Consider the following 115,343-nt stretch of genomic DNA (forward strand, 5'->3'; position numbering starts at 1 on the left):
TATACAACACGCAAGTACCTAACCGAGTGGTTCTAAATGAAGCCATCGAGTTAGCCAAAACTTTCAGCGATGATCAATCAAGAAAGTTCGTTAATGGAATCTTATCTAATGTAATGAAAGAGATCGATGAAGCTGGGGCAAATAGCTAATAGAGCTATTTTTCCCAGCTTCATTTAAACTATAGAAAAGAAAGAAGCGGGGAATGAACGTGGCACAACTTATTAATGGTAAAGAATTGGCAGAAAAGCTTCAACAGGAGACAGCACAGCAAGTTGAGACATTAGCAGCAAAGGGTATCCATCCAGGGTTAGTCGTGTTATTAGTCGGAGAAAACCCCGCTAGTCAAATCTATGTTAGAAACAAAGAACGTGCAGCAAAGAAAATCGGTATACACTCTGAAGTCAAAAGATATCCAGAAACCATCACCGAAGCAGAGCTGATCAAAGAAATCAACTACTTTAACCAATCAACTGAATTCCATGGCATTTTGGTTCAATTGCCCTTACCAGAACACATTGATGAAGAGAAAGTTTTACTGGCAATCAATCCGTTAAAGGACGTCGATGGTTTCCATCCAATGAACATGGGACGTCTATTTGCTGGAATGCCTCACACAATTCCTTGCACCCCGTATGGCATCATGAAAATGTTTGAGGAATACAATATCCCATTAGCGGGTAAACAAGCAGTGGTGATCGGTCGCAGCAACATCGTGGGCAAACCAATGGCAATCTTACTTTTAGGTGCAGATGCAACAGTGACTCTGACACATTCTAAAACAGAAGACTTAGCCAAAGTTGCTAGCAAAGCAGATATTCTGGTTGTAGCAATCGGCAGAGGCCACTTTGTAACGAAAGAATTCATCAAACCAGGAGCTGTCGTTATCGATGTCGGTATGAATCGAAATGAGGATGGGAAACTGATCGGTGATGTGAAATTTGATGAGGTTGAACCGATCGCCAGCTACATTACACCTGTCCCTGGCGGTGTCGGTCCTATGACCATTACGATGCTGATGCAGCAAACCGTGGAATGCTGCGAACGCCAAGTATTAGATCACGAATAGCAAAGAGGTGTTCAAATGGCACAAGAGTATTTAACTGTCAGTGCATTAAACAAATACATCAAACGAAAATTCGACGTAGACCCCTATTTAGAGCGGGTCTATTTGACCGGAGAAATTTCCAACTTTCGCATGCGGGCAAATAGTCATCAATATTTCAGTTTAAAAGATGAGCGTTCCAAAATCAGTGCAATCATGTTCAAAGGAGCTTTTCAAAAACTGAAATTCACACCAAAGGAAGGCATGAAAGTGCTGGTAGTCGGTCGTGTGGCATTGTATGAAGCCAGCGGTAATTATCAAATATATATTGACCACATGGAGCCTGATGGTGTTGGCGCACTATACCAAGCTTTAGCAGAACTACGAGAAAAATTAAACAAAGAAGGATTGTTCTCACAGCCAAAGAAAACTTTGCCGCGTTATCCGAAACGAATTGCGGTGATCACTAGTCCAAGTGGTGCAGTCATTCGCGATATCATCACGACTGTCAAACGCCGATACCCAATTACTCAGTTGGTTCTTTTCCCAACTCTAGTACAGGGGGACAAAGCGGCGGTTGATATTGTTAAAAATATCAAAAAAGCCGAAGCAATGGATTTTGATACGATGATCATCGGTCGTGGCGGTGGTTCTATTGAAGATTTGTGGCCTTTCAATGAAGAAAGTGTGGCGCGGGCGATTGCAGCTTCGCCAATACCAATTATTTCCTCTGTAGGGCATGAGACGGACACAACGATTGCGGATTTAGTTGCTGATGTGCGTGCAGCAACGCCAACGGCAGCTGCGGAATTAGCAGTTCCTGTCTTATCAGAGGAAATTCTGCGAATTAAAGAAAAGCAGGCACGTTTAGAACAGGCCTTCTTGCATCAATTGCAACGAAAAAAAGAACGGTTTGAACGTTTGCAGCAATCATATATTTTTAGACAGCCTAACCGTTTATATGAAGCGCAAAGTATACAATTGGATCGCTTAACGCAACAATTACACCAAAACATGACTGTTTTGGTGAATCAGCGAGAACGAGAACTAATGCAATATAGTAATCGTTTGGCCCAAGCTAATCCCATCAATCGTGTCAGACAGGCTCAACAGCAAATGACCTACCTGCAAGAACGTTTACAGCAGCAAATGCAAGGCTATTTGGAAAAACAACAACGGCGAGTGCAGCAGGCTATCACTTCATTGGATTTACTAAGTCCATTGAAAACAATGGGTCGGGGATTCACCTATACGACCCAAGATGAGCAAGTCGTTCGTTCAGTAAATGATTTGCAGGAAAAAGAGATGACCGTTCATTTTGTTGATGGTACGGTTAAAGCCGCGATTTTAAAAATTGAAAAAGGAGAAGAGTAATGGAAAATACAACCTTTGAAGAATCAATTACGCAATTAGAAACCATTGTTACGCAGTTAGAGCGTGGCGATGTACCTTTAGAAGAAGCACTAGAAGCGTTTCAAAAAGGAATGGTTTTGAGTAAGCAATGTCAAGATACGTTAACAAAAGCAGAAAAAACACTGACTAAAATGATGAGTGAAGATGAAGAAGTGCCTTTTACAGGTGAGGAGGAAGCCTAATGTTGCAGCAGCTTTCTGCTGAAGAGCTACCAAAGGTTGAAAAAGAGATCGTTGACTTCATTACTACTAGCACTGTACATGAAGAGTTGAAAAAGAGCATGCTTTATTCCATCGAAGCAGGCGGAAAAAGGATTCGGCCGCTCATTGTATTAGCGACTGTTCAGGCATTTCAGAAAGAGTTAACAGCCCCTGTTTATCAAACCGCCGGAGCATTAGAGATGATTCATACCTATTCACTGATTCATGATGATTTGCCAGCGATGGATAATGATGATTTGAGACGTGGAAAACCCACCAATCATAAAGTCTTTGGTGAAGCCTTAGCGATTTTGGCTGGTGATGGACTTTTGACTGGTGCCTTTCAACTGGTTAGTGAAACTATCTTGAGTCCAACAGAGAATGTTCTGTTGATCCAGCTTTTGGCAAAAGCAGCAGGAAGCGGCGGGATGGTAGCTGGTCAAGCAGGCGACATGGCAGCCGAGAAACAACACGTAGCGCTAAATGAGTTAAAGGCGATCCATCGCGGAAAGACTGGAGCACTTTTAACTTATGCTTTCGTTGCGGGTGGCATTTTAGCCAATCAAACCGAATATGTGATTGAACTGCTTGAAAAGCTTGGGAATCACATCGGTTTGGCCTTCCAAATTCGCGATGATTTGTTAGATGTTGTCGGAACTACCAAGGAGCTAGGAAAAAAAGTAGGTCAAGATGAGAAATTAGATAAAAGTACTTATCCGGCTTTACTTGGATTGGAAGGTGCAAAAAAGGCACTGACAGATGAATTGAAGCAAGCAGAAATAGTTGTACAGCAACTAGCAAAGGCCACTGATTTTCAACCACGAATTTTCCAAGAGTTACTTGGGCTATTTGCACTTACAAAATAAAACTATAATGAAGTAGGAAATAACTATGAAAAAAGAACGTGTCGATGTGTTGGCTTTTAATCAAGGTCTTTTTGAAACTAGAGAAAAGGCCAAACGTGGCGTTATGGCTGGGTTAGTTTATGACCAGAAAAATGAACGTTTGGACAAACCAGGCGAAAAAATTTCAATTGAAACCATTCTACAAATAAAAGGTCAAAGTTTAGCGTATGTTTCTCGTGGCGGACTAAAATTAGAAAAAGCACTAAAGACTTTTGACGTTGATATGAATCAGAAAATTCTGCTGGACATTGGTTCCTCAACGGGCGGCTTCACCGATGTAGCATTACAAAATGGTGCCGCATTGAGTTATGCACTAGATGTCGGCTACAATCAGTTGGCTTGGAAATTGCGACAAGATGAACGCGTAGTGGTGATGGAACGGACAAACTTCCGTTATTCAAAATTAGCAGACTTTGAAGAAGGACAGCCCAATTTTGCGACAATTGATGTTTCCTTTATCTCCTTAAAATTAATTTTACCTCCGCTTCATGACATTTTGACTGATGATGGCGATGTCGTGGCGCTAATTAAACCTCAATTTGAGGCGGGAAAAGAATATGTCGGAAAAAAAGGGATCATTAAAGATCCAAAAACACATTTGATGGTATTAGAAGATATTACCGATTTCGCAATGACTCACGGCTTTAATGTGCAAGAATTAACGTTCTCTCCAATTACTGGAGGTGAGGGCAATATCGAATTCCTTGCCCATTTGAAAAAAGTGCCCGAAAGAGGTAGCTTAAATCCAAAAATTGATCTAACAAATATTGTCTCAGAGGCCCATCAGCAATTAGATAAGTAGTCTGGAGGAGAGGGAATGCGAAAACAAGAACGGCATCGTATCATCACACAGTTACTAAGTGAATATGATGTAAAGAAACAAGAAGATTTTGTGGCGATCCTTGCACAACAAGGAGTGACGGTAACACAGGCCACAATCTCACGTGATATTAAGGAAATGAAACTGATCAAAGTACCAGCACAAAATGGTGGTTATCGCTACAGCATGCCGCGTAAAGAACAAGAAGATGTGAACGAAAAACTTGCTGATTTATTAAAAGAAGCGGTGATATCCGTCGATCAAATGGAGAAATTTGTTAATGTGAAAACATTACCTGGAAATGCTTCGGCGTGTGCAAATTTATTAGAAAAACAATTCACAAAAGTTTTATTTACGACTTTGAATGATGATGACGGCGTTTTGATGATTGCACGGACAGAAGAGGACGCTAGACGTATTAAGCAAGACATCGCTGAAAAAAGTCAAAATAATTAGTATGACTCATTAAAAGGGGAATAGGCAGAATGTTACAGGAATTGACAATTAAAAATTTTGCGATCATTTCTTCGTTACATTTGAGCTTCACTGATGGAATGACTGCGTTAACAGGTGAAACTGGAGCCGGAAAATCGATCATAATTGATGCAGTGAGCTTACTGGCAGGAGCTCGCTCGTCGATTGAATATATTCGCCAAGGCAGTGATAAATGTCTAGTCGAAGGACTTTTTGATTTGCCAAAACAATCGGACTTTCAAGAATTGATGGAAGAGCTTGGAATTGAGGTTGATGAGGCTGGATTGATTGTTCAGCGAGATTTGAATAGTTCAGGAAAAAGTGTGTCACGTGTCAATGGCAGAATCGTAACTCTCGCAAATCTACGTAGAATCGGACAATTTCTAGTAGATATTCAAGGACAAAATGACCATCAAGAACTGATGCATCCAGAATCCCATTTACGTCTTTTAGATAGTTTTGGTGATTCAGCATTTCAAGAAATTAAAACGACCTACCAAATCGCTTACCGAGAGTATGTTACCTTAGCCAAACAGGTTAAGAAATTTAAGCAAAACGAGCAGTCCTTTGTTCAACGGATCGATATGTTGACCTTCCAGCAAGAAGAAATCGGTAACGCTGAACTAACTCTGGGCGAGGAAGAAAAGCTAATGGAAGAACGTGACAAACTCACCAATTATCAAAAAATCGTTGACAGTCTTTCCTATAGCTATCAAGCAATGACGAATGAGGAGACAAGTTCCCTTGACGCTATTGGGTCAGCTAGTCAAGAATTGCAAACAATTGCCTCTCTAGATAAAGATTATGAAAACATTTCTGATAATGTGCATAGCGCATACTATCTTTTGCAAGATGCTGTTAGCGAAATTGGTCGCCAGCTGGATCTGTTAGAGCTTGATGAAGAACGTTTAGATTTGGTTAATGAGCGACTGGAATTGATTCATCAATTGAAACGCAAATATGGTGATTCGATAGAAAGCATTTTGAGCTATTACGAGCGAATAAGCCAAGAGCTTCTAGATTCAGATTTTTCTGGAGATAAATTGGAAAAACTAGAAAAGGAATTAGCAGTTAAAGAAAGTAAATTGCTAAAATTAGCGGAAAAGCTGCGAACAGCTCGACAGGAAATGGCGAAGAAACTGGAAGCGGCTATTCAAACTGAGTTGAAGGATCTTTATATGGAGAATGCCCGTTTTGAAGTACGTTTTAAAGAAGCAGGATTTAGTCCTGAAGGCATTGATGAAGTAGAATTCTTTATTACGACGAATCCTGGTGAACCATTGAAGCCGTTAGTTAAAGTGGCATCAGGTGGAGAAATCTCACGAGTCATGTTGGCGTTGAAGACGATTTTCTCAAAAACACAAGGGTTGACCAGTATTGTGTTTGATGAAGTAGACACGGGGGTCAGTGGTAGAGTGGCTCAGGCGATCGCAGACAAGATTTATCAAATCGGACAAAATTCTCAAGCGCTTTGTATCACCCATTTGCCTCAAGTAGCTGCTAAAGCTGATCATCAGCTGTTTATTCGCAAAGAAGTAGTAGATGGACGAACATTGACTAAAGTGGAGGAGCTAACTGAGCAAGACCGTACAGAAGAAATCGCCCGTATGTTAGCAGGAACTGAAATTACGGATTTAACTGTTAAACATGCAAAGGAATTATTACAGTTAGCAAAAAAATAGCCGGAGCAAATGCTCCGGCTATTTGCTTACATAATACTTAACAGACTACTCAAAACTAATGATCCAATTGTTAAAATTAACATAGTCCAAATAACAACTTTAGTAACTTTAGAAAATGTGCTCGTGGATTTTTTGTTATTCATGATGTCACCATCCCTCAAAAAAACTTCAAAATCATCATACTTCATTTTTCAAAACTCCGCAATCAACCAAAAAAACTTTTAAAAAATACTAAGAAATCTTTTCGCGTCGATATTGCGAATTCAATTGTTAAAACTTGCTAAATCCTTTATATTTTAAATGAATTGAAACACGAATGTAACGATAATGCAGTATAGTGAGGGTAGTAGTTTGAAGAGGAAGGACTGTATTTGTTGGCATCATTTTCACCAATTTTATTGTTATGGTACATTTTCCCGATAATCGTCTTTTTAGCGTCTGATTATATCGTGACAACTTTCAAATTAAAACAACGCTTCAATTTAAAAACACCAGACATTACGATACCATTTTTGATTGTCGGAATGCACGAAATATCAAAAAGTATTAGCACGTTTTCGATTTTACCATATTTTTTATTAACTATTCTATTATTGGGTATTAGCGTAGTCGTCTTCCAAGCCTATCGCTATCGTGAAATCATGTATGGTCGCTTCTTTAAAATGTTTTGGCGCTTAACCTTTTTATTATCATTTTTAGTCTATTTTATTTTGATTATTGTCAGTGTTATTAATGCATTATAAACTAAAAAAACTTTTAAAAAACTCCTGATTATCCGTAAAACCCTTGAAAAAACACAATGGTTAGTAAAGGTCAAAAAAGTGTTATTTTTGTTTTTTACAAAGTGTGGTAGATTGTGGGGGATTGTGGTAGACTAATCTCATGCGGTGGTAAAAAGGGGTGGAGTCTAGATGTTCATGGGCGAATTTCAACATAATATTGATGCGAAAGGTCGTTTGATCGTGCCATCAAAATTACGTGAACAATTAGGCGAGAAATTTGTAGTCACCCGTGGTATGGATGGCTGCTTGTTTGGATACACATTACCCGAATGGAACCAATTAGAGACTAAATTGAATGAGATGCCACTTTCTAAGAAAGATGCGCGTGCATTTGTACGTTTCTTTTACTCCGCAGCAACTGAGTGTGAGATTGATAAGCAAGGACGGATTAATATCCCCGTGTCTTTACGTAATCATGCCTCACTTGAGAAAGAATGCGTGATTATTGGCGTTGCCAATCGGATCGAAATATGGGATCAAGCACGCTGGAATGAATTTACAAAAGAAACTGAAGATAGTTTTGATGACATTGCAGAAACAATGGTCGATTTTGGATTTTAGAGAAGAGGATTATCAATGACAGACTTTCAACATACAACCGTTTTACTTCATGAGACAGTTGATGGTTTAGCAATCAAACCAGACGGTGTTTATGTTGATTGTACATTAGGTGGGGCTGGGCACAGTGAGTATTTACTGAGGCAGTTAAACAATGATGGACATCTTTATGCTTTTGATCAAGATCAAAAGGCAATTGAAAACGCGAAAATTCGTCTAGCTGAATATGTCGCAAAAAAACAAGTGACCTTTGTTAAAGCTAACTTTAGAGAACTTACAGCTGAACTGCAGCGCTTTGGTGTGACAGAAGTTGATGGGATTTTATACGATCTAGGAGTTTCTTCACCTCAATTGGATGAGGCGGAACGTGGATTTAGTTACCACCAAGATGCACCATTAGATATGCGAATGGATCAAGATGCATCATTAAGTGCTTATCAAGTTGTAAATGAATATTCTTACCATGAATTAGTAAAAATTTTCTTCCGCTATGGCGAGGAGAAATTCTCCAAACAGATCGCTCGTTTGATTGAGCGCAGGCGCGAAGTTAAGCCAATTGAAACTACTGGTGAATTAGTAGATTTGATTAAGGAGGCTATTCCAGCTCCAGCACGTCGAAAGGGCGGGCATCCTGCTAAGCGTGTCTTCCAAGCCATTCGCATTGCTGTGAATGATGAATTAGGAGCGATTGAAAGTTCCTTAGAGCAGGCGATCGACATGCTAGCAATTGGTGGAAGAGTGAGTGTCATCACATTTCACTCGTTAGAAGATCGGATCGTAAAAACAATATTTAAAGAATTCAGTGCACCAAAGGATATGCCTCCTGGTTTACCTATGGTACCAGAGGATTTTCAACCGATTTTGAAATTAGTAAATCGAAAACCCATTATTCCTTCTGAAGAGGAATTGCAGGATAATAATCGCGCGAGAAGTGCAAAATTGCGAATCGCTGAGAAAATGAAGAAAGGATAGGAATTATGGCAGAATTAAAAAATAACCAACCGTTTCAATTTGATTCTCAGCAAGAAGAAATTCATCAAACGCCAGATTCTTTTAAAGTCTTCGTTTCTCCTGGTGATCGTTTAAAAAAAATCACGTGGGTAGAAAAATTCGCCGTGTTAGCCTTCTTAGTGATGTTGATTGGCTTATCGGTTGTGATGGTCAATTATCGTAATGAAATCAGCAAAACACAAAATGAAATTACAAGTATTCAAACTGACATTGATGCAAAAGAAAAAACAGCGACACAATTGCAGCAAGAAAAGAGCGAATTGTCTCGTTCTGATCGTCTAAAAGAAATTGCTGAAAAAGCTGGACTTTCAATCAATGACGACAATTTAAGGAAAGTGAAGTAAATGAGCTTTAAAAGGCTAAAAAGAAAAATCCGAAAAAAGAATTTGACTCCGATGAACAATCGCAAAAAAGTAGGCGTTATTTTGTTTGCTACGAGTATTGGATTGTTCTTTTTATTTGCCGTTCGCATGATCTATGTAGTAGCAGGTGGTCACGTAGCTGGAACCTCTTTAAAGGTTAAAACTGAAGAATTATATCATGGTGGTGAGGTAGTAAAAGCCAAACGTGGCACAATCTTTGATCGAAATGGTGAGGTAATTGCCGAAGATGCGACATCTTACTCGATTTACGCGATTCTTTCAGAGAGCTATGTAAATGGAAATGAGAAACTTTATGCTCAAGAAAAGAACTTCGATGATTTAGCTTCTATATTAAACAAGTATTTAGGAATCAAGGAAAAATCAGCCTTAAAGACGCTGAAAAGCGGACTTAACAGTGATGGCACTAGTAAGTATTACCAAGTCGAATTTGGTAATAAAGGTAAAAATATTTCCGAAGAAACGAAACAAAACATCGAGGATGCGATGAAAAAGGATAAGGTTAAAGGACTTTACTTTACAGAGCATACTGATCGGATGTATCCAAACGGAAATTTTGCTTCTCATTTTATTGGATATGCGCAACCTGATAAAAAAGAATCACTAGTTGGCATGATGGGTGTTGAAGCGGCTTATGATGATGTCTTAAAAGGAAAAGATGGAAAAGTAGTTTATCAAAAAGATGAAAATCAACGACCAATTCCAGGAAGTATTGCGGAAGAAAAAAAGGCAGTCAATGGAGAAGACATTTATACTACATTAGATGCGGGGTTGCAAAGTTATTTAGAGACATTAATGGATAAGGTAAGCTCAGAAGCGAAACCTACTGAGATGACTGCCATGTTGATGCAGGCAAAAACAGGAGATATCCTAGCGATGTCTCAGCGTCCAACCTTTAATCCTGAGACCAAAGAAGGTTTGGGAGAAGAAGATGCATGGCGAAATTTCCTAGTGGAAGATAGCTATGAACCAGGGTCAACTATGAAGGTTTTCACTACTTCAGCTGCAGTCAATGAAGGTATCTTTAATGAAAATGAAAGTTACGTTTCAGGAAAGATCCAAGTGGCTGACGCAACTATTAATGACTGGGACTTAGGTAAAAAAGGAATATTAACGATGCGTCAGGCACTTTCTTGGTCAAGTAATGTCGGAATGGTCAAATTGGAAGAGCGGCTAGGAGACCGTTGGCCTGAATATGTGAAACGCTTTGGTTTTGGTCAAAGTACTTATTCTGGGTTGCCAGGCGAAACTAAAGGAACATTGCCAACGAGCAATATCGTTGACCAAGCAATGAGTTCATACGGACAAGCCATTGGCGTAACCAATTTCCAAATGATGCGCGGCTTTACTGCTGTAGCAAATGATGGAAAAATGCTGCAACCTCACTATATTGAAAAAGTCTCCAATCCTGATACAGGGAAAGAGATTATTACGAAACCTGAAGTTGTAGGAGAGCCAATCACAGCAGAAACTGCTCAAAAGGTTCGTGAATATATGCGTGATACTGTTGAAAGTGAAAACTACGGTTCGGCATACGATCAATATAAAGTGCCTGGATACCATATTTCTGCTAAAACAGGTACAGCTCAAATTGCAGAGAATGGAAGATACTTAACGGGAGATACAAATTATATCTATTCGATTGCGTTGATGATTCCTTCAGAAGATCCTGAATATATTTTGTATTTAACCATGAAACAACCACAAGAAAAACAAGAAGGCATTTTGGGTGAAATTGCGAATCCACTATTAAGTCGTGTAATGGAATTTCAAAATACCGAAACAGATTCTTCTGAGGAAGAAAGCAATACGAAGGTTACGGTAGAAGATTACCGAAATCTTTCAACATCCAAAGCAGCAGCAGATGCAAATAAACGTGGATTAACAGCTGTTGTGATTGGTGATGGAGATAAAGTCATCGAACAGTCTGCGAAGCCAGGAGAGAAAGTTATGGCGAACGAGCATCTTATTTTACTAACTAATGGTAAAAAAGAGATGCCGGATGTCCGTGGATGGTCCAAAGCAGATATCTTAAAACTAACAAATCTGTTAGATATTGATGTCAGCTTCAAAGGAGATGGGTACTGTACGAAGCAAAGTATTGCTCCTTATGCAGAGGTCTCGAAAAAGAAATTGAAAATTACGTTAGGTTAGGACTGGAGAGAATAACATGCAACCGGCACAACTATTTATTGCTTTTGCCAGTAGTTTTGCGATTACTGTGGCAGGCATGCCTTTTATAATTGGCTACTTTAGAATGAAAAAACAAGGACAGGAAATTCGTGATGAAGGCCCGAAGTGGCATAATTCAAAAGCCGGTACCCCAACGATGGGTGGTCTTGGCTTTTTAGCTGCTGCTGTAATCACATCAATTTGGTATAGTCTATGGACAGATAAAATGACGACTTCGCTATTAATTTTAGTATTTGTTTTATTACTATATGGAATTATCGGATTTTTAGATGATTTCATTAAGCTGGCGAAAAAGCAAAATGAAGGGTTGACATCAAGGCAAAAATTCATTGCTCAAGTGGTTGTCGCGATTGTTTTTTATGTAATCTATCGAATGGAAGGCTATCCCAATACTTTGAATTTATTCGGCATTGAGTTGCCGCTAAATATTATTTATGGCTTGTTTGTGATTTTTTGGTTGGTAGGTTTTTCAAATGCGGTAAATCTAACAGATGGAATCGATGGGTTGGTATCTGGTTTAGGAACAATTTCATTTGCTACATATGGGATTATTGCTTGGAAACAACAACAGTATGAGGTTTTAATTGTTTGCCTTGCTGTGACGGGCGGACTTGTAGGCTTCTTTCCTTACAATAAAAAACCAGCAAAAATTTTCATGGGTGATGTTGGATCGCTAGCTTTAGGTGGGCTGTTGGCGGCCGTGTCGATTATCTTACATCAAGAGTGGACATTGTTACTAATTGGTTTGGTATATATATTTGAAACAGCAAGCGTGATTATTCAGGTTACTTCCTTTAAAATGACAGGTAAGCGTGTTTTTAAAATGTCGCCATTACATCACCATTTTGAGATGTCTGGCTGGTCAGAGTGGAAAGTAGACACGGTGTTCTGGGCTATCGGGCTCATTGCATCTATCATTGTGTTATTGATCGTACTGTAGGAGATGACTAGAAATGAAACAAATCAAACAATATCAAAACGAAAAAGTATTAGTCTTAGGATTAGCGAAGAGTGGATTTAGTGCGGCCAAGTTGTTGAATGACTTGGGCGCACTTGTTACGGTCAACGACGGAAAACCCTTTGAAGAAAATCCAGAGGCTCAGGGCTTACTGGAACAAGGTGTACGGGTGATTACTGGGCATCATCCGATAGAATTGCTAGATGAAGATTTTTCTTTAATGGTGAAAAATCCTGGTATCCCATATGATAATCCGTTAGTGGCCAAAGCGGAGAAACTGCATATTCCAATCTTGACCGAAGTGGAGTTGGCTTATCAAGTCGCTGAATGTCCAATCGTTGGTATCACTGGTACGAATGGCAAGACGACGACCACCACCATGATCGGTCTATTGTTGAATCAAGAACGTACTGCTGGAAAGGCCCATCTTGCTGGTAATATTGGTTTTCCCGGCAGTGAAGTGGCTGCTAAAGCAACAGCTGAAGATGATATAGTTATGGAATTGTCTAGTTTTCAATTGATGGGAATTGAAACATTTAAGCCACAGATTGCGGTCATTACCAATATTTATGAAGCACATCTAGATTATCACAAAACACGTGAAAATTATGTAGCCGCGAAGTGGTCAATTCAAGAAAACATGACAGCAGATGATTATTTAGTTTTAAACTGGAATTCAGAAGAGTTACAAAAAATGAGCAAGCAAACGAAGGCTCAAGTTGTTCCTTTTTCAACGAAAGAAAAAATTGAAAATGGTGCTTATTTTCTTCATGGCGGTCTATATTACAAGGAAGAGAAAATCATGGATGCTTCTGAACTAGGAGTACCTGGTGCGCATAATATTGAGAATGCCTTGGCGGCGATTGCGGTGGCGAAGTTAAAAGGAGTCTCCAATAATGGGATTCGTACTGCATTGAGTAATTTCCATGGAGTACCTCATCGTACACAATACGTTGCCACAATCAATGGTCGTAAATTTTACAATGACTCTAAAGCGACTAACAGCTTAGCGACAGAAATGGCGCTAAGCGGATTTAATAATGAACAGTTGATTCTGCTGGCTGGTGGATTAGATCGTGGAAATGGATTTGATGAACTGATTCCATCTCTGGAGGGAGTCAAAGCGATTATTCTATTTGGTGAAACGAAAGATAAATTGGCTGAGACGGCTGAACGAGCAGGAATTAGGACGATTATTATGACTTCAAATGTTGAAACGGCTGTTCCTTTAGCCTATGAACAAAGTGAAGTTGGAGATAGTATCTTGTTATCTCCTGCAAATGCAAGCTGGGATCAATATCCTAGTTTTGAAATTCGCGGAGACAAATTTATGCAAGCTGTTAAGCAATTAGAAAAGTAGGGAAATGAAATGAGAATACTTGTTACAGGCGGCGGCACGGGCGGACATATCTATCCAGCCTTAGCATTTATCCGTTACGTACAAAAAATTCAACCTGATTCAGAATTTCTATATGTAGGAACGCATCGAGGGTTGGAAAATAAGATCGTGCCTGAGACAGGCATTTCTTTTAAAACAATCAAAATTCAAGGCTTTAAGCGGAAACTTTCGCTTGATAATATCAAAACAGTCCAATTATTTGTTGAAAGTATCAAACGCTCGAAGGAGATCTTACGAGAGTTTAAACCAGATGTAGTGATTGGTACAGGTGGCTATGTTTCTGGTTCAGTCGTTTATGCAGCAGCACGTATGAAAATTCCTACAATCGTTCACGAACAAAATAGCGTTCCAGGGATTACAAATAAATTTCTTAGCCGCTTCGCTAATCGAGTTGGGATTAGTTTTCCAGATGCTGCACAATATTTTCCAGAGAATAAAACTGTCTTAGTTGGAAATCCGCGAGCCCAAGAAGTGGTGACCAGTGGAAAGTCAGAAGTATTAGAACAATATGGTCTGTTGCCAGACATTCCAACTGTCCTAATTTTTGGCGGAAGCCAAGGGGCACTCAAAATAAATCAGGCGGTCATTCAAGCACTACCTAAATTTTCACAGAAAGAATATCAAGTGCTGTACGCTTCTGGTGATCGTTATTATAATGAGATAGCAGAAAAATTTGATATCGAAAAAATCAATCATAACCTATCGCTTCAGCCGTACATCAAAAATATGACAGACGTTATGGCAAATGTTGATTTATTAATTGGACGTGCAGGCGCAACTTCAATCGCAGAGCTTACAGCTTTAGGTTTGCCAGCTATTCTCATTCCAAGCCCATACGTCACAAATGACCATCAAACGAAAAATGCACAGAGTTTGGTCAATGCTGGGGCTGTCAAAATGATTACGGATGCTGATTTAACTGGGGAAAAATTAGTAGAAGCAGTGGATGAAATCATGGGTGATCCAGAAAAAAAGGCAATGATGGCGAAAGCTTCACGTCAAGAAGGTATCCCAGATGCAGCAGAGCGATTGTGGTCATTAGTTAACGAGATTGTAAAATAGTTTTTTGGAGGTGAGGACCATTAGTCGTGAAGAGTTTCCGGAGGAAAGCAAAGAAAATCAGCAAGTAGAAAAAACAAAGCAAGAGAATTTGACCCCATGGCAGTTAGCGAATATGGAATATTTGAAACAAAAAGCGCTGGAAAAGGGTGAAACTGTTGATCAGGCAGCAACTGCTGAAGAGACAAACGAACTTTCTAACACTGATGGACTTGCCGAAGAAAAATTAGAAGAGCCTGAACAAAAAGATACAATACCTTTAGAATCTGAAATTGAAGAGCCTGAGATGGAGGATGCACCAAGCGGGCCTAAAAATGGATCATTTTTAGAACGATTACCTAATATCAAACATGAGCGCAATCGACGGCTCGTAAAGAGATCCTTGATTTTAATCGGGTTATTTTCAATTCCAGCCTTATTATTATTGTATTACATATCACCACTAGCTAAGTTAGGCGGTGTAAGTATAAAAGGTAATGAGAAGATTTCAACAGAGATAATCGAAAAAGAACTGAATTTTAGCGTGGGTGACAATCTTTGGAGTCAATATTTTGATCGTAAAGATAACGTGAAAAATCTGAAAAAGCAAGAATTGCAAATTGAAAATGCAGAAGTTCACCTAGATGGGATCAATCATTTTGTGGTAGATGTGAAAGAATATCCTGAAGTCGCATACTTAGAAAATGATGGAAAGTATTCTCCTGTCATTTCAAATGGTAAAATTATTCCGATTGAAGTAGAAAAAAGCGATGGTGACCTGCCAATTCTAGAAAGCTTCACCGGATCAAAAAGAATTCTAAAAGTACTTGAAGGCTATAAAAAATTATCTGAAGAGGTTAAACAAGGCATATCCCAGATTAAATATTCCCCAACAAATGAAAACAAGGAATTATTGGAAATTTTCATGAATGATGGGAACAAGGTCTTAGTCAGCATTAACGATTTAGGCAGTAAAATGAAGTATTATCCTCAAATTGCGAAAGAAATGAGTGACAAAGGAATTAAGGGGATCGTAGATATGGAAGCAGGAATTTACAGCTATCCGTATACTGAAAATTCAACTACTGAGGATGCAACACAAAACTCAACAGATCAATCTGGAACCGCTGTTGTAAATGATTAAATTTATTACAAGAAAATGTTGAATCTTCTTTTTCATTCTAGGCAAAATGTGTTAAAATTGAAGGCAGTGAATTACTTGCGAAAAATTATATTTCATGCTTAACAGTAAGTTAAAATATTACATCTGAATAAAGCATTTATTTGAAAATAGGAGGGAATCCCATTCATGGCAAAAGCAGGAATGTATGTAGGCCTTGATATCGGGACAACATCGATCAAAGTTGTTGTTGCCGAGTACATCGATAGCCAAATGAATATCATTGGTGTTGGAAACGCAAAATCAGAAGGAATCAACCGTGGGATTATCGTAGATATCGATAAGACAGTACAGGCGATTCAGCGAGCAGTAAAACAGGCCGAGGAAAAAGCTGGGATTCAGATTAAAAGTGTCAGCGTTGGACTACCTGCTAACTTGTTAGAAGTCGAACCTTGTCAAGGTATGATTGCTGTTAATAATGAGTCAAAAGAGATTATGGATGAAGATGTTCGTAATGTCGCTTCAGCAGCAATGGTTCGTTCAGTTCCTCCTGAAAGACAAATCGTTGCGCTGCTGCCTCAAGAATTTACCGTCGACGGATTTGAAGGCATCAAAGATCCGCGAGGCATGATCGGTGTTCGTCTTGAAATGTTTGGATTAGTATTTACTGGTCCAAAAACGATCATCCATAATATTACAAAATGTGTTGAAAAAGCAGGATTATCGGTTGCTGAAACAGTAATTACATCCTTAGCTTTAACAGAATCTATTTTATCTGATGGTGAAAAGGATTTTGGCACGATTGTGATTGATATGGGTGGTGGACAAACCACGACGGCAGTTATGCATGATAAACAGTTGAAATTCACACATGTGGATCAAGAAGGTGGGGAATTTGTTACAAAGGATATCTCCATCGTTTTAAATACTTCTTTTAATAATGCTGAGGCATTGAAAATCAATTATGGAGACGCTTATCCAAGCCGGACATCTGCTGACGAAGATTTTCCAGTTGATGTCATTGGAAAAACAGATCCAGTTAAAGTTGATGAACGATATCTGGCTGAAATTATCGAAGCACGGTTGGAACAAATATTCCGTAAAGCCAAAGATGCTTTAGATGAAATCGAAGCACTTGATTTACCAGGTGGTGTTGTCCTGACCGGTGGCGCAGCAAGTTTACCAGGTGTGGTTGATTTAGCGGAAGACATTTTTGGAACCACAGTTAAATTGCATGTACCGAATCAAATGGGCTTGAGAAATCCAGTCTTTACAAATGTCATCAGTATCGTCAATTATTCAGCTGAATTGAGTGATGTCTATCATTTGGCAAAATCAGCGGTTACAGGTGAAAAAGTTTCACTATCTGCTTCACCACAAACCAACGCTGTTTCAACAGCACCTGTGTATGACGATTACGAAGCATCAAATGATTATGAAGAAGAAACAAAGCCAAAAAATGAAGAAAAAGTAACCGGGAAGATTAAAGACTTCTTCTCTAATATTTTTGATTAATTTGTAGGAGGAATAGAAAACATGGAATTCTCAATAGATAACAATATTAACGAAGGTGCTGTTATTAAAGTTATCGGTGTTGGCGGTGGCGGTGGCAATGCTATCAACCGTATGATCGAGGAAAACGTTAAAGGCGTTGAATTCATCGCATCAAACACTGATGTTCAAGCACTCAAAAACTCAAAAGCAGAAACAGTTATTCAATTAGGCCCTAAATATACTCGTGGTTTGGGTGCAGGTTCGCAACCAGAAGTTGGTCAAAAATCAGCTGAAGAAAGCGAACAAGCTATTCGTGACGCATTAGAAGGTGCAGATATGGTCTTCATCACAGCTGGAATGGGCGGAGGTACTGGTACTGGGGCTGCTCCGATTGTGGCGAAGATTGCAAAAGATCTCGGTGCTTTAACTGTCGGCGTCGTTACACGTCCATTCAGCTTTGAAGGACCAAAACGCGGACGTTTCGCAGCAGAAGGGATTTCAGCGTTAAAGGAAAATGTTGATACTTTATTGATCATCTCAAACAATCGCCTGCTAGAAGTAGTTGACAAGAAAACGCCAATGCTTGAAGCATTCCGTGAAGCAGATAACGTTTTGCGTCAAGGTGTTCAAGGTATCTCAGATTTAATCACAGCACCTGGTTACGTGAACTTGGACTTTGCTGATGTGAAAACTGTAATGGCAAATCAAGGGACTGCTTTAATGGGGATCGGCGTTGCAAGTGGCGAAGATCGTGTCGTTGAAGCAACGAAAAAAGCGATTTCCTCTCCATTGCTAGAAACATCTATTGATGGTGCAGAACAAGTTCTATTAAATATCACTGGTGGATTAGATATGACTTTATTTGAAGCACAAGATGCTTCTGACATTGTTGCAAGCGCAGCAACAGGGGATGTTAATATTATCTTAGGTACATCAATTAGCGAAGAATTAGGCGATGAAATCCGCGTTACAGTAATTGCGACAGGAATCGATCCAACAAAAAAGGAGCGTAAGGCTACACGTAATACACAACGTGCTAGTCAAATCCAATCAGTTCCACAAAAACAAAATTTAGATATTGAACCTGCAAGAAGCAACGATGGTCAGTCTGCTTTTGGTGAATGGGATATCCGCAAGGAAGAAAATATCCGTCCTAAAGTTGAAGATACACAATTTGATAACATCGAAAAGAAAGAATTCGAAACATTCAATCGTGAAGAAGTAAAACCTGAAAAAGACGAAGAACTAGATACACCACCATTCTTTCGCCGTAGAAAATAAAAGGGGGAGAGCACATGATCGCTGAAAACTTGCATAGAATTGAGCAAGAGATTCAGGAGTCGTGTGCTCTTGCTTCACGTAACCCAGAGGAAATTACTATGGTTGCGGTGACAAAGAGTGTCGACTCCATGACCGCAAACGAACTCGTTGAACTAGGTGTGACGGATTTAGCAGAAAATCGAGTAGATAAATTGCTGGATAAAAAGCGAAGTCTTTCAAACTATCAGCAGATCAAATGGCATCTCATTGGTAATTTACAGCGTCGCAAGGTAAAATTGATTATAAATGAAATTGATTACTTTCATGCGTTAGACAGTTTACGGTTGGCACAAGAAATACAAAAGCGTGCTGAACATCAAATAAAATGTTTTATTGAAGTAAATGTTTCCGGAGAAGAATCAAAGCATGGTATTAGGCCGAGTGACCTTCAATCCTTTATTAAAGAATTAGAGGGATTAGAGAAAATTCAGGTGATCGGATTAATGACTATGGCGCCATATGAGGCAACTGAGTTAGAGATTCGGAATGTTTTTTCTACTTTGAAACAGCTTCAAGAAAGTGTGAAGGAACAAGACTTGCAATATGCGCCATGCACAGAATTGAGCATGGGAATGAGCCAAGACTTCAAAACGGCAATTGAAGAAGGTGCTACTTTTGTTCGAATCGGAACGGCACTATTTAAGAAAGGTTAGGTAAAGTTAATGGGAATTAGTCTAGCAAAGATCACTGATTTTTTTGGTTTAGCAGATGACGATATGTATGAAGAAGCAGCGACACCTGCTCCAAAGAAGCAGGTTAGCCGCCCAGTAAGCGCACCTTTGAAGAAAGAACGCGTGGCAACACGTCCTACGTATCAAAAGCAGGAACGTTCTCCGGAACGTCAAAAAGAAAGAATACAGCAGGAACGGGTCAGCCAACCAGTCGCAGAACCTCAGACAAATCGCAGAGCTGAAACTGTGGCAAAAAGGGCAGAAAGCATGGCGAAGAAAAGCGAAAAAGTCGTGTCAATGCCTAACAATAATAATCGAGCGCAACGACTTACACCAAGAACAGAAGAAAAAAGAAAAGACCGTATTTCAGTAGTAGAACCAAGGGCCTATAATGAAGCAATGACAATAGCTAAACGAGTAGGTCAAGGTGAGGTAGTCTTAATTAATTTTCAATCTTTGGATGAAATGAGAGCGCGTCGTGTGGTCGATTTTCTAACTGGTGCAGTCTTTATGATTGATGGTGATATTAAACGCGTTGGAAATGAAATGTTTTTATGTACGCCAACAAATGTTGAAATTACCAACTCTACGTTGAGCTCCATGGTTGATGAAGATATTTACGGATTAGAAATGTAAAGGAGCCGCATAGTTGAATCTACTTATTACACTTTTTTATTATTTAAATCGACTAGTTTATCTTTATACGATTCTTTTAGTCGTTTATGCATTAATGTCATGGTTTCCTGGTGCTTACCAGTCTAAATTTGGTCAACTATTAGGTCGAATTTGTGAACCGTTTCTTGATTTATTTCGACGTTTGCCTTTGCAATTTGGCGGAATCGATTTTTCTGTAATGGCAGCGATTTTAGCATTAAATATTGCGATGGAGGTTCTACAAAGAATTTTGTATAGTATTATCTACTAAGGAGGTGGCAATATGAATGCAAATGTCTATCAACATTTTAGACCTGAAGAGCATCCATTTGTTGACAGTGTTGGCGATTGGCTAGAACAAGTTGAAAGCCAATACGCTCCTTATCTGACGAATTTTTTAGATCCTCGGCAAGCCTATATCTTGGAGACGTTAATTCGCGAAAATAGTGAATTGAAATTTTCATTTTATGGCGGCTATGAGCATGCTGAACGGTGTCGTTGCATGATTTATCCCGAGTATTATGAACCGCAAACCGACGACTTTGAGCTTGTGATGATTGAAATTAATTATCCGAAAAAATTTACTGAACTTTCACATGGGAAAATATTAGGAACATTAATGAATGCTGGAATTAAGCGTGATTATTTTGGGGATATTATTTCTGATGGTGATCGCTGGCAAATTTTTTTAGCGAAAGAATCGGCTAATTATATCGTAGGTCAGGTAACTAAAATTGGTCGTGTAACCGTCCATCTAGAGGAACGTCCGTATACGGATATCATTATTCCAAAAGATAGTTGGGTTGAGGAAACAACGACCGCCACATCCATGCGATTAGATGCGATTATTTCAACTGTTTATAATATTTCACGACAGCGTTCAAAGCAATTAGTTGAAGCCAGTAAAGTAAAAGTGAACTGGTCGGTCAATGAGCGTCCAGATTATTTACTTGATTTATTAGATGTCGTTTCAGTTCGTGGGTTTGGGCGAATTCAGATCCAAGGTTTAGAAGGAAAAACAAAGAAAGAAAAATTCCGTTTGCGCTTAGGCGTTTTACGAAAATAAATTTTATGAGGTGAGCAAAAAAATGGCATTAACTCCATTAGATATTCAAAACAAAAATTTCTCCACTAAGATGCGTGGATATAACCAAGACGAAGTCGATGATTTTTTAGATATGATTGTTCGCGACTATGAGGACAGCATCGCTAAGAATCGTGAATTAGAAAAAGCATTGAAACATTCAGAAGAAAAACTAGAGTATTTCAATGAATTGAAAGAAGCGTTGAACCAATCAATCGTCGTGGCACAAGATACTGCCGATAAAGTGAAATCTTCAGCAAGTAAAGAATCTGAAGTTATTGTGACTTCTGCGCAAAATCGTGCGGATGAATTAATTTCTAATGCGATGCAAAAGGCAAACTTATTAACAACGACTGCAGAAGATAAGGCTAAAGAAATTTTAACAGATGCTACTTCCAAAGCTCGTCAATTGGCTGCTGAAACAAATGATTTAAAGAAGAAGACACGTGTCTTCCATCAACAATTACTATTATTGTTAGAAACTCAAATCGATCAAGCACGCAGCGGCGACTGGGAAGAAGTTTTGAAACCAATGTCTTCATATGTTGGTGATGGTCATGAGGTATTGAAGGAAGTTTTAGCAAATGAACTTGACAATGATACTGAGAATGCAGTAGACTCAGGTGAATCCATTGTTCTTGAGGAGCCTCAAGAAGATATGGGCTTGACAATTGATATTCCTGAATTGATTAAATCAGACGAAGAATAGAAATCTAGAACAGAAAAGCTAGTTAGATTCTTATTAGCGAGCCGATGATAGTGGAAGATCGGCAGACCCTCTAATTAGAAAGATCCTCTGGATTATTCGGTTATGAATTAAAAGTAATAATCGACGTGTCATTGCGTTAACGATGATTAGAGGAAACTTTAGGTTTCAAATTTGGGTGGTACCACGACAAGCTCGTCCCTTTGCGGATAAGCTTGTTTTTTTGTTGATTTATCCATTAAGAGAATTTCAACAAAGGTTACCAGTTTTTTTGGTACGTGTGTGAAAAAAAGCGACGAACTAAGTTACTGTATCGCTAATGTTCAATTTTATAATTTAAAGGAGACGATCAATAGTGAAGACAAAAGAAACTCTTCAACTAGGAAAAACCGGATTCCCAATGCGCGGCAATTTACCTAACCGTGAAGGACAGTGGGAAAAAGAATGGGAAGAAAACAACATTTATGAAAAGCGTCAAAAACTAAATGAAGGCAAACCAACCTTCGTTTTACATGATGGACCCCCATATGCAAATGGGAACATTCATATTGGACATGCGTTAAATAAAATTAGTAAAGATATCATTGTACGTTCCAAATCAATGTCAGGTTTTCGTGCGCCTTATGTACCTGGCTGGGATACGCATGGTTTGCCAATTGAACAGGTTTTAACAAACAAAGGGATTAAGCGTAAAGAAATGTCGATGGCCGAATACCGCAAAAAATGTGAAGAATACGCTTTGTCACAGGTGGATAAGCAGCGCGAAGATTTCAAACGTCTAGGAATTGCTGGCGATTGGGAACATCCATATATTACATTGACACCTGATTATGAAGCAGCTGAAATTCGTGTATTTGGTAAAATGGCTGAAAAAGGGTATATCTATAAAGGGTTGAAACCAATTTATTGGTCACCTTCAAGTGAATCTTCATTAGCTGAAGCGGAAATTGAATATAAAGATGTCAAATCTCCTTCAATCTTTGTTGCTTTTAAAGTAAAGGATGGAAAAGGGATATTAGATACGGATACCTCATTCATTATTTGGACAACAACACCGTGGACTTTGCCAGCAAACCAAGGAATCTCGGTTAACCCTGCTTACACTTACGCTGTGGTAGAAGCGGCAGGAGGTAAATATGTTGTTGCGAAAGATTTGTTAGAGAAAGTTGCAGAGGAATTAGAGTGGGAAAATCATAAAGTTCTCAAAGAGGTTTCTGGAAAAGATCTTGAATACATGACAGCACAGCATCCATTTTATGATCGCGAATCCTTAGTTATTCTAGGAGATCATGTAACATTAGACGCGGGTACTGGACTGGTTCATACCTCTCCGGGTCACGGGGAAGATGACTACTTTGCATGGAAAAACTACCGAAATGACATTATTTCTCCAGTTGATGATCGTGGAGTAATGACAGCTGAAGCGCCAGGTTTTGAAGGTGTTTATTATGACAAGGTTAATCCAATGGTTACTGAATTGTTAGAAAAAAATGGAGCACTATTGAAGTTAGAATTCTTCACTCATAGCTATCCGCATGATTGGCGTACGAAAAAACCAATCATTTATCGCGCAACACCACAATGGTTTGCCTCAATTGATAAGTTCCGTCAAGATATCTTAGACGAAATCGAAAAAGTTGATTGGATCATTCCATGGGGGAAAACTCGTCTGTATAATATGATTCGTGATCGCGGTGATTGGGTGATCTCTCGTCAGCGCGCATGGGGTGTTCCGCTACCGATTTTCTATGGTGAAGATGGAGAACCAATTATCACACCGGAAACTACAGAGCATGTGGCGCAATTATTCGCTGAACATGGTTCTAATATTTGGTTTGAACGTGAAGCAAAAGATTTATTACCTGAAGGATTTACGCATCCAAGCTCACCGAATGGTAAATTTACTAAAGAGACAGATATCATGGATGTTTGGTTTGACTCAGGGTCTTCTCACGAAGCAGTGTTACGTCAACGTGAGGATTTGACCTTCCCGGCTGACATGTATTTGGAAGGTTCTGACCAATATCGCGGTTGGTTCAATTCAAGTATTACAACAAGTGTGGCGATTAATGGCGTTGCGCCATACAAATCAGTCCTTTCTCAAGGCTTCACTCTAGATGGCGAAGGCCGTAAGATGAGTAAATCATTAGGTAACACAATTGTTCCTGGAAAAGTGATTAACCAAATGGGCGCCGATATCTTACGTCTATGGGTTAGCAGTGTAGACTATGAAGCAGACGTTCGTGTATCGATGGATATTTTGAATCAAGTTTCAGAAGTTTATCGGAAAATTCGTAATACCATGCGTTTCTTATTAGCGAATACCAGTGATTTTGAACCTTCGACACACACGGTTGCTTATGATGAATTACGTTCGGTTGATAAATATATGTTAGTTCGTTTGAATGAAGTAATCAAAACGATTCGTGAAGAGGGTTATGAGAAATATGATTTCACACAAATCTACAAGACAGTCGTGAACTTCTTGACAGTTGATCTATCATCATTCTATTTAGATTTTGCAAAAGATGTTGTATATATTCAAGCAGAAGACAGCTATGAACGTCGCTGCATGCAAACGGTCTTCTATCAAGCAGCGGTAGCATTGACGAAGTTATTGACGCCAATTATTCCTCATACCACCGAAGAAATCTGGACGTACTTGAAGGAAGAAGAAGAATACGTACAGTTAGCGGAATTGCCAAGCTATGAAACGTTCCCTAACCAAGAGGAATTGCTAGATACATGGAAAGCCTTTATGGATTTCCGTGATAAGGTCTTGAAAGCTTTAGAAGAAGCTCGTAATGAAAAAGTGATTGGCAAATCACTAGAAGCAAAAGTAACCATTTATCCAAATGAACAAGTGGCTACGATGTTGACAGCTTTAGATGCTGATCTAGCACAATTGTTGATCGTATCACCCGACTCATTCAGTATTGCGATGAATACTGCACCAGAAAATGCTATGGTGTTCGATGATGTAGCGATTTTAGTTGAAAAAGCAGATGGCGAAGTTTGTGATCGTTGCCGTCAAGTTCGCACGACAGTTGGAGAAGATGAAAAGCTTCCGCATTTATGTGCCTCATGTGCCCAAATTGTAGAAGAAAACTATCCAGAAGCAGTAGCAGAAGGATTAGAATAAAAGACTATAATAGAAGGAACCCGCATCGGAGTAGTTCGATGCGGGTTTTTTAGCTTTTCTCAAAATGTTTTGATTATTAAATGTTGCGATGATTATTCGAGTCAGGTCAAATCTTTATGATTTTTTATTCATATGTCTTTGAGGTAGCTACACAAAAAAAGCTGAGAAAAATTTCCCAGCTTTAATTATTTATTCTAATTGTCCGCGTTCACGGTACCATTGATCGGGTTGCCAAGCCCATTCATGTCCGTTCTTCGCTAAAAGATCGAAGGCACACTGTGGCCCCATTGTACCGGCTGCATAGTTAGGAAAGCCTGGTGTAGTTTGATCCCAAGTATTACGTATGCGATCAACAATCTCCCATGAGTTTGCAACTTCATCCCAATGAGAGAAATTAGTGCTGTCACCATTTAAGGCATCTAACAATAATTTTTCGTAAGCTTCAGGACTATTTTCTGTGACTTCAGCACTTTGACGGAAATCTAATTTTACTGGTTCAGTATTGAAGCCTTGACCAATTTTCTTTCCATTAAGGGTTAACGAGAAGCCCTCTGTTGGTTGGATGTAAATGGTTAAAATATTTTGTGGTAATTCTCCACCACCGGCTTCTTCTTGCTCGAAATTAAAGACGTTGACGGGGACTTGTTTAAAGACGATATTTATTCTTGTGCCTTTTTCAGTCATGCGTTTTCCGGTTCGAACATAGAAAGGAACGCCTGACCAGCGGAAATTATCAATTAAAAATTTTCCGGCTACAAAGGTTTCCATCAAAGAATCTTCAGAAACATTTGGTTCATCGTGGTAAGCAATAAATTTTTTGTCATCTAACATTCCTGCGTCATATTGTCCGCGAACAAAATTTTGTAACACTTCTTCTGAATCATAGCGACGAATTGCTTGTAAAACTTTTACTTTTTCCTCACGAATGGATTTATTGGAGAAAGAAGTTGGAACTTCCATTGCTAGTAAAGCTACGACTTGCAGGATATGGTTTTGAACCATATCTTTTAGCGCACCGCTGTGTTCATAGTAACCGCCACGATCTTCCACTCCAAGCGCTTCGGAAAATGTAATCTGAACGTTTTCAATATAGCGATTATTCCAAAGGGATTCAAAGATATTATTGGCAAAGCGGATCACCGAAATATTTTGGATCATTTCTTTTCCTAGGTAGTGGTCAATTCGGAAAATATCTTGTTCAGGGAAAACTTTTCGGATTTGGTTGTTCAGCTCATTGGCAGAATCATAATCAAAGCCAAACGGTTTTTCGATTACTAAACGATTGTAACCGGTGGACGTCAAAATTTCTTGTGATTTTAAATGATTGACGATTGTTCCAAAAAACTGAGGTGCCATGGCTAAGTAATATATGCGATTTCCTTGTAAACCATATTTTTCATCTAATTGATCAGATAAACCCTTCAATTGATCGTAATGTTCAGTATCATTGACGTTGTGAGACAAATAATAAAAATGGTTTGAAAACGCCTCTGCTTCTTCCTGAGTTGGAGCGATATCTTTGATCGTCTCGCGAATGATCTCACGATAATGATCATCACTCCATGGTCGTCTCGCTGTACCGATTACAGCAAAATGCTCTGCTAAGTTGCCTTTTCTATATAGGCGAAATAGCGAAGGATATAGTTTTCTTTTCGCTAAATCGCCAGTTCCACCAAATATGGTAAATAATGCTGCCTGTTCCATATATTCCACTCCTAGTTTCTTTTAATGAATTTATTTTTCTCTCCACGAATACCATCCAACTAAGCAATGTATCTCATGTGAGAAGTAAAATCGAAATCCTCACTTGATTGATGTGTGCTGTAAAAAGTTGGATTGGCATCCTAGTTCGTTTTAATAATAACAAGTTAATGACCAGCTACAGCGAATCAACAAAAATTGTTGACGCTGCTTTGTAACTAATTGAAACCTCTTTTTGTTCATTTTGTAAAGTAATTGGTCCTTCATAAGCAGCAATATTTGTGATCCTGTATTCTTCATGGATTTTGACGCCCAGATCCATCAAATAATCGAGCAGATCCTTTTCATCCAAAACACGGGCTATTCGAACATTGGTGCCTTCAGGATAACTTGCTAAGGTTTGACGATCTTTTTCGTGAACTGTTTGATCCTGCTGTGGAATCATTCCCCCATGAGGACAAAATGTTGGATGATTTAAATAATGATCCAATTTTTGTTCTAGTTGTGAAGAGGTCACGTGCTCTAATACTTCTGCTTCATCATGGACTTCATTCCATGAGTAACCAAGATGATCAACTAAAAAGACCTCCCATAAGCGATGCTTACGGACTAGTGTACTTGCTTTTTCTAAACCGATCGGGGTTAATTGAACACCTTGGTAAGGAGAGTGTTCAACCAAGCCTTCTTTTACTAGCTTATTGATCATCTCACTAACAGAAGCGCCAGAAATGGACAAACCAGCAACAATTTTTTTATTACTAACTTTTTCTTTGTCGCCACCTAATTCCAATATTAATTTTAAGTAGTCTTCGCGATTCGGTGTCATTGATGTTCATCCTTTCGTAACGAGGCATATCAGATTAAGTTTACCAAACATATCACATTTTTTCCATTTGATTGGACCGGTGTTTTGAAGAATTGCTACACAAATAACATGAGTAATAAAAAAAATATTCTAAGAATCCTTGCCTATCTTAAAAAAAAAAGGTAGTATATTAAAAATAAATGAGAATTGTCAAACTATTTAAAGGATTGATGTCAATGACAAAGCAACAAGTAACAGAGGCCCCGACCATGTATGATCCCTCATTCGAGAAGGATGCATGTGGTATGGGCTTTATTGCTCAGATGGAAGGGAAGGCTTCACATCAACTAGTGAAGCATGCGTTAACGATGTTAGAACGTATGAATCATCGTGGAGGAACGGGAGCGGAACCTGAAACAGGGGATGGAGCCGGGATTTTAGCGACGATTCCAGATAAATTCTTTCAACGTGAAGCGAAAACTGCCGGGGTAAATTTACCTGATCGTGGTCAATATGCTGTGGGGATGTTCTTTTTACCAGCGGAAGAAAAACACAAGAACGGTTTACAGCAAGCTCTTGTAAAAGAAATTGAAGCAGCCGGGTACTTGGTCCTTTGGCAACGTGATGTTCCGTTCCAATATGAGAATTGTGGTCCAGGAGCACAAAAAGTGATGCCTAGCTTTGTGCAATTATTCATAAAGCGTCCATTAGAAGTTCAGACTGATCGCGATTTTGAAGATCGACTGTATCGATTGCGCCGCAAATTAGAGAAAACGTACCATGCAGGCGAAATGGCTATCTGTAGCTTATCTAGCAAAACAATCGTTTATAAGGGCATGCTGCATGCTTATCAAGTCGGGATTTTTTATGATGATCTGCAGGATGAAGAATTTGCAGCTAGTATTGCAGTTGTTCATTCCCGTTTTTCTACCAATACTTTTCCTAGCTGGGATCGCGCTCAGCCGTTCCGATTTCTTGCTCATAATGGCGAGATCAACACGTTACGTGGTTCAGAAAATTGGATGAAGAGTCATGGCATTGAAGTGTATAACGAAGAAGATTCTGACTCAGCGAAGTTAGAAAATTGTATGGAATATTTATATCGTAACGGTCGTGATATTCCTCACGCATTGATGATGATGGTACCAGAAGCCTGGTCGGAAAAGGCCAACCTAGGGGAAGAAATGACAGCATTTCAGGAGTATAATGCGAGTTTTATGGCCCCTTGGGATGGACCGGCGGCATTATGCTTTACAGATGGTGAAATGGTGGGCGCAACGCTGGATCGAAATGGCTTGCGACCTTCGCGTTATTCGATTACAAAGGATGGTTTTGTTCAAGTGGCATCTGAATCAGGTGTGGTCGACTTTGAACCATCAAATGTGATTGAAAAAGGTGTTCTAGGACCAGCTAATATGATTTTAGTTGATACTATCAACGGAAGATTTTACCGTAATCAAGAAATTAAGGAAAAGTATGCCAAAGCCCATACCTATAAAGATTGGCTGGCCGAGAATCGAATTGAACTGTCACAACTTGCGGAAGCGGAAGAAGACGCAGCAATGTTGACCGAACAAGAACTGCAAAAGATGTGGAAGTTGAATGGCTACACGGATGAAATTATCCGTGATGAATTATTACCTATGGCGGAAAAAGGTGAGGAACCAGTTCTTTCAATGGGATATGATTCACCATTGGCAGTTTTGAGTGACAAGCCACAATCTTTGTTCACGTATTTTAAACAGCAATTTGCTCAAGTCACCAATCCGCCGATTGATGCGATTCGCGAGCAGTTAGTGATTGGAACAGAAATGTTTTTAGGCCGTGATGGAGATATCCGAATTGATGATGCGCATAATTGTCAGAAATTAAAAATTAAAAGTCCTGTACTCAGCAGTGCTGATTTTGGCAAAATCGTTCAATTGAACACAAAAGAACAAAAAGCAGTGACTATCTCAACCTTATATTCAGTTGGTGGACAGAATGCTTTAGAAGATGGCTTGGAACAAATGTTTAAAGAAGCTGAGTCCGCTATTGATAATGGTGGGACAATCTTGATTCTAAGTGATCGTGGCGCAGAAAAAACCAAAATGGCAATGCCGATTTTACTGGCTGTCTCAGGTGTGCATAATTATTTGGTGAGAAAAGGAAAAGCTTCGTTAGCGAGCCTAGTCGTTGATTCAGCAGAAGTTTGCGAAGTACATCATTTTGCCACCCTTATTGGTTATGGTGCTAGTGGCATTCATCCTTATGGCGCATATGCAACTTTGAATGACTTTGACATTGAAAATGGTCTGGAAAATTATCGGAAAGCAGCTGAAAAGGGAATTGTAAAAGTAATGTCACGGATGGGTATTTCGACGATTGCGGGATATCACGGCGCTCAATTATTCGAAGTCGTAGGTATCAGTCAACCAGTGACAGAAAAATACTTCACTGGAACGGCGAGCCGCATTGGCGGGTTATCGTTAAACCAAATTGAAGAAGAATACTTACAACGTCATCAATTAGCTTATGGGCCACAGCAAAATGATTTACTAGCATCTGGCGGTAGTTTCCAATACAAAGCGGATGGTGAACATCATTTGTTCAATCCTAAGACAATCTACAATTTCCAACAGGCGGTTCGTGCAGGCGATTATCAATTATTTAAGCATTATGTTGATCAAATGAATCAGGAAGCGTTAGAAGAGCCTACCAATTTACGGGCGCTGTGGGAATTTAAAAAAGAGCGTCCGGCAGTGAAGCTTTCTGAAGTCGAGCCCGCAAGTAAAATCGTGAAACGGTTCAAAGTTGGTGCGATGTCCTATGGTTCATTGAGTGAAGAAGCCCATCAATGTATTGCTGAAGCAATGAACAGCATTGGAGCGAAGTCTAATAGTGGTGAAGGTGGCGAGAACCGCAATCGATTCAAACCACAAGTAGACGGCAAGAATTTCAACAGTAAAATCAAACAGGTCGCTTCAGGTCGTTTTGGTGTAAACGCCGAATACTTGATGAGTGCCGAAGAGTTACAAATCAAAATGGCACAAGGGGCAAAACCAGGTGAAGGCGGACAGCTTCCGGGAAATAAAGTCTTCCCGTGGGTAGCAGAAATTCGTGGTTCAACACCAGGTGTACGTTTAATTTCACCACCGCCGCATCATGATATTTATTCGATCGAAGATTTAGCTCAATTGATTTATGATTTAAAAGCTATTAATCCGTATGCGAAGATCAATGTCAAATTGGTTTCAAGTACCGGTGTAGGAACGATCGCAACAGGTGTTGTTAAAGCTGGTGCGGACGTTGTCGTGATTTCTGGTTACGACGGCGGTACCGGAGCATCACCGCGAAACTCGATTCGCGATGCAGGTTTGCCGTGGGAAATGGGTGTTGCTGAAGCGCATCAAACCCTAGCAATGAATAATCTTCGCCAACGAATGACCTTGGAAACTGACGGGAAACTGATGACTGGTCGTGACGTTGCGATGGCGATTTTACTTGGTGCCGAAGAATATAGTTTTGCATCACTTGCTTTGGTAGCGATTGGATGCGTGATGATGCGAGTATGTAGTTTAAATACTTGTCCTGTAGGTGTAGCAACGCAAAATCCAGCATTACGGAAATTTTTTGTTGGAAAGCCTGAACACCTGATCAATATGATGTATTTTATCGCGGAAGATTTGCGAGAAATTATGGCTGAACTAGGTTTTAGAAGTATTGATGAAATGATTGGTCATACGGAAGTATTAGAGCCGCGCTTTATTGCAAAAGGCAAGGCAAAATCATTAGATTTTTCTCGAATGTTATCTACAAGTATTGGCATTGAACGTAAAACAGAAGATCCGTTTAAAGAAAAACGTGAATGGCCTGAGTTGGATCAATTTGCAGAAGGTGCGATTAAAAACGGGGAGCAAGTAAAAATGAGCGCTCCAATCAATAATGTTAATCGGACAGTTGGTGCGCGTATGGGTGGCTGGATTGCGGAACGATTTGGTAATTATCAGCTGACTCCTGGTCAAATCCAATACACATATACCGGGATTGCTGGTCAAAGTTTTGGTTCATTTATCACACAAGGGATGGAGCTGAAACTAATTGGTGAAGGAAATGACTACGTGGCCAAAGGACTAAGTGGAGGGCGAGTGATTATTGTGCCGCCTAAAGAAGCAGCTTACGATATAGAAGATTCACCAATTGTCGGCAATGTTGTCTGTTTTGGTGCGAATCGCGGAGAAGGCTATTTCCGCGGCAAAGCCGGTGAGCGTTTCTGTGTGAGAAATAGCGGTGCTAACGTGGTGGTTGAAGGAGTCGGTGATCATGGCTGTGAATATATGACTGGCGGTGTTGCTGTCATTTTAGGCCCAACTGGTCGAAACTTCGCGGCTGGTATGTCTGGTGGAGTCGCCTATGTCTATGATCCGAGCGGAACGTTTGCTGACAAATGTAATTTAGAGATGGTGGATCTTTATAAACTCGGCGAAACCGGAGATGATGCTGTCTTGAAAGAAATGATCGAGAAGCATTTGACCTACACAGATTCATTAAAGGCCGCTGAGTTGTTGAATGATTGGGAAAATGCTCAAAAGCATTTTGTTAAAGTATATCCAAGAGAATATCACGAAATGGTTCGTGTGACTGAAGAATTAGCCAAAACCGGTTTAGCAGGTGATGAGCTGATCGAAAAAGCGTTTATAGAAGTGATCGGCGAACAAACCGTACCGGCTGGAAAGGAGCGTGGCTAGGATGGCAGATCCATTTGGCTTTTTAAAATATCCTCGGAAAGACAATCCTTATCGACCGGTTGAAGAACGAATTCAAGATTGGGAAGAATTACAAAACCCACTCGGTGTAGAGGAGCGAAAAGAACAAGCAGCGCGTTGTATGAACTGCGGAATTCCTTTTTGCCATACCGGAATTTTCTATGGCGGAAAAAGGGCTGTCTCAGGATGTCCAAATGATAATTTGATTCCGGAATGGAATGATTATGTCTACCGCGGTGATTTCAAAAATGCATTTGATCGTTTAGCTAAAACGAATCCTTTGCCTGAAATGACTGGTCGAGTATGTCCAGCGCCTTGTGAAAAATCTTGTACAGAAGGTTTGAATGGTTCAGGTGTAGCTATCCATGATAATGAGCGATTCATTATTGATAATGCCTTTGAACAAGATTGGGTCAGAGCCGATGGCATGCCGACTGAACGAACCGACTTCAAGGTTGCAATCATTGGTTCTGGTCCAGCAGGACTGTCGGCAGCTTGGCGGTTGAATCAGCTAGGTCATCAAGTAACGGTCTATGAACGCAGTGACCGTGCTGGTGGATTATTGATGTACGGTATTCCGAATATGAAATTGGATAAGGAAATTGTTCAACGACGGATCAATGTAATGGAGGAAGTTGGCATTACATTTGTATTGAGTACAGAAGTTGGCGTTGATGTTACGGCAGATGAGCTGCAAGCAAAATACGATCGCATTATTATTGCTAGTGGGGCTAGCGTTCCGCGGGATCTAAAAATCAAAGGACGTGAGCTTCATGGTATCCAGTTTGCAGTAGATTATTTGACTGAATGTACAAAAGATGTAATGAAGCACGGCAAAAAAGTCACTGATCGAAAGCTCGCTGGTAAGCACGTTGTTGTTATTGGCGGTGGAGATACAGGAAATGACTGTATTGGTTCAGCGATTCGTCAAGGAGCAACTTCTGTTAAACAGTTAGAAATCACTCCGCAATTACCTGCTCAGCGTACAGCAAATAATCCTTGGCCGGAGTATTCAATGATTAATCGCGTAGGGTATGGACAAGAAGAGGGCGCATTGAAGAACTCAGAGCTAACTTCTTATAATACCTCTACAACTGCTTTTATTGGTGCTGAACGAGGACAAGTAATTGCGATCGAGACAACCCAAGTCGATAGCCAGTTCCAACCGATTGTCGGAACAGAAAAAACTTTAAAAGCTGACCTTGTTTTGTTAGCGATGGGCTTTACAGGAGCCGAGAAGAATTTACTTGACACTTTTGGGGTTCAGGAAATCTATGAAGATTATACGACAAATAATGAAAAAGTTTATGTGGCAGGTGATGCTAGACGCGGTCCAAGTCTTGTCATTTGGGGAATTCGTGAAGGCCGTAAAGCCGCAGAAAACGTGGATCAGATTCTACGTTCGTTGATTCATCAATAAAATAAACGGATGCCAAATCGGCATCCGTTTTTGTCTAATTATTTACAGGGGTAATTGGAAAAGAAACATCATCTAATTCATCATAAAGGCTAACCGGAATACCATTCTTTGTTTTGATCAATAAATGATAGCCATATTGATCCTGAATTGCCAATTTTTGCTCACTCAATTCAATAAGCTGATAGATAATGGCGGTGCCATCTAAAACAATTGAAAGATCAGGATAGATTGTGATGGTGTGATGTTTGTGCTCTTTTGGATGAGTGAATTCCCAAGAACCAACATAAAGGCTATTTAAGTCCTTTGCGTCACGTTTACGAATAATTTTTGAACCTACTGCTGCCACACCAAGTGATGTCGCACTGAGGAACACGGGCCATTTGAATCTCATCCAAAAACTCCTTTCACAACTATATAGATAAAATTTAATAAATTTGATGGATTTCTTAGCCTATTTCATTGACTGAGAATGTAAGATATAAAATTTACGGCCATTCTCATAGGCTTTGTTATACTATATAATAAAGTCTGTCATCTTTCCATCCGACTTAAGGACTATTTAACTATTTTTAGAAGGATTTTGATAATTAATGAAGTATTCGGAGATTCACTTAGCAGCTTTTACTGAAAGAAGCAATCGATTTATTGCCCGTTGTCGGTTATTAGAATCTGGAGAAGAGATTATCACTCATGTAAAAAATACAGGGCGGTGCAAAGAATTATTACTTCCCAACGCAGTAGTAGCGGTAAATCATCAACCGTCTGACAAACGGAAAACAGCCTATGATCTTGTTGCAGTCAAAAAAGGAAATATGTGGATTAATATTGATTCACAGATTCCTAATGCTTTAGCAGCTGAAGGAATTTTGGCAGGGAAGATCTGTTTACCTGGATTAAAAGGTTCTATCATTTATTTAAAACGGGAATATGTCTTTGAACGCTCGAAGTTTGATATTTATTTTGAGACAGATCAACAAGAAAAGGGATTTGTTGAAGTAAAAGGGATGACATTAGAAAATCAAGGGATCGGCGCTTTTCCTGATGCACCGACAATCAGAGGGTTAAAGCATGTGCAGGAATTACGAGTCGCTCAAGCCTTGGATTATCATTGTTATGTTTTATTTATCGTACAATTTTCTGCAATCCAAGCGGCGACGCTTCACCGTCTGATGCAGCCGGCACTTTATCAAGCAGCAGAAATGGCTATGGCAGACGGTGTGCAAATTTTAGCGTATAATTGTGAAGTAGATCAGGAATCCATTTCGATTAAAGAGTCTGTCTCCTTTGATCTGAAACAAGAATTTATTGATCCAAATCAATGAGTGAAAGGTGGAGAAAATTATGATTAACTTAGGTATTATTGGAACAAATTGGATTACTGATCAATTTGTCCAAGCAGCTCATGAGACGGGGAAATATCGCCTGGCGGCAGTTTATTCTCGGCGATTAGATACGGCACAAAAATTTGGTGAAAAGTATGGCGATGTCGAGTATGCGACTGATCTTGATACGTTTTTCGGTCTTGAACATGTAAATACCGTTTATATCGCTTCACCAAACAGCCTTCATTTCGAGCAGGCAAAGCAAGGAATCTTAGCTGGCAAAAATGTGATTGTCGAAAAGCCCGCTTTTTCAACGCCGACAGAAATGGATGAAATTATTGAGTTGGCGAATCAGAAAAGAGTATTTTTCTTTGAAGCGGCTCGTAATATTCATGAGAAATCTTTCAAAACGATTGCTGATTTTTTACCATCGAAAGATCAAATCATCGGCGCGGATTTTAGCTTTATGAAGTACTCTTCGCGTTACGATCAAGTTTTGGATGGAGGAGAACCCAATATTTTTTCTCCGCATTTTTCAGGCGGCGCGTTGGTTGATCTGGGCGTATACCCGATTTATGCGGCGTTAGCTTGGTTTGGTATGCCAAAAGAAAGTGTCTATTTTGGTCAAAAAATCGCAACTGGTGTTGACGGCTTTGGAGTAGGTGTTTTACGATACGATAATTTTGACGTAACGATTCGGACAGGTAAAATCAATGATAGTTTTCAACAATCTGAGATTTATTTAGTGAACGGAACCTTAGTGATGGATGCTGTCAATTCTATTAGCGAAGCCATTTTTCATGATCGAAATCACCAATGTAGAGAAAAGCTGGCTGTGCATCAATTAGAGAATCCGATGGTTGAAGAGGCAGACGAGTTTGCCCGAGTGATTTTGAATCCAACAGATCGCAAGTTGGGCACGGACTATGAAGAATGGGTCGAATTATCCCGAAATGTGAATCAAGTAATGTATGATATGCGAAAAAGTGCGGGCATCATTTTTGATGCGGACGAGAAATAGAGGAATCCATGAATAATCAGAATTTTGTACCATTTTTACAAAAAAATTGGGAAGAAGCGGGGTTTCAAAAACCAGCATTGATCCAATCAAAAGTTTATGACTTAATTAGTGAAGGAAAAAATTTAGTGGGTATTGCTCCGACTGGCAGTGGGAAGACCTTAGCTTATTTGTTGCCATTAATTAATAGACTTGAAGCTGGCATTCCCAGTCAAGTGTTGGTCTTAACTTCTTCACAGGAGTTGGCGATGCAAGTTGTAGAAGTCGCTCGAAGCTGGATCAGCGGTTCAGGAATGAAAGTTCAACCTTTGATCGGCGGTGCCAATGTCAAACGTCAACAAGAAGCACTGAAGAAAAAACCAGAATTATTGGTCGGAACACCTGGCCGTGTGCTGGAATTGATTATGGCAAAAAAAATCAAAGCTCCCAATATCAAAACACTCGTATTTGATGAAGTAGACCAGCTGGTTCAAGGTCAAAGCTTGCAGTTGATTCGAAACATTCTAAAAGCTACGGATAACAATGCGCAACATCTGTATTTTTCCGCAACTGCTGATGTCGTATTAGATGAATTGAATAAGATTGAATCTGAGCTGATTGTGGTAGATGTAAGCGAAGAAGATGACAGTCAAGGTGAGGTACAACACTTTTATTTAGAGACGAGTGAGCGTAAAAAAGTTGATCAGTTGCGTCGTTTGTTAAATCTACCCGAATTTTTGGGGATGATTTTCTTTAATCAGTTAAGTGATATGGGCAGTGCTGAGGAGAAATTACTCTATCACCAATTGCCAGTTGCAAGTTTGGCTTCGGACCAATCGAAAATATCCCGTAAAGGGGCGATTGAGCAGTTCAAAAAGCATCAGATCCTAGGATTGCTCACAACTGATTTAGCTAGTCGAGGATTAGATATTGAGGCCCTGCCATTTGTGATCAATGTTGATGTCCCATTAAGCGAAGAAAGTTACTTACATCGTGCAGGAAGAGTCGGCCGAATGGGTAACGCTGGGGTTGTGATTTCCTTTGTTACGCCACAAGAAAAATCAGACTTAATCAAAATTGCTAAAAAACTGAACTTAGCAATTTCACCGATCTATTTATTTGGCGGAGAGCTTTTAACAGAAGAACCAATAAAACAAAGCGAACCAAAAAAGAAAAAAAGTAAAAAGAGCAAAGGGAAGAGACGGAAATAAGTCTCTTCCCTTTGTTCTTTTTAAAATAGCGAATGCAACAAAGTTCTTCGGATTCTTATTTGAGAAAAATTCATGAATTAGTAATAGATGACCATCGTAATTTTTCATTTTTTTAGAATGTCTTCATTAAATTTAAGTTAGTCATCTTGCTAAAATAAGTTAAAATCGCTACAATAATAGAGGCATGTTCTCGTAGCTCAGTAGGATAGAGCGATCGCCTCCTAAGCGATAGGTCGCTGGTTCGATTCCAGTCGAGAACGTAAAAACAGCAAGTAGAATTTTTTCATTCTACTTGCTGTTTTTGTTTTATTTAAGCCCAATCACCATTTCTAAAGATTGGAACTTTTGAACCATCTTTACGAATGCCATCAATATTCATTTGAGCAGAACCCACCATGAAGTCGACATGAGTCTGGCTGCTATTCAAACCAGCTTCAGCCAATTCGGACTTGGTCATTTCCGTTCCACCCTCCACACTGAAGGGATAAGCTGCGCCCAACGCTAAGTGATTTGATGCATTTTCATCAAATAAAGTATTGAAGAAAGTTATTCCAGATTGAGAAATTGGGGAAGGATCTGGAACTAAGGCAACCTCACCAAGGTGTTTCGCTCCTTCATCAATATCCAATAATGAGGCTAAGACATCAGCTCCCTCTTTAGCAGAAAACTCAACGACTTTTCCATCCTTGAAGGTGAATTTCATTTCATTTAAAGTTGTGCCAGCATAGCTTAATGGTTTTGTACTGGTGATATAGCCATCAACACGATTACGATCAGGTGCTGTAAATACCTCTTCCGTCGGCATATTAGCCATAAATTCATTACCATCTGCAGCAAAACTGCCAGCACCCTCCCAAACATGATTTTTCGGCAAACCAATCACAATATCTGTACCTGGAGCGGTATAGTGTAAAGCAGAAAATTGTTCCTTGTTTAAACGTTCTGCTTGTTCACGCATTGCTGCATCATGCTCTTCCCATGCTTTAACAGGATCATCTGAATAAATTCGAGTTGTTTTAAATATTTCATCCCAAAGTTTGTCAACTTGCTCTTCACTTGAAGCGAGCGTCGGGAAGACTTTTTTTGCCCATGCAGGACTAGATGCAGCTACTACTGTCCATCGTAATTTGTTTGATTGCGTGGCTTCCATCACAGCTTGTAATGCTTTGCCACGGGCTGCTTGATAGCTTGCTACACGATTTGTATCGACACCTAATAAAGCATCTGGATTTTGTGAAACAATACTGATTCGGGTGACCCGTTTTTCAGCAAATGTGTTTGCTTCATCTACTTTATAAGTGGGAACTTCATTGATTCGTTCCTCTGCTGCATGACTCAAAAACTCCCGTTGAATTTCATCATCATTCCATTGGACAATAACTTCTGCTGCGCCTAATTGATAAGCTTCTTTTGTAACAAGCCGAGCTAATACAGCTTGATCAACACTGGCGTATACGACAACAGTGTCATTTTTCTGTACATTTACACCAACCTTTGCAATCAAATGGGCATATTTTTTTAAGAGTGTGTCAAAATTAGGTAAAACCATTCTTATCCCTCCAATTCGATATTCTTATCTTAGCATTTCTAAGATTTTCTAAAAAGAAAATGAAATTAATTCTTTTACATAATAATTCTGAAAACTTTAATAAAATAAAAAGATGCACCAATTGTTTTGGTACATCTAGGTTTCACTTATGCTATAGCTGCAACAAGCTTTTTCGCGAAAGCTTCTAAGCTTTCAATATCTTCTTCTTCGGCAGCCATTTCCACTTTTACACTCTCTGCTCCTCGAGTGGCTCCAGTTTTTGCGAATGCTGCATCGAAATCATCAACAGACTTACAATATTGATCATAAAATGTATCGCCAGATCCGCAAACACCAAAAATTTTTCCGTTTAGATCTAATTCCTGTAGCTCTTCGTAAAAGTCTACGATTTCATCAGGAAGGTCGCCTTCGCCATAAGTATATGTCGCAACCACACAAATATCCGCATCTTCAAAATCTTCAGCGTCAACCTGTGTACATTCATCGATTTCTACATCTACATCTAAATTTTCGAAGGCTTCAGCCACAATATCTGCGATTTCTTCGGTGTTACCAGTCATACTGGCGTAAACAATTTTTGCTAATGTCAAAAGAATTCCTCCTTATTAATTTGAATGAATTAATTTTACAAGGAAAATTTCATTCAATTTCGAATGTCGAATCGGTCTTCTCATTAAAGCAAGAAGAACTAATTAAAGTTGAACGGACATCCGTAGCTTTAAGCTAAATTTATGGTCATTATATCAAAATAGAAATCAAAAGGAAATCACTGTTCTCTAACCATTTGTTCGCTTAATAGGGTTATGTTAAAATGGACAAGATGAAAAAGGATGTTCGTCCAGAGATTCACAGACTTTTAAAGCGGCATTAATTCCAATCAAGAGAATTTCGCTTAGCTGGATGACCGACAAAAATATTTTCACCAGAATATAATTAACAAAAATAAGGAGACGAGAAAATGATTACTTTGAAATCACCCCGAGAAATTGAAATGATGAATGAGTCAGGTGAATTACTGGCTGATGTGCATCGTCATTTACGGGATTTCATAAAGCCGGGAATTACCAGTATGGATATAGAGAACTTTGTTAGAAACTTTATTGAAAGTCATGGTGGTGTGGCTGCTCAAATCGGCTTTGAAGGATACGAATATGCAACCTGCTGCAGTATTAACGACGAGATTTGTCATGGTTTTCCAAGAAAAAAACCTTTAAAAAATGGAGATTTAATCAAGGTTGATATGTGTGTAGAGTATAAAGGTGCAATGTCTGATTCTTGCTGGTCTTATGCGGTAGGAGAAGTGACACCAGAAATTAAACGGTTAATGGAAGTAACAAAAAAAGCTATGTACTTAGGTATCGAACAAGCACAGGTGGGCAATCGTATTGGTGACATTGGTCATGCTATTCAAACCTATGCTGAGGGCGAGGGATTTTCAGTTGTACGTGATTTTGTTGGACATGGAATTGGACCAACAATCCATGAAGAACCTGCAATTCCACATTATGGTGTGGCTGGCAAGGGCTTACGATTAAAAGAAGGCATGGTTATTACTATTGAACCAATGATTAATACTGGTGTTTGGCAAATGAAGATGGATCCTAACGGCTGGACAGCTTATACTCAAGATGGTGGTTGGTGTGCGCAATATGAGCACACGCTAGCAATTACGAAAGAAGGACCAAAAATCTTGACTTCACAAGGTGAAGAAGGAACTTATTAGAACGACGAGGATGCTATGGGGCCAATAGATAAAATTAAAAATAACAAGAAATTAATGGATTTCATCCAATCAATCCAAAAACATTTAGCAGAGACAGAAATAGGCGACCGCTCAGTGGTAGTTGCCTATTATTTGTTGCTATCCTTTTTCCCTATCTTGATTATTGTTGGCAATTTGCTGCCGTACTTTAACATTACTCCTGAAACAGTTTTGCCTTATTTGAGCGAGGCCATTCCTCCAAATGTCTTCAGTTTTTTGAAGCCAGCCATTACAAGCTTGTTAGAAAGCAGTTCAGGTGGAATGCTTTCCATTTCCGTTTTAGCGGCATTATGGTCATCAAGCCGTGGGATTAATGCTTTGCAAACCGCACTTAATCGTGCGTACGGTGTTGAAGATCGTGGAAATTTCGTTATTAGCCGTATTGTGTCGGTTGGAATTGTTGGTGTACTAATGATGGCAATCATTGCTGTCGCACTTTTTTTCAGTGCAGGACAAGTGATCTTGGATGCTTTGCAGCAATTGTTGCGTTTCTCACCGGATATTATCAATACTTTCTTAGCGTTACGTTGGCCTGTAACATTGATTGGCTTATTGGTTATCCTTGGAGGTCTGTATATTGTCATTCCCAATGCACATGTACGGATAAAATATGCATTGCCAGGAACCGTTTTTGCTACGGTGGGCTGGATAGTTCTAGCTCAAGGCTTCAGTATTTACGCACGTACTTTCGCTCAACGTGTGTCAGGATATCAAATCATTGGAAGTTTTATTGTTTTAATGTTTTGGTTGAATTTTGCCGCTACCATTATTATTTTAGGCGGGGTATTAAATGTGACTATCGAGGAATATCGTACAGGACAAGAGGTTAAGGAAGGATCTAATCGTTTGAATAAATGGTTGAATAAATTGAAGGATCGCTTCATTAAAAAGAAAAAATAATTTCAAGATTTTTTGTAAGATTTCATGAGAACCTTGTAAAGGTGGTTGAATCCTTTATAATAATTTTTAGTAAAAAGGCAGGTGTCAACATGTTAGTATCATTCGGATTGATCATTAAGTACTTTTTAACATTTTTGATCGCATTAATTTTGACTCCGATTTTTAAAATAATTTCGGTACAAACTGGTTTGGTCGACAATCCTAATGCGCGCCGAATGAATCAAGTGCCAATGCCAAGTGCTGGTGGCTTGCCGATTTTTATTACTTTTGCTATTTCTTCACTATTTTTATTTCGTGATGCGATTCCTTTTGACTATATTAGTAAAATTTTGTTAGGTGCTTTAATTATCGTAATCACAGGCTTGCTAGATGATAAGTTCGAACTTTCTCCAAAACAAAAAAGTATAGGCATTTTACTGGCTGGTCTAGTGATCTATTATTACGCTGGTATTCGCTTTGACTTCTTTACCGCTCCATTATTCGGTCGAATTAACTTAGAGTGGCTTAGTTTGCCAGCTACATTGTTTTGGATTTTTGGTATTACGAATGCATTGAATTTGATCGATGGATTGGACGGACTTGCTTCAGGTGTATCAATCATTAGTTTGATGACAATCGGTATAATAGGGTATTTCTTTTTGCATTCATCACAGGTGTTTATATCTTTAGCTATTTTTTGTTTAGTTGCAAGTATATTAGGTTTTTTCCCATATAATTTTCATCCGGCCAAGATTTATCTAGGCGATACTGGAGCTCTGTTTTTAGGTTTTATGATTTCTGTATTAACTTTACAAGGCTTAAAAAATGTTACCTTTATCTCTTTGATTACTCCCTTAATTATTCTGGGTGTTCCAGTGACAGATACCTTTTTTGCCATGATACGTCGTAAAACAAGCAACATGCCGATCTCAATGGCCGACAAGCAGCATTTACATCATCGGCTGTTAAAATTAGGATTTACTCATCGTGGAGCTGTATTAACGATTTATGCCATTGCCGTATTATTTTCTTTTACTGCATTATTATTAAACTATACGAGCAGAGTGGGAACGATCGTTTTGATCATTGCGATGCTTTTTGCTTTGACTTTCCTGTTAGAGTTGATTGGGTTGATTCCGGAGAAATATGGAATTATTACAAAAAGTTTTCGTTTCTTTGGGAACAAAGAGTACCGTTCGCAGGTATTGCGCAAATATTTCAAGAAATGAGTGTTGACGTCCCTTATGAAAGTAAATGATATGAATGTGACTGTTAGCATTGTGACTCATAACAGCGACAAGATTTTTTTAAGTCTAGATTCATTAATCAGATCGCTAGGTAAAGATCAATCAATTCAAATTAAGATTTTTGATAATGCGTCTGAAGTGAAATACCAAGAACGTTTAGCAAAATACCTTGAGTATTCATTTGTATCGATTGAGTTCTTTGAAGAAAATAAAGGGTTTGGCTTCGGACATAACGCGAATCTCTTAGGTGTTTCTGGTTATGGAATTATTTTTAACCCCGATATTATATTGTCAGAAAATCATTTAAATGAAATGGTTAAGCATTTAGCTAATCATCCCAAATGTGGACTTTTGGCTCCCAAAATCTTGAATGAGGATGGAACAACACAATACCTAATACGTAATCATTTAGATGTCTTTGATTATATGCTTCGGTTTATTCCGTTTAAGTTTGTTAAAAGGCTGTTTGCAAAACGGTTAGCAAAATTTGAATGTCGTGATTTACCGGATGATCAAGATAGTTTTGTACGAATGATTTCTGGCAGCTTTATGGTGGTGGATCTAGTCAAGTTCAATGAAATCAATGGATTTGACGATCGCTACTTTATGTATTTTGAGGACAATGATCTTTGTCGTAAAATGGAGCAAGCTGGCTACAAGGCGTTATACAGTCCTCAATTTTCAGTTATTCATTTATATGAGCGTGGAGCAGTTAAAAATCAACACTTATTTTTCATTTTTTTACAGTCCATGAGAAAATACTTTCAAAAATGGGGCTGGCAATTCTTTTAAATTTGGAGGTAGGGGATGCTAAAGCAATCCGAGAAGCGGATATCTGTTTGTATGGCAACGTACAACGGCCGTCACTTTATTGAAGAACAATTGAATAGCATATTCCCACAGCTCTCGGAGCATGATGAGTTGATTATTTCCGACGACCATTCAACAGATGGAACGTGGGAATTTTTATTAGAGTTGGAAGCAAAAGATTCACGGATCAAGCTTTTTCGAAATAATGGACAAGGTTTGATTGCTAATTTTGCAAATGCAATTGAAAAAAGTGCGCATTCAATTATTTTTTTGAGTGATCAGGATGATGTTTGGCTTCCGGATAAGGTAAAAAAAACAATGCCTTATTTTGATAATCCTCAAACACAGGCTGTCATTTCTGATTTGGTTATTGTGGACAATAATTTTGAAGTTTTGGTTCCTTCTTATCAAGCGATGCGCCATACGCATTCTGGTTTTTGGCATAATCTCGTGAAAAGCAGTTATATTGGTGCCGGTATGGCATTTCGATCGGGATTAAAAGAGATTATCTTACCGATTCCGCAAGAAGTTCCGATGCACGATATGTGGATTGGCTTATTAGCTGATTATTATCGAGGAGTTGTCTTTATTCCTGATCAATTGGTCTATTATCGTCGTCATGGTTTGAACGCTTCGGAAATCAAGACCACTGCTTCGCGCATCCAACAATTTAAGTGGCGCTGGAATGCGTTGCAATTGGTAAGAAAAAGAATAAAAGAAATCAAAAAAAAATAGCAAAACGATTCTTCTAATAACTAACATCAGGTATAATATGTTCGTATGTATTAAAAAGGAGCGTAATTATGAAAGGAATTATCTTAGCAGGGGGTAGCGGAACTCGTTTATACCCTCTAACTAAAGCAACCTCGAAACAATTAATGCCGGTTTATGATAAACCAATGATTTACTACCCAATGTCAACATTGATGCTGGCTGGAATCAATGAGATTTTAATTATCTCAACACCACAAGATACACCAAGGTTTGAAAATCTTTTTGGAGATGGAAATGAATTAGGCATCCACATTGAGTACGCTGTTCAGGAAAGTCCGGATGGCTTGGCACAGGCTTTTATTATTGGTGAAGAATTTATTGGCGATGATAGTGTCTGTTTAGTTCTGGGAGACAATATTTATTATGGTGATGGATTGTCCCGCATGCTGCAACGAGCAGCTAAGAAAACTGAAGGTGCAACAGTTTTTGGTTATCATGTAAATGATCCGGAACGTTTTGGCGTGGTGGAGTTTGACAATGAGATGCAAGCCGTGTCAATCGAAGAAAAACCTGAAAAACCAAAATCTCACTATGCAGTAACTGGTTTGTATTTCTATGACAATGATGTAGTAGAAATTGCAAAGAACATCCAGCCTTCTGAGCGTGGAGAGTTAGAAATCACTGATGTAAACAAAGAATATTTAGTACGCAATAAATTATCTGTAGAAGTAATGAGTCGCGGATTTGCGTGGTTAGATACTGGTACTCACGAATCATTATTAGAAGCGTCAACATTTATTTCAACGATTGAGAAGCGTCAAAATTTGAAGGTGGCTTGTTTAGAGGAGATTTCCTATCGAATGGGCTATATCACAAAAGAGCAATTGATCGAACTTGCCCAACCATTAAAGAAAAATCAGTATGGACAATACCTATTACGTTTAGCAGAAGAGGAATAAGCATGGGGAAAATTAAGGTAACAGAAACAAATTTAACAGATGTAAAAATTATTGAACCAGCAGTTTTTGGCGATCACCGCGGCTTTTTCACTGAAAGTTTTTCAGTAGAAGACTTCAAAGCAGCTGGAATAGATTTTGATTTTATTCAAGACAATCATTCACTTTCAACACAACCAGGTGTGCTGCGAGGCTTACACTTTCAAAAGGGAAAATCAGCCCAAACGAAATTGATTCGCGTTGTGACGGGAGCAGTTCTCGATGTCATCGTGGATATCCGTAAAGGAAGTCCAACTTATGGGAAATGGGAAGGTTATATTCTTTCTGAGCATAATCATCGTCAATTGTTAGTTCCTCGAGGATATGCTCACGGATTTGTTACATTGACCCCAAATGTCAATTTCATGTACAAGTGTGATAATTATTACGATGCAGAGGCAGATGGTGGTATTTCATTTGCAGATCCAGATTTAGCGATTGATTGGCCGATTGATATCGAAAAAGCCATCACATCAGAAAAAGATGCAAAACAACCAACCTTGAAAGAATTTGAAGCTGAAAATCCTTTCGTTTATGGTGAAATTTAAGGGGTAGATAATTGATGAAAAATATTATCGTAACTGGTGGAGCAGGTTTCATCGGCTCTAACTTTGTTCATTATGTTGCAAATAATCATCCAGATGTCCACATTACTGTTTTAGATAAATTAACTTACGCAGGAAACAAGGAAAATTTAGCTGGATTACCTGAAGATCGAGTAGAATTAGTAGTTGGCGATATTGCTGATGCAGAGTTAGTTGATCGTTTAGTCAAAAAAACAGATGCGGTTGTTCATTATGCGGCCGAATCTCACAATGACAATTCTCTAAAAGATCCATTTCCTTTTGTTCAAACGAACATCATTGGAACCTATACATTGATTGAAGCATGTCGAAAAAATAATGTGCGGTATCATCATGTATCCACCGATGAAGTATATGGCGATCTTCCATTAAGAGAAGATTTGCCCGGCCATGGTGAAGGTGAAGGAGAAAAATTCACAGCAGAAACACCTTACAATCCTTCAAGTCCATATTCGTCAACCAAAGCAGGATCAGATTTATTAGTAAAAGCTTGGGTACGGTCGTTTGGATTACGGGCGACAATTTCAAATTGTTCAAATAACTATGGACCGTATCAACATATTGAAAAATTCATTCCCCGTCAAATTACAAACATTTTGAGCGGAATTCGTCCAAAATTGTACGGTGACGGTAAGAATGTGCGAGATTGGATACACACTAATGATCATTCTTCTGCTGTTTGGGCAATCTTAACCAAGGGTAAGATTGGTGAAACCTATCTGATTGGTGCGGATGGAGAAGAAGATAATAAAACCGTAATGGAGATCATCTTAGAAGAAATGGGTCAACCAAAAGACGCATACGATCATGTAAAGGATCGTGCTGGGCATGATTTACGTTATGCAATCGATTCAACGAAATTACGAGAAGAATTAGGGTGGACACCAGAATTTACGAACTTCCGTGCGGGTATGAAAGACACCATTAAATGGTATACTGAGCATGAAGAGTGGTGGCGTGCTGAAAAAGAAGCGGTCGAAAGTAATTACGCCAAAAACGGCCAATAATACTAATTGAATCTGGCAGGGGTAACCTGCCTTTTTTTGAGAAAAGGAGTCGATAGAAATGATCTTAATTACAGGTGGACACGGACAATTAGGAACAGAGTTACGTCATTTATTAGATGAAAAAAAGCTTGAGTATCTTTCAACGGATGCTGATCAGCTTGATATTACCGATAAAGAGGGGACGTACAAGTTCATTACAGATATGAAACCAGAAATTATCTATCATTGTGCTGCTTACACTGCTGTTGATAAGGCGGAGGACGAAGGAAAAGAGTTAGATGAAAAAATCAACGTGGAAGGCACACGTAACGTTGCTGAAGCAGCAAAAGCTGCCGGAGCAACATTAATTTATATTAGTACGGATTACGTCTTTGATGGTAAGAAAAAAGAAGGTATGTATCAAGTAGACGATACGACAAACCCATTAAGCGAATATGGCCGAACGAAACTATTGGGCGAAAAAGCTGTACAAGAAACGATGGATGACTATTATATCATCCGTACTTCATGGGTATTTGGCATCTATGGTCATAACTTTATTTATACCATGCAGAAATTAGCTAAAACGCATGATCGTTTGACGGTTGTAAATGATCAATTCGGCCGACCAACTTGGACACGGACATTAGCAGAATTTATGGTATTCGTCATTAAAAAGAAAGCACCATTCGGCATTTATCATTTATCGAATGAAAACAGCTGTTCATGGTATGAGTTCGCAAAAGAAATTTTGAAAGATACAGATGTAGAAGTAGCACCAGTGACTTCTGAGGAGTATCCGCAAAAAGCCACTCGTCCGCAATATTCAATCATGGACTTAAGTAAAGCCAAAGGATTAGGTTTTGAAATACCTACGTGGCAAGAAGCATTAGCCAGTTTTCTTGAATTAGAAGAAAAACAATAGGAAAAGATAGAGGTGAGAAGTTTGTTTGAAGTAGTGGTTGTTCTTTATAATATGACGTTTTCTGAGTCGCCGACGATCATGAGTCTAAACGAACTTCTTGCCTCAGGAACTTTTCCGGAAATTCAAAAAGTCTTGATTTTCGATAATAGTGAGCAGGGGACAGAACCAGTAGAATTAGAAGGGCGTTTCATTTATTATCACAGTAAAAAAAATGTTGGATTGGCTCAGGCTTATAATTACGCTTTGGACCAAAGCAATGATGACACAGAATGGCTGATGACCTTAGATCAAGATACAAAGCTAACGAAAGAATACTTAAGTGAACTAATTAGTACATCTTCAGAATTGTCAGAAACTGTCGCAGCCGTGGCTCCGATAGTAACAGACAATGAACGACAAATTTCTCCTGTACGTAGCGATACTTTGCGTCCATTACATACAGAATTACCTGAAAAAGATCGTGTATATTCTAAGGATATTATGGTGATTAATTCAGGAACGGCAATAAGAACGATTTTTTTACGAAAACTGGGCGGGTACAATATTCATTTTCCATTAGACTACTTGGATCATTGGCTTTGCTGGCGTATCTTTAACGAACATCAACAAATCTATATTCTTTCAAATGAACTAGAACATCAATTATCAGTGTTAGACTATAAAAATCATATGAATCTTTCTCGTTATCTAGCAATCATTCAAGCTGAAAAATGCTATTATTATTTATATAACAAACAATTGCTTCCTCAATATCGAAGGCAACTATTACTTCGTGGATGTAAACAGTTTTTAACTGGAAGATTTAACTATGGAAAATTGACATTCGAATTTTTAATTTCAGGAGGAAAAAATGGAAACACGGGCAGAAAAGCGGACTAGCATAGAGCAAAATAGTAAGAATTGGTTGTTCTATTTTTTTGATATCGTAATTAAATTAAGATTTGTTCTTGCCGTGATTGGATTATTTCTAATTATTTTTTTTCGATTAAATGGAAGCTCAATTAATATTTGGAATGGGCAGTTGCATGATCAAGATCATGGAAAGAAAAATACTGTAATATTGGGTAAAAATCGAATCGTTCGTAGTGATGAGTGGATGGTACAAACGCCTTTTTATGGATCACAGGTAGAAAAAGGTTTTCCCGTTCATAATGACTCTTTTTCTCCAAATGGACAAAATATGATTTTAGCTTATAATGCCCCAGTTAAGGATTTAACTATTATTGGAAAACCTTTTAATTGGGGCTTTCTTTTCTTGGACCGTGACCGAGGTTTCTCTTGGTATTGGGGAGTTAAACTTATTGGCATTATTCTATTGTCATTTGAGTTGATATTGATTATCACGAAACGAAATAAGTATTTAGCACTATTAGGCTCTATAATGATTCCTTTTTCACCTGGAGTTCAATGGTGGTTCATGCAACATTTAGGGGATCTTGTTTTTTACTCGTTGGGTTTGATGGTCTTTTTTTATTACTATTTTAAATACCATAAATCTACATTCCTTAGAATAACTAATGCATTTACTTGTGCCTTAATGGGAATAGGGTTTGTTTTGGTTTTGTATCCTGCCCATCAAGTAACATTTGGCTATTTATTACTATTCTTTTGGTTAGCCACAGTGATTCATTTTCAAGGAACTTACCAATTTAAATCTTCGGATCTGATTATAATCGGCAGTGCTATTGCATTGGTAGGTATTTGTCTGATCCACTTCTATTTGATCACTAAAGAGGATTTATCAACAACATTGGGAACCCTTTATCCTGGAAAGAGAGTAAGTACTGGTGGAAATCTGAAACTTGAAGAATTACTATACTATTTCACTAATTGGAAACTACCTTTTAAGGATAGTGGAATAGTTATTAACATGAGTGAAATGAGTTCTTTTTATAATATTTTTCCGCTTGCTGTAGTTGCTGCGCCATTTTTATTCAAAACAGCTTCTGATAAGGAGCGCTGGTTAAGAGAGAATTCTTTTGGAATAAGTTTACTCATGTTTTGTTTAGTAATCCTTGGTTGGTTGGTAATAGGATTGCCGATACCATTAGCTAAAATCACCTTATTATCTTACGTACCAAATTATCGGGCGGTTCAAATATTTAGCTATGGAGCAATGTTGCTATCATTTTGGCTAATCAATCTTCTGTGGGAAAAGAAGGAAACGAACTCACAAACTATTTTAATAGTGATGTCACTGGTTATTTCTCTAATTAATTATATTATCTTAACGAATAGTGTCCTAGTTAAATATCTAAATCATATTGAGATAATAGTATCTGTTGGAGTATCCTTACTATTTATGCTGTTAATCCTTGTGAAGAAGCGATTATTGTTTGGAGTCGGATTACTTATTTTAGTTGGTTATTCAGGTTTTACAGTAAATCCAATAAATCAAGGAACAAGTGCTTTGTATGGAAAGGCTTTGGCCACAGAAATTAAAGAAATTGAAAAAAAAGATCCAGGACAACTTTGGGTTTCGGAAGATAGTTTATATAATTTTACACCAGCATTGGGCGTAAAAAGCTTTAATACGGTTATGTTTACACCAGATATAAAAACATGGCAGGAAATTTTTCCTAATGAGAAATCTGAGGAAGAAATCTACAATAGATATGCACATGTTAAAGCAGCTATTACAGGAAAACCAACTTCCCTTAAACTATTAACGGCAGATAGTTTTATTGCTGAGTTAAACCCAAAAACTCTAGAACAACTTGGAGTTAAGTACGTGATTAGTCGTCGCGATTTATCTGTATATAATATTGATAACATTACTTTTACAATAGTTAGCGATCGATCTCCAGACAATTACAGCATTTTTCAAGTCCACTATGATTATTACATTGACCCAAAATCAATTGTTGATTTACCTGTACAGGACCCTAATACGATTCAAGGGATTGATCCACAATTAGATAGTGGTTTTGTATATGGACAACCCCATTAAGTTTAAAGATATTTGTAAGAAGCAAGGAGCCACGGAGAGTTTTTGTCGGTCCCTTGCTTTTTCATTTTAGTTTATGTAAAATTGGAATGTTGATTTGCATAATAATCGAGCAATATAAATATATTATAGAAGGGTTTTATTCTAATTATGAGAAGCTTATTATCTTTCACAAAAGAACTATTTCAAAATAAAAAACTAGTATTTCAATTTTCTATAAATGACTTTAAGGCGCGATATGCAGGATCTTTTTTTGGAGTTTTATGGGCATTTGTGAACCCGTTAGTGACTGTTCTAACCTATTGGTTTGTTTTTGGGTTCGGTTTGAAATCTGGTTTGACAGATGGAAAATATCCTTTCATTGTTTTTTTAATCACTGGTATGGTACCATGGTTCTTTTTCTCGGATTCGATCACAAGTTCAACCAATGTTTTCAGAGAATACTCATACTTAGTAAAAAAAGTAGTCTTCAATATTAGGATATTACCAACAACTAAAATTTTATCAAATCTATATACCCACTTATTTTTTATTCTAATAACATTAATTGTTTCAGCTGCGAATGGGTTTACACCAACAATTTACACCTTACAGATTTTTTATTATATATTTTGTCTGTTATTTTTTTTAACTGGACTGACCTGGATTACTTCTTCTATCCAACCTTTTTTCCCAGATGTAGCGCAAATAATCAATATTTTATTACAAACAGTTATGTGGACATTACCAATTTTATGGAGCCCTAGTGCATTTTCTCCAAGAATTGTTTCTTTTTTAAAATTAAACCCTTTGTTCTACGTTGTTCAAGGATACCGCGAATCTTTTTTGAGTGAAGGATGGTTTTTCGAGCATTGGAAAATGAGTTTATACTTTTGGTTATTTACATTAATCATGTTACTACTTGGTTCAATGATATTTAAACGTTTGAGACCACATTTCTCAGATGTATTATAAGGAGCAAATAATTATGTCAGATTATGCAATTCAAATGAGTCATATTACAAAGACTTATAATATGTATACAAAGTCTTCTGACCGATTTAAGGAAGCTATGAGTTTTAGAAAAAAAAGTTATCATGATGTTTTCTATGCTCTGGACGATGTTAATATAGATATAAAAAAAGGTGAGATGATTGGTTTTATCGGTGAAAATGGATCGGGTAAGTCAACCATGTTGAAAATAATTACTGGAGTATTGACACCGTCCAAGGGAAATATGAAGATTGAAGGAAAAATTTCTGCTTTATTGGAATTAGGATCTGGCTTCAATCCCGAATACTCTGGTTACGAGAATATTTTCTTGAATGGGATGGTTTTAGGGTTCTCTAGAGATGAAATTGAAGAAAAGGTAGATGACATCGTTCAATTTGCGGATATTGGTGATCATATACATCAACCGGTTAAGACATATTCTAGTGGGATGTTTGTCCGCTTAGCATTTGCCGTTGCCATTAATGTTGATCCTGATATTTTAATCGTTGATGAAGCGTTAGCTGTTGGAGACTTGGAATTTCAATTGAAATGTATGGAAAAATTTACTGAGATAAAAAATTCGGGTAAAACAATTCTTTTTGTATCTCATGATATTAATTCTGTCCGGCGTTTTTGCGATCGTGTCTATTGGCTAAAAAATGGCATTGTAGTAGAGGAAGGCGACACGATGGATGTTACGACGAATTACGAAAATTTTTTAAAGAAGAAGTCCATTAAAACTGTAGATCGAGAAAAATCACGTGAAAAAGAACAATCAATTCCTGATATTGTTGAAGTTAATTCAGCTGTTATACTGGATGAAAACTTAGAAAAAGTTGATATTGTGGAACAGGATCAAAAAGTTATTGTGAAAATTAATTACACTGTGATGGATGACTCAATTAGAAATCCTGTTTTAGGTGTTGCAATTCGAACAGTTGATAATCATTATGTTTGTGGATTGAATACTTTATTAGATAATATTAAGATACCATTTGAAAAAGGAGAAAATGTTTTTTATATCGAGTATGAAAAAATGTCCTTGTTAACAGGTGAATACTACTTTGATGTTGCCTTTTTTGAAGAACACGCTACGGTGCCTTTAGTTTACAAAACGAAATATATCAACATGTTTATCAGTGGGAAATATACTGGCGAAGGTATTGTAATCTTGGATCACGAATGGAAAGGAAAAATATGAAATACGATTTTGATATGGATATAGATGAATCAACCAGTGTTGGAAAAATTGCTGCTCATATTAAAGAAGGAGCGAGCATTTTAGAATTCGGTCCAGGTAATGGTCGAATGACAAAATATTTAATGGGAAAGAAAAAGTGTTCTGTTTCGATTGTTGAACTCGATAAAGAGCTCTATGATTATGTCATTAAGATAGCAAAAGACGGTTTTTATGGCAATATAGAGGATTATAAGTGGACCAAACATTTTGAAGGAAAAAAATTTGACTACATTCTATTTGCAGATGTTCTAGAGCATTTAATTGATCCTAAAAAGACTTTAGAAATTGTGAAAGATTTTCTAAAAGATGATGGTGAGATTTTGATTACTTTCCCAAACATTGCGCATAATTCTGTTCTAATCAATTTGTTCAATAATAAACTGGAGTGGACAAAGTATGGCTTGTTGGATGCGACGCATAAAACGTTTTATACTCAAGATGGATTTGAACAAATTTTCAATGAAGTAGGTCTATTTATCAGCCGTGAGGATTTCACATTTAATGAAGTTGGAAATAATGAAATTGATTCACACTATGAAGACTTACCGCTAGAATTACATTATGCTTTTCGAATGCGACCTTATGGGGAAGTATATCAGTATTTTTTTGCTTTGAAAAAACATTCTGTAGAAAATCCGGACATTGCAGTTTTAGAAAACCATAATTTCATTAAACAACTGAAAATTGTCTATAAATTTTCTGATCATATAGAAGAAAAAACACATGAAATAAATTCTTATACCAATGAGAACAGTGTTTTTTCATTTGTTGTTCCAGAAGGAGTTGATAGCATTCGATTCTACCCGTTTCCAGATAATTTGGGTGGGGTTATTTCTTTTTATGCTGAAGCGGATGATAAGGAAATATTGACTTTACAATCTAGTGCTATTTTTTCTTCCGAAAACAAGTATTTGTTTACCAATATGAAGCCCGCTTATTTAGCTATTAGCGGAAAAGAAGTAGCAGGAAAAGAGATTTCAGTGAATATTTCTTATGATTTTCAAGGACAATATTATTTAGAATTAAATAAATTGATGTTTGCTTATCAGGATTTTAAAACTGAAAGAGATAAAATAATTCAACGGTATAATCAAGTACTAGAGAAGCAAATTGCTTTTTCGAGAACACCTTTGAAAACGTTCATCCATGAAGTTTCTTTAAACATTGATGAGGTAAAATATAATCCACAAACACTCACTACTACGATCAAAGGGTGGGCATTTAGTAACAATGATCATAAATCTTTCAATTTTGATATAGCAGCTGACAACAGTCCGATAGTTACAGTGAAATCAGTTGAGAGACCAGATGTAGCTGAACAATTTGACTTAGAAAATGATCAGTTTGGATTTGAAATAGACATATACGATCCAAATCAGCGTTCAACGTTTGACTTGATTATGACAACTGAAGCAGAAAACACCTATGGGGTAGTGGTTAATGCGAAAGACGCTAACTATATGCCAATCAAACGACAAACGAAAATTCGTAAATTTGCTAGTTCAATCAAGCATCGCGGTATTGTTGGAACATTAAATCATCTTCTAAAACGCTCGCAACAACAAAATGCGTATGAACATTGGATTGCCAAAAATGAAGTTTTTGATCATGAAAAGATTGAAAATCAAATTATCAACTTTAAGTTCAAACCGAAAATTTCGATCGTAGTTCCTGTTTATAATGTAGAAGAAAAATGGTTGGACGCATGTATCTCGTCATTAAAAAAACAATTTTACTCAAATTGGGAATTATGTTTAGCAGATGATGCATCTCCTAAGGAACATATCAAACCATTGTTACAAAGGTATGCTGATGAAGACCAACGAATCAAGGTTGTCTATCGTAAAAAAAACGGACATATTTCAGAAGCAACTAATTCAGGTTTGGAAATCGCTACAGGCGATTATATTGGTTTTATGGATAATGATGATGAATTAGCTCCAAATGCATTATATGAGATTGTTAAAGCATTGAATGAAGATCCAACGATTGATTTCATTTACACAGATGAAGATAAAATGGATCAAGATGGCAAACGTTACGATGCGTTTTTTAAACCCGATTGGAATCCAATATTGATTATGCAGCATAACTACATTACGCATTTTGTGGTTGTGAAAAGAGGGCTACAGCAAGAAATTGGGGGACTCAAAACAGAGTTTAATGGTAGCCAAGATTATGATTTTGTGCTGCGAGCAACTGAAGTAGCACAGAATATTCATCATGTACGCAAAATTCTATATCATTGGCGAGCAATAGACTCTTCCACCGCACTAAATCCTGAAAGTAAAAATTATGCTTATGTAGCAGGGAAACGGACACTAGAGGCAGCAATCAAAAGGCGTAAACTAGAAGGTTCTGTTAAAATTGCTGATTTTTTCGGTTGTTACCAAATAAATTATGAATTTAGTAGTCAGCCTTTTGTTTCCGTAATTATTCCAGAAGAGTCAAAACATAGTCAGGAAAATATTGAAAAAATTTTAAACAAAACTCATTATCAAAATTACGAGATTGTTCATAATGAAAAACAATTGTCTATCAATAGCTCACGTTTACGGTATGTCGAGGGAGATTTAAACTTAATGATTTCCCAATCTGCAGGTGAGTATATCGTAGTTTTGGACAAGGAATTAGTTCCTCAAAACGCCAAATGGATTGAAGAATTATTAAATTATAGTCGATTACTTTCAGTTGGTTTGACTAGTGGAAAAATTATTGATGAAAGTAATAAAATCGAAAATATTGGTGTTTCACTTGATGTTTCTAAAAACAAAGTTGTTTATCCTGAGGTAGGATCACCAGCAACTAACCTGGGATATTATTACCGAATTGCCTTACCCAGAAACATCCAAGCAACCACTGGTGGCTGTGTTATGTTCAGCAAAATGGACTTTGACAAGATAGGCGGTCTTGATCTATCTTTACCAACTGAATTATTTTGGATAGATTTTTCACTAAAAATCGCTCAATTAAACAAAAGAATAGTATATACTTCTTATGCAAGATTTAAGCGGACTATGAAACAAAACCGTTCATTAGCTGAATTAGATATTACAAAGCTGGAAGAAAAATGGTCAATAGAACAATTGCTAGATCCTTATGGACAATCGAACAGCTTACTAGAAAACTAGCGGAGGAACTATAGATGAGTAGCGCTGAGATAAAAATCACAATTGACAGCATCATAAAAAATGGTGATACTGACACAATAATAATGACTGGCTGGACGTTGAATGAACAGAAGAAGCGATCACCTAAAATTACTGTCAGTGATGAATACCAAAATGAAGTAACAATCCAACGTATGTATCGCCTGGATGTTAATACGTTATTTGATATTCCAAATGAAGAAAATTGTGGTTTTGAAATCAAGGTAACAGGAAAGGTGAAGGGAACTTTGCCGATCAATTTTTCATTAGATCAGGATAAAAAAGTCTATTATTTGAAAACCAACAAAATGTATAGTTTGGAGCCAGGAACAGAAACTCCAACTCAACTAATAATAACTAAAGTAAAAAAAGGGTTGAAGTATTTACGTAAAAACGGAATTAAAAGTGCTTTTCAACGGTATCAACTTGAGAAAAAAATTGGTGGCGATGAGTATCGCGCATGGATTTTACAAAATGAAGACGAAGATATTTCTCAATTTGAATTTCAACTAGATGATTTGGCTGTAAGACCTTTAATTTCTGTAATTATGCCTGTCTATAATGTCAATGTTCGTTGGTTATCTGAAGCGATTGATTCACTGATAAAACAATTGTATCCTAATTGGGAACTATGTATTTGTGATGATGCTTCTACCTCTCTTGAAGTAACAGATTTCTTAAGGAAGATCAATGAAAAAGACGACCGGATAAAAGTTATTTATCGTGAGGAAAATGGTCACATTAGTAAAGCTAGTAATGATGCTTTAAAATTAGCAAAGGGCGAATATGTTGCATTGATGGACAACGATGATGTGTTATCGCCGTTGGCATTATTAAGGGTTGTTCAAGCGATCAATCAAAATAGAGATTTAAAATTAATTTATACTGATGAGGATAAAATCGATAAAAATGGTAAACGATTTGAACCTAACTTTAAACCGGACTGGTCACCTGATTTGTTATTAGGTACCAATTATATCTCTCATTTAAGTGTATTTGATCACCATTTATTAAGTAAAATAAATGGTTTTAGAACTGGTTTTGAAGGGGCACAGGATTATGATTTAGTGTTGCGGTTCACTGAAAAAATTAGCGAAGAGCAAATTTATCATATACCAGAAGTTCTCTATCATTGGCGTGCGTTAGAAGGCTCAACTGCTAAAGAGCAGGGGGAAAAGAGTTACGCGAGTGATGCAGGTTTAAAATCATTGCAAGATGCATTTATCAGAAGAAAAATAAGAGGTAAAATATCGAACGGAATTGCACCAGGTTTTTATGATATCCGATACGATGTTCTGAACGAAGAAAAAGTTAGTATCATTATTCCCACCAAAAACGGTTCGGATGTATTGAAGGCATGTGTAGATTCTATTATTGAAAAAACAACATATTCTAATTATGAAATTATTATTGCCGATAACGGATCCGATGAAATAGCGATGGAGGAGATGTATCGACGTTATCAAGAAATAATGGGTGAGCGTTTTATTGTTCAACGGATTAATATACCGTTTAATTTCTCACGTATCAATAATATTGCTGCAAAAAGTGCTAATGGGAAATATCTACTATTCTTAAATAATGATACTGAAGTGATCAATCCTGATTGGATGACGATTTTGGTTTCATATGCTCAGTTTTCACATGTAGGTTGTGTGGGTGCAAAACTTTATTATCCAGATAACACGATTCAACATGCAGGAATTATTATGGGATTAGGTGGTATTGCTGGACATGGGCATCATTATTTTCCTAAAGGAGATCTAGGTTATTTTGGACGTTTGTGTTTAGATAATGATTATATGGCAGTAACTGCTGCTTGTGTAATGATCAAAGCTAATGATTTTAAAGCGGTAAAGGGATTTGATGAAGAATTTGTTGTAGCTTTTAATGATGTAGATTTATGTTTGAAAGTTTATGAGCTCGGTCGTACAAATATTTGGGCTCATCAGGCCACCCTTTATCATTTTGAATCTAAGACTCGTGGTTATGAAAACACAGCAGAAAAAATCAAGCGTTTTGAGGGTGAAAAGAAGTTGCTAAAAAAGAAGTGGTACAAGTATATTGCACATGATCCATTTTATAATCCTAATTTGACTAGAGGAACTGGCAATTTTACTGTTCGCATTCATGATAAGTATGAGGGCTAAATTATGATGTATTTAATTAGTGCCTTAACTATTATAATCAATTTGATTTTTAGCAAAAATAAGTATGTATCTATTGCTTCAGGCGTCTTTCTTTGGATAGGCATGGCTTTTAATGATGTTATTGTCGATCGAACGCAATATAGGAGAATGTATGCCAATCCATTGAAATTTAATGAGGAATGGGGCTACACTTATCTTCAATTATTGGCAAGAAAATTTGGATTGAGTTTCCAAGTCTTCTTTGCTATTTTAATTGGTGCGTGTCTTGCAGTTGCAATTTTAACCATTATAAGAAATACTACGAATCCAGGATTTGTGTTGGCACTATATTTTATTTTTCCTTACTTAATGGATGCAGCTCAAGTTAGAAGTTTTTTAGCTGGTTGTATTATTACGGCTATTGTTCCATTATTGCTGAATTTCAGTCTCAAAAATGTGTTTAGTTATATAGTCGGTATTTTTATAGCTGGCTTATTTCACTATTCAGCCTATTTCTATTTGCTATTTTTAATTACTTATTTTTTGAGTTGGAAAGTGATAGTACCGCTTTTCGCAATTATAGCGTTTGTTTTGATGAGTAATATCATTCCATTACTAAAAATTATTGCAAAAATCATCCCATTATTAAGTACTAAAATAGATCGTTATTTGAAACCTGAGCTATTCACAGCATCTAATGAGATGTGGGCTTATACGATTTACTTAATAGCGTTGATTTTATTAACGGTGGTTACATATTTGATTCTACGTAATTATGATTATGCAACTCGTGAGCAGACAAAAAAAAGAAGTATTTCAAGAAAACCGAATCAAACAAATTTCTCAGACTTAATGTTGAAACTCGATGGTATTTTACTGCTCATTTTACCATTAATTTCAGTTTCAGTGAGCTATGATCGTGTAATACGAATGATGCTACTTACACATTATATCTACTTTTCAAAGGTATTCTCTTTAAAAATTTCTTTTTCTGCCAAGACAATATACTTTATGCTTTTACTAATATTTGTTGTTTACTACTTGTGGTTTTTTATTTATACAAGATTCCCAGCAGCGGTATTCTGGCCGTTCTTCCAAGGAAATTCTATTTTTTAAAATTTAAAACTATTCTGAATCATTATTTATATAGCTCACAGATTTGTTGGAGAGCTAAAATTTCCGGCTCTTCGTCAAATCGTGGTGGTGGAGACAAATTTGAATAAAACGGCTCTTCGTCAAATCGTGTTGGTGAAGACAAATTTGAATAAAACTTAGTCCGATATGCGGCGCGTTCTGTGCGCCGCATATTTTTTTAGTTTTCAAAGATCAGACCTTGTTGTAAAGTAAATGCCCAATCGGTTCTTTCCAATTTCATGGGATTCGATATACTAAATGTAGTATAATTTAATTGTTGGTAGTTACTGTTACATGATAAGGAGGCGTATTTCTTTGGAAGAATTACTTTTATCATTGGACGTTAATTTACATGTTGATGACTGTCAAATAACAAAAGAGAAAATTACCTTTGATGTTTCTTCCATTTCTACCTCGGCAAAGTGCCCCACATGTCGCTGCAAATCCACCAATATTCATGATTCTTATACTACTAAAATTCAAGATCTACCGATTCAAAGTAAGACAGTCTATTTAAATTTACTTATACGAAGATTCAAATGTCAAAATCCTGACTGTTCTAAAAAAACATTTTCTGAGACGTTCCCTTTTAGGGAACGAAATGCACGAAAAACAACACGATTGATGAAACTAATTGTTGATTTAGCAGAAAGTCGGAGTTCTGTAGGTATGACTAAAGACCTTGAAGAAATGGGAATCATAGTAAGGAAGAGTAGTCTATGTAATTATCTTGGGCAAAAAAAAAATTCACGTAGATTATGATGTAGCTGAAATATGCATTGATGATTTCGCTCTGAAGAAACGCCAACGTTATGGCACAATTATGGTAGATATCAAAACTGGGAAAATTGTTGACCTGCTGGAATCTCGTGAAAAAGAGGATGTGATCGAATGGCTTAAAAAATTCAAATGTGTTGAGCTGGTGTCACGTGATGGTTCTCGTACATACTCTGCAGCGATTAAGAAAGCATTCCCTCATGCAATACAAGTCACCGATAGATTTCATTTGGTTGCTCGTCTTTGTGAACTCGCTCAAACATTCATGCGCCACTCTTTCCCGCCAAGGATTCCAATCGAGATTTCCAATGAAAAATATGAAAAATTTGAAGATTTTCTTCTATATGCTTCACGAAGAGATAAAATTGTTTATGTAAAACGGCTGCATACCGACGGTATGACACAGCAAGAAATTCGAATGAAAACAGGCTTCGGCCTTAAAACTATTTCCAAGTATATAAAAATGAAGGAGAAGGAAATTCCGGAAGATAAAGCAATATTTTGGGAACGACATCATAATGAGCTAATGGAAGAAAAACAACAACAAATTGATGAAGTGAGAGCCCTTGCCAAAAAAGGAGTTGCCCTTTCCGAAATAACTGATATTACAGGATACACGCCTCAAACAATTGTAAGATATTTAGGAAAAGATGCTTCTTCTCTCAGCGGACAATATGGGATCGATCGTCCTGGTAAATTAGAAAAATATCGCAAAGAAGTTCTTGCGCTTCGTAAAGAAAGAAAAACATACTCAGAGATTTTTCAAATTATTTCTGAAAAAGGATATACCGGAACAGTAGATGCTATTCGAGGATATATGTCCCGGCAACGTCGTCTTCATAAACATTTTAAAGAAGAGTATCAAGGGAAATCCATTGAAATATTAGAACGAAAATGGTTAATTAAACTATTCTATTTACCGATTGAGAAAGTTCCCGTCATTGATAGTGAGTTATTGGAATTAGTTTTCAATCAGCATCCAAAATACAAACAACTCTATGAATTAGTTTGGAGATTTCGTCATTGTTTAAAAAAACAAGATCTAGAGTCTTTTAAAAGCTGGATGTCTTCTGTAAAAGAAAATTTTGATGATGTCTCTCTATTAAAGTTTGTGGGTAGTCTCTTAAATGATTTCCCAGCAGTCAAATATGCGATTACTCATAAATATAACAATGGTTTAGCTGAAGGTAGCGTAAATAAGATAAAGACCATAAAGAAACAGATGTATGGACGGTGCAGTTTCAATTTATTACGAAAAAAAGTTTTATCATTGGAAAATCGTCGAATCCCATGAAATTGGAAAGAACCGCCCAATCACCAAGTACCTACACACCAAATAACCTAAGCCCTATAATGGACTTAAGTTATTTGGTTGTTTTTGCGTACTGTTTGGCGCACGTTGCTTGTGCGAGAGGCTGCCAAGGCAAAAGCTCATCCAACGCTTCATTAGAAACATGCGCTAGATTAGGAATGCGATCAAATAGAAATTCCAAATAGCTCACTGGATTCAGCCCATTTACTTCAGCTGTTCGATACACGCTTAGAATGATTCCCGAAGTTCGAGCACCTTCCAAACTGCACGAATGCATAGAATTCTTGCGACCGATTACCAGCTCTTTTATCTGGCGCTCTGCTAAGTTATTACTAAGTTCCAAGCGTCCATCCTCAAAAATCCGCTCAAATCCTCCACGCAACTTTAGCGCATACTTGACCGCTGTATCTAGTTTGGATTTTGGAACTGCTGTAAAGGAGCCCAGCCATTCATAGAAATTGATGAATAGAGGGGTTAAATAATCCCGGCGTTTTTTCTGCCGATCTTCAACGGATAAGTCGACCCACTCTCGTTCCAATTGGAACCAGATATCGATCATTTTGACAGCGATCCAAGCAGGCGTTTCCTCGTTTTTATTGTTCTTTGGAAGAGCTTCAAAAAACTTCCGACGTGCATGAGCCAAACAATAAACGAGTGTGACATTTTCCACCGCGTTATAGCCTGCGTAACCATCACAATGCAGATACCCGTTGAAATCTGCTAGAAATTGCTTTGGCACTTCGCCAGCTCGCGATACTGCGTGATGGTAATATACGATTGGATGTGTACTATGCTTTCCTGTGCTGAATAGCCAGTAATGCGTGTCTTTCTTGCCCTTCTCAATGACCCGATACGTGGTTTCATCGGCGTGAAGGATTTCCTCTTGGGTTAAATGACTTTTTAATCGTTGGGCTAAACTGTCTAAGGCGTTATGACAAACTTTGATATGCCAGTTGGTGATGTTATCTCGGGAAATATCCAGACCCAATGTTTCTTGCCAATAACTTTCCTGCCGATTGGCAGGTACTTTTTGACCAAACTTCAATCGGATGGTTTCGGCAATCACGCTGTTTGACCCTAAACTATTGGAAACGACAGGTCTTGGAACAGGAGCTTTTTTATAGGAAGAAACATCTGCCTTTTCGCATTCTTTGCAACAATACGTATGTTGGTAATGAACGAGCCGATCTAACATGGCTTGATGGAAAAGCACCTCTTCGCGAATCTTGGTTGTGCCAATGTCGGTCATTTGAGTGCCGCATTGGTCACAGATTCGTTGCTCAGTTGACAATTCATGGTGTCTTTCTTTTAAGGGAAGATAGGCGATCTTCGCCGCTTTTTGACCGATTTTTCTTTTGTGTCCTTTTACCATTGTTTCTTGTCCTTCTTCTGTTTGGGGAACGGCCTTACTATCTTCAACCTCATCAGAAAATAGGTTTAACTGACCAGTCACTTGTGAATCCAGTGTTTCTTTGGAACGACCAAAAAAACGATCCGTAAAATAGCTCAATTTCTCATTGAGAAGATGAACCTCTTGGTTCAATGCTTGATTCGCATGCTGGAGTTCTTTGATTGTTTCTGTCTGAGATTCAAGGAGTTGAAGTAGGATATTCACATCTACTTCGACGTTATTGTTAGAAGAAGAATTTGTTTGTAAGGACAAGAAATTCACCACCATTTTCATTGTTACTACTGTTATTATTATACCATTTAGACGCATCAAAAAACAGAGAAAACCGCATAAAATCAACGATTTCACTCTGTTTAAAAGAATCCTTTTGTCCCAGCCTTGATTGCTTTGGGTTGGTGAATACTTAATCCCTCAAGTAGCCAGTGAATCTGTTGCACAGACAGTTGGCGAACTTCTTCCTTTTTTCTCGGCCATTGCAGTCGACCGTTTTCAATTCGTTTGTATCCCAGAAAAAAGCCATCGTTATGCCAGTAGAGCAATTTAAATCGATCACAGCGATTGCCGCAAAAAAGAAAGATGGCATCTTCGTAAACATCCAGCTCATAGTCTTGTTGGATAATCCTAGCAAGTCCGTCAATTCCTTTGCGAAGATCTGTCTTACCAGTTACGAGAAAGATTTTTTCTACTTTGGTAAAATCGAGAAACATCTTATCCCAACTCCTTAAGGATCGCCGAGAGGATATAGCTGTTTACGCCATTATAGATCAAAACTTCAGAACCATCCTTCTGACGGATACGCAGGGCAATTTTTGCGGTACTGTTTTTTCTCTGATCACGAGCCGTTCTCGATTGATCGTGAAGTTGAATAGGAACGATATCATTTATGTTTTTCAAAAAAACACCTCCGTTTCACTTGATAGCTCAAGTATAGATGAAGGTGGAAATATTTTATAGGTACCGATTTATTAGGCATTTACGTTGTAAATAGATCCGTGCCCGAAAGTTATAAAAGTTGCGATAACCAAACGCAATTCGTTTAATCAGCTTGATCTTGTTATTCAGCCCCTCCGTGACGCCGTTTGAGTGGGACACCTTAAAGGCATTTGAAATACCCGATTGGTAGCGATGGAAGATCGTAAATTTCTTTTTAAACGACTGAGGTAACGTAGATGAAATTGTTTTAAGGGTTTCTTGAAAGCCTTCCGTATCTCGTTTAACGAAATAATAGCGTAATAATTGACAAAAATGATACGCAGTTCGCAATTCTTCGTTGTAGCTTAACAGTTCATCGACGATTTCTGTTTGACTAATTGGTCGTTTAAACAGTCGATGATAATGTCTTTTGAGTGGCTCCAATGTCGTGGAATCTTTGAGTAAGAGTTTCCAATATCGCTTGAGCCGACGGTACTTCTTCTGATTTTCAGAGTGTGAGGCTCGAAAACGATTCATGATCTGGACACGCAATTGATTGAAGCTGCGATTAATATGTTGGACAATATGAAAGCGGTCAGTTACGATCTCCGCATTTGGAAAGACCGTTTTAAGCAACTGACAATAGCTGGCATTCATGTCCATCACTAGGTACTTGACCTTTAAACGGGCCTTTCTAGGAAAGCGCAGGAAGTATTGAGTTAGTTTGTAAAGTCTGCGATCTTCAAGGATCGTAAATAGCTGATTGGTTGTCCCATCAACACAAATAAAACTCATGGAACCAGAAACAGACTTCATTGATTTGAACTCATCCATACACAACACCGTCGGAAGGAAGTTCATACGTGGCTGGTAATGCTTCGTTGCCTCACGCAAGATACGTGTCACCGTCCCATCCGAGACGAAGTACTTCTTAGCGATTAGTTTACGTGATTGATTTTCGTACAGTTCCATGAGAATCGCCTGCTTCAGTTCCTTTGTTAGTTGATGATGTTCATCAACTAAGTCCGTTTTCGCAGAAAAGATCCTTCCATAATCATGGCAGAGAAAACGGGTACGTTTTAATTCTAAAATAGTTAACTTTTCTTTGACTTTCAACATCTGAGTGCGTGTCGTATAGGAACCATTGCGGATAATACGAACCGATCCACAGTGTTCACAATAGGAAGGAGAGTCATCCAATTTTCCTTTAATAAACTGCGTTTGAACGCCTTTATATTCTTTTTCAATCAGCCATTCTTCATCAAAAAATAAATGTTTATCTGTTAATCCGAGTAATTTTCTAGTATGATTATCCATTGAGAGACTCCTTTGGTAGGGTGATGTTTTGGTCGACTAAATTTTACCAAAAGTGAGTCTCTTTTTGAGTTGAAACGAAGAAAAAAGTGTTAGTAGAAAATCGCCTTCGATTTTCCACCAACACAAAATATTATAGAACCTATTTTTATTTTTCCTAAATTAGCTTTGTTTTTTTGTTACAATATAGATATTAAAGTTAGGGGTGTTTAGGAAATGGATCTTATTTTTTTGCTCATTATTTTTATTATAGCTATTACTAGTGTTAAAAATCAGGATTACATTAACCAGCAGTTATCTATTCAAACCACTAGTAATTTGCAGGTAATTGCAGTTATGTTTGTAATGATGCATCATCTATCACAGGTTCTCAGGGAGTATCCAGATTCTTTCTTATCTTCACGCTTGATTATTGCAGGCAGGTTAGCAGTAGGGCTTTTTTTCTTTATATCTGGATATGGATTGATTAAGCAATATAAGAAAAAAGGTGACTTATACTTAAGGGCCTTTCCTAGAAAAAAGATTTTAAGCGTTTTTATACCGTTTATTCTAGCAATGATAGTCTACTTCATTTATCGTAACGTACTAGGTTATCTCAGTATGAGTGGTGCACTATTATCTTTAATAAATGGGAGTCCCGTTGTTTCTAATGGTTGGTTTGTCATAATGATTATTTATCTATACATTGCATTTTTCATTAGTGCAATCTTGGCTCGAAAAAAAGATTCATTGCTGATTGTATTTTTGATTATAAGTGTAATACTATCAATTGTATTCGCTAAATTTCTAAATTATGGGGAATGGTGGACAAATGCTGTATTTTGTTTTCCATTAGGAGTGATTTGGAGTATCAAAGAAAAACAGTTAACCAATTTTCTTTTTCAATATTATAGGACATCAGTTATAGTCCTAGCGACTCTATTTAGTTGTTTCTTTTATCTTGATGAAGTATCTTATACTCCGTTAATCCGATCACTAAGTGTTCTTTGCTTTACTTCAATAGTTGTGTTCATTAACTACAAAATTACTTTTAAAAATCGATTCTACCAATTTATAAAAATAATCTCTTTTGAGCTATATTTATATCAAGGCTTGTTCATTCATTTATTTCGTAGTGATGTATTATTTGTAAATAATCGTTTATTATATGTGTGCTTAGTTATAATATCAACTGCAACTTTAGCAGTTGTCATGCAGCATATTGCAAAATTATTCAGTATTTTTCTAGTAAGATAAATATTATTCTGACTATAACTAAAAGAACTATAGGTCCCAAAACGGTTCTTTCTCAAGTTTGGTTATACAGGCCCTTCAAAGAAGATTGCTCAAGGAGAAATTTTCTTGGGTTGCCGAAAAAGCCAACAGACATTTTTTGGATAGATTGACTAATCCAGAACGCCATATACAATTCGTTTTATAAGCTTAAATTTGTTGTTATTACCTTCGACGAATCCAGAGCTTATACTATGGGATATCGCGTTTTTTATCGGGGCGATATCCCTTTTTATGCTCTGACAAAAAGAATCAATCGGAGAATCTTGATAGGCGTGAATAAAAATATCCAGGTCGTCTGGAGAATCCCCCATGATAATCGTATGGAACTCTCGGAAGATGGTCTCTGTCTCAGAAACAATGGGGTATTTTTCTTTGATAGCTGGTAAGTATTCTTCGATCTGATGCTCTTTTTTTGTTTTAGGATTCACGGTTAGTAGATAGTTTAAGAGCCGATTTCGTCTAATCATTCGTACATCTTCTGGATAAACTTGCCGAAATAATCGGTTACTATGCATAGATTTACGACCCGAGAAATTATTTTTACTGATGGTTTGAATATAACTCCAGACGGTCTTTTGATTCTTATCACACCCGCTGTATCGGAGATAAAAGTAAATAATGTCATCCGGGTGACCATCTTGCATCATTTTGAAAATAATATTTAAGTAATCATCCATAACTGTTTTTCGTTTTTTATAGTTTCTCGGCTGATCCATCTGACAGAGGTCTTCTTCTGTCATTTGAAGATATTTCTTTAGTGTGATTGGATGAATGTTAAATTGATGGGCTAAATGAAAAGGATCCTTTTTCTCTGTTTCTGCCCAATACGTTTGAATGGTACGAATCAACTGTTGTTTTTCTCGGCGACTTTCCGCCTGTTTTTGGTACTGCAGGCTACTTAGATCGCGTTTTTTATTATCAAAAACGATCTCTGAACCATCTGAATTTCTTGGAACAGAATTATCGTAAGACAACTTGGCTAAGTAGACTGAATCCGGTGTTCTTTCAACGTAAACCTTCTTGGGTTCTCGATCTAATAAGCGACCTTCGTGGAAGAAAAGTGTCTGGGGGAGCTGGGAGGAAAAGATTTCTTTTAGATGCGTGATCAAATTTTGAAGTAAATGAAAGCGATCAGCCACTTGTACACAATCGGGAAGGATGTCAGTAATGGCTTTAGCGTAGGCGTTGGCGCGATCGCGGGCTACGAATTGAATTTTTTTATGGTGGACTAACCATTCTTTTAATGTAGCGGCTGTTCGTCCCTCAAGGAGGGCAAGCAGCTGATGGTCTTGCATATCGTAGATAGCTGTGGCATAGGTCTGCCCTTTTCTTATGGCTACATCATCGATCCCTATTGCTTCGACATTTGGTCGATCTTCGAATATCAATCGATCATACAGTCGTTGAATGGTATCATTGCTCACTGAGACACCTAAGAGAGCCAATACTTTACTAGCACATTCATTGCTCAAAAAGATTGCCACACCTAAAATAAAGGTATTGAGGGCATCGGTTCGAACTTGAGAAGAACGTGCAAAAGGAAGAGCTTCAGTAAAGACCTGTCTGGAGCAGTCGGGATTTGAGCAACTATATTTGTAAAGGTTGGCGTGAAGAAATGTTTGTTTACCATGGATTGGCGTATCTTGAAGTGTTCGTTGATATGTCGCAGTTAAGGTTCGACACAACATGCCACAAGTAGGACAGGAACATTCATGAGGTTTTGACTTAATGAACAAATGGACTGTTTCAGAATCTTCCGAGGTATCATAGATAAAATGGTCTTCATCCAACAAAAAAGAGCACTGGGTTAGTTCGGTGTAGTTCATTCTAAAGACCCTCTTTCTAACTATAGTATAAGACGAGAAATACCTAAACAGTACAAATAGCCACAAAAAAGCAGGTACGAATGTACTTGCTTTTTTGTGGCTATAACCAAACTTGAGAAAGAACCCCCAAAACGATAATAGCTCACTAAGTTTATACTTTCAAAATCAAAAACTGTAAAGCAGTGTTCAAAATGCTTTACAGTTTTTTCATTTTGCGGACTTCCTTTCGTTCGAGGTATTATAGTCCTTTCCCAAAATGTTTTCACTAAATCATCCCAACACCGTCTGATTCTACTTATCATTAGTCACTCTTAGTAAAGCTACAATTATACTCCGAATATAGAATAATATCAAATCACAAATTGACCATTATACCCCCGATTTGACCGCTTTTTCATCAAAAACCGCACTTTTTACTCAAAAACAGGTCAAATTGACCCCCTTTTGGTCAATTTGCGATTCGCACTTTTTTCAGAAATCGTTTATCTTTTAGTCACCGGCCGGAAACAAAAAAAATTTAGGAGGAAACAACCATGATTCAAACGATCGGCAATAAACTTCAAGTAGAAATCGATGCAGGCGGAGAAAAAACTAAGAAGATCACCTTTACAAATGTGATGGACGCGCCCAGCGAAGAGAAGGTCCTTGAACTGGGAGAAATTATGAAAGCCTTATCAGTTGAAGGCAGTGAATTAGACGGCGTGATCCTAACCAGTCAATCACGCTATACGAAATAAATCATAGAAAGGAAGAGAAAAAATGCTAAAACTCGTCGCAACCTTTAAAAACAGCTTAGGGAAGAATCACACCTGGAGCTTTAATGATCCCGATACTCAAAAGACCGATACGGAGATCAAAGGATTGTTACAACGCATGACAGAGGTAAAACTTTGTCATAAAGATGGTGCAGACCTCTTCAACACTGTCGAAAGTGCGAAGTACGTCGAAACGATTGAAACAATTATTTTTTAACCAAATACTTTGAGGAGCAGCGGTGCTATCGCCGCCCTCCTCTACTATCTAATGAAGGGATGAGAATCAATGAATGTTATACAAACACTGTCGTTTCGGCAGTTATTCAACTTAAAAGCTAAAACACTCGAACAACGAATCACCAATTTCTACCATGAAACACAAAACAGTAGTGTCACGATTAAATATATCTTAGCCTTGAAAGTACGCTGCCAATTAGGAGCGGCGGAGTTTGATCACTTTCTAAAGGATCTTGTCCGCGAAGTGTTCATGCATACTAAAGCCACACGTACCATGAAACGTCTCTTTTATTATTTTGAAGACTACTTTATGGCACCCGAATGGAAGACTTTGAAACTGAGAGTTTTTCCAGTAAAAAAATTCGGTGAAACAGTCGTCTCTGTTGCCCGCTCCCTTATTTCATTTGTCCGACCTGAAGAAACTAGCGAACCTTGATGAAACCATGAACCAACCTACGTAGAAAAAATCAAAGAAAGGAACAGAACAATGACCAAGGATTTAATTGCCACCTTTGGAAAAAGCGATGGCGGCACCCACAATTGGAAATACAGAGATCTTGATCCCAACTTAACGGCGCCGCAGATCAAAGAAGCTTGCGAATTATTGACGAACTTAGACATTTGTACACAAAACGGCGTAAAACTATTTGATTCTGTGGTCACCGCCAAGGTCTTGACCCATAAGGAAACTCTGATATTTGATCCAGAAAATGAGACGAGAGGTGTTCGTTACGATGGAAAGCCTGTTGAGGAAGCGGCCTGTGAAGAAGTCGGTTGCTGTGAAGTCGCGGAAAAACAGGAGAAACCTGCGGTAGTGACGACACCAAAGCCATCTGCACTACCAACAACACCGCATGGTCACTATTTTAAACAATTAACGACTATCGCTCCACCGGAAAAAGCAGCGATTAAAGTAGAAAAAGAGTCGCTTCCACAATCAAGCTATAGCGAAACCAGCGATCAGAAACCAACTGCTACATTCATAGATGAAGATTCATCCAGCCAAGACACGAAAGAACAAAATAGAGTTCTTCAATGGCTTCACAGAATCAGAAAGAAAAACAAAGAAGGTCCGCCTGATTCACCGCGGGAATAAGCCTTTTTCCAATTAAATCCGTTCATTGACAACCACATACTGCGTAGGGAACAACAGCTATGAACCCCTGCGACTTTCTTTTCGCAGGGGCTATCAATTAATTTAGAAAGCGAGGAATCTATATGATACAAATTGCTTTAATCAATTATCTATTCGGCGGAAGTCTGCCGATCATGGGCGTTTTTTTGACCATGGTGGGACCGGATATCACCACTGACTACATCGAAGCGCTTAAACGCCATACAGGGTCTCTTCCATTAACCTTCAAGGCTTGTTTACAAAGTTTGTCATCGGCAAATAATACTTTGAGAGACTATAAAAGCTATTTCTTCAGTTATTATGATAAAATATTTGTAACAATGATAAGAAAGTTAGGAGGTTGTTAAATAATCTCTCAGATTATTTAACGTTTAATTATGAAAAAGAGAAAAGTGTTATGGTTATGGTGTTTAACAGTCATTTTATGCTTTCCACTAGTTGGTTTTAAAGCTTCTAGTGAGGAAACATCATCTAAAGGGACAGTTCAAACAGAAACGGGCAGTATTCTAAATAGTAGTGATATAGCTGAACAAACAACAGAAAGCACAGAGTATTCTTCGGAAACAGTGGCCTCTTCGTCTGATTCTGTTGATGAGACATCAATGAGTGAAAAGGAGCAAGTTACAAAAAAAGACGAACCCAGCGTTCAAACAGAACCGATCAGTGAAAAATTCTTTATTTCAATCAGTGATGTGAATTACGTCTTATTGAAGAATTTTGATGGCGAAATTATTGATGACGGGGGAAAAAATTATCAAAAAACATTGGCTGCACAAGAAGTTACCAGTGATGATGATACGAAATACTATATTTTAAGTAATCCTAAGGGGGAAGTAGGATATATTGATCCCAATAGCACTGAACGAGTGACTGGTGAGGAAGGAAAATTATTTTCTGAATCGGACGACGCGTACGCCAGTATACAATCGACGGATGCCAAGCTATTCACTATAGATTTTGAACAAAATGGGACGACAGAAGAACTAAAGGATCAAACTTTTAAAATCGCTGGTTATTATAATCACTATGATGAAAAAGTGTATTACTTATTAAAAAATTCGTCCGATCAATCAATCGGTATAGTGGAAGCATCAGCGGTTGAAAAAACAGACAATCCAGCCGGAATCAAACACCCTGTGAACGATTATTATTCTATTGTGAAGGAAGATCAGAAGATTTGGATGGACCTAGATTTTGCCGAGGATTTAGGAACTACTGCATTGATCAATGAAAAAACTTTCAACATTAAGGAGTGGTATTACCATTTCAATGGAAAAAAATATTTTGCGCTTTATGATAATGGTGGGGTATTCAAGGGATATGTTGAAGAAGAGGCATTAGAAAAAGCAACTAGTAGAGGCGGTATTTGGCACGGTACAAATGAGTACGTAACAATAACGAAGGATTACTATCAAACTTATAACGATTTCAATTTTAAGATTCGTGGAAAAACGAAAAATATGATAAATCGAACATACCATTTACAAGGTTGGTATGTTCATGTAAACGGGAATAAATACTATTCATTGTATGACAATAATAATAAATGGCAGGGTTATGTTAACGAAGCCGCAGTGACAAAAGCAACTAGTAGAGGCGGTATTTGGCACGGTACAAATGAGTACGTGACAATAACGAAGGATTACTATCAAACTTATAACGATTTCAATTTTAAGATTCGTGGAAAAACGAAAAATATGATAAATCGAACATACCATTTACAAGGTTGGTATGTTCATGTAAACGGGAATAAATACTATTCATTGTATGACAATAACAATAAATGGCAGGGTTATGTTAACGAAGCCGCAGTGACAAAAGCAACTAGTAGAGGCGGTATTTGGCACGGTACAAATGAGTACGTGACAATAACGAAGGATTACTATCAAACTTATAACGATTTCAATTTTAAGATTCGTGGAAAAACGAAAAATATGATAAATCGAACATACCATTTACAAGGTTGGTATGTTCATGTAAACGGGAATAAATACTATTCATTGTATGACAATAATAATAAATGGCAGGGTTATGTTAACGAAGCCGCAGTGACAAAAGCAACTAGTAGAGGCGGTATTTGGCACGGTACAAATGAGTACGTGACAATAACGAAGGATTACTATCAAACTTATAACGATTTCAATTTTAAGATTCGTGGAAAAACGAAAAATATGATAAATCGAACATACCATTTACAAGGTTGGTATGTTCATGTAAACGGGAATAAATACTATTCATTATATGACAATAACAATAAATGGCAGGGTTATGTTAACGAATCTGCAGTAACTAAAGCTGGTGGTGCGCAAGGAACTGGTTTTTCGATGAACAAATCAGTCTTAGTAATAAAAAGCGGCTATTCTATCTGGAACAATTTTAGTTGGAAAGAAAAAACTAGAACAAATTCTCTCATCAATAAAACCTACCAAGTTAAGTGGTATTACAAGCACATGAATGGATCGACATACTATTCATTATATGATTCGAATGGGAAATGGTTCGGCTATGTCAATAGTGGCGCCGTGAGAGAACGCCGTGGAGCAGCACAGTACATGGGGACGACGCGTCAACGTGTATTGAATGAGTTGACTGTGCATCAAAACGATCGTTTTTACCTTAGCACGCCTTATCGCGGGTTGTCTTCAAGTAATCCTGAACCCTTTTTAAGTCCTTACGGAGCTCCTAATGGTCATGGTCCAGGGATGAACTGTACAGGATTTGTTGCGTGTGTAATGCGCAGGAGTGGAGGTAATTTAAATCGTATCTCTGGGATCACGCAAGGATGGGGAAGCTATGCGAATGCGTATAATTGGCGAGATGCACTAATGCGCAACACGGAATATTATACTTTTAATTCAGTGGATACTTTATTAAAAAGCGGCAAGGCTCAAAAGGGTGACATTATTTATTTTGATCCTGTATGGACAGATATCAATTATGATTGTCATATTGGAATTTTTTGGGGGGACCGTTCAAATGAAAATAGAATATGGCATCAGGTTTTAGCAGGAAATATGCAGTCGCATATTTTTTCAGGAACCCGTTTTTCAAAAATTTATCTATTTCCACAAGATTAGAATGCAAGAGTATGCAGGTGAATTATAAAGATTTTATTTAAAAATGATAAAATAGTTTATGTGTCTGAAAAGAACAAAAAGCGGTAAAATCAATTGATTTTATCGCTTTTTGTTCTTTTCTTTTTTATTACTTTTCTTAGGAATGCTACTCTTTTTTTTGCCTATATGGTAAGATGTGTAATGGATTATTTCGTGGATTAGGAGTGTTTGTATGAATAAAAGTGGCGAATGGAGCGCCGCCCGTCGATTTTTTATTATTTTGGTTGACGTGGTCATTTATAATTTCTCTGTCTATTTTAGTTTTTGGCTAAAATTTGGTGGAGCCATTCCAATAAGAAACTTTCAAACGTTTGAGAGTTCTGCATTATTTATTTCGCTTTTCTTTATAGTATTGAATGTTTTACTAGGAACGTACGTTTTTTATAATCGAATCGTCAGTGATATTGTTTTTGTAACGGTTATTGGACAATTCCTGATGTCTCTAGGTATCATGATTATTACTTTCGCTGGACGTTGGTTTGCTTTTCCTCGTACAGTTATCCTGATTTCATTCTTGCTAGGTACCATTTTACTGATAATTTATCGTACAATCATCTATAAAGCTTACATGAAATTAAGCTCGGATAAGAAAGTAACGATTCTTGGATTTGAAAAGGATGTTGCTCCAGCAATTAAAAACTTTAGTTCGCAAAAAAACAATAAACATAAGGTACAGTCAGTAGTATTAGATCATTTCTACGATAACTTAGTAAAAATAATTGATGATGTAGACATTGTTTATTTGGCATCAAAAATTCCAGAAGCTGAAAAAATTAAAGTTTATCAATTGGTTACTAAACAAGAGAAAAAGCTGTTTTTGAATACAACTTTTGAAAATTTAGTGACAATGAACCCGAATATTATGAATTTTGAAGATGAAAGTATTATCGAGTCTTCTGGTTTTAGAATACCTTCTGAAGATGCAATGCTCAAGCGACTGTTTGATATCGTTGTTTCATTAATTTTATTGGTGATTGCTTCACCATTCATGCTGATTACGGCGATTTTAGTAAAAGCAACATCGCCAGGCCCAATTATCTACAAGCAAATTCGAATCACGCAAAATCAAAAGGAATTTCCAATATATAAATTCCGCTCAATGACTGCAACTGCAGAAGCTAAATCTGGGCCAGTTTTAGCTAAAAGCAATGATGCTAGAGTAACTCCAGTAGGGAAATTTATTCGTGCTGTTCGTTTTGATGAACTTCCGCAATTAATCAATGTGTTAAAAGGAGATATGTCGATTATTGGACCGCGTCCAGAGAGACCTTTTTTTGTTGAGCAATTTAATCAAGAAAATCCTAACTATTACTTGCGACACAATGTGCGCGCTGGAATCACTGGTTATGCCCAAGTGTATGGTAAATATGTTTCAGACTATAACAGTAAGCTGAAATTTGATTTGCTTTATATCAAGAAGTACTCATTTATGTTAGATATGAAGATTTTGCTGCAAACGATAAAAATTTTGTTTGATAAGGTTTCTTCGCAAGGTTTAGAAGAAGAGGAAGCATGTATATCTTTAGATAAAATGGATTTTCCTAAAGAGAAAATTCTTCATTAATTCGGGGTGAAAGAATGTCTACACCAAAATTTAGCATTATTATTCCAGTCTATAATGCAGAAGTGAGTATTACTAAAACCATTGATGTATTAAAAGATTTTGACAATATCAACTTTGAGATATTATTAATCAATGATGGATCTACTGATAATACAGAGAGAGTAATAAAAGAGAGTATTATTGAGGATCCTAGATTTCGTCTGTTTACAAAAAAAAATGAAGGTCCAGGTTTAGCTAGAAACTATGGTATTGAGCGTGCTAGGGGAGAGTATCTTTTGTTCTTTGATGCTGATGACTGTCCTAAAGAAACAATATTAAGTGACTATACATCGATTATTTTCGATAACCCTGATCTAGATTTGATTGTCAGTTCTTTTACTTTTAGGACAATGAATCAGGAAAAAGTTGCTGATGAAAAGGAATATTTAGTAACTGAACATATTTATGATGATAATGAAGAATTTTTATCTGATATGTATGAATTAATGAATAAACAGTTGATGTATGTCGTGTGGAATAAATGCTATAGAAGAGATATCATTATTAAAAATAATATTCGTTTTAAAGATTATCGTAGTTGTGAAGATCGGATTTTCAATCTGGATTATTATAAGCATTGTTCCCTAGTTATTATGAACTCTAAAATTGAGTATGTTTATGAATTTGTTGGCGATCATGGAATTACCAATCAGTATAGTCAAGAGAAATTCGCAACTTTTAAAGAATTCTATGAACAAAGCAATGCCATTACTAGCAACGAAAATAGGGAAGGGATGGCAGCCTTACTGCTCAAAGGAACGACATCAGTAATTTTTTCGATTTTAGAAACAGAAAAAATTACTGGTAAACAAAAAAAAGTTGAAATTGATACCATTTTGAATGACGCGTCGATTATAGAGGCAAAACAAATTGCCATAACTGATACTATTACAAAAAAAATTACTAAACTACTTTTTAAAATGCCAAAACCTTTACTTCTATTAGTATTTAATGCCGGAGCTTTTGTAGAAACAAAGATGCCTGGAGTAATGGCTTTTTTGAAAAGAAAATATTAGAGGGGATTAATAATGAAACGAGTACTACATTTTCAAGGACGCATGGGTTTAGGCGGTGCTGAATCATTTATGATGAATCTCTATCGGAAAATTGATCGTGACAAATTCCAATTTGACTTTTTGATCTATGAAGATTTTCAGAATGTACAAGACTATCATAGTGAAATTAAAAAACTGGGAGGGAGAATTTTTATTGTAGCGAATCCCAAGAAAAATATTTTTAAATATTTGTTTCAAGTAAATCGATTATTAAAAAAAGAAAAATTTGAAATTGCACATAATGAAGTTTATTTTGGAGGGGGTATCAATTTATGGCTTGCCAAAAGAAATGGTATTAAGCAGCGGATTGCACATAGTCATGCTACAGAGGATGGAAAGTCCAGAAACTTTGTGATGAATTTATTACGACACTTTTTAAGCAATTTACTTCTATCAAATGCAACAGATTTTCTGGCCGTTAGCCAAGAAGCGGGAGAAAGTTTATTTAAAGGACATCCATTTAAAATAATACACAATGGAATTGATTTAAGTCTGTATAAGAAACAATTTTCGGATAAGGAAAAAAAGAGAAATGAGTTAGCTATTCCTTCTGACGCATTTGTAATTGGAAATATTGGAAGATTGGAAAAACAAAAGAACCAGAATTTACTAATAACCATCTTCTCTGATCTGAAAAAATATAAGCCTAATAGTAAGCTAGTGATTATTGGATCTGGAAGTTTAGAGAACGATTTAAAGAAGCAAATAAACGAATTGAATATTTCAAATGATGTTCTTCTTTTAGGAGAGAGAAATGATATTCCAGATTTATTAAATATAATGAATGTATTTGTAATGACATCATTGTATGAAGGATTACCCATGGTTGGAATAGAAGCGCAGGCTGCCAAACTTAAGTTAGTTCTTTCCAATACAATTTCCGAAGATACGAAGTTAACTCCTGTTGTCGATTTTGTACCATTAAATGCATCTAATGACGACTGGATTGACGCTATTTTAAAAGAACCGTTTTTTAATACAGCTACTGAGAAATTGACATCCTATGATGTTAGTTATACTTGTAAACAAATGGAAGATATATATTCCAGAGAATTTTAGGAGGATAATAGTGATTGAAGAAGAATATTTGAGTTTAGAAGAACTTCATAATGAATTATTAAACATATTATTTGAAGTTGATAGATTATGCAAAATTCATGGAATAACATATTTTTTGTCAGGGGGTACACTGTTAGGAGCTATCAGAGACAAAGGCTTTATTCCATGGGATGATGATTTAGATATAATGATGTTACGAGAAGATTATGAAAAATTTATATGTGTATCTAGTGAGTTACCTCATCCGTATCGAGCATGTAGTTTAAAAAACATGAGTGATTGGTCATACCCATTTATTAAGATTGAGAATACACAGACTTACGTGGAAGATGAATATAGACACATTCAGCACGGTGCTTTTTTGGATATATTTCCAATTGAAAGGATACCTTCTATCGATAAGAAACAAAAGACAATTATACGGAAAATGAAGATTTTAGATTTGCTAAGAGGAACTGGAACAAAAAAGAAATTCAAACCTGCTGAGAAATATAGATTTATAAAACGCTTAATTACCCCATATGCAAACTATAAAGGAGCGAACTATTTTGCAAATAAAATGAACGACTTCGCAAAAAAAGTTGATCAAGAAAATCGTAACTCTGAAATAAACGGAGTAATACTTGCTACAGCATATGGAACTCGAGAATTTGTTCCCAAAGAAGTTTTCGAGAAAACTATAGAAGTAAACTTTGAAAGTTTTGCTACTTTAGTACCACAAGGATATAATGTATACTTAAGCCAGCTTTATGGAGATTATATGAAATACCCCCCTAAAGAACAACAAGTACCAGCACATTTTAAGATTAAAAGAAGGAGACGATAAAAATGAATATTGGTTTACTAATCGCAGGAGGAGCTGGTGCTCGGATGCAGCAAGATATTCCAAAGCAATTTCTAAATATTAATGATAAACCTGTAATTATTTATACACTAGAAGCTTTTCAAAATCACAATGAAATTGATGCAATTGCGGTTGTTTGTATTGAAGGGTGGGAAAAAGTTCTTGAAGCATATGCAAAACAATTTGAAATAACTAAGTTGAAACATATTATTCCTGCTGGCGATAATGGTCAAGGATCAATTCGAAACGGAGTTTTCGAAATTCAAAAGAATTACAATCCTGAAGATATTATTTTAGTTCACGATGCTATCAGACCTCTAATCTCACAAGAAATCATTTCAGATTGTATTTCTAAAACTAAACAATTTGGATCGGCAATTACTTGCATACCCTGTGCTGAGGCGATGTTGGAAACCGCTAATCAAATTAGTGCTGAGGCTAGCTACCCTCGTGACAATTTGAAAAGAACGCAAACTCCGCAGGGATTTTCGGTACAAAGACTTTATGACATGCATACAGAAGCTCTTGAAAAAGGTATCACGAATTCAGTTGCCTCTTGTACTTTGGCAATAGAGTTAGGTCAGGAGGTTTATTTTTCTGCTGGATCTGAAAAAAATATTAAACTAACAACGGTCGAGGATTTAGATATTTTCAAAGCTCTGTTGGCATCTTCTCGATCAGAATGGCTAAAACAGAGAAATTAGGTGGGAATATGAATTCAACTTTTGAGAAAGACTTAGCAATTTGTTCTGATTCAATTATTGATAAAGAAATATTACTTAATAAAAGTATTTTAATTACTGGAGCGACAGGATTAATCGGCTCATTTATTGTTGAAGAGTTATTATATTTGAATCAGGTTTCTAATTTTCAAATACAAGTTATTGCTTTGGGAAGGAACTCTAAAAGACTAAAGGAACGTTTTTCTGAATATTTAAATGATGAAAAGTTAGTATTGATAGAGCAGGATATAACTGAGCCATTTAAAAAGGAATTATCGAATTTACATGTTGATTATGTTATTCATGCAGCAAGTAATGCGTTTCCTAAAGCATTCAAAGAAGATCCTGTTGGAACAATGCAAGCGAATTTAAATGGAACAGATAATTTATTGGCATATTCAGTTGCGAATAAGGTCAAACGTTTTTTGTTTGTTTCAACAGGAGAAGTTTATGGAGTCCTAGATAAATCGAAAGCGCCTTTTACTGAAGAACTCTCTGGTTTTATTGATTTTACTGATGTACGATCATGCTACCCTTCAAGTAAAAGAGCTGCAGAAACATTGGTTGTATCATATGTGAAGCAATACGATCTTGATTGTGTTTCAGTGCGCCCTTCGCATATTTTTGGTGCTAATTACACTAGATTCGACAATCGAGCAAGTGTTCAATTTTTCGAAAATGTTAAAGGTGGTCAAGACATTATTTTGAAAAGTCTTGCCACCAATTTAAGAACTTATTGTTATATAGTCGATTGCGTAAGTTCATTGCTAACAGTGTTAATCAAAGGTGAAAAAGGGGAAGTTTATAACTTAACTAATACGACTAACAAGGTTACACTAGCTAATTTTGCAGAGGAAATTGCTAAATATTGTAACCGGCAGGTAAAATTCGAGTTAGGTGGACAGAAAGAAACTTCTGAAAAAACACCAATAGAAATTGCGGTATTGAGTGATAAAAAAGTTAGAGAACTCGGATGGAAACCCTATTTTTCACTAGATCTAGCAATCGAACATATTTTCAAATTGATTGAAGAATGAAATTTTATAACTTGAACGGATTCTCTTCATAGTTAATTCTAAGAGAAGGGGTTCGAGTTTTTTCATTTTAATTTCGACAAGAATGGCGTGTATTTTTTATGAAGGAGAGAAAATATTGAATCTACTAGATTTAAAAAAAAAGAGAACTGTTTCTAATAAAGGCAATCTTGTTAGGAATATCCAAATTATGCTTTTCATTATTTCGATACTTTCTTTTATGTACGGAGTATTTAATAATAGTTTTAACCTTCAATTGATTGCCATTCTTTTATTATGGTTAAACAATATAATGTATTCTTTTGATCGTTTCTTGATAAAATTTGCTTTTTTTCTATTTAATGTCACCTTCTTTGTGTTTTTATTAGCTCGACCAACTATAGACCTTTTTCGCGGGGGAAATTGGGCACATTATGAAAGTAGTTCAATTCAATTTGCTTTAAATGCATATTTTCTTGGATTACTATTTATGTTTGTCGGTGCCATTATTGGGGAGAAAATTAAATTCGGAAGAAAGGAACTGAGGAGCGATTCTCCTCAAATCAAGTTACGAAGAAAATGGATTAGCTTTATTTCATTTTTAGGTTTTGTTTTCTGCCTGTTTTGTTCTTTGGTTATTGAAGTTTCAAAATTGCTTTTTGTATTAAAAAATTCATATGAGGCATATTATTCTGAGTATAGCTTTAGTGGTCCGGGAATGATTAATACTTTTGCTGGAATGTTACCTTTCATTTTGTGTATTTATCTCGCTACTTTTCCTAATAAGAAGTTTTCTTATTTTGTTTTAATAGCTTACATTGTTGCTTCTATTCCGACATTGTTGATGGGACAAAGAAATCCAATAGTTTTGCGTTTTCTGTTTAGTATAGTTTATTTTGTTATTCGTGATTTTCATGAGGTTGATGGAACAAAATGGATGGGGAAATTTGAGAAAGTCTCTCTACTTTTTGGAGTTCCTTTGGGAGTATTATTTTTAAGTGCAACGAACTATATTAGAAAGGGATCTTCGGTGGCCTTCAACCCCATCGGACTATTTATAGATTTTTTGCATAAACAAGGAACAAGTTTTGATACAGTTTGTTTTGGGTTTGCTAACTTGGATAAATTACCATTTTATTGGGAGAAAAATTATACATTTGGTGGTATAATCGATATTTTTAAGTATGGTTTTATTTCCCAAAAATTATTTTCAGCTCCAGAAATTGGTAATAATAACGGAATTCTTATGGGAATGAAAAGTAACAATTTGGCGCACAATTTGGCCTATATATTTAGAAAAGATGAATATATGCAAGGAAATGGAAATGGTTCTTCTTATCTTTTAGAACTATATGCAGATTATGGATATCTTGGAATCATTTGCTTTAGCATACTTCTAGGAATTTTTCTAACTGTAGTTGTAAGAATAATTCGCCGAAATAGTACTTTAATAAACATTTTTTTGCTGGGAATATTACTGAATCTTTTTCTAATGCCACGTAGTGCTGTAATTGGTTGTATTAAAATATTTTTTAAACCCAGTTTTATTGTACCTTTATTAGGCTGCTATCTTGTTGCTTACTTTTTTACTACTATTTTTGATACTCCATCTAAAACTATAAAGAAATTATATGGGAAGGTGATGAAACGTGAATCATAGTTGGCGCTTATTCGTTATTTGCTCGTTCTTTATATGTTCGGGATTTACCTTTTTGAAGGAATCGTCTATTAAATATGAAAATAAATCGTTCTCACCTAATAATAATGGCAAGATTCGTATTACTGGAGAAATAGAGAATACAAAAGAAGGTGTTTATCCAGCTAATATAAATTACGAGAGTACTAAGTTAAAAATTGATAAGGATGGGAAATTTGTATTCTATTTGGATGCGGCTGATTTAAATTCTGATAAAGTAAACATTGGAGTTGAAATTAATCATGATATTTTAGTTAGTAGTGTAAAAATTAACTTAGAGAAATATCAAAAGAGAGAGAAAACAAAGTTTAAAAAGGAACTAGTCAATGAATTATTGGATTTAATGCATAATAGAGGTCTGAGTATTTTGAACCAAGAGGATGGGATTGATAAGAATCTAATTCCTGGTTTAGACAGTGTACCCTTGTCTTCCAAAACTGTAGTTATAGAAAGTTCTGATAATCAAACTAAGTCTATGCGAATTTTTGTAATGGAAAACGATGAAGATTACGCTGTTGTAAAAGACTACTTTCTAAATAAAACCAATTTCAATTTCAATCCCTTAAATTTGAATAGTTTTCAGTTGCGTTCCCAGTCGAAACTATTGAGTCATGAGGAGAAAATGGAGATTGGTCGAGAAAAAATTTTAGAGGCAAAAAAAATTTTTCCTTTAGCTTACTCTGGTGTTGCATATAATGATAATTTGAATCTTTTTGTTCAATTTGATTCCAATGTTCGTTATTCGGTTATTGACTCCTATAAGGCAATTATAACAGATGAACAGCTGTTATTAGATTCGGCGGATTATTAAGAAAATATTTAAGGAGAATCTAAATGAAATTTTCAATTGTAATGCCTGTTTATAATACAGAACAATATTTAGAAGCTGCTATTTTATCAGTAATAAATCAAACTTATAAAAATTGGGAACTGATTATTGTTAATGATGCTTCTCCAGACAATAGTAAAGAAATTATTGATAAATATAGGAAATTAGAAAAAAGAATCACACTTTTAAACAAGAGTAAAAATGAAGGGTTAATTCTAGCAAGGTTAAGTGGAGTAGAACTTGCCAGTGGAGAATATATTTTCAATTTAGATTCGGATGATGTGTTTGATAAAGATACCTTACTTTCGGTAATTAATTTTATTAAAAAATACGGCGAACAAGATTTAATAACTTTCAATTTATCCAGAGTGACTAAAAATGGTATTGAACTTTCTCGGCAAGAACATTTATTTGATGAGGGGATAATTAGCAAAGCTGACTTTTACTCTATTTATTTTAAGGATAGTTCATTGAATCCAATTTGCGGTAAGGCAATAAAAACTAAAGTTTTAAATCAAGTTGTACTTTTTGAAAATGAGAAATTGGTAAGAGGTGGAGAAGATCGTCTATTAATTGCTAAAAGTCTGTTAATAAGTAAAAATTTTGGTTATATTGATAAAGTTCTATATTATTATACTTACAATGAAACAAGTATAAGTAGTAGTTCCTATCTAAATCACGTTAACGATGTTTGTGTTACTGGAGAATTTATTTTTGAAAATTTAATTTCAAAAGTGAATGATTATCGGCTGAAACAAAGATTCTTTAATGATTTTTCTGGACGTTTTTTTTCTGTTCAAAGAGCCCTTTTTCTGTTGAATAAAGATATTTCATATGAAAGCAAGAAAAAAATGAGTTTATCACTAAAGAAGTATCCAGTCGTTCAAACATTATTGAATTCAAGCTATGCAAAAGACCTGAGTTTTACTGGAAAATTATACTTATTTTTTTATAAAAGAGAAAATTTTTTCTTTTTAGTAAAGAGTTGGCAAATAGTGTTACTCGCAAAAAAAATAAAACGAGGTAGTAAAAATGAAACAAAGAAGTAGAATGGAGTATTCTATTATTAATTCAAGTATTTCATTTGTTTTATTCTTTTTCAATATGCTAATAAAGTTCGCTTTTAGAAGTATTTTTATAAAATATTTAGGAGCTGAATATTTAGGATTAAACGGTTTATTTACTAATGTCTTGAATGTATTGTCACTTGCTGAACTTGGAATAGGTTCTTCAATTATATACGTTTTATATAAACCGTTGGCGGAAAAGAATCATCCTGAAATAAATGCATTGATGCATTTATATAAAAGAATATATCAGTTTATTGGTTTAGTAGTAGCCATCTTAGGTCTTCTGATTCTTCCTTTTCTTCCAACTATTATAGGACGGGATGCTAATATTGATAATTTATACTTGATTTATATTCTATTTCTTTTTAATTCTGTTGCTAGTTATTTTTATACGTATAATAGATCCTTGCTACTAGCTGATCAAAAAGTTTACATAACGGTGATATATGATTTTGTTTTTATGGTTATCACAATAATAAGCCAAACTTTAATTTTGATTTTTACACAGAATTATATTCTATATTTGATTCTACAAATTATATTTACTATTCTATGTAACATTTTTTTGACAATTAGAGTTAAGAGAGAGTACAGATTTTTATCTGACAAAAAAAAGTACAAATTGAGTCAAAATACAAAAGATATTTTAAAAAGGAATACGATAGGAAACATTGCAAACAAAGTTGGTAGTGTTGTAGTTTCTGGAACGGATAATATTCTTATATCTACTTTTGTTAGTTTATCGGCAGTAGGCTTCTATTCAAATTATTCGTTAATAATTACGAGTTTGCAACAGCTTTTTACTAAGTTTACAAATTCTATTGGTTCTAGTATCGGCAATGTGGCTGCATCCGTTAAGGATGATACGGGTTACTATGTCTTCCGAAAGCATAGTTTGATCAATTTTCTTATTATTTACATTACAACAACTGAATTGATTGTGTTGCTAAATCCATTTATTAGTTTTTGGGTGGGAAACAGTTTCAAAATGGATAATATTACTGTTGTAGTGATAATATTGAATTATGTAATAAGAATGTTTAGAAATACTCCTCAAGTATTTATTGACGGATATGGTTTAGCGTGGCAGCAGAGATGGAAAGCAATATTTGAATCAATAATAAACCTATTTGCTTCACTATTGTTTATCATAGTATTCAAGCTTGGGGTGGCGGGTGTTTTGTTAGGGACACTTACTTCATCATTACTAACGGTTTTCTGGTATGAGCCATACAGTGTATTCAAGTATGCCTTTAAAAAGAATTTTCTTTTATATTGGAAAATGATGTTTCACTATTCCTTGTGTTTTTTAGCAACCGTTCCATTCATTTTTATTATTAAAAATTATTTTATTAATGAAGGTTTTTTGAGATTAATAATTACCGCATTCATTGTGGGACTTGTAGATTGTGTTTTTTTTGTACTTTTTTTCTTTAAAACAGACGAATTTAAGTTTTTAACAGTTACTGCAAAAAAATATCTCCATATCAAATCTAAGTAAGTAGAAAGGCGGATTAATAATTATGAAAAAATATCTAATTACTGGTGGTGCTGGTTTTATCGGCTCTACACTGGCAAACCATCTTTCAAAAAACAATAAAGTTTTTATAATTGATGATTTGTCGATGGGAAAGAAAAGTAACGTAAAAGAAAATGATAATATTAAATTTATTTTAGGTTCTGTTACAGATGAAAATCTTATGAAACAAGTTCTTTCACAAAATAATTTTGACTATATTTTTCATTTAGCAGCTGTGGCGAGTGTTGCTGATTCTGTCGAACGTCCGATAGAAACGCATACGATTAACTTCGATAGTGTACTGTTATTGCTAGAATTGGTTAGAAAATATCAAACAACACTTTCTCGCTTTATTTTTAGTTCTTCTGCAGCAGTATACGGCGATGAACAAACGTTACCTAAAAAGGAGGAATCAATAATTCGCCCATTAACTCCATATGCAATTGATAAGTTTTCGGCTGAACAATATGTTCTCGCATATAATCACTTATATGGTGTGCCGACAAGTGCAGTAAGATTTTTTAATGTGTATGGTCCAAATCAGAATCCAAATTCGCCATACAGTGGAGTTATTTCAATTTTAATGAAACAGTATAAGAATATGCTTACCGGCAAAAGAGCCAAATTTACTGTATTTGGAGATGGTGAACAATCAAGAGATTTTGTATATATTGATGATGTCATTCAAGCGTTATTACTAGTCTCTAAAGCAGAAGAATCACTTGGTAAACAGTTCAATGTAGGAACTGGAACAGCTATTTCATTAAATGAATTAATAAGTGTTCTAAATCAACAGCTCGGGGTTGAATTGCCAGTGGAATTTATCTCCTCGAGAAGTGGTGATATACCTGCTTCACTATCAAGTATCGAACGTTTGAAAAAGCTTGGATTTATTAATAGATTTTCAATTGAACAAGGATTAAGAAATTATCTTAAGTTCGAGACTATGATATAATAAAATTGAATAATAATTAGTTTTTATTTGAAAATAGGAGGAGAAAAAAATTTGTTAGAATCATTAAAAAAAGAAGTTTTTGAGGCAAACTTGGAATTACCTAAAAGAGGGTTAATTAAGTATACTTGGGGAAATGTTAGTGTCTTTGATTCAGATACAAAATATTTTGTAATCAAACCAAGTGGAGTCAGTTATGAGGAGATGACTGTAGATGACATGGTAGTTGTGGATTTAAACAATAATGTCATAGAAGGAAAAATGAATCCTTCATCAGATACTCCTACGCACGCAGTGCTCTATAAAGCATTTCCAGAAATTAGTGCAATTGTTCATACACACTCAACTTGGGCAACAATTTGGGCACAAGCTGGAGTAGATGTTCCTGCTATGGGGACTACACATGCGGATACATTCTATGGAGAAGTTCCTTGTGCTCGTTATTTGACAAAAGAAGAAATTGACGAGGGTTATGAGCACAACACTGGATTAGTGATAGTTGATGAATTTTCTAAAAGAGGGATAAAACCTTTAGAAGTTCCAGGAGTATTGTTACATGGACATGGTCCTTTTACATGGGGGAAGAGCGCTAAAGAAGCCGTTATGAATACAGTAGTTCTTGAAGAGGTATGTAAAATGAACTTCTATACTAGACAGCTCAATTCGTATGCAGAAGTTCTACCACAAAGAGTATTAGATAAACATTATCTAAGAAAACATGGTAAGGATGCTTATTACGGTCAAAATTAGTTTATGTTTGTGTTTATTAAAAAGCACTAGTGTTGCAAAGATCCCCACTCTAACCAAATCATTGATTTAAAGCTATCTAGATGCAAAAAGTCCTTTATACTGAATCTAGGATAACTTATCCAAGACCAATAAAAAGGACAGCACACATGGATAAGTATAAATCAGAAACTTCGTTTCAGAAATGGTTTTCTTCCATAAATTTTACTGAATTATCTGAAAAAAACCTCAATAGCATCAATAAATATGATTATTACAGTAAAAAACTAGATTTCAAAACATCATTAAAACTCATGCTTTATGCAGTCTATGAAGAAATGCCTAGCTTTCGGGAAATTGATCGAGCCTTTATGGATTCGCGACTTTGCAAGGAACTAGGATTGAGTGGACTTTGTCACAGCTCACTATCTCGTAGGATGCCTCAGATTGATTCAGAAGTCTTGATGGAAATTTTTGTACAACTTGTTCAGAAAATTTCCACCCAAAAACCAAGCTCAAAAACTTCAAGTCTTCAACTCATTGATTCGACAACCATCCCATTGAACAAAACGTGGTTTCCTTGGGCGAAATTCCGAAAAACAAAATCTGGCATCAAACTTCATTTAAATCTCTGTTATCTGGATAAAGAGCATCAGTATCCCGAAAAATTCACTATTACAAACGCGGAAGAACATGATCGAAATCATTTCGAATGCTTCGTTGATAAGACAGAAGCTACGTATGTAGTAGATCGTGGTTATTTTGATTATAAATTATTAGATCAACTAAATACTGATGGCTACTTCTTTGTGACTCGCACAAGGTCGAATACTAAAATCACAGTTTTAGATCAACTTGAAGTCGCAAATCAAAAAACAGCAGATGGACAAATCATCAGTGATCAACAAGTAATTCTGGGTGGTGGTATCAATTACAGTACTGAGCGCTTCAGATTGGTCACGATTCTGACCAAAGGACAACGGCTTTTGCGTCTTGTCACTAATCGGTTTGATGTTTCTCCAAATGAAATCGCAGATATGTACCAAGCACGATGGCATATTGAACTTTTCTTCAAGCACTTGAAACAAAACGTAATGATCCGACGGATCTATTCACAAAAGGAACAAGGCGCCATCAATCAAGTGATTCTTACACTAATAGCAACACTTCTGACCTTTCTAATAAAGATCGAACTGGGGACAACCGCCACACTTTTTGCTTTAAAACGCTCTCTTCATTACCTAATGTTTGCCCCCGCTGAATATTGGTTCGCTCACTATCAATCAGATGGCTGAAGTTAAAACAGTTGGCATCTCACATGTTTTCACTTGAATAGGGCTAAAAATTTCTGGAAAAAGTTATCCTTTGCGTGAGCATTTCCTTTTTTTGTAAATTTTAGCAGAAAGTTATTGTCAGTATATTCTGATAATACCGGTACAATATTTATGCAACACTAGTGATTAAAAAGAAAACTAGAATTATAATATAGTTTTCTTTTTTAATGAGCTCTATTTTATATAAAATATATTGGATACATAGCTAGTTAGGAGAGTAAATATGAACAATGAAAAAATAGCTATCCTGATCCCTTGCTATAACGAATCGTTAACTATTAAAAAAGTAATCAATGATTTTAAAAGGGAACTACCTGAGGCAGATATCTATGTCTATGACAATAATTCAACAGATAACACATATGAAATCGCGCTTAATGAAGGTGCGATAGTGAAAAAGGAACCGCGCCAAGGTAAAGGAAATGTGATTCGACAAATGTTCTTTGACATAGAGGCAGATTATTACTTAATGGTAGATGGCGATGATACCTATCCTGCAGAAAATTCAAAAGAGCTAATTACAGCTTTAAGAGAAGGTAGAGCAGATATGGTAATTGGTGATCGCTTATCTAACGGAACGTATTTTAACGAAAACAAAAGAGCTTTCCATGATTTTGGCAACAACTTAGTGAAGAACTCGATCAACCGCTTATATCAGGCAGATATTAAGGACGTAATGACTGGCTATCGTGGATTTAATCGAATGTTTGTTAAAAGTTTTCCAGTAATGAGTTCTGGTTTTCAAATTGAAACGGAGTTCACAATTCATGCTCTGGATAAACGGTTTAAACTAGTAGAAATTCCGATTGATTATCGTGACCGTCCAGAAGGCAGTGAGTCAAAATTAGACACGTATTCAGATGGCTTCAAAGTTCTACTGACAATCTTAAAAATGTTTAAGGATTATAAGCCTTTGTTATTTTTTTCTATTATCAGCTTTATTTTCTTTCTATTTGGTTTGATCTTTGGGGTACCGGTAATCAATGAGTTTATTCATACAGGTTTTATTACAAAAGTTCCTTCTTCGATATTGGCTACGGGACTGATGGTCTTTGCTCTGTTGTTACTAATAACGGGGTTAATCTTAGATACAGTGGTAACCAATGCAAAAAAGGAATACGAGTTGAATTTGTATCGTTTGTATGAAAAGAAACTCAAATGAAAAAAATATAATTTCCTTAACTAAATAAATTTTACATTTCCCTCCTCTTTCATTTCATGTATAATGGTTTAAGTTATGACATGAAGTAAGGAGGAGTTGTTTTTGTCTGAGGATCAAAACCAACACTCGGAAGAAGGATCTTTTAAAGAGCAGATCATGCGGGCTTTAGAAGAGGGCCGAAAGAATCGCGAAGTAGAACCAACGAAAAAAGCGAGCTCAATATCCGCTGGGCCATCCACTGGGCCTTCGAAAACAAAAAAGGATACTAGTGATGACGACGATTTGGCTTCGTCTTATGAGCGTTTATTTGGCAATAGACAAAAGAAAGAATCAACTGCTGCTGAGCGAAAGTCTGAGCCGATTGAAGAAGAGATAAAAAAAGAGGAACCTCTGAAGAAAGAAAAAGAATCAGAGAAAAAGGTTCATCTTGATGACTCTGAAGCAAAGTCTAAGATAAGAAAAGAGAGAAAGAAGTCTACAGCAGAGAAAACGAGTCCGATAAAAAAAGAGCAAACCAAAGAACCTTCAGTAATTCAAGAAAAGAAAGCAGAGTCTCGTCGTGACGAATCAAAACGAGCGGCTAAGACTGTCCCATCCAAGAAGAAAGAAAAGGCAGAGGGGATAAAACAGTCGAAGCATGATGAGCATGTTGAAGAAGAGCCATCAATTTTCCAACGTATTGGTGAGAAATTTGATGATCTTCGTAATATGGATGAAGACTTTGAAGGTGATTTAAGTGAGGAGAGCAACTTGAAACGAGCAGAACGTCGCAAAGAGGATCGAGTCGTCCGCAAAATTGTTTATATATTGACGATTGGTATTTTGATCGTCGCAGGGATTTTAGCGATTTCGGGTTATAACTATGTTAGTGCTGGTTTGAAACCGCTGGATAAAAATGACAAAAAATTGGTTCAGGTAGAGGTGCCGAGCGGCTCATCGAACCGTCAAATCGGTGACATTTTAGAAGAAGGAGAAGTGATCCGAGATGGAATGGTTTTTAATTTCTATACGAAATTTAAAAACCTAACGAACTTCCAGGCGGGTTATTATCAATTTTCTCCTAATATGACGTTGGATCAAATTAGTAAAGAATTGCAGCAAGGTGGAAGTGCCGAGCCGTTAGATGATGCTTCGAAATTGACTGTTCCTGAAGGTTATGATGTTGATAAGATTGCAAGTTTAGTCGCGAAGAAAACAGACTTCAAGAAGGAAGATTTTATCAAGGTTATGAAGGATGATAAATTCTTCGAACAGCTAAAAACGCAGTATCCAGACCTATTAACAGATGCCGGTAACGCAAAGGATGTTCGTTACCGCTTAGAGGGATATTTGTTCCCAGCGACTTATAACGTTCATAAAAATAGGAGTCTCGAAGATTTAGTAACTCAAATGGTAGATACGACGAATCAAATCCTAACGCCATATTATAGTCAAATTAAGGAAAAAGGATTAAACGTTCAAGAGGTCATGACATTGGCTTCGTTGGTCGAAAAAGAAGGAGTCACTCAATCTGACCGTAAGAAAATTGCACAAGTCTTCTTTAATCGGATTGAAGCACAAATGCCTTTACAATCAGATATTTCAATTCTTTACGCTTTAGGTGAGCATAAAGAAGTTGTCACGATTAAGGATACAGAAGTGGACTCGCCGTATAACTTATATACGAATACTGGATATGGACCAGGGCCATTTGACAATCCAAGTCAAGAAGCAATCCTAGCTGTCCTTGATCCAACGGAGAATGATTATATTTATTTTGTTGCAGATATCTCAACAGGAAAAGTATACTATGCGAAGACTTACGAAGAGCATATGGAATTGGTCGAAAAATATGTCAATAAAGAGAAATAAACAATTTACATTACAGTAATTACGTGGTAATCTTTTGTGGATTAAATCTATAAAAGATTACCTTTCGTAATTTTGTTGATTGAAGGAGAAGAAAAATGGTAGAAAAAACATACCCTATGACTTTAGAAGGAAAACACAAGTTAGAGAAGGAATTAGAAGAATTAAAAACAGTAAAACGTGGAGAAATCATTGAGCGAATTAAAATTGCACGCAGCTTTGGTGATTTGTCTGAAAACTCTGAGTATGAATCAGCGAAAGATGAACAAGCCTTTGTTGAAGGACGTATCAGTACTTTGGAAAATATGATTCGTTTCGCACAAATTATTGATAACGAGAATGTTGATTCTGATGAGATCTCAATCGGTAAGACGGTTACTTTTGTGGAATTGCCTGATGAAGAAGAGGAAGAATATACGATCGTCGGAAAAGCCGAAGCAGATCCGTTAACTGGAAAGATATCTAATGATTCACCGATCGCGCAGGCATTGATTGGTAAAAGTGTTGGGGATATCGTAACGATCGCAACTCCCGGTGGCAACATGGAAGTTAAGATCATAGATGTCAAACAAAACTAAGAATGGTTGAAAGAGGCGCTGGTCGCCTCTTTTCTTTTAGGGTTTAAAGAGGTTGCGACTTTAGACCGATAGTATTTAGACTTTAAAAAAAGTAGAATAAGGTATAAATAAAAAGTTGGGAGGAAAGACAAGATGAAAAGTCCATGGCGCTTTTTCATTGTAATTGAAGCCTTACTTGCAATTTTCTTATTATGGCAATTATCTTCTACCCCTGCGATGTTGATCATGCTGCTTTTTGGCGTGTTAAATATATACTGGGCATTGCGTAAACGTCGTCGTCGAAAATTCCAATTAATCTTAGGCTCAGTGATTTTGATTATTTGTTTAGTGAATAGTCCTGCGACTTGGTTGATGTTGATTTTTGCAGTAATATTTCTTGGACTTAAGGGTTTCGAAATTGCGGGTATTTCAATGCCAAACCATTCTTTGAAGAATAAAAAAAGCATCGTAATGGTTGAAACAACAGATCCGACAGGACATAATGGTGAACGAAGGAAACAAAGCTGGATCGGAAATGATCGAATCGGAACACAAGTTTTTGAGTGGGATGATATTAATGTAGCAATCTTAGCCGGAGACACAATCGTTGACTTAGGGAATACATTGTTGCCTAAAGAAGATAGCATCGTAATTGTCCGTAAAGGCTTTGGTCGGACACGAATTTTAGTTCCTTATGGTATTGGAATTCTTTTTGAGCACGCAACGCTTTATGGCAAGGTTGATTTTGATGAGGATACGCAAGTTCTCCGCAATGAAACAATCAAAATGTATAGCGAGGATTATGATGAGAGTCCTCGTAGATTGAAAATAGTGACCAATACATTGGTGGGAGATGTCGAGGTGATTCGTGTATGATGGGGAAATATTCTCGTTTACAAATTTCCCTTTATTCGGGTCTGATTTCTTTTTTACTGATTTTGACAACCCTCTTTCTGTATATGTATGCGATAGGGAAAAGGCAATTATTTGCTCAATTATTTGTTGCACGAATTTTTTACATTCCTTTATTTGTTCACATTATTGTCATTTCTTTGACGGTATGCGCAGCGGTCTATTTTCTCGTGACATTTTTAGAAAAGCGGCAATTGGGGAAAATAGAAGGAAAATTGCAAAACTTGGCTTCAGGTGACTATGAACAACCTTCTTTGGATGTAGCGATTTCACAAAATAAAGAGATGCTGTTAGTCGATCATGATATCAAACGAATTAAAGAAAAATTAGTGAGCATGTCACGGGAGCTGCAGCAGTTAAGCAGTCAGCCGCAGATGGTTGATGGTACGACAAGAGAAAAAATCTTAGAAGAAGAGCGTCATCGTTTAGCAAGGGAACTGCATGATTCAGTTTCTCAGCAGCTTTTTGCGGCAATGATGATGATGTCCGCCTTGAATGAACAATCCCAGCATTCTGAAGAATTGGAGCCTTATAAGAAGCAATTGGCGATGGTAGCCGATATTATCAATGCTGCGCAATCAGAAATGCGAGCATTGTTGCTTCATTTGCGCCCAATCAGTTTAGAAGGCAAAAGTTTGCGTCAAGGAATTGAGCAATTATTAAAGGAACTACAGACTAAAATTCAAATTCAGTTAAAATGGGATGTTCAGGATATTTGTGTTTCACCAAGTATTGAGGACCAACTATTTCGAGTAGTGCAGGAGTTATTGTCCAATACATTGCGTCATGCAAAGGCGAATGAATTAGAGGTTTATTTGAAAATCGTTGGTCAAAGTATTTTGCTGCGTGTAATTGATGATGGTGTCGGATTTGAAGCCAAAGATGAGCACGCTGGTAGTTATGGATTACGCAACATTCGTGAACGAATTGCGGGCGTTGGCGGGTCAACTAAAATAATTAGTTTTAAAGGTCAAGGAACAAGTATTGAAATCAAAGTTCCTGTTGTAGAGGACACTGAGCCTGCTTAACGGTATGCTAGACAGCATAGAAATAAAATAGATTATTAAGAACTAGGAGGCAGAGGATGATACGAGTATTGTTAGTTGATGATCATGAAATGGTTCGATTAGGCGTTTCTTCTTACCTATCGATTCAATCAGATGTCGAGGTTGTGGGGGAAGCTGAAAATGGCGAAGATGGCTACGAGAAGGCGATGGCTCTTCGTCCAGATGTAATTTTGATGGACTTGGTGATGGAAGTGATGGATGGCATCGAATCAACCAAGAAAATTCTAAAAGAGTGGCCAGAAGCAAGAATCTTAATCGTAACCAGTTTTATTGATGACGAAAAAGTTTATCCTGCTATTGAAGCGGGCGCCTCAGGTTATTTGTTGAAAACATCTACCGCTTATGAGATCGCCAATGCCATTCGTAAGACCTATAATGGTGAGCGTGTCTTAGAACCAGAAGTGACGACGAAGATGATGGAGCAATTATCCAATCGAAACCGTCATGTTCTTCATGAAGAATTAACGAATCGTGAACAAGAAATTTTACTATTAATTGCTCAAGGAATGAGCAATCAGGAAATCGCTGATGAATTGTTTATCACCTTAAAAACAGTCAAGACGCATGTATCGAATATTTTAGCGAAGCTAGAAGTAGAGGATCGTACACAAGCAGCGATCTACGCCTTTAAGCACGGGTTAATAAAATAGAGAGTCCATCTCTGTTTTATTAACCCGCTCTTTGTTATACTAGGAAATGTAAGTTTTGCTGGTATAGAGATTCAAGTTATTTGGATAAATAATATATTGAAAGATTAAGGAGATATCATGAAGCAAAGTTTTGTCATTATTGGTTTAGGAAGATTTGGCGGGAGTATTTGCCGCACATTAGTGGAATCCGGTCAGGAAGTTTTGGCGATAGACAGCAGTGAAGATCGTGTGAATGAATACATGAATATTGCTACTCATGCAGTTGTGGCGAATGCACAGGATGAAATGACTCTCCGTTCTTTAGGCATTCGAAATTTCGACCATGTCATTGTAGCAATAGGAGAGGATATTCAGGCGAGTATCTTAGTGACTTTAATGGTCAAGGAAATGGGTGTGCCTAATATTCTGGCAAAAGCACAAAATGAATATCATGCCCGTGTCTTAGAAAAAATCGGCGCGGACCGTGTTGTCCATCCTGAACGGGATATGGGACAACGAATCGCTCATAACCTGGTTTCGAAGAATATTTTGGATTATTTAGAATTATCTGATGAGTTTTCTTTGGCGGAAATCAATGTGACCAATCGTAAATTTTATGGTAAAACCTTAGATGAACTAGATTTTCGTCAACGATTTGGACTAAATGTGGTAGCAATTCGTCGGGATAATCAGGATCCAATCGTGACGCCTCCTGCAGAGGAAATCGTACAAAAGGATGATCATTTAGTGGTAATTGGTCGCGATGAAGATGTGGATTATTTAGATGAAAAAATGAATGGATAGGTGATTTTCAAATGAAGTTAACAATAACCCCAAAAGCGCAAGAATGGTTTAAACGTGAAATTGAATTAAGCAATGGCCAAGGAATCAAATTTTATGGGAAAGTCTATGGGAAAACTCAGGTTCATGATGGCTTTTCAGTAGGGATGTCGGTGGATACAATCGATAGTCCACTTGTAAAAACAACTATTGGTGATCAATTGTTTTATATTGAAGAAGCCGATGAATGGTTTTTTAAGGGATACGACCTTGTTGTTGATTATGACACAGTCTTGGATGAACCAAAGTACGACTTTATCCAAGTTTAGGAGTTGATATAAAATGATATCAGTTATTGTTCCTTGCTTTAATGAAGAGGAAGCGATTCCTCTTTTTTTTACGGAGATGGAGAAAGTAAAAAAAGAAGTCTCGCATAGTTTTGAATATATTTTTATTAACGATGGTTCAAAGGATGAAACGCTAAAAGTTTTGCGAGATTTAGCTAAAAGAAACGATTTCGTTCGCTATATCTCTTTTTCACGTAATTTTGGTAAAGAAGCAGCATTATATGCAGGTTTACAAGCTTCTAAGGGTGACTTAGTAACTGTCATGGATGTTGACTTGCAAGATCCGCCTGAATTATTACCGAGAATGATTGAAATGATCGAGACATCAGATATTGATTGTGTAGGAACGCGACGTTCAAATCGAAAAGGAGAACCCATTATTCGAAATCTATTTGCCAAAGCTTTTTATCATTTAATTAATCGAATTAGTGAGACAGAGATGGTGGATGGCGCTCGAGATTATCGTTTAATGACACGCCAGATGGTTGACGCGGTATTGGAACTGACTGAACATAATCGATTTTCTAAAGGGTTATTTAGTTGGGTTGGCTTTAAAACAGAATATATTTCTTTTGAGAATCAAGAGCGAGTGGTTGGAAAATCTTCATGGTCATTTTGGGAATTGTTTAACTATTCAATCGATGGAATCATAAATTTTTCAGATGTGCCCCTCAATATAGCTTCTTTTGTCGGAGCTTTTTCTTGTGTTGCTTCGGGAATCGCAATGATATTTATTATTGTTCGAGCATTATTATTTGGCGATCCGACATCTGGTTGGCCGTCATTGGTAACAATCATTCTCTTCATTGGCGGTGTTCAATTACTGTGCATCGGGATTATTGGAAAATACATCGGGAAGATTTTTATGGAAACAAAAAAACGTCCAGTTTATATTGTTAAGGAGACTGAAAAAAAGTTGGAGAAATAATCTCCAACTTTTTTAGTATCCTCGTTTCACTTCAACCTGGTTCACAGTCAACTCTTTACTTGAAACATAGCTTTTTAAATTACTCAAAAAGATTTTCATAAATTTATTTTGAAAATCAATAGTCATTCCTGAAATATGCGGAGTAATCAAAACATTATCAAATTCCCATAACGGACTTTCTTTTGGTAGCGGTTCTTCTTCAAAAACATCAAGGGCAGCAAAGGCAAAGTGTTTTTCTTCAAGTGCTGTTGTCAACTCTTTCGTATGAACAGTATCCCCACGTCCAACATTTACAAATACAGCAGTTTTCTTCATTTTTTCGAAAATATCACTATTAAAAATATGATAGGTTTCGTGTGTACCAGGTAAAATCCCTACCACAATGTCCATCTCTGGGACAATTTTAGCCATATTTTTGATGGAGTAGGTTTCTGCGAATCCCTCTACTGAATGGCCAGTTGTATTGATACCAAAAACATTTACGCCTAAGCTATGGATTGATTTCGAAAGTTGCTGACCAATATGTCCGGTACCAACGACTAGTAAATTTTTCCCAGCAAGCTGGTCATAGTGAATGGATTTTTGAGCCCATTCTTTTTGGGTTTGTTTTTTTACAGCTTCGTTCAAGCCGCGATAATAGCCAAGCAGAACGCCAATAATATGTTCGCTGATAGAAAGGGCATGAATCCCACTGCCATTAGATAATAAAATATCCTGTTCTGAGAACTTATCTAGTGGTAAATAATCTACACCAGCGGAAATAGATTGTACCCATTTCAATTTTTGGGTTGCTAATAACTGATCTTCGAATTTCTCTGCCCACCCCACAGATATTTCTACGGCTGCAAAATCTTCTTCAGTCAAAGTGTTTTTGATTTGATAGTCAGGAGCGATGGATTGAATTTTTTCAGTGAATTCCTCGCGAAATTTTTTTTGTAAGAAAATAATTGGTTTTGTCATCTTTACGCCTCATTTCATGTTCAAATAGAATCGTCTCATTTATTTTATCAAAGCTTGCGAAAAAAAACTGCTTACAGAATCGTAAGCAGTTAATTAGTTGGCAATTCAATTTTTGGGAAGTGATTGATGACTCGGAAAAAGATAAACAAGCTGATGAACGTAATTAAAATACTTGAGTCAAAGTTTGGTTGAAACAATAAAATAAGGGTTGCTAAAATTGTTGGGATAGTTGCGCAATAAATAATTGTTTTGAAACATTCAAAAAAAGTCACACGGCGCAATCTTAATTTTGCTACGATCATACCAGCAATACCGGCAAAAATTAATGTAACGAATAAGTTGATGAAGGAAGGATAAAGACCTGCCAATAGCATCACTAAAGGCGTCCAAATTGGCATTCTCAAATCTTTTAGACCAGTTCTCAATTTATCCCCAGTCATACTTTTTAGAGGTTCCTGTTTATAGGAGAATTTAAGGACGTTATCGCCGAATAGTGCTGAGCTGACCCCGCCGTAATCGGGAAGTACAATTATAGCTTGGTCCTTTAACAGTCCAACACTGAAGTAATTTCCAATCAAGTCTTTCTCGACATCTTGCCGCGTACGTTTTCCTTCAGGATCGAAGGTCAGAATAATTGAATCTGTTTGATAAATAAATCCTTTCTCAGGTTTCTCAGTTTTGATTTCACCATTTTCAATCCTAAAGTCGGGAATTTTTTCAACAATCTCTAGGCTGTCGGTTTTCAGTTGATCCATTACCTGAAGGGCCTGATAGACACTCGGAATTGCCAAAAGCAAACTCAACCCTAGTAGATAAACGATCGATTTCCAAAAGGGCGTGTCCTTTGCTGATTTTAGATCCTCAAAACGAATAAGGGATCCTTTGATTAATTGACGAAAAGTCATGTGATCGCTCCAATCTATTTATACAAGAGCCATTGTAGCGAAGTAAGGTTGAAATAACAAGGCGATCTGTAAAAATGTAAAAAGAATGCAAGAAAGAATTGACTATCGTACCTTGCTTCGTTATCGTATTTATGAAAGTGGATAATAAGAAAGTGAGTAATCATGAAATTTTATCAGATGTTTAAGGACTATTTAGAAGAAAAAAGACTTTGGGAAGTCTTCATTTATTTATTTTTTGGTGGATTAGCGACAGTAGTAAATATTGTGACCTTTGCTTTGGCTTATCAAGCTTTTCATTTAAGTTGGCCAGTTTCAAATGCTATTTCTTGGATTTGTTCGGTACTATTTGCGTTTGTCACAAATAAATTGTGGGTTTTTCAATCAAAAACAGAAAGTATTCCAGCTTTGGCGTGGGAGTTTGCTAAATTTATCTTCTATCGTGTGTTGTCATTTGGTATGGATATGGCTTGCATGTATTTGTTTATTGATATGTTGCACACAGGAAATTTGATTGCAAAGATTATTACGCAAATTGTCGTTGTCGTTGCCAATTATATTTTTAGTAAAGTCTTCATTTTCAAAAAAGTTGAGATTATTGAAGACGAGAAAACGAATTCCTCGCCATAGTAGGCATATATTTTGAAGAACATTGCATTGTTTGTTACAGTTAAAGCATAAAGATATTTAAGGAGGAACTTGAACTATGGCTTATACTTTACCAGATCTACCTTATGGCTACGATGCATTGGAGCCTTATATCGATGTTGAAACGATGCATTTGCATCATGACAAACACCATAACACATATGTAACAAATTTAAATGCTGCGATTGAAAAATATCCGGAATTAGGAGAACAGTCAATTGAAGAGCTAATGAAAAACTTAAATGAAGTTCCTGAGGACATTCGTACGGCTGTACGTAATAACGGCGGCGGACATGCTAACCACAGCTTCTTCTGGAAAATTATGGCTCCAAATGCTGGCGGTGAACCTACAGGCGCGATTAAGGACGCAATTGATCAAGCATTTGGCAGCTTTGAAAAAATGAAGGAAGAATTCAAGACTGCAGCAACTGGTCGTTTTGGTTCTGGCTGGGCATGGTTAGTATTGAACAATGGAAAATTAGAAATTACTTCTACTGCAAACCAAGACAGCCCATTAACTGATGGAAAAACGCCGATCATTGGCTTAGATGTATGGGAACATGCGTATTATTTGAAATATAAAAATGTACGTCCAGACTACATCGCTGCTTTCTGGGACGTTGTGAACTGGGATCAAGCAAATGAAAACTTAGCGAACGCTAAGTAATCAACTATTAAAGAGGAAGATTGGCATGGTCAATCTTCCTCTTTTTTTAGCCTAGATTTTATGACCTTCCAAAAATCTTCATAATTTTATGGTATAAATCGAACGTAAAGAGCAAACCAGCTATTAATATTCTTTAAGTTTCTGTTATTTGAAATTAATTGTTTTTAGCTGTTGTTGATTAGATAGCTGATATATGAGAAAATAAAACGAAAAAATCGTTAATAGAGGTGTATGATGAGTCGTTGGAAGAAAGTGATCGTAGGGTTATTAGTCCTACTAAATTTATTTATAGGTGGGATTACCTACTATGCTGTCCAAGTGACAAATGATGCCAGTAAAATGGTTGATAGTATTCGACAAACTGTTAAACGTACAAGTTTGAAGCGAGAGGGTGACAAACCCAATATAGACAATGCGGAGCCTTTTTCAATTTTGCTCGCGGGAGTCGATACAGGAGACCTTGGCCGCTCGGATCAGGGGAGATCTGATAGTATGATGGTCGTTACTATCAATCCCAAGCAAAAGAAATCAACAATTGTCAGCTTAGACAGAGATATTTTGACTAAAATTGTTGGGTATGAGACGAATGACAAATTAAATCACGCCTACGCGTTTGGTGGTGTGAAGATGTCAATGGATACAATTGAGACACTGTTAGATATCCCTTTGGACCATTATGTATCAATCAATATGCGTGGATTAAAAGACTTGATTGATGCGGTTGGCGGTATTGAGGTCAATAATAAGATTGATTTTACTTTGGATGGTATTCATGTACCTAAAGGAAAACAAACGTTGGATGGAGAAAAGGGCTTAGCCTATGCGCGGATGCGTTATGAAGATCCAGAAGGCGATGTTGGACGGCAAAGACGTCAAAGAGAAGTAGTGACCAAAATTTTACGAAAAGCGATGTCAATCAATGGTGTAAGTAACTATAGAAAAATCTTAAAAGCAGTCGAAAAAAATATGAAAACCGATCTAACATGGGATGATATGATGGATATCGGAACGAACTATTTATCCGCATTTGATACTATCAAACAAAAACAACTGGTTGGTAAGAGTCAGATGATAGATGAAATTTACTATCAAATATTAGGTACAAATGAATTATTAGATATTCAGAACACATTGAAGAAGCAGTTAGATTTGCCTACAGCAAGCACTTTACCAAACCTGAAAGAACAAGATGCAGATAGTTTGTTCTATGATGACTCTGATGGCAAAGCCAGTGAAGACACCAGCCAATTTGCGCCAGGCTATGATAATCCGAATAATTATGACAGCAGTGGCGTTTATGGTGATTCTTCAAATACAACTAACGACTATCAACAATCCGATGATTATTCTACTCAATATGATCAAGGATATACAGATCCAAATCAAGGTTACGGCGGTGCTACTGATCCTAACGCAGGACAGCAAAATGATGTTTACGGCCAGCCCGCTGCTGGTTACTAAAAAACGAGCGTTCCTATTTCTATCACGTACGATAGAAATAGGAACGCTTTGTTTTTATCGATTTTTCAAAAGCTGAATCTCTGATAGTTCGTAAATGCCTAATAAATCGGTACCTATAAAATATTTCCACCTTCATCTATACTTGAGCTATCAAGTGAAACGGAGGTGTTTTTTTGAAAAACATAAATGATATCGTTCCTATTCAACTTCACGATCAATCGAGAACGGCTCGTGATCAGAGAAAAAACAGTACCGCAAAAATTGCCCTGCGTATCCGTCAGAAGGATGGTTCTGAAGTTTTGATCTATAATGGCGTAAACAGCTATATCCTCTCGGCGATCCTTAAGGAGTTGGGATAAGATGTTTCTCGATTTTACCAAAGTAGAAAAAATCTTTCTCGTAACTGGTAAGACAGATCTTCGCAAAGGAATTGACGGACTTGCTAGGATTATCCAACAAGACTATGAGCTGGATGTTTACGAAGATGCCATCTTTCTTTTTTGCGGCAATCGCTGTGATCGATTTAAATTGCTCTACTGGCATAACGATGGCTTTTTTCTGGGATACAAACGAATTGAAAACGGTCGACTGCAATGGCCGAGAAAAAAGGAAGAAGTTCGCCAACTGTCTGTGCAACAGATTCACTGGCTACTTGAGGGATTAAGTATTCACCAACCCAAAGCAATCAAGGCTGGGACAAAAGGATTCTTTTAAACAGAGTGAAATCGTTGATTTTATGCGGTTTTCTCTGTTTTTTGATGCGTCTAAATGGTATAATAATAACAGTAGTAACAATGAAAATGGTGGTGAATTTCTTGTCCTTACAAACAAATTCTTCTTCTAACAATAACGTCGAAGTAGATGTGAATATCCTACTTCAACTCCTTGAATCTCAGACAGAAACAATCAAAGAACTCCAGCATGCGAATCAAGCATTGAACCAAGAGGTTCATCTTCTCAATGAGAAATTGAGCTATTTTACGGATCGTTTTTTTGGTCGTTCCAAAGAAACACTGGATTCACAAGTGACTGGTCAGTTAAACCTATTTTCTGATGAGGTTGAAGATAGTAAGGCCGTTCCCCAAACAGAAGAAGGACAAGAAACAATGGTAAAAGGACACAAAAGAAAAATCGGTCAAAAAGCGGCGAAGATCGCCTATCTTCCCTTAAAAGAAAGACACCATGAATTGTCAACTGAGCAACGAATCTGTGACCAATGCGGCACTCAAATGACCGACATTGGCACAACCAAGATTCGCGAAGAGGTGCTTTTCCATCAAGCCATGTTAGATCGGCTCGTTCATTACCAACATACGTATTGTTGCAAAGAATGCGAAAAGGCAGATGTTTCTTCCTATAAAAAAGCTCCTGTTCCAAGACCTGTCGTTTCCAATAGTTTAGGGTCAAACAGCGTGATTGCCGAAACCATCCGATTGAAGTTTGGTCAAAAAGTACCTGCCAATCGGCAGGAAAGTTATTGGCAAGAAACATTGGGTCTGGATATTTCCCGAGATAACATCACCAACTGGCATATCAAAGTTTGTCATAACGCCTTAGACAGTTTAGCCCAACGATTAAAAAGTCATTTAACCCAAGAGGAAATCCTTCACGCCGATGAAACCACGTATCGGGTCATTGAGAAGGGCAAGAAAGACACGCATTACTGGCTATTCAGCACAGGAAAGCATAGTACACATCCAATCGTATATTACCATCACGCAGTATCGCGAGCTGGCGAAGTGCCAAAGCAATTTCTAGCAGATTTCAACGGGTATCTGCATTGTGATGGTTACGCAGGCTATAACGCGGTGGAAAATGTCACACTCGTTTATTGTTTGGCTCATGCACGTCGGAAGTTTTTTGAAGCTCTTCCAAAGAACAATAAAAACGAGGAAACGCCTGCTTGGATCGCTGTCAAAATGATCGATATCTGGTTCCAATTGGAACGAGAGTGGGTCGACTTATCCGTTGAAGATCGGCAGAAAAAACGCCGGGATTATTTAACCCCTCTATTCATCAATTTCTATGAATGGCTGGGCTCCTTTACAGCAGTTCCAAAATCCAAACTAGATACAGCGGTCAAGTATGCGCTAAAGTTGCGTGGAGGATTTGAGCGGATTTTTGAGGATGGACGCTTGGAACTTAGTAATAACTTAGCAGAGCGCCAGATAAAAGAGCTGGTAATCGGTCGCAAGAATTCTATGCATTCGTGCAGTTTGGAAGGTGCTCGAACTTCGGGAATCATTCTAAGCGTGTATCGAACAGCTGAAGTAAATGGGCTGAATCCAGTGAGCTATTTGGAATTTCTATTTGATCGCATTCCTAATCTAGCGCATGTTTCTAATGAAGCGTTGGATGAGCTTTTGCCTTGGCAGCCTCTCGCACAAGCAACGTGCGCCAAACAGTACGCAAAAACAACCAAATAACTTAAGTCCATTATAGGGCTTAGGTTATTTGGTGTGTAGGTACTTGGTGATTGGGCATTTACGATAGTTCCTATTTTCTAGACATTTTTACGACAACCTCACAACGAGCTGTTTGTGGAAACATATCAACAGATTGTAAATAGTCTATATGATAGATTTTTGCAAGACTGACAAGATCGCGAGCCAAAGTGGAGACATTACAGGAAATATAAACCATTTGGGGACTTGGTGATTCTTGAATCGCCTTAAGCAATTGATTATCCAGACCTGTTCGTGGCGGATCAACGACAATTGCATCTGGCGAAAAGCCCTCCTTTAGCCATTTTGGTAATAAGCTTTCAGCAGTTCCGACCTCGTAACGGGTATTGGTTAGGTTCATTGCTTCCGCATTTTTCTTCGCATCGTCAATGGCTTGTGGGATTACATCCATACCCCGGACTTCTTTGGCTTTTTTAGCTAATGACAGTCCAATTGTACCAACACCGCAATACGCATCTACTACTGTTTTAGGCGTTGTTAAATCCAGAGCATTGATGGCTTCTTGATAAAGGATCTTCGTTTGCTGGGGATTCAATTGGAAGAACGCCCGCGGCGAAAGTTCAAAGCGGACTTCATTGATTTTTTCGTTGATAACTTCTTTGCCCCAAAGATGAATGGTTTCATCCCCCATAATGACAGAGGTTTTTTTCTCTTGGATATTTTGCATGATTGAAACAATTTCTGGCAAACGATTCGTGATTTCTCGAATCAATGCATTTTTTTGCGGTAGCTTCGGTGTTTTTGTAATCATGACTAATTGGACCTCGCCAGTTTCAACACCAATTCGAACCATTAATGTACGCAGAATACCGGAATTTGAACGTTCATCATAAATCGGCAGATCATATTTTGTTAATAAGTTTACTACCGTATTGATGACTTTTTGCGTTGTTGGTTCTTGGACCAAACAATCTTTGATCGGAACCAATTGATGAGAATCCGCCTGATAAAGACCAGCTTCGACTTGATTGGTTCGTTTATTTTTCCGCAATTGAAATTGCGCTTTATTGCGATAGTGCCAAGGATCATCCATGCCAATTGTATTGCGCAATTCGAATTTTTGATAGCCTTCAGGTTTATATTTCTCTAAAGCTTGACGCAATAAATCTTTCTTAAAGTCTAATTGCTTGCTGTAGACTAGATGTTGAAGCTGACAACCGCCGCATTCTTCATAAACAGGACATGGGGGCGTGATACGATCGGGACTCTTTTTCGTAGTTTTTACTAAGCGGGCTTCCGCAAAACGAGGAGTTGCTTTAGTGATTCTTGCGATAACCGTTTCATTTGGTAACGCACCAGTGACAAAAATAATCAGACGTTTGTAATAAGCGATGCCCTCGCCATTGATACCGAGCCGTTTTATTTTCAAGGTTAATGTTTGGTTAGGTTTAAGTTGAACAGCCATGGTTAGCCTCTTTCTCAAATTTTATTTTCAGCTTTTTAAGCGCAATTCATTTTAGCATATTTTTATCGATTGGTTGATTATCTGTGATAGAATTAGTTTTTGTGAGGAGATTATTACTATTCTCCACTAGGCGGATGAGGAATATATATAGAAATAGTAAATTGGAGGACATAAGATGCTGACGGTAGTAAAAATCAGTCAAGGTCGTGGACCTTACTATAAAGTAGAATTTTCTAATGGCGAAAAGCTGCGATTGTCAGAAGATACAGTTGTACGTCATCGCTTGCTTAAAGGCCAAGAGCTAGATGAGAAGATGCTAGATGAGATTAAGCAGGAGGGCAAAGAAGATCTGGGATTTCAACTTGCTTTAAATTATTTAAGCTATCAATTACGGACGGAAAAAGAACTTCGAACCTATCTAAAAGAGAATGAGATTGAAAGTGCTGATCGGCAAAAAATTGTTGTTCGTCTGAAAGAAATGGATTTACTGAATGATCTTGTCTATGGAGAAAGCTATGTTCGCACGCAAATGCGCATAGGAGATAAAGGACCACGAGTTTTACAGCAAAAGCTAAAACAAAAAGGGCTGAACGATACGGATATTCAACACGCGTTATATCTTTATGAAGCAGACGAACAATTTCAAGTTGCTGCGCATACAGCAAAAAAGGCGATGCGAAAATTTCATCATAGCAGCCCACGCGAAGTTCAACGAAAAATTCAGCAATTGCTGATGACAAAAGGCTTCAGCAGCGACATCAGTAAAAATGTATTAGCCGAACTTGATTTTTCTGAAATCGAGGAGCAAGAGACGGATGCATTAGAGCTTCAGGGTGAAAAGCTTTGGCGCAAGAATCAGCGATTTGAACCAGCAAAACGGCGACAAAAGGTCAAACAGAGTTTGTATCAAAAGGGATTTCAGCTAGATCAGATCGATGCCTTTATTCGTGGAAAAGAGGAAGCAGATGAGTAGAGGTTGGGAAAATTGGTCGGCTTCAGACGTGGAACAATTTCAAGAAGCTTTTCTAGAATGGTACCAGCAGGAAAAGCGAAATCTTCCCTGGCGTTACAACCAAGATCCTTATCGCATCTGGATCTCGGAAATCATGTTGCAGCAAACACGAGTCGATACCGTGATTGATTATTTTTATCGATTTATGGAGCAATTTCCAACGATTCAAGCGTTAGCAGAGGCACCAGAGGACAAATTACTGAAAGTTTGGGAAGGGTTAGGTTATTATTCTAGGGCTCGTAATTTGCAGGCTGCGGCAAAACAGATTATGGAAGAATTCGGCGGAAAGTTTCCGAAAACGGTCGAAGAGATTCGTTCACTTAAGGGAATTGGACCATACACCGCTGGCGCTATTAGCAGTATTGCTTTCGAGATTCCAGAACCTGCAATCGATGGGAATGTGATGCGAGTCGTTAGTAGATTATTTTGTATTGAAGCAGATATTGCGAAAGCAAGTAATCGAACCTTTTTTGATGAAGCGATGCGCAAGATCATTAGTCAAAAGCAGCCAGGCGACTTTAATCAAGCGATGATGGATTTAGGCTCCAGTATCTGTACACCTACGAATCCACAATGTGAAATTTGTCCGATTCAGCAATTTTGTCAGGCTTATCGAGAAGATCGTCAAACCGATTTTCCAGTGAAATCGAAAAAGCAAAAACCAAAAGATGTTTATTATGTAGCTGGCATTATTGAAAATAAAGAACAAGAGATTTTTCTTCAACAACGTCCAGAAACAGGGTTATTAGCAAATATGTGGCTCTTTCCTTTAGAAGAAGTTTCAGTAGAACGATTCAGCGAATTGCAGGAGCAATATGATCCTAAAAGCTGGGATTTATTTTCTAGTTCACAGATTGCAGAAGACAGTCCTGATTTCTTTTCAGCTCAAAATATTATTTGGCAAAAAAAGGTTCTGGGAGAGGTTAAGCATGTCTTTAGTCATTTACGCTGGCATATTCTGGTTTTCTACGGTCGAAGTGCAGCACCTTTAACACTCAAAGGCCATTGGGTGAAACCAAATGAATTTTCTGGCTATGTTTTTCCAAAACCACAGCAAAAAATGTTGGAAGTTTTTGAAAATTATTTATCCGATGACAAAGATTAGTAGGCAATCTTTCATTTTATTGCTATAATAATTCTGATGTCGGTGTGATAACACCCAAACAAATGCGAAAATTTTTTCGCTGAGGGAAGGGTAGCTATGGGAGTTCCAAAAGAAGGAGAGTTTGTGACGATTAAAAGTTACAAGCACGACGGCAGTTTGCATCGAACGTGGCGTGATACCATGGTATTAAAAACAAGTGAGTGTTCACTGATTGGCTTAAATGACCACACATTGGTCACAGAATCAGACGGCAGAAGATGGGTCACTCGCGAACCAGCAATCGTTTATTTTCATCAAAAATACTGGTTCAACATAATAGCAATGATTCGAGAGAAGGGAGTTTCTTATTATTGTAATCTAGCATCACCTTATGTATTAGATGACGAGGCACTAAAGTATATTGATTATGATTTAGATGTCAAAGTTTTTCCTGATGGCGAGAAACGCCTGTTGGACGTGGATGAATATGAAGCCCATAGTCAGCAAATGCATTACTCTAAAGAAATTGATTATATTCTCAAAGAAAATGTCAAGATCTTAGTGGACTGGATCAACAATGAAAAGGGGCCTTTTTCTCAAGGCTATATTGATATTTGGTATGATCGTTACAAGCAATTGTCGCGAAAGTAGAAAGAAAAGGCTGTGCCAGAAATGGTACAGTCTTTTTTGCCAGCTTTTTATGAATGCATGGAAGTAGAAAAAAATTTTTAGTTTTAAGATGTTTACAACCCTTTCTTCATATGCACATGATCAATTCCAGCGTCTTCAAATATTTCACCGTAAGTAATGTATCCTAGTTTTTTGTAAAATTTTTCCGCTGATAATTGTGCGCCTAATTCGATTGTTTTATAATGCTGTTGTTTGGCAAATGCTTCAGCTTCTTTAATGATTTCAGAACCTAGATTTTTTCTACGGTATTCTTTTAACACGGCCATCCGTTGTAATTTGAATGTATGGTCATTCAGAGGTAATAATCGCACAGTTGCTGCAGGCTTCTTATCGTCGGTATAAAGTACGAAATGAACAGAATAGGCTTCATTTCCATCGATTTCTAAATTAGCAGGAACACCTTGCTCTTGTACAAAGACTTTTTGGCGGATACGAACGGCATCGAGATAGATTTCGCTCATTGTATCCTTAGTGATTAAAATTTTCATAATGACACCTTCCTCAAGGGGATTTTCTTTCACATGATGTATACTATAAACTAAATCTAAAAAAAGGAGTAGATGAATGTTTGAGAAAATTAAAAATTCAAAATTAATGTTCTGGTCGGTTGAACTATTGATTATTGCCACATTGATTTTGGTTTCTTCAAAAATTGATTTTGTTTTTCAGCCGATAGGCACATTTTTTACTACATTGTTCGCGCCGATTTTAATTGCAGGCTTTTTGTATTACTTATTGAATCCTTTAGTGAACTTACTAATGAAAATGGGTGTCAAGCGCTTAGCGGCAATTGCATTAATCTTTATTTTACTGATTGGAATGATCGTGCTGATTTTTATGAGTATCATCCCTAATCTAGTTGAGCAGCTAGTTTCCTTAGCTAGGAATATTCCAGGATTTATCAGTAATATGCAAACTTGGTTGCAAGAATTGGCTAATAATGCGACACGTTTTCCGCTATTTAAAGAATTAGACGTTGACAAGTACATTAGCAATCTAGATGTCTCAGCAGGAAGCATAATCCAGCAGTCGTTAACGGGCGTGACAAACGGGTTAGGTTCAGTGATAGGCAAGATTACAACGATAGTCTTATTACTCGTCACGGTTCCCTTCATTTTATTTTATATGTTGAAGGACGGCGAAAAATTAGTTCCCAATATTGAACGTCTTTTCCCAGAAAAGCAAAGAGAAAATATCAAAGGACTCTTGCAGCAGTTAAATAAAACCTTGTCTGATTATATTAGCGGACAAGCAATCGAGTGTTTATTTGTGGGAACATTTACGTTTCTAGGTTATCTGCTGATTGGCGTGGACTATGCGTTCTTATTTGGAGTAATCGCAGGATTGACGAATTTGATTCCTTATTTGGGACCGTATTTAGGATTGGCCCCCGCATTGATCTACACATTTTTTGATTCGCCAACAAGAGCCTTACTCTGTATAGTGGTTGTAATTATTGTGCAGCAGATTGATGGGAATGTAATCTATCCGAATGTAATTGGAAAATCGTTGAATATTCATCCACTAACGATTATTTTGATTTTGTTAGTAGCCGGAAATCTTTCTGGCATATTAGGTGTCTTTTTAGGTGTTCCTGTTTATGCTATTTTACGCACATTAGTTGTTTTTGTGGTTAAAATAGTTAAACAAAGCAAACAAGAAGAACGAGAGCAAGAATTTTTAAGTTAGCAAATCGCTCTTTATTCGGAAAAGATTGCATAAAAAGAAGCGATGTGATACGATTTTATCGTGGCCTTTGTGCCACTTTTTTTACACTTAAAAATAAGGAGCGAATGCAATTATGAATGCTGACCCCGATAGTCAGTCGTTAATTTTACAACTAGGTTTATTAGTAATTTTGACGTTAATCAACGGATTTTTAGCTGCAGCTGAAATTTCGGTGGTATCGGTCAATAAAAACCGAGTAGAACAAAAGGCGGATGAAGGAAACCCAAAATCAAAAAGATTATTAGAGGTTATTGAAAGTCCGAATAATTTCTTATCAACGATCCAAGTTGGGATTACTTTAGTCAACATCTTGTCAGGGGCCTCCTTGGCTGATAGCTTGTCTGCTCGTTTGACGCCTTTATTAGGCGGAAGTGCGATTGCGCGGACAGCTTCTGCGGCGATCGTTATGATATTATTGACCTATGTATCAATTGTATTTGGAGAATTATATCCCAAACGAATTGCTATGACCAAGACCGAGGAAGTCGCACAATTTACCTCTGGCGTGGTTCGCAAATTAGGAGTAATCACAAAACCTTTCGTTTGGTTGTTAACGGCTTCAACAAACTTATTGGCAAAGATTACGCCGATGAAGTTTGATGATGAAGACACTAGAATGACCCGTGACGAGATGCGTTATATGTTAGAAAATGAAGGTGTGCTGGACAACGACGAGATCGAGATGCTGCAAGGTGTCTTTTCATTAGACACAAAGGTCGCTCGCGAAGTGATGGTTCCTCGAACAGATTCCTTCATGATAGATATCAATGATCCGGTATTGGAAAGCATTGATGAGATTTTGAATGAAAGCTATTCACGAATTCCAGTATATGATGATGATAAGGATAAAGTTGTAGGGATTTTACACACTAAAACCTTATTGAAGGCAGCCCGCCAATTCGGTTTTGAAAATGTCAATTTACAAAAGATTTTACAAGAACCGCTATTTGTACCAGAAACCATTTTCATTGATGATTTATTATATGAGTTGAAGAAAACCCAAAATCAAATGTCGATTCTACTTGACGAGTATGGTGGTATGGTAGGATTAGTCACATTAGAAGATTTGCTTGAGGAAATCGTTGGAGAAATTGATGATGAATCTGATGAAGTTGAGAAGCTTTATGAAAAAGTCGCGGACAACGAATACTTGATCAATGGGAAGATGCTGATTGACGAGTTCAACGAAGAGTTTGGCTTGAACTTGCATATGAGTGATGTCGATACGATGGCAGGATATCTGATCACAGCTTTGGGAACAATTCCTGATCAAGGGGAAAAGCTTTCATTTGATGTTGACGATTTGACTTTGATCTCAGAAGAAATGGAAGGATCTCGTGTTTTGACCTTGCGTGCAATTTTCCATCCGGAAGAACATGAGAATGCTGAACCAGAAGAAGAACGTCGCCTATTTACTAAGGATTTTGAGGATGACGAGCCTCGTCGTTAGATAAATGATAACTAAACAGGTCTTAATCTCTTATTCGGAGATTAAGACCTGTTTTTTTCAAAACTGCTTTTTCCTAGATTTTTAAAAATGCCTGATAATGTATGCGTTAGGCAACATTTAAGAATGAGCGATTCAACTTTCCAATAGAGTAAAATCCATGCTATACTGATTGGGTTGAAATTTGAAAGAGATGAATGGAGCAATAGAATGAATAATCCTAATTTAAAACAACAAGTGGACAGCCGTCGTACCTTCGCGATTATTTCCCATCCGGATGCTGGTAAGACGACCATCACTGAACAACTATTATTATTCGGCGGAGCGATTCGCCAGGCGGGAACAGTTAAAGGGAAAAAAACTGGAAATTTTGCGAAATCTGACTGGATGGATATTGAAAAGCAACGGGGAATCTCAGTGACGAGTTCTGTGATGCAGTTTGATTTTGAGGGAAAACGAGTAAACATTTTAGATACACCAGGGCATGAAGACTTCTCTGAGGATACCTACCGTACATTAATGGCAGTCGACAGTGCCGTAATGGTTATTGATAGCGCAAAAGGGATCGAGGCACAAACGAAAAAGCTTTTCCAAGTTGTTAAGCGTCGAGGAATTCCGATTTTTACTTTTATTAATAAGCTGGACCGCGATGGCCGCGAACCATTAGATTTATTAGAAGAGCTGGAGGAGTTATTAGATATAGAGTCTTATCCTATGAATTGGCCGATAGGTATGGGAAAGGGCTTAGAAGGAATTTACGATATCTATAACGAACGAATTGAATTTTATCGCCCTGAACAATATGAAGGAGAACAATTTGTAAAGTTGACGGATGGTGAAATCACTGGGGAACATCCCTTGAAAGAGAAATCAATTTATGAAGATGTGATCGGTGAAGTGGAATTAGTTCGAGAAGCTGGAGATCAATTTAATCTTGAGAAAATTCAACGAGGAGATCAAACCCCTGTCTTCTTTGGTTCTGCATTAACCAATTTTGGTGTTGAAACATTTTTGGAAACATTCGTTGATCTTGCACCGAAACCGCATGCTCATAAAACAGAAGAAGGAGAGGCAGTCTCTCCTTATGAAGAAGAGTTCTCTGGATTTGTTTTCAAAATTCAAGCTAACATGAATCCAAATCATCGTGATCGGATTGCTTTTGTTCGGGTATGCTCGGGTACTTTTGAACGTGGGATGGATGTAACCCTTGGTCGCACCGGTAAAAAAATGAAATTAAGTAACGTTACCCAATTTATGGCGGATGCTCGTGAAAATGTCGAGGAAGCTGTTGCCGGCGATATTATTGGAGTCTATGATACAGGAAACTATCAAATCGGGGATACTTTATACGAAGGAAAACTGAAAGTCGCTTACGAAGAGCTGCCATCTTTTACGCCTGAATTATTTATGAAGGTTACTGCTAAAAATGTGATGAAACAAAAATCCTTCCACAAGGGAATTTATCAATTGGTTCAAGAAGGTGCGATCCAGCTGTATAAAACCTATTTAACAGACGAGTATATTATCGGCGCCGTGGGGCAGTTACAGTTTGAAGTGTTCCAACACCGTATGCTAAATGAATACAATGCGGAAGTAGTTATGACACCGATGGGTAACAAAATCGCTCGTTGGATTGATCCAGAACAATTAGACGAACGAATGAGCTCAAGCCGCAATATTTTGGCGAAAGATCGTTTCGATCAACCACTATTCTTATTCGAAAATCAATTTGCGATGCGCTGGTTTGCGGATAAATATCCGGATGTTGAATTGAAGAGTTTGATGTAATAATGGCTTTATACCAACGTTTTCAGAGTGTTTTTCACTATGTTTTAGAATATGCAGTTTTACTTTGCGTTGGTTTCTAGAAGACACTTTATGTCAAATTAATGGAACTTTTCACAGAATAGCAAGAGAAGTTTGCGTTGAGAATAATCTTTCTTTTATCAAAAATAGATAGAAGGAAGGTTATTTTTTTATGGAATGGGAAGAAATTATAGAAGAATTTTGCTTGGATATTACTATTAAAAATTTTTCTAAAGTAACTGTTAAGAACTATAAGTGTAAATTGGGAAACATGGCTGACTTCTTTATTGGCAAAGGTATTAAACCATTAGGGCTAAAAAAGGCACATGTTAAAGAATTAATACTTGACCTTCAAGCCAAAAATTATCAAGCTACAACTATCAATATTACTGTTAGTAGATTAAAGAAAATGTATGATTACATGTTGGAAGAAGAATACATTGGTGAAAATCCATGCCTTATAAAACAGCTAAAAACCCAACAAAAATTAATCCACCCTTTAACTGATGATGAGATTAAGAAAATTTTAGTTGCAGCAAAGAAACACAAATATCCATTATTGGCACAAAGAAATTTAGTCATAATAATGTTAATGTTGGACGGCGGCTTGAGAGTATCAGAAGTAGTTACTTTAAATGAATCAGATATTTTAACTAATCAACTAGTTATTAGAAACTCAAAGAATAATAAGGATAGGGCAGTAGTGTTAAGCCCAATAATGAAAAAAGAAATCATAAGGTACCAAAGAATAAAAAAGAAAAGATACTATGGTAAAGATAAAGATGCCTTTATTGTCAGCTACAAGCAACGCAGATTAAATGAAAAGGCTATTTGGCAAATGTTAAGAGAAATAACCAAAATGGCTGGAACAAGAAATATGAACCCTCATTTGCTGAGGCATACGTATGCTTCTATGCAGTTAAAAAATGGACTGGACATTTTCACACTTTCTTTAAATATGGGACATAGTGAAATTTCTACGACGCAAGAATATTTAAAATCATTAAAAAGTGAAGATTTTTTGGAAAAATCATTACAGACAAGTACATTAATGAATCTATGACTTCTTTATAATGTGAAAAGATAATTTAGTGAAAGTATGTCAGCGAATTTTCTATTTTTAAAGGCTGTTCAATAGAGCAGTCTTCTTTTTATATTCTTTTAAGCAATAATTGATGTTATTATTTATAGTAAGAAAAAAGTTGTTTGGAGGATGGTATGAATATTTCTGATGTGGAGTATGCTACTTTGAATGAATTGTTAGAGAATTTATCCAATGAGAGAATTTCTTCTAAAAAAATGTTTTGCAGGGTTTTTCATGATTTGGCTATATTGACTAATAGTTATGATAAAGATTGCCCAAATATTTTGATAGCAGGGATTGAAGATATTCAAAAATTCTATAAAAAGATGTATTGGAGAAACTACTATTTTTACTTGTTTAGCTTTATTTATTTTGATTTTAAGCAAGAGGGGTTTCATGAAGTAGAAAAAACTTTTAGAAACAATTTAGAAAATGAAGATATTGGAGATATTGATGATGTGATAGAAGAACTAGAAGAATATGAACTTGAAGTGAGGGAACATAATTCTAATCTAAAAAAAACTGACAAAAAATACATGGATGATTATTTGCTTTTTAGAATGCATTTTTTAACATTAGCTATATATAAGGCGTTTATTGATTCATTCAAAGAATATAGCATCTTGTGTTCCAGCAGCTCAAATTTTAACGAAGTCATGGATATAAAGTTGCTAGAAAAGAAGTTGGATATCCGCAAACATGAAATTGTTCAAAAAAATAGAATAGTTATGATGTACTTAACATATCACAGAGCATCAAATAAATCTCATACAACTAGGGTCAGGAACTATCAAACCGCTGTTTTGAAGCAACAAAAAAGAACACATCAATTTTCAAATGATATGGCTCGAATAGTCATGAGCAATTATTATCAAATGAAACACTATGATTCTAAATTGAAGGTAGATGATTTTTTAAAAAGTGAAGGAGCTTGTAGTACAAAAAGAAGAACTTTTTTTAAGTACAAGAAATACTATGATATTAAGTTTGGAAAAAATGTCTGGGATAAAAACACAGAAGAAAAAGCTTATGAAAAGTACTTGATTGAGCTAGAGAAAAATCCAAATTTGGTTATTGATGTTGAACTATGCAAGCGTATAAATGTAGGACAAAAAGCATTAAAAAGACAGATAAAAAAAGAAGATGAAAAAATTTAAAGAAATCGCCATATCCTCAATCGCTGTAAAAAAAGTGTAAATGCTTGTGGGGAAAAGCTGTAAAACATTAAATCATCGATGTATTTTTTGACTCATAATAAAGCTTTTTTATCCTGCTAACAGCAAACCAATCATATTGTTATCTTCATTGTTAATGAATGATTGGTATGAAGATATTTGTTCTGAAAATTATCGTTATCTAAAAAGTCCTGTATGAGCCTTTCAGAGCATTTTCAAATTTAGGGTACATTTATACCAAAACAACTAGAAAAACTCTTAGAGAGCTTCTCATCCCCTTTTAAAACTATTCTACATTATTTATGAGTCAGACATTAAAGACTACTTAAGTTACCTTTCAAACTTTGTTTTAAAATTACAAGTGAATTTTATCTGTATTACATTTAGCTTCTACGAAAAACTGTTCTAATTATTCTAAATACAGTTAGATTAGTATTCAAAATATACATTTTTTTGACAGGAAACTATGCAATAGTATTAAGATAACAAATTGAAAGGAGGATGAAGAATGAAATATTATGTACATAACTATATAAATTTTTTAGGAAATAACGAACTGGAACTTTATCACAAAACATTCTTTTACAAAGGTAAAAGCAAAAGAGTGTCAAAAACAGGAAGAAGCAAGACTTCCTATTTTAAAAATTATTCCTTATCTGATAAAAACGAAGAATTGAAGGTATATTTCCACGCAATAGATTGGTCTTTAGACAAAATATTTATGGACACTTTTAACAGAAAAGGTGAAAAAAATAATTTGGGAAAAGAAAACATTATTCTTACTTCTGCTGACCATATTCTTATTTCTGTTGGAAATA

107 protein-coding genes, 1 tRNA gene and 1 other annotated feature (2 of these 109 only partly in view) are annotated in these 115,343 nt (G+C 36.9%); of the genes, 93 read left to right on the forward strand and 15 right to left on the reverse strand.

Features of this window, described 5'->3' with window-relative positions; genetic code table 11:
* The 8 genes in view from nusB to recN are tightly spaced (at most 59 nt apart) and all read left to right on the forward strand, a layout consistent with a single transcriptional unit that may run on beyond the window.
* Positions 1 to 149 carry the final stretch of a transcription antitermination factor NusB gene (gene nusB / locus IGI52_RS00320; protein ID WP_016180536.1) on the forward strand. Its footprint begins 310 nt before the window's first position, so 149 of the gene's 459 nt are visible here — the last part of the coding sequence; its start codon lies off the left edge, out of view; its stop codon occupies positions 147 to 149.
* A gap of 59 nt (positions 150 to 208) precedes the next feature.
* Entirely contained in the window at positions 209 to 1,066 is an 858-nt protein-coding gene (locus tag IGI52_RS00325) for a bifunctional methylenetetrahydrofolate dehydrogenase/methenyltetrahydrofolate cyclohydrolase (protein ID WP_438780087.1), read from the forward strand.
* Between the two features lie 15 nt (positions 1,067 to 1,081).
* Entirely contained in the window at positions 1,082 to 2,416 is a 1,335-nt protein-coding gene (xseA, locus tag IGI52_RS00330) for an exodeoxyribonuclease VII large subunit (protein ID WP_438780088.1), read from the forward strand.
* Entirely contained in the window at positions 2,416 to 2,637 is a 222-nt protein-coding gene (locus tag IGI52_RS00335) for an exodeoxyribonuclease VII small subunit (RefSeq protein WP_016180539.1), read from the forward strand. Before xseA ends, IGI52_RS00335 begins: the two co-directional genes overlap by 1 nt.
* On the forward strand, positions 2,637 to 3,521 hold the full coding sequence (locus IGI52_RS00340) for a polyprenyl synthetase family protein (protein WP_438780089.1): 885 nt from the start codon (positions 2,637 to 2,639) through the stop codon (positions 3,519 to 3,521). The genes IGI52_RS00335 and IGI52_RS00340 overlap by 1 nt, the downstream gene beginning before the upstream one ends.
* 25 nt (positions 3,522 to 3,546) lie before the next feature.
* Positions 3,547 to 4,362 (forward strand): TlyA family RNA methyltransferase, encoded by an 816-nt coding sequence (locus IGI52_RS00345; RefSeq protein ID WP_016180541.1) that lies wholly within the window; start codon positions 3,547 to 3,549, stop codon positions 4,360 to 4,362.
* Between the two features lie 15 nt (positions 4,363 to 4,377).
* Positions 4,378 to 4,836, forward strand: a complete 459-nt coding sequence (locus IGI52_RS00350) for an arginine repressor (protein WP_016180542.1) — start codon at positions 4,378 to 4,380, stop codon at positions 4,834 to 4,836.
* Between the two features lie 29 nt (positions 4,837 to 4,865).
* Entirely contained in the window at positions 4,866 to 6,536 is a 1,671-nt protein-coding gene (gene recN, locus IGI52_RS00355; protein WP_016180543.1) for a DNA repair protein RecN, read from the forward strand.
* Between the two features lie 26 nt (positions 6,537 to 6,562).
* On the opposite strand, the gene IGI52_RS00360 is transcribed toward recN, so the two are convergent.
* Positions 6,563 to 6,679 (reverse strand): DUF4044 domain-containing protein, encoded by a 117-nt coding sequence (locus IGI52_RS00360; RefSeq protein WP_010745911.1) that lies wholly within the window; start codon positions 6,677 to 6,679, stop codon positions 6,563 to 6,565.
* Between the two features lie 228 nt (positions 6,680 to 6,907).
* Here IGI52_RS00360 and IGI52_RS00365 point away from each other — a divergent pair, with 228 nt between their 5' ends.
* The 17 genes from IGI52_RS00365 to ileS all read left to right on the forward strand — a co-directional run bounded on the left by IGI52_RS00365 (position 6,908) and on the right by ileS (position 25,046).
* Positions 6,908 to 7,279 carry a DUF3397 domain-containing protein gene (locus IGI52_RS00365; protein WP_016180545.1) on the forward strand — a complete coding sequence of 124 codons (372 nt, stop codon included), beginning with the start codon at positions 6,908 to 6,910 and terminating at the stop codon, positions 7,277 to 7,279.
* Between the two features lie 168 nt (positions 7,280 to 7,447).
* Positions 7,448 to 7,879 (forward strand): division/cell wall cluster transcriptional repressor MraZ, encoded by a 432-nt coding sequence (gene mraZ / locus IGI52_RS00370; protein ID WP_016180546.1) that lies wholly within the window; start codon positions 7,448 to 7,450, stop codon positions 7,877 to 7,879.
* 15 nt (positions 7,880 to 7,894) lie between these two features.
* Entirely contained in the window at positions 7,895 to 8,848 is a 954-nt protein-coding gene (rsmH, locus tag IGI52_RS00375; protein WP_438780090.1) for a 16S rRNA (cytosine(1402)-N(4))-methyltransferase RsmH, read from the forward strand.
* 5 nt (positions 8,849 to 8,853) lie between these two features.
* Entirely contained in the window at positions 8,854 to 9,231 is a 378-nt protein-coding gene (gene ftsL / locus IGI52_RS00380) for a cell division protein FtsL (RefSeq protein ID WP_137440068.1), read from the forward strand.
* Positions 9,232 to 11,421: a penicillin-binding transpeptidase domain-containing protein gene (locus IGI52_RS00385; protein ID WP_070558415.1), complete on the forward strand. Its 2,190-nt coding sequence runs from the start codon at positions 9,232 to 9,234 to the stop codon at positions 11,419 to 11,421.
* A gap of 16 nt (positions 11,422 to 11,437) precedes the next feature.
* Positions 11,438 to 12,400, forward strand: a complete 963-nt coding sequence (mraY, locus tag IGI52_RS00390) for a phospho-N-acetylmuramoyl-pentapeptide-transferase (RefSeq protein WP_438780091.1) — start codon at positions 11,438 to 11,440, stop codon at positions 12,398 to 12,400.
* 13 nt (positions 12,401 to 12,413) lie between these two features.
* Positions 12,414 to 13,778, forward strand: a complete 1,365-nt coding sequence (gene murD, locus IGI52_RS00395; protein WP_102872563.1) for a UDP-N-acetylmuramoyl-L-alanine--D-glutamate ligase — start codon at positions 12,414 to 12,416, stop codon at positions 13,776 to 13,778.
* A gap of 9 nt (positions 13,779 to 13,787) precedes the next feature.
* The gene (gene murG, locus IGI52_RS00400; RefSeq protein ID WP_137440066.1) at positions 13,788 to 14,879 is read left to right on the forward strand and encodes an undecaprenyldiphospho-muramoylpentapeptide beta-N-acetylglucosaminyltransferase; all 1,092 of its coding nucleotides are present in this window, start codon (positions 13,788 to 13,790) and stop codon (positions 14,877 to 14,879) included.
* A 10-nt stretch (positions 14,880 to 14,889) separates the two neighbouring features.
* Positions 14,890 to 15,999: a cell division protein FtsQ/DivIB gene (locus IGI52_RS00405; RefSeq protein ID WP_438780092.1), complete on the forward strand. Its 1,110-nt coding sequence runs from the start codon at positions 14,890 to 14,892 to the stop codon at positions 15,997 to 15,999.
* A 165-nt stretch (positions 16,000 to 16,164) separates the two neighbouring features.
* Positions 16,165 to 17,490, forward strand: coding sequence for a cell division protein FtsA (ftsA, locus tag IGI52_RS00410; RefSeq protein WP_016180554.1), 1,326 nt, complete (start codon positions 16,165 to 16,167; stop codon positions 17,488 to 17,490).
* 21 nt (positions 17,491 to 17,511) lie between these two features.
* Entirely contained in the window at positions 17,512 to 18,750 is a 1,239-nt protein-coding gene (gene ftsZ, locus IGI52_RS00415; protein ID WP_016180555.1) for a cell division protein FtsZ, read from the forward strand.
* Positions 18,751 to 18,764: 14 nt separating this feature from the next.
* Positions 18,765 to 19,442, forward strand: coding sequence for a YggS family pyridoxal phosphate-dependent enzyme (locus IGI52_RS00420; protein WP_016180556.1), 678 nt, complete (start codon positions 18,765 to 18,767; stop codon positions 19,440 to 19,442).
* A 9-nt stretch (positions 19,443 to 19,451) separates the two neighbouring features.
* The gene (locus tag IGI52_RS00425; protein WP_016180557.1) at positions 19,452 to 20,096 is read left to right on the forward strand and encodes a cell division protein SepF; all 645 of its coding nucleotides are present in this window, start codon (positions 19,452 to 19,454) and stop codon (positions 20,094 to 20,096) included.
* Between the two features lie 13 nt (positions 20,097 to 20,109).
* The gene (locus tag IGI52_RS00430) at positions 20,110 to 20,385 is read left to right on the forward strand and encodes a YggT family protein (protein WP_016180558.1); all 276 of its coding nucleotides are present in this window, start codon (positions 20,110 to 20,112) and stop codon (positions 20,383 to 20,385) included.
* Between the two features lie 12 nt (positions 20,386 to 20,397).
* Positions 20,398 to 21,180, forward strand: coding sequence for an RNA-binding protein (locus tag IGI52_RS00435; protein ID WP_016180559.1), 783 nt, complete (start codon positions 20,398 to 20,400; stop codon positions 21,178 to 21,180).
* Between the two features lie 22 nt (positions 21,181 to 21,202).
* The gene (locus IGI52_RS00440) at positions 21,203 to 21,907 is read left to right on the forward strand and encodes a DivIVA domain-containing protein (RefSeq protein ID WP_016180560.1); all 705 of its coding nucleotides are present in this window, start codon (positions 21,203 to 21,205) and stop codon (positions 21,905 to 21,907) included.
* Positions 21,903 to 22,110 (forward strand) — a binding site (T-box leader). It overlaps the preceding gene by 5 nt.
* 149 nt (positions 22,111 to 22,259) lie before the next feature.
* Positions 22,260 to 25,046, forward strand: coding sequence for an isoleucine--tRNA ligase (gene ileS / locus IGI52_RS00445; RefSeq protein ID WP_127978732.1), 2,787 nt, complete (start codon positions 22,260 to 22,262; stop codon positions 25,044 to 25,046).
* A 189-nt stretch (positions 25,047 to 25,235) separates the two neighbouring features.
* Here the strand turns inward: ileS and zwf are convergent, their stop codons facing one another.
* Positions 25,236 to 26,750: a glucose-6-phosphate dehydrogenase gene (gene zwf, locus IGI52_RS00450; RefSeq protein ID WP_438780093.1), complete on the reverse strand. Its 1,515-nt coding sequence runs from the start codon at positions 26,748 to 26,750 to the stop codon at positions 25,236 to 25,238.
* 175 nt (positions 26,751 to 26,925) lie between these two features.
* Positions 26,926 to 27,573, reverse strand: coding sequence for a metal-dependent transcriptional regulator (locus IGI52_RS00455; RefSeq protein WP_270786463.1), 648 nt, complete (start codon positions 27,571 to 27,573; stop codon positions 26,926 to 26,928).
* Between the two features lie 215 nt (positions 27,574 to 27,788).
* Here IGI52_RS00455 and gltB point away from each other — a divergent pair, with 215 nt between their 5' ends.
* The gene (gltB, locus tag IGI52_RS00460; RefSeq protein ID WP_438780094.1) at positions 27,789 to 32,279 is read left to right on the forward strand and encodes a glutamate synthase large subunit; all 4,491 of its coding nucleotides are present in this window, start codon (positions 27,789 to 27,791) and stop codon (positions 32,277 to 32,279) included.
* A gap of 1 nt (position 32,280) precedes the next feature.
* On the forward strand, positions 32,281 to 33,717 hold the full coding sequence (locus IGI52_RS00465) for a glutamate synthase subunit beta (protein ID WP_438780095.1): 1,437 nt from the start codon (positions 32,281 to 32,283) through the stop codon (positions 33,715 to 33,717).
* A gap of 34 nt (positions 33,718 to 33,751) precedes the next feature.
* On the opposite strand, the gene IGI52_RS00470 is transcribed toward IGI52_RS00465, so the two are convergent.
* Positions 33,752 to 34,108 carry a DUF4828 domain-containing protein gene (locus IGI52_RS00470; RefSeq protein WP_016180566.1) on the reverse strand — a complete coding sequence of 119 codons (357 nt, stop codon included), beginning with the start codon at positions 34,106 to 34,108 and terminating at the stop codon, positions 33,752 to 33,754.
* A gap of 199 nt (positions 34,109 to 34,307) precedes the next feature.
* Here IGI52_RS00470 and sfsA point away from each other — a divergent pair, with 199 nt between their 5' ends.
* The 4 genes from sfsA (at position 34,308) to IGI52_RS00490 (ending at position 37,507) form a co-directional block, all read left to right on the forward strand.
* Positions 34,308 to 35,039 (forward strand): DNA/RNA nuclease SfsA, encoded by a 732-nt coding sequence (gene sfsA, locus IGI52_RS00475; protein WP_311872551.1) that lies wholly within the window; start codon positions 34,308 to 34,310, stop codon positions 35,037 to 35,039.
* Between the two features lie 19 nt (positions 35,040 to 35,058).
* The gene (locus IGI52_RS00480) at positions 35,059 to 36,060 is read left to right on the forward strand and encodes a Gfo/Idh/MocA family protein (protein WP_144325129.1); all 1,002 of its coding nucleotides are present in this window, start codon (positions 35,059 to 35,061) and stop codon (positions 36,058 to 36,060) included.
* An 8-nt stretch (positions 36,061 to 36,068) separates the two neighbouring features.
* Positions 36,069 to 37,247 (forward strand): DEAD/DEAH box helicase, encoded by a 1,179-nt coding sequence (locus IGI52_RS00485; protein ID WP_070558433.1) that lies wholly within the window; start codon positions 36,069 to 36,071, stop codon positions 37,245 to 37,247.
* 186 nt (positions 37,248 to 37,433) lie between these two features.
* A tRNA-Arg gene (locus IGI52_RS00490) sits at positions 37,434 to 37,507 on the forward strand.
* Between the two features lie 50 nt (positions 37,508 to 37,557).
* On the opposite strand, the gene IGI52_RS00495 is transcribed toward IGI52_RS00490, so the two are convergent.
* Both IGI52_RS00495 and IGI52_RS00500 read right to left on the reverse strand, forming a co-directional pair.
* Entirely contained in the window at positions 37,558 to 38,796 is a 1,239-nt protein-coding gene (locus tag IGI52_RS00495) for an aminopeptidase (RefSeq protein WP_438780096.1), read from the reverse strand.
* A 146-nt stretch (positions 38,797 to 38,942) separates the two neighbouring features.
* Positions 38,943 to 39,386: a flavodoxin gene (locus tag IGI52_RS00500; protein ID WP_438780097.1), complete on the reverse strand. Its 444-nt coding sequence runs from the start codon at positions 39,384 to 39,386 to the stop codon at positions 38,943 to 38,945.
* A 368-nt stretch (positions 39,387 to 39,754) separates the two neighbouring features.
* Here IGI52_RS00500 and map point away from each other — a divergent pair, with 368 nt between their 5' ends.
* The 18 genes from map to IGI52_RS00590 all read left to right on the forward strand — a co-directional run bounded on the left by map (position 39,755) and on the right by IGI52_RS00590 (position 61,340).
* The gene (gene map, locus IGI52_RS00505; protein ID WP_016180572.1) at positions 39,755 to 40,519 is read left to right on the forward strand and encodes a type I methionyl aminopeptidase; all 765 of its coding nucleotides are present in this window, start codon (positions 39,755 to 39,757) and stop codon (positions 40,517 to 40,519) included.
* Positions 40,520 to 40,534: 15 nt separating this feature from the next.
* Positions 40,535 to 41,458 (forward strand): YihY/virulence factor BrkB family protein, encoded by a 924-nt coding sequence (locus tag IGI52_RS00510; protein WP_016180573.1) that lies wholly within the window; start codon positions 40,535 to 40,537, stop codon positions 41,456 to 41,458.
* 89 nt (positions 41,459 to 41,547) lie between these two features.
* A complete protein-coding gene (locus IGI52_RS00515; RefSeq protein ID WP_438780098.1) occupies positions 41,548 to 42,666 on the forward strand; it encodes a glycosyltransferase family 4 protein in 1,119 nt (372 codons plus the stop codon).
* A gap of 15 nt (positions 42,667 to 42,681) precedes the next feature.
* Positions 42,682 to 43,476: a glycosyltransferase family 2 protein gene (locus tag IGI52_RS00520; RefSeq protein ID WP_438780099.1), complete on the forward strand. Its 795-nt coding sequence runs from the start codon at positions 42,682 to 42,684 to the stop codon at positions 43,474 to 43,476.
* A gap of 15 nt (positions 43,477 to 43,491) precedes the next feature.
* Entirely contained in the window at positions 43,492 to 44,229 is a 738-nt protein-coding gene (locus IGI52_RS00525; protein WP_016180576.1) for a glycosyltransferase, read from the forward strand.
* A 68-nt stretch (positions 44,230 to 44,297) separates the two neighbouring features.
* A complete protein-coding gene (gene rfbA, locus IGI52_RS00530; RefSeq protein WP_049218836.1) occupies positions 44,298 to 45,167 on the forward strand; it encodes a glucose-1-phosphate thymidylyltransferase RfbA in 870 nt (289 codons plus the stop codon).
* Between the two features lie 11 nt (positions 45,168 to 45,178).
* Positions 45,179 to 45,751, forward strand: a complete 573-nt coding sequence (gene rfbC, locus IGI52_RS00535; RefSeq protein WP_171030563.1) for a dTDP-4-dehydrorhamnose 3,5-epimerase — start codon at positions 45,179 to 45,181, stop codon at positions 45,749 to 45,751.
* A gap of 14 nt (positions 45,752 to 45,765) precedes the next feature.
* The gene (rfbB, locus tag IGI52_RS00540; protein WP_016180579.1) at positions 45,766 to 46,794 is read left to right on the forward strand and encodes a dTDP-glucose 4,6-dehydratase; all 1,029 of its coding nucleotides are present in this window, start codon (positions 45,766 to 45,768) and stop codon (positions 46,792 to 46,794) included.
* 58 nt (positions 46,795 to 46,852) lie between these two features.
* Positions 46,853 to 47,698 (forward strand): dTDP-4-dehydrorhamnose reductase, encoded by an 846-nt coding sequence (gene rfbD / locus IGI52_RS00545; protein ID WP_438780100.1) that lies wholly within the window; start codon positions 46,853 to 46,855, stop codon positions 47,696 to 47,698.
* A 12-nt stretch (positions 47,699 to 47,710) separates the two neighbouring features.
* Positions 47,711 to 48,577: a glycosyltransferase gene (locus tag IGI52_RS00550; RefSeq protein WP_438780101.1), complete on the forward strand. Its 867-nt coding sequence runs from the start codon at positions 47,711 to 47,713 to the stop codon at positions 48,575 to 48,577.
* On the forward strand, positions 48,549 to 50,648 hold the full coding sequence (locus IGI52_RS00555) for a DUF7657 domain-containing protein (RefSeq protein ID WP_438780102.1): 2,100 nt from the start codon (positions 48,549 to 48,551) through the stop codon (positions 50,646 to 50,648). Before IGI52_RS00550 ends, IGI52_RS00555 begins: the two co-directional genes overlap by 29 nt.
* Positions 50,649 to 50,792: 144 nt before the next feature.
* On the forward strand, positions 50,793 to 51,599 hold the full coding sequence (locus IGI52_RS00560; RefSeq protein WP_438782204.1) for an ABC transporter permease: 807 nt from the start codon (positions 50,793 to 50,795) through the stop codon (positions 51,597 to 51,599).
* Between the two features lie 13 nt (positions 51,600 to 51,612).
* The gene (locus IGI52_RS00565; RefSeq protein WP_438780103.1) at positions 51,613 to 52,818 is read left to right on the forward strand and encodes an ABC transporter ATP-binding protein; all 1,206 of its coding nucleotides are present in this window, start codon (positions 51,613 to 51,615) and stop codon (positions 52,816 to 52,818) included.
* Positions 52,815 to 55,988, forward strand: coding sequence for a glycosyltransferase (locus tag IGI52_RS00570; RefSeq protein WP_438780104.1), 3,174 nt, complete (start codon positions 52,815 to 52,817; stop codon positions 55,986 to 55,988). The genes IGI52_RS00565 and IGI52_RS00570 overlap by 4 nt, the downstream gene beginning before the upstream one ends.
* Before the next feature lie 14 nt (positions 55,989 to 56,002).
* Positions 56,003 to 58,156, forward strand: coding sequence for a glycosyltransferase family 2 protein (locus IGI52_RS00575; protein WP_438780105.1), 2,154 nt, complete (start codon positions 56,003 to 56,005; stop codon positions 58,154 to 58,156).
* A gap of 3 nt (positions 58,157 to 58,159) precedes the next feature.
* Positions 58,160 to 59,251, forward strand: a complete 1,092-nt coding sequence (locus IGI52_RS00580) for an EpsG family protein (protein WP_438780106.1) — start codon at positions 58,160 to 58,162, stop codon at positions 59,249 to 59,251.
* A 333-nt stretch (positions 59,252 to 59,584) separates the two neighbouring features.
* Positions 59,585 to 60,031, forward strand: coding sequence for a transposase family protein (locus tag IGI52_RS00585; protein ID WP_438780107.1), 447 nt, complete (start codon positions 59,585 to 59,587; stop codon positions 60,029 to 60,031).
* Positions 60,000 to 61,340 (forward strand): ISL3 family transposase, encoded by a 1,341-nt coding sequence (locus IGI52_RS00590; RefSeq protein WP_438780108.1) that lies wholly within the window; start codon positions 60,000 to 60,002, stop codon positions 61,338 to 61,340. The genes IGI52_RS00585 and IGI52_RS00590 overlap by 32 nt, the downstream gene beginning before the upstream one ends.
* Before the next feature lie 70 nt (positions 61,341 to 61,410).
* On the opposite strand, the gene tnpC (IGI52_RS00595) is transcribed toward IGI52_RS00590, so the two are convergent.
* The 4 genes from tnpC (IGI52_RS00595) to IGI52_RS00610 form a co-directional block, all read right to left on the reverse strand.
* On the reverse strand, positions 61,411 to 62,973 hold the full coding sequence (gene tnpC, locus IGI52_RS00595) for an IS66 family transposase (protein ID WP_070557863.1): 1,563 nt from the start codon (positions 62,971 to 62,973) through the stop codon (positions 61,411 to 61,413).
* A gap of 149 nt (positions 62,974 to 63,122) precedes the next feature.
* On the reverse strand, positions 63,123 to 63,476 hold the full coding sequence (gene tnpB / locus IGI52_RS00600) for an IS66 family insertion sequence element accessory protein TnpB (RefSeq protein WP_070557861.1): 354 nt from the start codon (positions 63,474 to 63,476) through the stop codon (positions 63,123 to 63,125).
* A gap of 1 nt (position 63,477) precedes the next feature.
* On the reverse strand, positions 63,478 to 63,663 hold the full coding sequence (locus tag IGI52_RS00605) for a hypothetical protein (protein WP_070557862.1): 186 nt from the start codon (positions 63,661 to 63,663) through the stop codon (positions 63,478 to 63,480).
* A gap of 54 nt (positions 63,664 to 63,717) precedes the next feature.
* Complete coding sequence (locus IGI52_RS00610) at positions 63,718 to 64,998, reverse strand: ISL3-like element IS1476 family transposase (protein WP_438780109.1); 1,281 nt, start codon at positions 64,996 to 64,998, stop codon at positions 63,718 to 63,720.
* A 213-nt stretch (positions 64,999 to 65,211) separates the two neighbouring features.
* On the opposite strand from IGI52_RS00610, the gene IGI52_RS00615 reads away from it, so the two are divergent.
* Positions 65,212 to 66,231 (forward strand): acyltransferase family protein, encoded by a 1,020-nt coding sequence (locus IGI52_RS00615; RefSeq protein ID WP_438780110.1) that lies wholly within the window; start codon positions 65,212 to 65,214, stop codon positions 66,229 to 66,231.
* A 149-nt stretch (positions 66,232 to 66,380) separates the two neighbouring features.
* Here IGI52_RS00615 and IGI52_RS00620 read toward each other — a convergent pair whose 3' ends face one another.
* On the reverse strand, positions 66,381 to 68,096 hold the full coding sequence (locus IGI52_RS00620; protein WP_438780111.1) for an ISL3 family transposase: 1,716 nt from the start codon (positions 68,094 to 68,096) through the stop codon (positions 66,381 to 66,383).
* Between the two features lie 533 nt (positions 68,097 to 68,629).
* Here IGI52_RS00620 and IGI52_RS00625 point away from each other — a divergent pair.
* From IGI52_RS00625 to IGI52_RS00760, 28 genes are all read left to right on the forward strand, one after another.
* The gene (locus IGI52_RS00625; RefSeq protein WP_396002634.1) at positions 68,630 to 68,833 is read left to right on the forward strand and encodes a hypothetical protein; all 204 of its coding nucleotides are present in this window, start codon (positions 68,630 to 68,632) and stop codon (positions 68,831 to 68,833) included.
* A gap of 22 nt (positions 68,834 to 68,855) precedes the next feature.
* On the forward strand, positions 68,856 to 69,068 hold the full coding sequence (locus tag IGI52_RS00630; RefSeq protein WP_016181240.1) for a DUF2922 domain-containing protein: 213 nt from the start codon (positions 68,856 to 68,858) through the stop codon (positions 69,066 to 69,068).
* A gap of 69 nt (positions 69,069 to 69,137) precedes the next feature.
* Positions 69,138 to 69,524, forward strand: coding sequence for a hypothetical protein (locus IGI52_RS00635; RefSeq protein ID WP_127978001.1), 387 nt, complete (start codon positions 69,138 to 69,140; stop codon positions 69,522 to 69,524).
* 51 nt (positions 69,525 to 69,575) lie between these two features.
* Entirely contained in the window at positions 69,576 to 70,184 is a 609-nt protein-coding gene (locus IGI52_RS00640) for a hypothetical protein (protein ID WP_438780112.1), read from the forward strand.
* 122 nt (positions 70,185 to 70,306) lie between these two features.
* Complete coding sequence (locus IGI52_RS00645) at positions 70,307 to 70,570, forward strand: hypothetical protein (protein ID WP_438780113.1); 264 nt, start codon at positions 70,307 to 70,309, stop codon at positions 70,568 to 70,570.
* 30 nt (positions 70,571 to 70,600) lie between these two features.
* A complete protein-coding gene (locus IGI52_RS00650; protein ID WP_438780114.1) occupies positions 70,601 to 73,300 on the forward strand; it encodes a hypothetical protein in 2,700 nt (899 codons plus the stop codon).
* 211 nt (positions 73,301 to 73,511) lie between these two features.
* Positions 73,512 to 74,903 (forward strand): sugar transferase, encoded by a 1,392-nt coding sequence (locus IGI52_RS00655; RefSeq protein ID WP_438780115.1) that lies wholly within the window; start codon positions 73,512 to 73,514, stop codon positions 74,901 to 74,903.
* Between the two features lie 14 nt (positions 74,904 to 74,917).
* The gene (locus tag IGI52_RS00660; protein WP_438780116.1) at positions 74,918 to 75,958 is read left to right on the forward strand and encodes a glycosyltransferase family 2 protein; all 1,041 of its coding nucleotides are present in this window, start codon (positions 74,918 to 74,920) and stop codon (positions 75,956 to 75,958) included.
* 12 nt (positions 75,959 to 75,970) lie between these two features.
* The gene (locus IGI52_RS00665; protein ID WP_438780117.1) at positions 75,971 to 77,056 is read left to right on the forward strand and encodes a glycosyltransferase family 1 protein; all 1,086 of its coding nucleotides are present in this window, start codon (positions 75,971 to 75,973) and stop codon (positions 77,054 to 77,056) included.
* A 10-nt stretch (positions 77,057 to 77,066) separates the two neighbouring features.
* Positions 77,067 to 77,882: a LicD family protein gene (locus IGI52_RS00670; protein WP_438780118.1), complete on the forward strand. Its 816-nt coding sequence runs from the start codon at positions 77,067 to 77,069 to the stop codon at positions 77,880 to 77,882.
* Between the two features lie 2 nt (positions 77,883 to 77,884).
* Entirely contained in the window at positions 77,885 to 78,604 is a 720-nt protein-coding gene (locus IGI52_RS00675; RefSeq protein WP_438780119.1) for an IspD/TarI family cytidylyltransferase, read from the forward strand.
* An 8-nt stretch (positions 78,605 to 78,612) separates the two neighbouring features.
* Positions 78,613 to 79,659, forward strand: coding sequence for an NAD-dependent epimerase/dehydratase family protein (locus IGI52_RS00680; protein ID WP_438780120.1), 1,047 nt, complete (start codon positions 78,613 to 78,615; stop codon positions 79,657 to 79,659).
* A gap of 115 nt (positions 79,660 to 79,774) precedes the next feature.
* Positions 79,775 to 81,295 (forward strand): O-antigen polysaccharide polymerase Wzy family protein, encoded by a 1,521-nt coding sequence (locus tag IGI52_RS00685; protein ID WP_438780121.1) that lies wholly within the window; start codon positions 79,775 to 79,777, stop codon positions 81,293 to 81,295.
* A complete protein-coding gene (locus tag IGI52_RS00690; RefSeq protein ID WP_438780122.1) occupies positions 81,285 to 82,142 on the forward strand; it encodes a hypothetical protein in 858 nt (285 codons plus the stop codon). The genes IGI52_RS00685 and IGI52_RS00690 overlap by 11 nt, the downstream gene beginning before the upstream one ends.
* Positions 82,143 to 82,165: 23 nt before the next feature.
* The gene (locus tag IGI52_RS00695; protein ID WP_438780123.1) at positions 82,166 to 83,209 is read left to right on the forward strand and encodes a glycosyltransferase family 2 protein; all 1,044 of its coding nucleotides are present in this window, start codon (positions 82,166 to 82,168) and stop codon (positions 83,207 to 83,209) included.
* Positions 83,193 to 84,731: a lipopolysaccharide biosynthesis protein gene (locus IGI52_RS00700; protein WP_438780124.1), complete on the forward strand. Its 1,539-nt coding sequence runs from the start codon at positions 83,193 to 83,195 to the stop codon at positions 84,729 to 84,731. Before IGI52_RS00695 ends, IGI52_RS00700 begins: the two co-directional genes overlap by 17 nt.
* Before the next feature lie 22 nt (positions 84,732 to 84,753).
* The gene (locus IGI52_RS00705; protein WP_438780125.1) at positions 84,754 to 85,704 is read left to right on the forward strand and encodes an NAD-dependent epimerase/dehydratase family protein; all 951 of its coding nucleotides are present in this window, start codon (positions 84,754 to 84,756) and stop codon (positions 85,702 to 85,704) included.
* Between the two features lie 51 nt (positions 85,705 to 85,755).
* Positions 85,756 to 86,451, forward strand: a complete 696-nt coding sequence (locus IGI52_RS00710; protein WP_438780126.1) for an L-ribulose-5-phosphate 4-epimerase — start codon at positions 85,756 to 85,758, stop codon at positions 86,449 to 86,451.
* 146 nt (positions 86,452 to 86,597) lie between these two features.
* On the forward strand, positions 86,598 to 87,722 hold the full coding sequence (locus IGI52_RS00715; RefSeq protein WP_438780127.1) for an IS4 family transposase: 1,125 nt from the start codon (positions 86,598 to 86,600) through the stop codon (positions 87,720 to 87,722).
* Positions 87,723 to 87,984: 262 nt separating this feature from the next.
* On the forward strand, positions 87,985 to 88,923 hold the full coding sequence (locus IGI52_RS00720; protein ID WP_438780128.1) for a glycosyltransferase family 2 protein: 939 nt from the start codon (positions 87,985 to 87,987) through the stop codon (positions 88,921 to 88,923).
* Between the two features lie 678 nt (positions 88,924 to 89,601).
* The gene (mltG, locus tag IGI52_RS00725) at positions 89,602 to 90,774 is read left to right on the forward strand and encodes an endolytic transglycosylase MltG (protein ID WP_375352300.1); all 1,173 of its coding nucleotides are present in this window, start codon (positions 89,602 to 89,604) and stop codon (positions 90,772 to 90,774) included.
* A 95-nt stretch (positions 90,775 to 90,869) separates the two neighbouring features.
* A complete protein-coding gene (gene greA / locus IGI52_RS00730; RefSeq protein ID WP_438780129.1) occupies positions 90,870 to 91,349 on the forward strand; it encodes a transcription elongation factor GreA in 480 nt (159 codons plus the stop codon).
* Positions 91,350 to 91,481: 132 nt separating this feature from the next.
* Positions 91,482 to 92,204 (forward strand): cell wall-active antibiotics response protein LiaF, encoded by a 723-nt coding sequence (liaF, locus tag IGI52_RS00735; protein WP_326932144.1) that lies wholly within the window; start codon positions 91,482 to 91,484, stop codon positions 92,202 to 92,204.
* Positions 92,201 to 93,268 (forward strand): sensor histidine kinase, encoded by a 1,068-nt coding sequence (locus IGI52_RS00740; protein ID WP_049218881.1) that lies wholly within the window; start codon positions 92,201 to 92,203, stop codon positions 93,266 to 93,268. The genes liaF and IGI52_RS00740 overlap by 4 nt, the downstream gene beginning before the upstream one ends.
* 56 nt (positions 93,269 to 93,324) lie before the next feature.
* Complete coding sequence (locus tag IGI52_RS00745) at positions 93,325 to 93,957, forward strand: response regulator (RefSeq protein ID WP_438780130.1); 633 nt, start codon at positions 93,325 to 93,327, stop codon at positions 93,955 to 93,957.
* Between the two features lie 117 nt (positions 93,958 to 94,074).
* On the forward strand, positions 94,075 to 94,740 hold the full coding sequence (locus IGI52_RS00750; RefSeq protein WP_438780131.1) for a potassium channel family protein: 666 nt from the start codon (positions 94,075 to 94,077) through the stop codon (positions 94,738 to 94,740).
* An 11-nt stretch (positions 94,741 to 94,751) separates the two neighbouring features.
* Positions 94,752 to 95,045: a HesB/YadR/YfhF family protein gene (locus IGI52_RS00755; protein ID WP_070557848.1), complete on the forward strand. Its 294-nt coding sequence runs from the start codon at positions 94,752 to 94,754 to the stop codon at positions 95,043 to 95,045.
* 13 nt (positions 95,046 to 95,058) lie between these two features.
* The gene (locus IGI52_RS00760) at positions 95,059 to 95,991 is read left to right on the forward strand and encodes a glycosyltransferase family 2 protein (RefSeq protein ID WP_049218884.1); all 933 of its coding nucleotides are present in this window, start codon (positions 95,059 to 95,061) and stop codon (positions 95,989 to 95,991) included.
* 12 nt (positions 95,992 to 96,003) lie between these two features.
* Here the strand turns inward: IGI52_RS00760 and IGI52_RS00765 are convergent, their stop codons facing one another.
* Together IGI52_RS00765 and IGI52_RS00770 are read right to left on the reverse strand one after the other, a co-directional pair.
* Positions 96,004 to 96,951, reverse strand: a complete 948-nt coding sequence (locus IGI52_RS00765) for a phosphoglycerate dehydrogenase (RefSeq protein ID WP_102872597.1) — start codon at positions 96,949 to 96,951, stop codon at positions 96,004 to 96,006.
* Positions 96,952 to 97,040: 89 nt separating this feature from the next.
* Positions 97,041 to 97,856: a DUF1189 domain-containing protein gene (locus tag IGI52_RS00770; RefSeq protein WP_144325073.1), complete on the reverse strand. Its 816-nt coding sequence runs from the start codon at positions 97,854 to 97,856 to the stop codon at positions 97,041 to 97,043.
* Positions 97,857 to 98,018: 162 nt separating this feature from the next.
* On the opposite strand from IGI52_RS00770, the gene IGI52_RS00775 reads away from it, so the two are divergent.
* The 6 genes from IGI52_RS00775 (at position 98,019) to tnpC (IGI52_RS00800) (ending at position 103,055) form a co-directional block, all read left to right on the forward strand.
* Entirely contained in the window at positions 98,019 to 98,483 is a 465-nt protein-coding gene (locus IGI52_RS00775; protein WP_049219204.1) for a GtrA family protein, read from the forward strand.
* A 76-nt stretch (positions 98,484 to 98,559) separates the two neighbouring features.
* A complete protein-coding gene (locus IGI52_RS00780; protein WP_049219207.1) occupies positions 98,560 to 99,168 on the forward strand; it encodes a superoxide dismutase in 609 nt (202 codons plus the stop codon).
* 234 nt (positions 99,169 to 99,402) lie between these two features.
* Positions 99,403 to 100,629: an LCP family glycopolymer transferase gene (locus IGI52_RS00785; RefSeq protein ID WP_048721479.1), complete on the forward strand. Its 1,227-nt coding sequence runs from the start codon at positions 99,403 to 99,405 to the stop codon at positions 100,627 to 100,629.
* A gap of 173 nt (positions 100,630 to 100,802) precedes the next feature.
* A complete protein-coding gene (locus tag IGI52_RS00790) occupies positions 100,803 to 100,988 on the forward strand; it encodes a hypothetical protein (protein ID WP_070557862.1) in 186 nt (61 codons plus the stop codon).
* A 1-nt stretch (position 100,989) separates the two neighbouring features.
* The gene (tnpB, locus tag IGI52_RS00795) at positions 100,990 to 101,343 is read left to right on the forward strand and encodes an IS66 family insertion sequence element accessory protein TnpB (RefSeq protein ID WP_070557861.1); all 354 of its coding nucleotides are present in this window, start codon (positions 100,990 to 100,992) and stop codon (positions 101,341 to 101,343) included.
* Between the two features lie 149 nt (positions 101,344 to 101,492).
* Positions 101,493 to 103,055 carry an IS66 family transposase gene (tnpC, locus tag IGI52_RS00800; RefSeq protein WP_070557863.1) on the forward strand — a complete coding sequence of 521 codons (1,563 nt, stop codon included), beginning with the start codon at positions 101,493 to 101,495 and terminating at the stop codon, positions 103,053 to 103,055.
* Positions 103,056 to 103,125: 70 nt separating this feature from the next.
* Here the strand turns inward: tnpC (IGI52_RS00800) and rlmD are convergent, their stop codons facing one another.
* Positions 103,126 to 104,499, reverse strand: a complete 1,374-nt coding sequence (rlmD, locus tag IGI52_RS00805) for a 23S rRNA (uracil(1939)-C(5))-methyltransferase RlmD (protein ID WP_438780132.1) — start codon at positions 104,497 to 104,499, stop codon at positions 103,126 to 103,128.
* 175 nt (positions 104,500 to 104,674) lie between these two features.
* On the opposite strand from rlmD, the gene recX reads away from it, so the two are divergent.
* From recX to ntdP, 3 genes are all read left to right on the forward strand, one after another.
* Positions 104,675 to 105,472 (forward strand): recombination regulator RecX, encoded by a 798-nt coding sequence (recX, locus tag IGI52_RS00810; protein ID WP_016180624.1) that lies wholly within the window; start codon positions 104,675 to 104,677, stop codon positions 105,470 to 105,472.
* Positions 105,465 to 106,616 carry an A/G-specific adenine glycosylase gene (gene mutY, locus IGI52_RS00815; protein ID WP_438780133.1) on the forward strand — a complete coding sequence of 384 codons (1,152 nt, stop codon included), beginning with the start codon at positions 105,465 to 105,467 and terminating at the stop codon, positions 106,614 to 106,616. The genes recX and mutY overlap by 8 nt, the downstream gene beginning before the upstream one ends.
* Positions 106,617 to 106,712: 96 nt before the next feature.
* On the forward strand, positions 106,713 to 107,246 hold the full coding sequence (ntdP, locus tag IGI52_RS00820; protein ID WP_010740416.1) for a nucleoside tri-diphosphate phosphatase: 534 nt from the start codon (positions 106,713 to 106,715) through the stop codon (positions 107,244 to 107,246).
* Positions 107,247 to 107,338: 92 nt separating this feature from the next.
* On the opposite strand, the gene IGI52_RS00825 is transcribed toward ntdP, so the two are convergent.
* Entirely contained in the window at positions 107,339 to 107,773 is a 435-nt protein-coding gene (locus tag IGI52_RS00825) for a GNAT family N-acetyltransferase (RefSeq protein WP_438780134.1), read from the reverse strand.
* Between the two features lie 76 nt (positions 107,774 to 107,849).
* On the opposite strand from IGI52_RS00825, the gene IGI52_RS00830 reads away from it, so the two are divergent.
* The 6 genes from IGI52_RS00830 to IGI52_RS00855 form a co-directional block, all read left to right on the forward strand.
* A complete protein-coding gene (locus IGI52_RS00830) occupies positions 107,850 to 108,974 on the forward strand; it encodes an AI-2E family transporter (RefSeq protein WP_016180627.1) in 1,125 nt (374 codons plus the stop codon).
* Positions 108,975 to 109,086: 112 nt separating this feature from the next.
* A complete protein-coding gene (locus tag IGI52_RS00835) occupies positions 109,087 to 110,463 on the forward strand; it encodes a hemolysin family protein (protein ID WP_127978766.1) in 1,377 nt (458 codons plus the stop codon).
* 207 nt (positions 110,464 to 110,670) lie between these two features.
* The gene (locus tag IGI52_RS00840; protein WP_438780135.1) at positions 110,671 to 112,248 is read left to right on the forward strand and encodes a peptide chain release factor 3; all 1,578 of its coding nucleotides are present in this window, start codon (positions 110,671 to 110,673) and stop codon (positions 112,246 to 112,248) included.
* 190 nt (positions 112,249 to 112,438) lie between these two features.
* A complete protein-coding gene (locus IGI52_RS00845; protein WP_438780136.1) occupies positions 112,439 to 113,329 on the forward strand; it encodes a tyrosine-type recombinase/integrase in 891 nt (296 codons plus the stop codon).
* Positions 113,330 to 113,484: 155 nt separating this feature from the next.
* Positions 113,485 to 114,507 (forward strand): hypothetical protein, encoded by a 1,023-nt coding sequence (locus IGI52_RS00850; RefSeq protein ID WP_438780137.1) that lies wholly within the window; start codon positions 113,485 to 113,487, stop codon positions 114,505 to 114,507.
* A 526-nt stretch (positions 114,508 to 115,033) separates the two neighbouring features.
* Positions 115,034 to 115,343, forward strand: the beginning of a protein-coding gene (locus IGI52_RS00855) for a hypothetical protein (RefSeq protein WP_438780138.1). The gene runs 329 nt beyond the window's last position; 310 of the gene's 639 nt are visible here — the first part of the coding sequence; it begins with the start codon at positions 115,034 to 115,036; the stop codon falls past the right edge of the window.

The organism is Enterococcus sp. DIV0187 (assembly GCF_051713785.1).
In the GTDB taxonomy this organism is placed as follows: Bacteria; Bacillota; Bacilli; order Lactobacillales; family Enterococcaceae; genus Enterococcus_A; species Enterococcus_A avium.

Excerpts from the sequence above, each read along its gene's own strand:
- rfbB (WP_016180579.1), top strand. The coding sequence starts at position 45,766 with ATGAAAAATATTATCGTAACTGGTGGAGCAGGTTTCATCGGCTCTAAC.
- IGI52_RS00520 (WP_438780099.1), top strand. The coding sequence starts at position 42,682 with ATGAAAGTAAATGATATGAATGTGACTGTTAGCATTGTGACTCATAAC.
- IGI52_RS00435 (WP_016180559.1), top strand. The coding sequence starts at position 20,398 with ATGAATGCAAATGTCTATCAACATTTTAGACCTGAAGAGCATCCATTT.
- IGI52_RS00570 (WP_438780104.1), top strand. The coding sequence starts at position 52,815 with ATGAAATACGATTTTGATATGGATATAGATGAATCAACCAGTGTTGGA.
- IGI52_RS00835 (WP_127978766.1), top strand. The coding sequence starts at position 109,087 with ATGAATGCTGACCCCGATAGTCAGTCGTTAATTTTACAACTAGGTTTA.
- zwf (WP_438780093.1), bottom strand. The coding sequence starts at position 26,750 with ATGGAACAGGCAGCATTATTTACCATATTTGGTGGAACTGGCGATTTA.
- IGI52_RS00760 (WP_049218884.1), top strand. The coding sequence starts at position 95,059 with ATGATATCAGTTATTGTTCCTTGCTTTAATGAAGAGGAAGCGATTCCT.
- IGI52_RS00485 (WP_070558433.1), top strand. The coding sequence starts at position 36,069 with ATGAATAATCAGAATTTTGTACCATTTTTACAAAAAAATTGGGAAGAA.
- IGI52_RS00425 (WP_016180557.1), top strand. The coding sequence starts at position 19,452 with ATGGGAATTAGTCTAGCAAAGATCACTGATTTTTTTGGTTTAGCAGAT.
- IGI52_RS00615 (WP_438780110.1), top strand. The coding sequence starts at position 65,212 with ATGGATCTTATTTTTTTGCTCATTATTTTTATTATAGCTATTACTAGT.
- IGI52_RS00825 (WP_438780134.1), bottom strand. The coding sequence starts at position 107,773 with ATGAAAATTTTAATCACTAAGGATACAATGAGCGAAATCTATCTCGAT.
- IGI52_RS00580 (WP_438780106.1), top strand. The coding sequence starts at position 58,160 with ATGATGTATTTAATTAGTGCCTTAACTATTATAATCAATTTGATTTTT.
- IGI52_RS00680 (WP_438780120.1), top strand. The coding sequence starts at position 78,613 with ATGAATTCAACTTTTGAGAAAGACTTAGCAATTTGTTCTGATTCAATT.
- IGI52_RS00470 (WP_016180566.1), bottom strand. The coding sequence starts at position 34,108 with ATGAGATTCAAATGGCCCGTGTTCCTCAGTGCGACATCACTTGGTGTG.
- mraY (WP_438780091.1), top strand. The coding sequence starts at position 11,438 with ATGCAACCGGCACAACTATTTATTGCTTTTGCCAGTAGTTTTGCGATT.
- IGI52_RS00335 (WP_016180539.1), top strand. The coding sequence starts at position 2,416 with ATGGAAAATACAACCTTTGAAGAATCAATTACGCAATTAGAAACCATT.
- IGI52_RS00830 (WP_016180627.1), top strand. The coding sequence starts at position 107,850 with ATGTTTGAGAAAATTAAAAATTCAAAATTAATGTTCTGGTCGGTTGAA.
- IGI52_RS00385 (WP_070558415.1), top strand. The coding sequence starts at position 9,232 with ATGAGCTTTAAAAGGCTAAAAAGAAAAATCCGAAAAAAGAATTTGACT.
- IGI52_RS00765 (WP_102872597.1), bottom strand. The coding sequence starts at position 96,951 with ATGACAAAACCAATTATTTTCTTACAAAAAAAATTTCGCGAGGAATTC.
- IGI52_RS00635 (WP_127978001.1), top strand. The coding sequence starts at position 69,138 with ATGAATGTTATACAAACACTGTCGTTTCGGCAGTTATTCAACTTAAAA.
- mraZ (WP_016180546.1), top strand. The coding sequence starts at position 7,448 with ATGTTCATGGGCGAATTTCAACATAATATTGATGCGAAAGGTCGTTTG.
- murD (WP_102872563.1), top strand. The coding sequence starts at position 12,414 with ATGAAACAAATCAAACAATATCAAAACGAAAAAGTATTAGTCTTAGGA.
- gltB (WP_438780094.1), top strand. The coding sequence starts at position 27,789 with ATGACAAAGCAACAAGTAACAGAGGCCCCGACCATGTATGATCCCTCA.
- IGI52_RS00750 (WP_438780131.1), top strand. The coding sequence starts at position 94,075 with ATGAAGCAAAGTTTTGTCATTATTGGTTTAGGAAGATTTGGCGGGAGT.
- IGI52_RS00640 (WP_438780112.1), top strand. The coding sequence starts at position 69,576 with ATGACCAAGGATTTAATTGCCACCTTTGGAAAAAGCGATGGCGGCACC.
- IGI52_RS00465 (WP_438780095.1), top strand. The coding sequence starts at position 32,281 with ATGGCAGATCCATTTGGCTTTTTAAAATATCCTCGGAAAGACAATCCT.
- IGI52_RS00345 (WP_016180541.1), top strand. The coding sequence starts at position 3,547 with ATGAAAAAAGAACGTGTCGATGTGTTGGCTTTTAATCAAGGTCTTTTT.
- rsmH (WP_438780090.1), top strand. The coding sequence starts at position 7,895 with ATGACAGACTTTCAACATACAACCGTTTTACTTCATGAGACAGTTGAT.
- IGI52_RS00555 (WP_438780102.1), top strand. The coding sequence starts at position 48,549 with ATGGAAACACGGGCAGAAAAGCGGACTAGCATAGAGCAAAATAGTAAG.
- IGI52_RS00655 (WP_438780115.1), top strand. The coding sequence starts at position 73,512 with ATGAATAAAAGTGGCGAATGGAGCGCCGCCCGTCGATTTTTTATTATT.
- sfsA (WP_311872551.1), top strand. The coding sequence starts at position 34,308 with ATGAAGTATTCGGAGATTCACTTAGCAGCTTTTACTGAAAGAAGCAAT.
- greA (WP_438780129.1), top strand. The coding sequence starts at position 90,870 with ATGGTAGAAAAAACATACCCTATGACTTTAGAAGGAAAACACAAGTTA.
- IGI52_RS00665 (WP_438780117.1), top strand. The coding sequence starts at position 75,971 with ATGAAACGAGTACTACATTTTCAAGGACGCATGGGTTTAGGCGGTGCT.
- IGI52_RS00565 (WP_438780103.1), top strand. The coding sequence starts at position 51,613 with ATGTCAGATTATGCAATTCAAATGAGTCATATTACAAAGACTTATAAT.
- rfbD (WP_438780100.1), top strand. The coding sequence starts at position 46,853 with ATGATCTTAATTACAGGTGGACACGGACAATTAGGAACAGAGTTACGT.
- IGI52_RS00740 (WP_049218881.1), top strand. The coding sequence starts at position 92,201 with ATGATGGGGAAATATTCTCGTTTACAAATTTCCCTTTATTCGGGTCTG.
- IGI52_RS00755 (WP_070557848.1), top strand. The coding sequence starts at position 94,752 with ATGAAGTTAACAATAACCCCAAAAGCGCAAGAATGGTTTAAACGTGAA.
- IGI52_RS00840 (WP_438780135.1), top strand. The coding sequence starts at position 110,671 with ATGAATAATCCTAATTTAAAACAACAAGTGGACAGCCGTCGTACCTTC.
- IGI52_RS00495 (WP_438780096.1), bottom strand. The coding sequence starts at position 38,796 with ATGGTTTTACCTAATTTTGACACACTCTTAAAAAAATATGCCCATTTG.
- IGI52_RS00575 (WP_438780105.1), top strand. The coding sequence starts at position 56,003 with ATGAGTAGCGCTGAGATAAAAATCACAATTGACAGCATCATAAAAAAT.
- IGI52_RS00645 (WP_438780113.1), top strand. The coding sequence starts at position 70,307 with ATGATACAAATTGCTTTAATCAATTATCTATTCGGCGGAAGTCTGCCG.
- recN (WP_016180543.1), top strand. The coding sequence starts at position 4,866 with ATGTTACAGGAATTGACAATTAAAAATTTTGCGATCATTTCTTCGTTA.
- IGI52_RS00650 (WP_438780114.1), top strand. The coding sequence starts at position 70,601 with ATGAAAAAGAGAAAAGTGTTATGGTTATGGTGTTTAACAGTCATTTTA.
- IGI52_RS00715 (WP_438780127.1), top strand. The coding sequence starts at position 86,598 with ATGGATAAGTATAAATCAGAAACTTCGTTTCAGAAATGGTTTTCTTCC.
- IGI52_RS00785 (WP_048721479.1), top strand. The coding sequence starts at position 99,403 with ATGAGTCGTTGGAAGAAAGTGATCGTAGGGTTATTAGTCCTACTAAAT.
- IGI52_RS00775 (WP_049219204.1), top strand. The coding sequence starts at position 98,019 with ATGAAATTTTATCAGATGTTTAAGGACTATTTAGAAGAAAAAAGACTT.
- ftsL (WP_137440068.1), top strand. The coding sequence starts at position 8,854 with ATGGCAGAATTAAAAAATAACCAACCGTTTCAATTTGATTCTCAGCAA.
- IGI52_RS00525 (WP_016180576.1), top strand. The coding sequence starts at position 43,492 with ATGCTAAAGCAATCCGAGAAGCGGATATCTGTTTGTATGGCAACGTAC.
- IGI52_RS00700 (WP_438780124.1), top strand. The coding sequence starts at position 83,193 with ATGAAACAAAGAAGTAGAATGGAGTATTCTATTATTAATTCAAGTATT.
- IGI52_RS00845 (WP_438780136.1), top strand. The coding sequence starts at position 112,439 with ATGGAATGGGAAGAAATTATAGAAGAATTTTGCTTGGATATTACTATT.
- IGI52_RS00480 (WP_144325129.1), top strand. The coding sequence starts at position 35,059 with ATGATTAACTTAGGTATTATTGGAACAAATTGGATTACTGATCAATTT.
- IGI52_RS00705 (WP_438780125.1), top strand. The coding sequence starts at position 84,754 with ATGAAAAAATATCTAATTACTGGTGGTGCTGGTTTTATCGGCTCTACA.
- ntdP (WP_010740416.1), top strand. The coding sequence starts at position 106,713 with ATGGGAGTTCCAAAAGAAGGAGAGTTTGTGACGATTAAAAGTTACAAG.
- IGI52_RS00770 (WP_144325073.1), bottom strand. The coding sequence starts at position 97,856 with ATGACTTTTCGTCAATTAATCAAAGGATCCCTTATTCGTTTTGAGGAT.
- tnpB (WP_070557861.1), bottom strand. The coding sequence starts at position 63,476 with ATGTTTCTCGATTTTACCAAAGTAGAAAAAATCTTTCTCGTAACTGGT.
- IGI52_RS00675 (WP_438780119.1), top strand. The coding sequence starts at position 77,885 with ATGAATATTGGTTTACTAATCGCAGGAGGAGCTGGTGCTCGGATGCAG.
- IGI52_RS00440 (WP_016180560.1), top strand. The coding sequence starts at position 21,203 with ATGGCATTAACTCCATTAGATATTCAAAACAAAAATTTCTCCACTAAG.
- IGI52_RS00620 (WP_438780111.1), bottom strand. The coding sequence starts at position 68,096 with ATGAACTACACCGAACTAACCCAGTGCTCTTTTTTGTTGGATGAAGAC.
- rlmD (WP_438780132.1), bottom strand. The coding sequence starts at position 104,499 with ATGGCTGTTCAACTTAAACCTAACCAAACATTAACCTTGAAAATAAAA.
- IGI52_RS00515 (WP_438780098.1), top strand. The coding sequence starts at position 41,548 with ATGTTAGTATCATTCGGATTGATCATTAAGTACTTTTTAACATTTTTG.
- IGI52_RS00745 (WP_438780130.1), top strand. The coding sequence starts at position 93,325 with ATGATACGAGTATTGTTAGTTGATGATCATGAAATGGTTCGATTAGGC.
- map (WP_016180572.1), top strand. The coding sequence starts at position 39,755 with ATGATTACTTTGAAATCACCCCGAGAAATTGAAATGATGAATGAGTCA.
- rfbA (WP_049218836.1), top strand. The coding sequence starts at position 44,298 with ATGAAAGGAATTATCTTAGCAGGGGGTAGCGGAACTCGTTTATACCCT.
- mutY (WP_438780133.1), top strand. The coding sequence starts at position 105,465 with ATGAGTAGAGGTTGGGAAAATTGGTCGGCTTCAGACGTGGAACAATTT.
- liaF (WP_326932144.1), top strand. The coding sequence starts at position 91,482 with ATGAAAAGTCCATGGCGCTTTTTCATTGTAATTGAAGCCTTACTTGCA.
- ftsZ (WP_016180555.1), top strand. The coding sequence starts at position 17,512 with ATGGAATTCTCAATAGATAACAATATTAACGAAGGTGCTGTTATTAAA.
- IGI52_RS00340 (WP_438780089.1), top strand. The coding sequence starts at position 2,637 with ATGTTGCAGCAGCTTTCTGCTGAAGAGCTACCAAAGGTTGAAAAAGAG.
- IGI52_RS00510 (WP_016180573.1), top strand. The coding sequence starts at position 40,535 with ATGGGGCCAATAGATAAAATTAAAAATAACAAGAAATTAATGGATTTC.
- IGI52_RS00720 (WP_438780128.1), top strand. The coding sequence starts at position 87,985 with ATGAACAATGAAAAAATAGCTATCCTGATCCCTTGCTATAACGAATCG.
- IGI52_RS00360 (WP_010745911.1), bottom strand. The coding sequence starts at position 6,679 with ATGAATAACAAAAAATCCACGAGCACATTTTCTAAAGTTACTAAAGTT.
- IGI52_RS00660 (WP_438780116.1), top strand. The coding sequence starts at position 74,918 with ATGTCTACACCAAAATTTAGCATTATTATTCCAGTCTATAATGCAGAA.
- IGI52_RS00455 (WP_270786463.1), bottom strand. The coding sequence starts at position 27,573 with ATGACACCGAATCGCGAAGACTACTTAAAATTAATATTGGAATTAGGT.
- IGI52_RS00420 (WP_016180556.1), top strand. The coding sequence starts at position 18,765 with ATGATCGCTGAAAACTTGCATAGAATTGAGCAAGAGATTCAGGAGTCG.
- xseA (WP_438780088.1), top strand. The coding sequence starts at position 1,082 with ATGGCACAAGAGTATTTAACTGTCAGTGCATTAAACAAATACATCAAA.
- IGI52_RS00695 (WP_438780123.1), top strand. The coding sequence starts at position 82,166 with ATGAAATTTTCAATTGTAATGCCTGTTTATAATACAGAACAATATTTA.
- IGI52_RS00625 (WP_396002634.1), top strand. The coding sequence starts at position 68,630 with ATGATTCAAACGATCGGCAATAAACTTCAAGTAGAAATCGATGCAGGC.
- IGI52_RS00850 (WP_438780137.1), top strand. The coding sequence starts at position 113,485 with ATGAATATTTCTGATGTGGAGTATGCTACTTTGAATGAATTGTTAGAG.
- tnpB (WP_070557861.1), top strand. The coding sequence starts at position 100,990 with ATGTTTCTCGATTTTACCAAAGTAGAAAAAATCTTTCTCGTAACTGGT.
- IGI52_RS00780 (WP_049219207.1), top strand. The coding sequence starts at position 98,560 with ATGGCTTATACTTTACCAGATCTACCTTATGGCTACGATGCATTGGAG.
- ftsA (WP_016180554.1), top strand. The coding sequence starts at position 16,165 with ATGGCAAAAGCAGGAATGTATGTAGGCCTTGATATCGGGACAACATCG.
- IGI52_RS00350 (WP_016180542.1), top strand. The coding sequence starts at position 4,378 with ATGCGAAAACAAGAACGGCATCGTATCATCACACAGTTACTAAGTGAA.
- murG (WP_137440066.1), top strand. The coding sequence starts at position 13,788 with ATGAGAATACTTGTTACAGGCGGCGGCACGGGCGGACATATCTATCCA.
- IGI52_RS00630 (WP_016181240.1), top strand. The coding sequence starts at position 68,856 with ATGCTAAAACTCGTCGCAACCTTTAAAAACAGCTTAGGGAAGAATCAC.
- recX (WP_016180624.1), top strand. The coding sequence starts at position 104,675 with ATGCTGACGGTAGTAAAAATCAGTCAAGGTCGTGGACCTTACTATAAA.
- IGI52_RS00610 (WP_438780109.1), bottom strand. The coding sequence starts at position 64,998 with ATGGATAATCATACTAGAAAATTACTCGGATTAACAGATAAACATTTA.